Genomic DNA, 115,343 nt, shown 5'->3' on the forward strand with positions numbered 1-115,343 from the left:
GGCCATATTGCCCACTGGCGACCAATAATTTGTTCAGGGCTGCCAGATAAGCCTTTGCGCTGGCTACCACAATATCCGTATCGGCCCCATAACCACCAAACGTACGAGGATGTTCAATAGCACCATCTCCATCCTCGGCTGGCAACACACCTTCACCGGCTTCAATCCGTACCGTTACCTCACCCAAAGCATCAATCCCTTCGGTGACAGCGTGGATCACAAATTCCAGCAACGTATTGGGTGCTCCCACTATCGCGTCAATCGCCTTGTAAGTCGCATCCACCGGTCCGGTGCCAATGGCCGCTTGCACACGCAAATTACCTTCCGGGTCACGCAAACGCACCGTCGCTGTCGGCATTCCCATCGTTCCACAGGTCACCTGCAGCCCATCCAAGGTGAAAAGCTCTCGCGGTTGATAGAGTTCGTCTGAGATCAAGGCTTCCAGGTCTGCATCGGTAATCACTTTTTTACGATCTGCCAGATGCTTGAAACGTTCAAACACCTGATCCAATTCCTGATCGCTCAATTGGTAACCGAGAGAAGCCAAACGCACGCGCAGAGCGTGGCGCCCAGAATGCTTTCCCAAGACCAGACGGGTTTGCGGTACACCCACCGTCTCTGGACGGATGATTTCGTAGGTCATGCTGTGCTTGAGCATGCCATCCTGATGAATTCCTGCTTCATGGGCAAAGGCGTTGGCTCCCACAATGGCTTTGTTGGGCTGAACCGGCATGCCCGTGTAGTTGCTAACCAGTTTGCTCACCCGGTAGATTTGGGTGGTATCAATGCCAGTGCGTAGGTTATAGAACTGCCGCCGGGTGTACAGCGCCATAACCACCTCTTCTAATGCCGTATTCCCGGCCCGTTCGCCAATCCCATTGATGGTGACCTCGGCCTGACGCGCACCTGCCCGCAATCCGGCTAGTGTGTTCGCCGTTGCTAACCCCAGATCATTATGGCAATGCACCGATACAATGCAGTTTTCAATGCCCGGTGTGTTGCGAATAATGCCCGCGATCAGCGCTCCAAACTCTTCTGGTGTGGTATAGCCTACCGTATCCGGAATATTCAGCGTGGTTGCACCTGCCCGAATCGCCTCACCTAAAACATAATACAGAAACTCAGGGTCGCTCCGCCCGGCATCTTCAGGGCTAAACTCGACATCATCACACAATTGGCGCGCATAAGCCACCATTTCTCGCACGCGCTCCACCACCTGCTCGCGCGTCATGCGCAGTTTATACTTCATGTGAATTTCCGAGGTGGCTAAAAAGACATGGATGCGTGGCTTAGCCGCATGGCGGACTGCCTCCCAGGCTTTGTCTATGTCATTGACCGAAGCCCGCGCTAAACCGCAGATCACAGGCGTTTTACCGTTATAGTCCGCGTTACCCACCTCGATGGCAATACGGCGTACGGCTTCAAGGTCATCCGGTGAGGCCGCAGGAAAACCCGCTTCGATGATGTCCACTCCCAAAGCTGCCAGCGCCCTGGCCACCTCTAACTTTTCGGCGCTGGTCATGGTGGCGCCGGGGGATTGCTCACCATCGCGTAAGGTCGTATCGAAGATGCGAACATAATCCTCGCTCATTCTGTGCCTCCACCATTACCTTGTAATAGATGTGGCTTCAACCTGTTTCTCCGGTTTTTTCCAGTTCTCGGGGCGAAGAGCGCGTACTTTAGCCCCGGCTTGCCACATTTCAGACTCGCGCATTTCACGCAGTTCGGCTTCCAGTTTTTCCTTATAATCCGGGGTGCTGTTGGCTTTCAGGACAATCCGCGTCTCTTCTCCCGAAACCACCGATTGATACAGTCGTTCAAACACCGGCAGGGTCACACGGCGGAACTCGTGGCGCCAGTCCAATGCTCCGCGTTGCGCCGTCGTGGAACAATTGGCATACATCCAATCCATGCCATGCTCAGCCACCAAGCGAATCAGACTTTGGGTCAATTCCTCCACCGTTTCATTGAAGGCTTCCGATGGGGAGTGCCCATGAGCACGCAGTACCTGATATTGAGCCTCCATAATCCCTGCCAATGCTCCCATCAATACACCCCGTTCACCGGTAAGATCACTGTAAACCTCATGCTCAAAGGTGGTTTCGAAGAGGTATCCTGACCCAATCGCGATTCCCAACGCCAACGTGCGTTCGCGTGCTCGGCCGGTATAATCCTGCGCTACTGCGAAGGATGCATTGATACCACTACCAGCCAAGAAGTTTGCACGCACGCTGGTGCCCGATCCTTTGGGTGCAACCATGATGACATCCACATAAGGCGGGGGAACGACACCGGTTTGATCTTTGTAGACAATCGAAAAGCCGTGGGAGAAATAAAGCGCTTTTCCTGGTTTCAGGCAGGGTTCAATTTTTGGCCACATTTGCTTCTGGGCTGCATCTGAAACCAGATATTGGATGACCGTGCCCCGTTCCGCCGCTTCCTCGAGCGAGAAAAGCGTCTCACCAGGCACCCAGCCATCTTTCTGTGCCTTTTCCCATGAACGCCCCCCCGGCCTCACGCCCACAATGACCCGGATGCCGTTATCGCGCATATTGAGAGATTGGGCCATGCCCTGCACCCCATAACCCAGTACCGCCACTACCTCATCTTTCAGCACTTCGCGTGCCTTCTCCAGAGGGAATTCATCCCGGGTCACCACCTCTTCTAAAACACCTGCGAAATCCATCTTTGCCATTCGGACACCTCCTGGGAGTTATTGTGAAAAGTTAGGGATGAACGGGAGTAACGTGATAACCATTGCCGTTTGCGTAGAGAGGCATGTTCCCCCGTGCCATACTCACCACCCCGGTACGCACCATTTCGATAATTCCAAGCGGTCGCAAGACTTCCAAGAATCCTTCGATCTTTTCCTCATCCCCGGTGATTTCAACGATCATGGAATCGGTAGCCACATCCACCACATGGGCACGGAAAACTTCAACAATTTGCATCACATGTCCGCGGTTTTCCGGCGTCGCCTTAACCTTGATCAAAGCGAGATCACGAGTTACCTTGGGCACTGGCGTCAAATCCGAAACCTGGATAACATTTACGAGTTTATAGAGATACGCGGTTAACCGTTCGGCGCTGACATTATCGCTATCCACCACAATCGTCATGCGCGAAATCCCAGGTTGTTCGGTATGGCCTACCGTCAGAGATTCGATGTTGAAATTGCGCCGCCGAAACAATGAGGCGACACGATTAAGCACGCCGGGTTTGTCTTCCACTAACGCCACAATAATGTGTTGCATCACACCCTCCCCGATCAAATTTCATCTTCCGCGGTTTCGACCATACGATTGACCAATGGCCGTCGAATCATGGCATGTAAATCTGCGCCTGCCGGCACCATGGGATACACATTGTCTTCTTGCTCAACTCTGAAATCAATGACCACCGTGCCTTCGATCTGGCGTGCCTGTTGTAATGCCGTATTTACTTCCCCTCGTGAGGTCACCCGCAACCCTGTTAGACCATGTGCTTCAGCCAGTTTCACAAAATCAGGGCTGCGCATTGGCGTTGCCGCATAGCGCCGTTCGTAGAATAACTCCTGCCACTGTCGCACCATCCCCAGATACCCATTATTGATGATGGCAACATTGACCTTCACCCCTTCTTGAGCCGCAGTGGAGAGCTCGGCCGCAGTCATCTGGAACCCACCATCACCGACTACCGCCCACACCTCAGCATCAGGGCACGCGATCTTCGCTCCAATAGCTGCTGGCAACCCAAATCCCATGGTGCCCAGCCCACCGGAGGTGATAAACCAGTTTGGATGATCCTGCTTGTAATATTGCGCCGCCCACATCTGGTGTTGACCCACATCGGTCACAATGATGGCTTTGCCCTGGGTAAAACGCCAGAGCGCATCAATAACATGAGCCGCATAGAGTTTGCCATTCTCCGGGGTCAGGTTGAGGATGTCTTCATCCGCCGCTTCACGACGAAGCGCCTCGATATGTGCCAGCCAATCCGAATGTTCCAAGGTAGGCGTTTCTTCCAATAACAGGCACAGCGCTTCGCGGAGATCACCGATAACGGAAACATCCACTTTGACGTTTTTGTTAATTTCGGTAGGGTCTATATCCACATGGATCTTGCGTGCATGGGTGGCGTACGTCTTGACGTTTCCGGTCACCCGATCATCAAAGCGCATTCCAAACGCCAGCAATAAATCAGCCTCTTGAATGGCCTGGTTAACCCAAGCCTGACCATGCATGCCCATCATGCCCAAGTTCAACGGATGAGAAGCCGGAAAGCCACCGATTCCTAATAAAGTCATCGCTACCGGAATCTGGGTTTGCTCCGCAAAAGCGCGCAACTCCTCCATGGCCCGGCTGAGTAACACCCCTCTCCCGGCCAAAATAAGCGGACGCTTGGCTTCGCGAATTAACTGCGCTGCCTGAACGATCCGCGCCCGATCCGGAACCCGATAAGGGCGGTAACCGCGCAATTGGATCGGCTTGGGGTCATACGTCCATTCCATGCTGTTTTGCTGGGCATCCTTGGCAATATCCACTAAAACCGGTCCCGGGCGTCCAGTACGGGCAATGTAAAAGGCTTCGCGCAGTACCGGTCCGATTTCCTCTACCCGAGTGACCAGATAGTTGTGTTTCGTGATTGGGAGTGTAATCCCCGTGACATCCGTCTCTTGAAATGCATCATAGCCGATTAAGTGACTGGCAACCTGGCCAGTGATAAATACCGTAGGTGAAGAATCCATCATAGCCGTCGCAATCCCGGTTACCAGATTCGTTGCGCCAGGGCCAGATGTCGCCAAAGCCACCCCCACTTTGCCGCTCACACGGGCATAGCCATCAGCCATGTGTGCTGCTCCTTGCTCATGACGAACCAGCACATGGCGCACCGGATAGTCCAGCATTGCATCATAAATCGGCAGATTGGCTCCCCCTGGATAACCAAAGACAACCTCAACCCCCTCCCGCACCAACACTTCCCATACAATTTGTGCTCCTGTTCGCTTCATCACTGCACCTCCTTTGGCAAGACCTCTTATGAACGACTAACTCCCGGGGTATTCCATCACCGCACCACGATCAGCACCACTCACAAAGTAGGCATAACGCTTTAGCCATTTACTATTGGTCCGTGGTTCGAACGGCGGTAGTGCCGCTAACCGGCGCTGAATTTCTTCATCACTGAGACGCACATTCAATGTATGAGCATCCAGATCAATTTCAATGATGTCGCCAGGCCGTAAAGCAGCAATCGGGCCACGCGCCGCCGCTTCCGGTGCCACGTGTCCAATGCACGCGCCTCGGGTCCCACCGGAAAAACGCCCATCGGTAATCAGAGCCACCTTATCCCCCAATCCCATACCCATAATAGCGCTGGTCGGGCTGAGCATTTCCTGCATGCCCGGCCCACCGCGTGGACCTTCATAACGAATCACCACCACCTCACCAGGTTGAACCTCTCGTGCCAGAATCCCACGCAGCGCATCTTCCTGGGATTCATAAATTCGGGCTGGACCGCTAAAACGACGCATCCCGGGCAATACCCCCGCTGTTTTAACAACTGCGCCGCGTGGGGCAAGGTTGCCAAAGAGAATCGCCAACCCTCCGGTTTGCGAGTGCGCATTTTCACAGCGCCTTATCACATTTTCGTCTTTAATTTCCGCCCCGTTCAGGGCATTACCTAGCGTATCTCCGGTCACGGTAATCCGATTCAGGTGAAGTATACCGGTGCCTCGGTGGACTTCCTTGAGAATCGCTGGCACACCACCAGCGCGGTGCACGTCTTCCATATGCCAGGGACCAGACGGACTGACTTTACATAAATGCGGTACCCTGGCTGAAATCGCATTAATTCGCTCCAGCGAATAATCCAACCCGGCTTCATGGGCTATAGCCAACCCGTGTAGAAGAGTGTTTGTTGACCCTCCCATGGCCATATCTAAGGCAAAGGCATCATCCAAGGCCTCTAACGTCACAATGTCGCGTGGTTTTATTTGTCGCCGCACCAATTCAAGGATCAAATGCCCCGCCCGCCGCGCCAGTGCTTCTCGTTCTGGTGTAAGTGCCAGAGCCGACCCGTTATAAGGTAGCGCCAGCCCCAACGCCTCCATCAAGCAGTTCATGCTATTTGCGGTAAACATGCCTGAACACGAACCACACGAGGGGCAAGCGTAATCTTCAAGGGTTTTCAGGCGTTTTTGGTCAATCTTGCCCGCCTGGTAAGCCCCCACCCCTTCAAAAACCGAAATCAAATCTACCACCTCACCATCTGGCGTACGGCCAGCCGCCATCGCCCCACCGGAAACAAAGATGGTGGGAATATTTAGGCGCACCGCTGCCATAAGCATGCCAGGCACAATCTTGTCACAATTGGGAATACACACCATCCCATCAAAACGATGGGCTTCAATCATGGTTTCGACCGAGTCGGCAATCAATTCCCGTGAGGGGAGAGAATACTTCATCCCCTCATGTCCCATAGCAATCCCATCGTCCACGGCGATGGTGTTGAATTCGAAAGGCACCCCTCCGGCCTCACGCACCGCCTCTTTGACAATTCGAGCAAACGATTGCAAGTGAACATGTCCGGGCACAATATCAGCATATGAATTTACAATGGCAATAAACGGCTTTTCAAAATCTTCATCCTTAACCCCCGTGGCTTTTAAGAGCGCCCGGTGTGGGGCATGTTCGATTCCTTTCTTGACTCGATCCGATCGCATCATCGCTCTCCTCGCTTGGGTATAAAAAAACCGCCCTTTCGGGCGGTTGGTTTGTACTTTTTGGTATGGGCTTGCGTATGGGTTTAGGCTAGTTCCACTTCGCTCGCTCCAACCGCCCAAAGGGGAGTCAGGCTCTCAATAAGGACGAGAACCAGAATTAGGCTAAGGGCGAGGAGCGAATAAATGTATGACATCTTCAATCGCTGAGGCTTTGTGAGAAGTTATTGCGCAATTCTATACACCCGTGGAGATTTGTCAAGGGGTTAAACCTTAAAATATTCTGCCTTTTCTAGGCAGATTACACCCCCTTTTTGAGTTCACGAGTATACTTAGGCCACGAGGTACACTATGTTACTTAATGCCATTCTTTCCACCCTTTTGGTTATCACATTAGTTTATCTAGTTCTGGCGCGCATGGCTGCTGAACGCCTGGCACGTACACATCATGAACAAAAATGTGACTTTTTTGCCCATCACCCCGTCAAAGCTGGGGATATCGTCTTCCTGGGAGACAGTATCACCGATGGCGCGCGGTGGGATGAACTTTTCCCTGGACTCCCGGTGAAGAATCGTGGCATTAACGCCGATACAACCCGGGGTGTTTTAGCCCGTTTAGATAGCATCCTCCAGGGTCAACCAGCAGCAATTTTTTTGCTGATTGGCACCAATGATCTTCCCTGGTTCATGTTCCGGAGTGATCGCGATATTCTCGAAACCTATACGGCCATATTAGAACGCTGTCGGCGGGAAAGTCCTAACACACAGGTCTTCGTTCAATCCATTCTTCCCCGCGCACGGGGATATGCCAAGCGAATCCTCCGCATCAACGCCGAACTGGAAAGACTAGCCCATCGTTTTAGTTATACCTTTGTTAATCTTTTTCCCCATTTTGCCGACGCCAATGGACAGATTCGCTCGGAACTCTCCAACGATAAACTTCATCTGATGGCCATCGGTTATGACCTCTGGGTGGAACAAATCAAACCCTTAATTGAGAACCTGACTTCTTCAACCCTATCCGAATTTCACCAAACCAAAGGAATTTCATATTAGTAACCTACCCTCACTTTATGGGTTATAGATTACGTAACTCTCTCAACGAAAAGAAAAAAGCACGGTGACGACACAAATAAATGCACGTCTCAAGCACTCTTAAAATATGACCTGGGTGGGAATGGATTAGCCGTGCTTTTTGTTAACATATACCCAATCCTCTCTAGAACGGATTCGCTTCCCCATGCTCTCTGAAAAAATCCTATACTGGGCCTCCAAACCGGTCGTGCGCACATTTGTCGCCCTGGCATTGAAAATGGAGATCAGACGCCCTAGCCCTTTTCCCCAAGGGGGCAAAATTTTTGCCGCCAATCACCCTAGTACAGCCGACCCCTTTTTCGTCGCCGCCGCCGTACGTGAACAGGCCTTTATCTTGATCAATAATTTATTGTTTCAAGTGCCCTTGTTTGGCACTTACCTGCGCCTCTCGGGACACATTCCGGTCAAAGTAGGAGAAGGGCAGAGCGCGATAGACTCGGCGCTCAAACATCTTGCGGCTGGACATAATATTATGATCTTCCCTGAAGGCGACCTTAGCCCCGCGGAGGGTGGATTTCACAAACCTCGTACCGGTGTGGCCCGATTAGCCCTGGCCAGCGGCGCCCCGGTGATTCCGATAGGCATTCACCTCCAACGCGAACGCTTGCATTTCATCCGTTCCACCGTACGCGGTGAGGTGACCTATGGACGTTGGTACCTGAGCGGGCCTTACAAAGTAACTGTGGGCACCCCACTCCACTTTGAGGGTAACGTAGAGGATCGCCCCTTAGTGCGTTCGGTGGCCGAGACCATCATGCATCATATCATCGAATTAGCACGTGAAAGCGAAAACCGTCTAAATCCAATTCAAAGCCGGCTGGATTTAGCACAACAGGTTGGGTAATCTCCCATGGTTTTCCCGGATCAGGATTCCCAAAATGCCAATAAAAATCATTAGCGATTCGGGTTTACTCTCAACACGTTTATAATGAGAGTATGAAAGCCTCGCGCGCCAATCACCCCGATCCAGACAATAATCTCCCTCTTCCTATCCCTACCCACGATATCCAAATCGGGCATGCAGCCAATGAGGCGGCTACACGGCATCGCTTTGCCGATTACCGGTCTCGCCGAGCCGATCACACGCTACGGCGTCAGGATGCAGACCTAGCACTCTTTGCCGAATTCCTTTCTTCATTGGGCATTCAGGTTAGTAATCTAAGTCAGAATCCCGAGGCATGGCGTGGAATTACTTGGGGATTGGTGGAAGCCTTTGTTAAGTGGCAACTAAGCGTAGGGTACGCGATCCCTTCTATAAACGTACGGCTTTCCACGGTTAAAACATATGCCCGCCTAGCCCTCCAAAGCGGTTGCTTGACGCCTGAAGAGTACGCCCTTATTCGCAGCATCAAAGGCTTCTCCCATCGCGAGCAGCAACGCCTCGATCAACGCCGACCACGCCAACGCGTAGGCACCAAAAAACCCGCGCCGGTGACGCTCACACCTCAACAAGCCGCCGCGCTCAAAACTCAACCTGATACCCCTCAAGGCCGGCGAGACGCCCTGCTTATGTGCCTGCTTCTTGATCACGGGCTCCGGGTCGGGGAAGTGGCCTCATTACGGGTCGAAAATATTGACTTGGAAGCGGGCTTATTGCGCTTCTTCCGTCCCAAAGTTGGCAAAACACAAACCCATCGCCTTAGCCCCGACACCCTGCACCTCCTCCGCCGCTGCTCAGCGTTGAAAGACCTACCCGCCGAACCTCAAGCCCCTCTCCTGCGCGCCAGTCTGAAAGACGGTAGCCTAAGCAAAGCCGGAATGACCACGCGGGCCATTACCCAAAGGGTCCGTTTTTTAGGTGAGCGATTGGGAATCATCGGATTGAGCGCTCACGACTGCCGACATTACTGGGCTACCCAGGCCGCTCGCCGCGGCGTGGATCCATTTGCCTTACAACAAGCCGGTGGCTGGGCTTCTTTGGCCATGCCCCGTCGTTATATCGCTGACAACGAAATTGCTAATGAGGATCTCTTAGATCTCGAATAAGGACATCTGTCATCTAGGAAACAGGATGCTCTACGCCACGAATCCTGAAAATCCCCACGCGCCATCCAGTACGGCACTGGGTTATACTCATCCTAGGCACTAAATACCAATTAAGAGAAACAGCGTGGATTGGAGCATCCCAATCATCATTCTGCAACTCATCTTACTGGAGGGGCTGTTATCTATTGATAATGCCGCCGTTTTAGGTGCTATGGTGGCACATCTGCCCGACGATCAGCCCGTCCAATGGCCACGGCCCCTGATGAAATTGGGGCACCGTCTTCATACCATCCTGGGGAATCAACGCACCGCGGCCTTACGGGTAGGTTTACTGGGAGCCTACCTGGGAAGAGGGCTAATGCTAGCTTTGGCAGCCTGGGTAATCCACTACCCATGGTTGCGCATCCTCGGTGCGGCTTATTTAATCCGCTTGGCTTTCGATAACCTGGGCCAGGCTGAACCCGGTGAGGAGGATGCTCACGCTCATCCTCTTGAGCAACATTCCTTCTGGATGATCGTATTGACGGTTGAAATGACCGACTTGGTCTTCAGCCTGGACAACGTGGTTGCAGCGGTTTCGCTCTCGAACCGCTTTTGGGTAATTATGATAGGGGTAGCCATCGGAATTTTGATGATGCGTTTTGCCGCTGGTATCTTCAGTTATGCCGTCACCCGCGAGCCCATCCTCAAGCCGGCGGCGTATCTATTGGTTCTAGCCATTGGGGTTGAACTTCTACTGGAAGAATGGATCGGACTCGAGATCAACGATTGGCTGCGCTTTGGTATTTCAGTAACCATATTGCTCTCGGCACTGCTTTATGCTCACAGCAAGTTTTTACAACATCTTCGACCCGTGCTCGTATGGATTGGGCAGGGTTTTGCAAATGTCAATGAGTTAGTGGATTGGGCACTTGTGCCGCTCGTAGTGGTCTTGCGCTGGATTACTCGAATTCCATACCTGGTATATAGAGCAGTCTCCCGTACGGTCGAACATCTTTGATAAGGTGTATTAGTGCCAATAACACCATCTTAAGCCAACCTTAAGGTCATCTTGAGGATGTTTTAAGGACAGAGGTGTTTTTTGCCTTTAAACTCATTAGCGAATGAGCAAACTGACTGCGCTCATTCACGGAAATGCTTATATCTAGTGAATATGGAGGTGTACGATGAAGCCGCAATCGCGCCTTTCCCTTATTGCAGTATCTCTAATCTTAATGGGCCTTTTTGCCTCGGCCTGTGTCCCCTTTAATTTCCAGGGCTTTCGTTTGCCCAAGATCCAGATTGAACAAGGCAACTCGCAATCTCAAACGCCGGTTGTGGTGCCAACCGCCACTCTTGCACCTTCCTCCAGTGCGACAACACTTGAAAACCCCTCATCGGCCAACATACTTACCACACTAGAAGACACACTAGCCCAGGTTTATGCTCAGGTCAATCCCTCCGTAGTCAACATCCAAACCACTCAGCGCCTTGGGCCAGCCTTGAACCTGCCTTTCAACTTTCCCGGACAATCGCCTGACCAGGCCCCGGTAACGCGCAGTCTGGGCTCAGGGTTCGTCTGGGATACACAGGGACATATCGTAACCAACAATCACGTGATAGACGGTGCTGATCGAATCACCGTAACCTTCTCTGACGGCAGCACCGTCGAGGCCCAGGTCGTCGGCGCCGACAGCGATGCCGACCTCGCCGTGCTGAAAGTAGATGTAACCCCGGAGAAGTTGGTTCCTGTTCGCTTGGCCGATTCTAAGCAGGTTAAGGTGGGGCAATTGGCTATTGCCATCGGCAATCCTTATGGTCTAGAAGGCACAATGACTGTCGGGTTCATCAGCGCTTTAGGGCGTTCCTTACCCGTACAAAGCACAGCCAACGACGGCGCTACGTACACGATCCCTGACGTTATTCAAACCGACGCCCCGATTAATCCTGGGAACTCAGGCGGGGTTTTGGTGAACATTCGTGGGGAAGTAATTGGTGTCACCGCAGCGATTGAATCCCCGGTACGCGCAAATGCCGGGATTGGGTTTGTCATTCCTTCCAATATTGTGAGACGCGTGGTTCCAGCCCTGATTGCCACTGGTCGTTATGATCACCCTTACCTTGGTATCAGCGGTACGACCCTGACCTCGGATTTAGCCAAAGCCATGGGGTTAAGCCCAGATCAACGAGGCGCGCTGGTGATTGATGTCACCCCCAATAGCCCTGCAGACAAGGCCGGTTTACGCGGCAGCGATCGTCAGATCACTCTGGATGGAAACCCTGTGCGTGTAGGTGGTGATGTGATCACCGCCATTGATGGAAACCCGGTGCAGAAATTCGAAGATCTGGCCAGTTACCTTGCCACCTCGACCTCGGTGGGTCAAAAAGTGACGCTTACGATTCTGCGCAACGGGCGAGAGCAAACCATAGAGGTTACCCTGGGTGCTCGCCCCCGCACCCAGAGTTCTAACCTAACCACGGCCCAAAGCGGCGCCTACCTGGGAATTACCGGACGCACACTGACCCCTGAAATTGCTCAGGCCATGGGGTTGGATCAAGATCAACAAGGTGTGCTCGTTGTGAACGTGGTCAACGGAAGCCCAGCCGATAAAGCCGGCCTGCGCGGTAGTTTCAAACCGGCTACGATCAACGGTGAACAAATGCTAATCGGCGGCGATATTATCACCGCCTTTGACGATCAACCGATCACTTCCTTTGAGGATTTACAAGCCGCGCTGGCTCAATCCTCACCTGGACAAAAAGTGACCTTGACCATCTTGCGCGAAGGGAAATCACAGCGCGTTGACGTGACACTCGATGCGCGCCCCAATTCCTAAATCGTGCGGCAGGGCGCAATACCAGAAGCCCCGGCGTTTAGTTTCCGCCGGGGCTTTATCTTTCTTCGAACGCTCTACAGTTTATGGAGATAGTACTATAAAGACCCCAAATTCGGGCAGTGTTACCGGACGAAGCGGTTCCGGCCAACCAATTGGCTTTGCCACACTCCAGTTGATCAACGGTAAAGCAATTGCCTGCCCCTGATAAAACCCGCTAATCTTCTCCCCAAAGTTCTGGGCATTGTGAATTTCGTATCGGTCCCCAATTGAATATCCTAATGTTTTCAAATCAACGAGAATCTGGTCTTGTTTAGCCCAGTTATACACGATAATATGCCCTCGCTTCGCCTCATAGCGGTTAGGACGGATAAAGACTTGGGTTGTGGAGGGGAGGGTCGTGAAAAACGAACTACGAGAATCAAAACCAGTTTGAGAGCGCCATTGATCCCAATTACGCCCTTGTCCGTTAATTAGGAAGGGTGTTCCATTAGCAAAGAAATACTGGTTGTCATCCCAGGTGCCGGAGGACTGTACCAAATTCACCAGGGGCGCATTCTGTCCTACCAGGAAATTATGATCAAGAGTCACCCCCTGCCATGCCTTAACCTCTAGGGCATAGTCCCCACGGTTAAACAAGTAAGCGTTTTGCACCCGCACATTCTGATTCTGGGTATCTACGCTAAAGCCCAGGGCAACGGTTTCATTATAGGTAAACTGATTTGTCAGGATAACGTTCCGCGTAGGTTGCCTTCCTCCAACCAGGAACGTGCCATTAAAGGTCACATTGCCATCGAAGTTGAAACTAACCAAAGGGAATTCATTCTCGCGATAAACATGCAAATTGTAACCACTAAAGTTATTGAAGATGATGTTATCTTCGATCCACTTGCTCCCTTGCTGATTCTGGGCGTAAATACCATGTCCATGCCCTCGATCTGGGCCCTTCCAGCCGTTGTTGTAAATAAGGTTGCCATAAATGACTACGTCTGGGGCGCGATCATCCGCATAAACCCCTTCTGCGGCATCATGCATAATGTTATTGATGATTTTGACATTGGTGGCATAAACACTAAAGGCATCTTCGCGATAGATGTCATTCGGAAACGACCCGCTGGATTGTGAAGTGCGATTAGGGTCGGTATTGATAACTTCCAGCCCCCAAAAAATCACATTAGGTTTGTAAATTTTAATGCTCCCGTTGATAATGGGCTGTTCGCCAGGATAGGCGCGTACTACAATAGGGCGATCCACCGTTCCTTGTAAGTGGCTGTTAAAGTAGGTGAGTCCGCCTCCCCCGTAAGTACCTCCACGTACCCAGATCACATCCCCGGGCTGAAAGAATCCTGTCTTGGCTTTGTCCTCAATCGCATAGGCAAGGTTAAAAGGCCGTTCCATACTTCCATCGCCGTTATTCGTGCCATTGGGGGACGCAAAAAAAGCCCGTCCTCCGCCAATAGGTGGTAAGGTAGGTGCCCGCGTAATAACTGGCAGAAAAACCTGTGTCGTGGCACTAGCCTCAATCGTAGTATCGGGCGTGGACATAGGGGAAACCGAACCGACGACTACTTCACTAACTTGTGGCGCTGGACCTTCTGTGACCTGCGGAACCGGGCTTTGCGATTGAGTTTTTCCTACAATATCCGGGGCAAACACAGAGCAACCCACCAATAAAATAGCCAACCCAAGATATACTTGGCGGAGGCGTTTGAGTTTGCGAATTTTAAAGGACATGTGTCTTCTCCTGTTCGGCACCGGCTTATTACCAATAACTCTGAGTGTAAACGCACGGTTGCCAATAGTGATTCGGGACTGGCTTGGAATTGGGCAGGTACTCACCTGCTCTCAACTAATGACTCATAGGTCACTAATGGTTTACAGTATAACCCTAATAAATGGTTTATACAACCATTGAAGATCAAATAATGCCTAAAGGCGATTTTTACCCTTGCAAGTAGTCTGTGGTATAAATTTCGCAGATAACATCACGAGGAAACAAATATGAATCGTTCGCTACGCGATCTCATGGATTTTCCTACCATTTTTCGCCTTCGCGTCATCGGCTACAATCAAGATGACTTTGCTACCTACATCATGGTCAGGGTACGACGGTTCGCACCTGACATCAACGAAGATAATATCAATGCGCGGTTGAGCAATGGAGGAAAGTATTGCGCTGTTACGGTATCGTTTGTCGCTGAATCGGAAGAACAACTCTATGCGATTTACGCTGACCTGAGTCAGGATCAACGTGTACTGTTCTTACTCTAGGAATCTTACCTGCGTGATAAGCGAGATCTCAGATTGGCGGTTTTAGCGTGCTTTAATCGGGGTTTGTAGAGAGAGGGCAAACTCTGTTCTGGATCGCACAAACCAAGTGCAGAGCCCCTTAAGATGATCTCCGCCAAGGTATGGCAATTCAGACGCTGTTTTAGCGCTCGAACATGAGCGGCCACCGTGCTTTGAGATATCCCTAGCCGTCGCGCAATGATCTTGAGGCTGAGACCTTCCGCCAATCCCTGTAAGACCAAACGCTGCCTTTCTGAGAGTTGAACGTGAGGCATGGATTGATAAGCGTCTTCAGATTCAACCAACGCCAACGGATATACTACCACCAGATGACCTAACAAAACCCCACGTAAAGGCTTTTGAAGGGCTTGAACTTCAGGTGAAAGCAAGGCAAAAATTGCTGCCGGCGGCCGCCAGTCGCCGCCATTCACCGCCAGAAGCAAATCCGATGGATTTAACGCCACATCAAAGGTAAATATAGCATTTTCATGAGCTAACCAAAGCACACGGGTCATAGGCCAACCCCAGAAAATAGAACCAATGTTCTATTCCCATTATAACAGAAAACATCACCCTGCGCGATCTGAGTTAGAGCCTGTGAAATCCAAGGATGAGCGTTGAGATATCCACAAAGTTGATCTATTTCTAATATTCCTTTTCTATAATCTCCCTACAATAAGGTGGATTCTGAAAAATCTCATCTGCAAAAAAGGAGGGGAAAATGGCTCTGTTGAATCCCCAGGTCCGAGAACAAGTTCGAAATTTGCTCCTCGGGATGGAGCATCCAGTCAAATTGTTACTTTTCACCCAAGGCGAAGGTGGCGCCATCGAATGCGATTTTTGTGCTGAAACCCGCCAACTCGCCGAGGAAATCACTGCCCTGTCTGACAAACTTACATTGGAGATCTATGATTTCGTGCGCGACAAAGCCCTGGCCGATGCCTTGAAAGTGGACAAGATACCAGCCTTGATCCTTCAATCGGATGGGCAACAGCCTCAAGACCATGGCATTCGTTTCTTTGGCATCCCTTCAGGGTATGAATTTGGCACCTTGATTGAAGACATATTGATGATCAGCCGCCGCAAACCCGACCTCAGTCTGGCCACAATGCAACAGCTCGCTCGCCTCGATCGTCCCGTTCACATTCAAGTCTTCGTCACCCCCACCTGTCCATACTGCCCACGCGCGGTCATGCTGGCTCATAAACTAGCCTTCGCCAGCCCCTGGATCACCGCCGATATGGTCGAAGCCAGCGAGTTTCCTCACCTCGCCAACCGCTACCATGTTTATGGCGTACCCCGGACGGTTATTAACGACGTAATTCACATCGAAGGAGCCGTCCCCGAGGAAACCCTGATGGCTAAACTTATGCTGGTCATGGACGATCAGGTCATGGAAGAACTTAAACGTTCTTGGAGCCGCAGTCAACTCTAAGAGTTTTCCTAAACAACCAAAAAGCAAGGGTTTTCCGGGCCTCTGGAAACCCTTGCTTTTTAACCTATCCCCATTGACAAACCCCTAAGAGGGGATATATGATATATTATTGATATAATTTATCGTATTTAGAGGTGTATTATGAGCGAAAATCGCTATGCTCATCCTGAGTATTTGGTCGAAACCGCCTGGGTTGCAGAGCACCTTAATGATCCTTCAATTCGCCTCGTAGAGTCCAACGAAGATCCCCTACTTTATGAAACCGGTCACATTCCTGGCGCCGTCAAAGTGGACTGGTTCACAACCTTACAACACCCTCTCCGCCGGGATTTTATTGATCAGTCTGAATTTGAAGCGTTATGCTCAAGATTAGGGATTAGCAACGATACCACCGTCGTCTTCTATGGCGATAAACATAACTGGTTTGCCTGTTACGCCTTCTGGCTTTTTGCCTATTACGGTCACGAACGCCTAAAAATTATGAATGGCGGACGAGCAAAGTGGGTTGCCGAAGGTCGCCCACTGACCAAGGACATTCCTACCTATCCCCCGACTCAATATCAGGCAAAGGCTCCTGATGCTTCTATTCGCGCTTTCCGCGATGAGGTTTTTCGTCACATGGAACAAAAACTTCCCTTGATTGACGTGCGATCTCCGCAGGAATATTCGGGTGAACTGCTGCATATGCCGGGCTATCCCCAAGAAGGTGCTCAACGCGGCGGACACATTCCAGGTGCGGTGAACATCCCTTGGGCTCAGGCTGTCAACACTGAAAACAGCACCTTCAAATCCCCGGACGAATTGCGCGCCCTATTTCAAAGCCGTGGCATCACCCCGGATAAGGAAATCATTGCTTATTGTCGCATTGGTGAACGATCTTCGCTTACCTGGTTCGTTCTCAAGTACTTGTTGGGCTACCCTAAGGTCAAAAATTATGATGGTTCCTGGACGGAATGGGGTAATCTGGTCAACGCACCGATCGAGAAATGAGGTATGGACCGATCTACTTTACTACCGCCTCGTTTAGCTGAAATCCTGGATGATTTCGCACTCAGCGATCGCCAGGAGAAGATGGAATTACTCCTTGAATTTTCTGCCAGCCTTCTACCCGTCCCGGAAGGGCTGGCTGAACCTATCAGCCAGCCCGAATCCGTCCCCGAATGCATGACGCCAGTAACGGTTTATATGCACACCCAGCAGGGACGTTTGCGGTTTTATTTTGATATACCGCCGGAAGCCCCCACCATTCGCGGTTACGCTGCGATCCTCCAACAAGGGCTATGGGATACTCCACCTGAAGGCGTGCTCCGTATCCCCGACGACTTTTATCTGGGCTTGGGATTGCATTATATTTTGACCCCTCAAAGGCTAAATGGACTAATTGCCATAATGGCCCATATAAAACGATTGGCGTCTCATGCTCTTACCTCATCATCCTAAATCCACCCAACGAATTTGTAAACTTTCCTCCCCTTCATACCTGCTATAATGCAAATAAATGCTAAGGAGGCTTTCTCATGAAAAAAGCGCATAGGGTCTTGTGGCCCTTACTGTGCCTTATACTCATTTTGAGCCTAACCCTTTATCCCGCCCCCCTAACTGCCACTGCCGCCACCTCAACGCCCCCATCAACCTCACCATCCTATCCGCTTGGTCCCAACCTTTCTCAATTTCCTCCGGGCTACAATCCGCTCACCGGCTTAACGGTCTCCGACCCTTCCTGGTTGGAATTACCCGCCGTACTGGTCTCTCTTTCTAATTTTCCCCCAAGTGTTCGTCCTCAAACCGGCCTTTCATTTGCCTCCCAGGTGTATGAGATCTACATCACTGAGGGCATGACACGCTTTCTGGCTGTGTTCTACGGCGAACCGCCACAGTCATTACCCACACCCCCTGAACTTCGTCCCCGCACTGACCCCCTCCGCATAACAGGACCGGTGCTGGGTAATCGAATTTGGTGGGATCAAAATTCCGACGGCCTACAACAGCCATGGGAAGCCGGGCTGGGAGGCGTTGAAATTCACCTGCTTGACCCTCAAGGGAAAATTGTCCAGACCGCATTGAGCGATGGGAATGGTTTTTACGCATTTACACCTCCAACTGGAGCCCAATACCGCCTCCATATTCAAATCCCGAATGGTTTTTCTCTAACCCAAGCCAATGCTGGCGATGATAGCATAGACAGTGATGCTGACCCACGCACAGGTCAGACCGAACTCATCACCTTCCAACAAACGAACCTCACCCTGGATTTTGGATTGCTTTGGAATTCACCACCGTCAACCTCCGGTACCAACGCCAAGCCCGGGTTAAGTGGCATTGAACAACCCCAGGATAGTGGCTTAGCTGGCGTTCGCTCCGGACGCGAGGCCTATGTTCCCATCGCTAATACCTTTCCCAACGGTTGCTTAGTGGCAGCCAGTAAGTCGGCTGACGTTAACCTTCGTATCTGCCGCAATGTTTTTGGCACCAATCCTCAGGACATCAACAGCGCCGGTCTTTCTGTTAGCCAATTACGCACACTTGCTGAAGCGAACCGTAATCCCCAATCACCTCCCAACTATTCCGGTAATACCTTCGACCCACTACCTCCACCTGGGGGACAAGCGGCGAACCAGATTAACATCTTCTATGCCTACCTCAATCAGGCGCGTTGGATTTACGATCCAGTGGCTCAGGCTTACTGGCGCTACCAAGATTTTGGTACCGAAAGTCAGGTTGGAACGTTCGCTCCAGCCACGGATCGCCTCACCAACCGTCCTCTGCTCTTTGAGAACATTGCTATCCTCTTTGTCGAGCACACCGCCCGTCGCCCCACTATCATAGATTTGAATATGGGGCCGGGCAGCAAGGGCCGTGCCATCGTTTTCCGTAACGGCCAGGTCTATACCAACCTGATCTGGAGCATGGTAGGTGAGGATTACGAAAAGACCACCGGTCTGGCGCGACCAGTGCGCCTGCGTTATCCGGATGGACGTCCTTTCCCGCTTGCACCCGGTCAAACCTGGTTTCACATCGCCACACCCAGTTCAACCCTCCGCCAGGAAGCCCAGCCGGATACCTGGAAGTTCCGCTTCTACCCCCCTTCAGGTGCAAAATAGTCCAATCCGTTTAATCTTGCTTGAAACGCCAGCCCCAAGTAGGGTTGGCGTTTTTCTATCCCATTTTGCGAAGAAATAAATCACTCAAACTAGCGATTTACTCTCATCCTTGCCCCTTTATAAAATCGAAGAAATTCAAAACGAGAGAGATGAGTAGGATGAAACGTTGGGTTTGGATAATAGGTCTGGTCACAGTTTTTATTGTCCTAGGATTTATTTATTACTTCAAAAACACACCATCCCACCCTCTGATTCGGATCGAGGAAGCCTGGGCACGTGCTCGTGCTTTGGACACAACGCCCATGTCATCCATGGACCACGGGATGGAAATGCCCACACCCAGCCACGAGACATCGGCAGGTTCAACGACGACCAGTGCTGTTTATATGGTGATTCGCAACCTTGGACACACCCCAGATAACCTGGTTGAGGTTGTCACTGACGTGGCCAATCGGGCTGAGATTCATCAAACGGTTATGAGTGGCGACGTCATGCAAATGCAGCCGATTAATCGTCTTGAAATTCCCGCTCAGAGCGCGGTGAGATTAGCGCCAGGGGGCTATCATATTATGCTTATCGGTCTTAATCGAACCCTCAATCCAGGCGACCAAGTTAGATTAAGATTAAGGTTCGAGAAAAGCGGTGAGATCGAGGTGACGGCTATAGTGCGTTGACCCTATAAGACGAAGTCCAAACCCAAGGCTTTGATCTTCTCCTCAGTAGGCCAACCTGTAGCGCGATCCCAACCACTGGCAGCGTAGTACTCATTGAGTAGAATCTCTGTATTTGGCACATAACCCTGTTGCCCCCCTTCTGGTAACGGTTGAAGAAGCAAACGAGGTAATTTTTCGTGTTCGGGCTTTAAACCAAGGCGTAAATTGATCAGTCGCTTCATATTCCAGCCTCGCTCGCCGGCTAGAAGCATCGTATCCACATCCCAATCTACCCCCAGAGCGGCATTGAGTAATTCGCAAACGGCATGCGGTGAAACCACCGCAAAAAAGCACATGACCAGGCTGTTACAAACCGTGCGCCAATGCTGATGACGCACCACCAATGCCGCCTTTCCTTCATCCTGGAACCGCTCCGGCATAGAAATACCGATCTCCTCTAACGTTCCACCCATTTCGACCTGAAAGAAATCACTCTGGTTGTGACAAGCGCCTCGTGGCGAGGTCAGGTAGGAAAGCGTTTGACCGCTAAACGCACGTGGATCATGCATAGGCACTTCTAACCCATTAACCTCCACGGCCAATTCGGGCACCCCATAATGAGTTGCCAGAGCCCGGCTACCCAGAGCCAACAACGCTCCGAATCCTTCACGTCGTGCCATTTGATCCAAGAGTACAAAACAAGGGGTTGGATCCCCCCAATGTAATTCCAATCCCCCCGTATCCTTTTCGCTGATGATCCCCTGATCAAACAACAAATAAGCCAATGCCAGCGTATTTCCGGCCGAAATGGTATCCAAACCCAGCCGATCACACCGCTCGCCCAGTGCGGTGATTGCCGCTAGATCATCCACCAATAACTGCGACCCAAACGCACAGATAGTTTCATACTCTGGTCCCTTTACTTTCCCTTGAGTTGCATAAGGCCCCTGGGGAATCATGACCTCTCGTCCACATGAGATTACACAACCCTGACAAGCCTTTGTTCCGGTCAAGATGGTTTCTGCCATGGTCGAACCGCTGATGTTTGCTGCTCCCTCGAACGTTGCCGCCGTCCAATAACGCTGTGGCATATCCCCCATAAATTGCAAGTACTCTGCCGCGCCCGAGGTGCCCGTGGCTCTCAAGACTGCAGTGAGGTTTTGTTCCAGCAAGTCTTTATTTATTGCTACACGAAGTTTTCGATATTCATCCGCTCGCGCCAAGGGGACCTGACCAGTTCCGCGCACCGCCACGGCTTTCAGATTTTTCGATCCCATCAAGGCCCCAAGACCGGTTCGGGCTGCCAACCGTCCATGGTCGGCCAGAATCCCCGCCATCGGCACCTTGTTCTCCCCTGCCAATCCAATACATGCCACCCGAGCACGAGGTTCGCCGACTTCCTCTCTCACGATGGCTTGAGTTTGATAGGCATCCGCCCTCCCCCATAAGTGACCTGCAGGGCGTAGGAGAACTTCTCCATCGCGAATAAAGATATATACCGGCTCCTCAGCACGTCCCGTGATCCATAACACATCCACTCCTGCTTGCCGCAACTCAGGGCCAACAAAACCGCCGATATTGGACTCACCCCATAACCCAGTCTGAGGTGAACGTCCACAAATTGTAAACCGCCCAGTTGTTGGCCCTCCCGTCCCTGTCATTGGTCCGGTGATAAAAATTAGAGGGCTGTCAGGATGGAAGGGATCACGCTGAGGCTCGAGCACATCCCACATCATGCGCGCCGCCAGACTGCTTCCACCAATGAAGCCCTCAACAAAAGCACGCGGTAACGCAGAAAACTCGAACGTACCCCGCGTCAAATCCAATCTAAGCATTCGACCAAACGCCATGGTGCCTCCATTTGATTGAGGGGATTATAGAGAAATATCGCCCGAGTAAATCTGCCAAAGCAAAGTTTCCAGTTCGGATTCATCCGGAACCCTTGGACTCATGATTGTTTGGGTGTCATTCATGGTGTGATCTATCAGCACCGGCATCTCACGTACCAGGTCCCTCTGCGAAATCCCTGCCTGAGCCAGGGTGAGCGGCTGCTCAACCTGCCTCATCAGCTCAATCACAGCTTCAATCAAGCCTTTGGCAGCCACCTGTTCATTCTCGGACGGCAGTCGCAAATGATAGGCCAATTCCGCGTACCGTGTCGAGCCAGACGCCCCCTGAACACAATAGGCAATAGTGTAAGGCAATGCCAACGCCACGGCGCGACCATGAGGCAAATGGAAGATTGCCCCTAATGCATGCCCAATCCCGTGCGCTAAAGCGGCCATAGCATTACCAAAACCCAATCCAGCCAGGGTAGCAGCATAATGCATATGCGCACGGGCTTCAATATCGTCCTTTCCATAACGATAGGCTCGCGGTAAATTTTCAAACACCAACTGAGCAGCCTTCAGACACAACCCATCGGTAAAGTCATTGTGATAGGTGCTGGTGAACCCTTCGATAGCGTGTGTCAAGGCGTCTAAACCGGTATCTGCGGTTAGGCGTGGGGGCAAGTCCATTACCATGGCCGGATCAACGATTGCAATATCCGCGATAGCCTCTCGGCTACCCAATCCCAACTTGCGCCGTTCAGTTCGATTGGTCAACACGATAGCCCAAGTCACTTCCGAACCGGTGCCGCTGGTCGTAGGAACAGCCACAAAACGTGCTTTCGCCCGCAAATTGAAACGCTCGATTGGGTTTATAGCCTCCGGATCGAGATCGGGTTGAGCGTAAAGAATCCACATCGCCTTGGCGGCATCAATCACCGAACCGCCGCCTAACGCCACAATCCAATCGGGAGAATGGGTGAGTAAAAATTCAGCGCCTTCTTTGACCAGCTCAAGGCTCGGCTCAGGTTCAACCCGATCATAAAAAACCACTTCCAACCCACCCTGGCGAAGAAAATCAGCGACCTTTTCTGCATATCCTAATGCCACAAGGTGCGCATCGGTTATAAGCGCCGCGCGTCGCCCTTCCAGAGTAGCAAGATGCGAGAGCGCATCTTCACCATACACAATGAGAGGTGAAGCAAAATACCACATGACCGCCTCCAGTTGAAAAGCAGGCGTTACCTAAGAGTATGTGCAGTTCTTTCCGGAAAGGTTACACCGGGAATATGGTCGGGATGCGGGTGCACGATTCAACCAATTCCTTCGCCGCACGGACGTTTTTCATCACCATCGCCATATTCCCCTGAAGACGCAATTGCCCTGTCATCATGGCCTGCATGGGATCAAGTTGGCGTGTCATCACTTTCTTCCAGGTTTGGACAGGACCGCTCAAACGAAACGCCGGCTTGCGTGCCTCAGGGTCGGTGACCTCAAAAGCCTCGCGGCATTTGCCATGCCATAAATCCATGTAGAGGACAACGGTGTGGTCCAGACTACCTCCAGGTTCGATCACAAAATAAAAATCCCCCTCCCAATTCTTAGCCGCCTCAGCATAGGCCTGACTCTGATTAAGATCCTCCATCATGGCTTTGATCCAGGCATCACTAGGAAATGGAATGCTCATCGTTGCCTCCTGCGGATTTGAAAATGGGATCTCTGGGATTTATTATAGAGCAAAACAATCACCCCCAATAAACACAAAGAGCGCCCAAAGTGCAAAATGGACGCTCTAATTCTTTCTTAGGAAAGCCTCAGGAATGGCAAACGTTCTCGTACACGCTCCTTAACCGCTTGTGCGCTTTCCAGGCTCAAGACCTCCCGCGCCAGCTCCTGGCATTGCGTCATTGAGAGTGAGCGAATGATCTGTTTGGCCAATGGAATAGCGCTGGGATTCATGCTGAATTCATCCAAACCCAAGCCCAACAAAATCGGGATGCCAAGCGGCTCACCCGCCAGTTCTCCGCATAACCCCACCCATTTGCCATGACGGTGAGCGGCTTGGATCACCTGATCAATCAAGATCAGAACCGCTGGCGAAAAAGCACTGATCAAGTCTGACAACTGCGCATTTGCCCGATCCGCCGCCAGAGTATATTGGGTTAAATCATTCGTCCCAATTGAGAAGAAATCCACCTCACGGGCAAAGTGCTCCGCCATCACCGCCGCGGAAGGCACTTCAACCATAATACCAACCTCAATGTTATCGGCAACGGGCTTTCCCTCACGGCACAATTCTTCACGGCAGGCTTCCACAATGCGTTTGGCAGCGCGCACTTCATCCAATGTGGCGATCATCGGGAACATCAATTTTAGGTTATAACCAACACCCGCGCGCAAAGCTGCTCGGATCTGAGGATAAAAGAGCTCAGGGTGTGCCAGGCATAAACGAATCCCCCTCACCCCCAGGAAAGGATTCTGTTCCTTGGGCAATTCCATATAGGCTAATTCCTTGTCCCCGCCGATATCCAGGGTGCGCAGGACAACCGGCTGTTGCCCAAATACCTCAAGGATAGCGCGATAGGCTTGATATTGTTCTTCCTCATTTGGAAGCGTGGAACGCTCCAAATACAGAAACTCGGTGCGCAGCAACCCTACGCCTTCAGCGCCATGCTCCACGGCGGTAAATGCCCCCTGTACATTGCCAATGTTTGCCACCACTTCGACCCTATGCCCATCCACGGTAACAGCCGGCTCTTTGCAATGTGCAAACGCCTGTTCCCTTAATCGCGTCAGGGCTTCACGGCGCTGCACAAATGCCACTTTTGCCTGCTCGTCCGGCTCAACAATTAACAGTCCATCCACTCCATCTACGATGACGTGGGTACCGCTGGGGATTTGAAGCACTTCTGGCCCCGCCGCAACTACCGCCGGTAACCCCAAACTGCGCGCCAAAATTGCTGTGTGCGATGTTTCACCCCCTCCGGCGGTGCAGAACCCCAACACTAGCGACTTATCCAACCCAACCGTATCGGAAGGGCTTAAATCCTGCGCCAGGATGACCACCGGCTCGGTGAGTTGCACCGGTTCTTCGGTAATACCCTTTAAAATCCGCAGCACCCGGCGACCCACATCTCGGATGTCGGCGGCTCGGGCGCGAAAATATTCACTTTCCATTTCTTCCAGGATAGCGGCAAACCGCTCGACCGTATTCCACCATGCCGCCTCGGCGTTCAAACGCTGATCGCGGATGGCAGCCTGGGTTTCGCCCAGTAATTCCGGATCGCGCAGCATTTCCAATTGGGCTTCGAAGATGGCTGCTTGCTCTGCACCGGCCTCTCGGCGCGCTTTTTCATGCACCAGGCGTAATTGTCCCTCAGCAAGTTCTAGTGCCTGAAAGAAACGCACAAATTCCGCATCCACATCATGCACCGAATGGGTGTCCACATGCAAATCCACGCGCTGAAAGCGGTAAGCCGGCCCTATGGCAATCCCAGGCGAGGCCCCAATACCCCGGATTGTTTTCATTCAGCCCCCCCAAAATTTGACTCAATTAAATTAACTAAAGCCTGCACGGCTTCTTCGGCATCCTCACCTTCGGCTTGCAAGATCAACTCTGCCCCCTGATCTGCCCCTAACGTTAGAACACTCAAGATGCTTTTTGCATTCGCCTTACGTTCACCATGAATAGCGGTAATGGCGCTTTTAAATTTGTTAGCCGTCTGAACAAAAAGAGAAGCCGGACGTGCGTGTAAGCCCACCTTGTTTTTGATCAATACTTTTGCCTCAACCATGCATACGCCTCATCAATGGGGATAACCGTCAAGCCCATCCCACGGGCCAACAGTCACGGGTAATAACGCTCATAATTTTACCGAAATTTTAGTTGGAGTGTATGGGCAACTTTGTGAAAATTTCTGCATTCCTGGAGATCACTTTGCGCCAGCACAATCAAAGTTACCCCATTTTACGGCAAAATAAAGTCAGTGAATTGCAGTAAAATCACCCAAAACCTCGGAGAAAATTGAGCATGGATTCACAGATGATGACTTCAAAGCCTCAAAGCCTTTCGATGTGGATGCGTCGTGACCTCGCGCTTCCCCAAGAGCATGGCGCCTGGGTTTTTCTTCTTAGCCCTCTCGCCATCGGTTTAGCCACAGCCAATCGTCCCCCTTCTACAAACTCGGTTGTGCTTTTGATCACCGCTCTGGTTGCTTTCCTCTTTCGCCATCCTCTTACGTTGGTGATCAAGTCCCTAAGTGGCCGTCGCTCACGCGCCGATCTATTTGGTGCTATCTTGTGGGCGTGCAGCTACGGACTGTTGGGTTTGGTCGGTTTAGGATTTCTTTTGGCGCAGGGCTTTAAGGAACTGCTCTGGTTAACCCTTCCCGCACTGCCTATCCTGGCGATTTACCTCTATCTCGTCAGCCGGCGTGCCGAACGCCATCAGCCCATTTTAGATTTTGCGGTTGCTGTTGTCCTGGGGCTGGGTGCACCGGCTGCCTATTGGGTCACCGAGGGCACTTACTCCTCCACTGGTTGGACGCTCTGGGGGTTATGCAGTCTTCACGCCTTAACTTCCATCGCGCACGCTTTCATGCGCCTGGGACAACGACGGTGGCAAAGCTTACCCCCTCTTTCAACCCAAATCCGAACCGCCCTGCCCGCCCTAGGCTTCAACCTTTTGGCGGTTAGCATAACAGGTTTCTTTTCCGCAATCTCCCTATTACCTTCATGGCTTCCCCTTGCCTATGCTTTACAATTATTTGAATCGGCTTGGGGATTTTGGAACCCTGCGCTAGGACAAAAACCCACCCAAATTGGTCTACGCCAACTTATCGTTAGCGCCCTTTTCACCTTACTCTTCATCGCATTGTGGCGTACCTAGAAAATTTCATCACCCCTTGAGGGCACCAGCCAAAATACCACGGATAAAGTAGCGTCCTAATAATAGGAAGAATGTCAATGGTATGATGACAGCGATCAGCGCCGCCGCCATTTGCAAGTTGTATAGCGCCACGAAACTCCCTTTCACCTCGGCAAGTTTGACTTGGATCGTCGTGGTCAGAGGGGTAGATAATGTTAGTGCCAGAAGGAACTCATTCCATACCTGAGTAAAGATAATAATCGCGACTGATGCATAAGCCGGGAGTGAGATAGGGGTGACCACGCGGAAGAAGATCTGCAATTTACTCGCGCCATCCACCTCGGCAGCCTCTTCTAACTCCCGCGGTACGGAAAGAAAGAAGGTGCCCATCAGCACCGATGCCAACGGCACATTGAGCACCAGATAACTGAGGATCAAACCGGCATGGGTTAACGCCAAACGCGTCAGCGCCATCAACTGTACCAATGGGATCAACACCACCTGGTATGGAAGATAAAGCGCAATTCCAACCAGGATGAACAAAAACCGCACCCATCCTGCTCGCACCCGTGCTAAATAATACCCTCCCAAAGCACCGAAGAACGTAGCCAACAGGGTCACCGTAAAGGAAATAATTGAGGAATTCCTCAATGCCGGGGCAATCAATCGCAACGCAGTGGCATAGTTCTCCCATTGAAGGTTCCCACTTAGTACCAGATAGGTACGTTGGGTGATCTCCACCGGTGTCTTCAGCGAGGTTGCAAACATAACGTAAATAGGCAAGAGATAACTGACCGTCAGAAAGGCCAGCGCTAAAATGGTTAGCAGAAAAAGGATGGGGTTACGGCGAATTATTCGAACCATCGTTGAAATGCGTAGAGGGTATAGGGGATGACAACAATGAACGCGATCAGGAAGATAATAACACCCAATCCGGCTCCCAGTGCAACCAAATGCTGCTGGAAGGTAGCGATGAACATAAAGAAGGCCAACACGTCGGTTGAATATCCCGGCCCACCAAAGGTCACAATATAAACGATATCGAATACTTTGAGAGTTGAGATTAACAACAACGACACCAAAACCAGTAAGCCGCTACGGATGTTGGGCACGATCACATCAAACAGGATGCGCAATTTGGAAGCGCCATCCACTGTAGCGGCCTCCACCATTTCTTGGAGTTCCGTGGTACGGAACGACGATTGCAAGATGATGACCGCGAAGCCCAGATATTGCCAGATAAATATCACAATAAGCCATAAAGTAGCCGTTTTGGGGTCATTGACATAATTAGAAACCAGAAAGTCAAGCCTCAGTGCCCTGAAGATGGTATTCAAAACCCCCTTGTCTGGCTGGTACATCCAGGACCAAATTGTTCCGGTGACGATAAATGACATCGCCACCGGATAAAGTATCAGAGTACGTACATAACCCTCTATCCCCCGTATCGGGCTGATCTCCAAAAGGTAAGCAATGAAAAGGGCAATTACGACTGTTGGCACCACCCCCAAGAGTAACCAGCGCAAGTTGTTACGTACATCCACCCAGAACCGATCCAGGCCTACCATCAATTGATACCACTTTAGTCCTGCGAATCGAAAATTGGGAGCTGTGCCCGACCAGTCCGAAAAAGAGACATAAATTGTCCACATCAGCATGCCGTAAAGGACGATTAAAAAAATCAATAAAGGTCCCAGGAAGACCAATGTTTCTCCTAATCGGAAACGAATCGTTCGCTTCTCCAAGGCACCCTCTCTGCCAACAGGTAGAAAGAGCCTTCCCCTCCCCTATACAAGGGGGGAGAAGGCTCTTTTCAGATAAGCCATTTTATGGCCACTGGTACCAGGCCGCCCCTTCTTTTACCTGGTAGGTGGTGAAGAGATCACCCACCGTCTTGATCGTAGCATCTACATCCGGCGTGACGACAAAGGCAGCAATGGCATCCCAGTAAGCCTGCGTAAAGGAGAAGGGAGCAATGCTACCATGCTGATCGAGGATCAGTTTGGTGGGATTCTCGCGCACGTAGGTCATCAGCTCCTGGCGGATAGGATCCGGAAATTCTTTCGGATCAATGTCAATGCGCGCAAACAAACCGCCCTGGATAACATCGGTCGGGATTTGCAACTCCGGCGAGGCAACCACGCGCAGCCAATCCATAGTGGTCTTCGGATGCGGCGCGCCCTTGGTCAAGCCGTAAGTATCAGGATGGAAAAGCAAGATGCGTTCGGGCTTTTGCGGGAAGGTCACCGCACCGAATTCCTGCCCTGGCGTCCAGCCACGGCTCTTGAAGTAGCCTATAGCCCAGGTCCCCATGATTACCATCGCCGAATCACCAGAAACCAACAGACCACAGGATTCATCCCAGGTCAAACCAGGGTTGGTGGCGTTGATGTAGGGGATTAACTCCTTAAACTTCTCCAAGGCGGTCTTGAAAGTGGCATCCGTCTTGACATCAATCTCGCCCTTGTAGAGTTTGACGTAGTACTCCGGACCACCCACTTCTAGCAAGATGCTGTCAAAGACGAACGCCGCACCCCATTTCTCCTTGGCACCTAAGGCCAGCGGCGCCATATTCGGCTTGGCTGTTTTGATTGCCTTGGCCACATTGATCAATTCATCGAATGTCGTGGGCGGGGTAAGTTTAAGTTCATCGAAGAGCGGTTTGTTGTAGTACAGGATATTCTGGATGTGCATGTTGAGCGGTACCGTATATGGGTGCCCATCAATGGTAACCGCATTTGCCAACGGCTTCGGGATCACATCCGCATACTTCAGTTCCGCCCACAGGTCATCCAAAGGCACCAGGTATCCGCCGTCCACATATGACTTCAATTCCGCCCCACCCAGGGTTTGGAACGTATCAGGCGGTAAACCTGCGGATAGACGCGCCTGAAGCACCACGCGATGGGACACTCCACCCCCACCTGCTACCGGGTTCTCAACAATTTCCACATCGGGGTATTTGTCCTTGAAAGCCTTAAACATGGCATCTGCGGCTTCGCGCTCACCGCCCGCCGTCCACCAGTGGAAGATTTCCAGTTTGCGCTCTTCCGGTTTGGGGGTTGCAGTCACAACCACTTCGCGGACCTCAGGGGTTCCTTTGACTTCAACAACCTGAGTAACCACCACCGTCTTGACCACTTCCTGAGGTTGGCAGGCTGCCAACACCAGACTCAAGACGGCCAAAGCGGTTACTACAATCAGCCATCGCTTGCTCATATTCTCCTCCTCCTGAACGAGCATAGGACCAGACTTGACTTGAGGGACAAATTACAATCGAACACATCACCCCTTTACAGGGTAGCTCTTGTCGCCCTTGGATTTGTGATTTCCAACACCGTAAATAGCACCACCTCCTTTCCACCCTTATCGGTCAGCAATGCCATCTGAAATGGGCTATTACATCATCGCGTCACAGAGCGATTCGGCAACAATGAGGGTGACCCTGTTCGGTGGTGAAAATGCCTTGACATGTCACCCACAAAACTTTGATTTGCTTTATACACAATATATACAATAGCACGACTTTTGGGTTTGTCAAGAATTTTTCGGCAAATTTTCCTTTGCCACTCCCAAACCGTTACCACGCCGGCACATTTAAAACACCCCACGTCGCCCTAAAAGGATCGCTAGAATTGGCGCCAGGCCAAGAAATAATACCCACATTACACCACCAACCTGGTTTAATCGCAGGGGTTCAATCAAAACTATTAGACCCCCTACCGACAGGACACTTCCAACCCAGGCACGCCATAGACTGACCCGGAAACCCATTCGTCGCCATGTTAAGTAGACACCCAGGCCAGCACCCAGAGCAATGCCAATCAATGCTCCTAGTATTCCTAGGGCTAAATCCAAAAATCCAGCCCCTCCTTGCCAACGGCCAATCATCCCCCCTACTAAAACCCCCAAGATCATCAGCGTCAATTCTCCTAAAACTCCCCCAATGAAGGCTAATAGGTAGATTCGCCATTGATTTTTAGGCATACTAACCACTCCAACTTAAGTGTTTAGCACCATTTTAGCATAGGCGATTCAAACCCACTGTCTTGGCCAAATAAAAAAGCCCTGGCGGGTGATTGCACCGTACCCCAGGGCTAAGAAAAGCGAACGTATCCCTTTTAGACCGATGGGCGCGGTTGCTGTTGGGTAATGCAGTGAATATTTCCCCCACCTAATAGGATCTCCCGCGCGTAGACGCCAACTACCTTGCGTTCCGGCATCAATTCCTGAAGCGCGGCCAGGGCTGTCTTGTCGTGAGGATCATTGAACATAGGTACCACAGCGCCGCCATTGGCCATATAAAAATTGATGTAGGATGCCGCAAGCCGGTCACCTTCGCGCCGCGGCAACGTCCCTTCAATGGCATCTACCCATTCGCTTTCTTCTTTGGTTATATAGACCGGGTTAGGTTGATGAATTTTGTGTACCTGCAAGCGTCGCCCACGAGCATCTTTGGCTTGCATTAGGATCTCATAGGCTTCGGCTGAAATGTCATATTGCGGATCCTGCTTGTCATCCGTCCACGTCAATGCTAAAACACCTGGCCGGATGAAGCAACAAAGGTTATCCACATGGCCACTGGTCTCATCATTATAAACGCCGCGCGGTAACCAGATAATGGTTTCCACGTTGAGGTATTCGCTCAGATATCGTTCAATCTCTTCGCGTGTTAATTCGGGATTGCGGTTAGGATTGAGCAGACATTCCTCGGTAGTGATCAATGTGCCTTCACCATCAACGTGAATGGAACCACCCTCCAACACCAACGGTGCCTTATAAACATCCACCCGTTCAATCTCGGCTACTTTTCGCGCGACCAGGTTGTCCTGATCCCACGGGAAGTATAAACCACCCTTTAATCCGCCCCAGGCGTTGAACTCCCAATCCACTGCGCGAATTTCGCGCCCATTGGTCACAAAGGTTGGCCCACAGTCGCGCATCCATGAGTCGTTATAAGACATTTCGACGACGCGCACTTCGGGAGGAAGCAGAGATCGCGCATTCAAAAACTGCGCCGCAGAAACACCCATCGTGACCGGCTCGAATTGAGCAATGGCTTTCGCCACCTCAGTAAAGGCACGCTGCGCCGGCTTGGCCCCCAAACGCCAGTTATCCGGACGTTCCGGCCACAGCATCCAACACCCTGCATGGGGCTCAAACTCGCCCGGCATCCGAAAACCATCTTGCTTCGGGGTTGTATCCAATCGCCGTGACATGGTTCTACCTCCTAGATGCTGTTTTATTACTTGGTTTCACTGGCAGGTTCAGCATGAAGTAAACGTTGGCGTCGTGCCACCAACACCTCTCCGATAACCAAGGTGATCAAAACCCCTCCTAGAACAGGGATCGCAAACGTCCAGTCAACCGGTTGCCCAGGCACCCACACGAAAAATAGAATCGCCTGGGCGATAAAAATCTCACACAACACCGTAAAAATCCATGCCACTGAAGCACCCCCGGGCACTTGATAAGGACGAAACGTTGCATGATCGGTCAAACGCAGTTTCAAAAATGCCGGGAACATGACCAGGTAGGGGAGCAGAAAAACGATCGAACTAAACGCAAACAGGCTCCAAAACAGATCCTCCGCCGTGTTCGCAAAGAAACCATAAAGGATGATCACTGCGGTTGAGATGATTCCAGTGATAAGATAAGCCCCAAGCGGGGTTTTATTGGTTGGATGAAGGTAACCAAACACTTCCGGCAGAACACCTTCATTTGCTGCTTCGGCAGCACTGCGATTCGCCCCCATCGTCCACACCACCATGTTGGTCAGAAAAGTGTATAGGGCACCGACCCCTAGAAGTGTCACCAAACCCTCACCCAAAGCACTATTACCGAGCAACACCCGCAAGGTGTCAATGATGCCAGAAATTAACCCCAATTGTTCCAGTGGCAACGCCATTAACATCCCCAGTGTTCCCAGCAGATAGAAAAAGGCAATGAGCACACCGGCTGTAATGATCGCAATAGGAACATCCCGTTGCGGATTTTCCATTTCTTCGCCTGCTCCGGACATTAATTCAAAACCCATAAAATTGAACACAATCACGGGCAAAAACGCCAACCCCGCATCCCACGTTGGGAGCAGCGCACGGAAGGAAAGGTCATTTGCCACTCCGTGCTGCGAGGCATAATAGAACGCTCCCAAACCAATAACCAGGATAATCGTGATCTTCAAAATTGCCCCTATATTGGGCACCCACTTACCGACATCTAGCGCAATAATTCCGATACCAACCGTGATCCAGGTCATTAGAATTCCAATTCCAATCTGTCCCCACAGCGGCAGATCCGGGAAAAACATTTGCGCGAACATACCGGCAAATAGGATATAGACAGAGGGCATCCATAGAGCCACATTCACCCAGTAAAGCCAGGTGACCCGCGCCGCCCAGGTTTCCCCAAAAGCTCGCCGCACCCAGGCGTAAATTCCTCCCTGCTCAGGATAGGTGGAACCCAACTCGGCAGTAATGAGCCCGTAAGGGATAAAAAAGAAGATGAGTGTGATGATCCACCAAGAGACTGCCGAAGGACCAATGGCCGCCGCTGGCGCTAACGTATCCACAACCAAAATAGCGGCTACGGTGAACAAAATCATGTCAAAGCGCCTTAAGGTCTTCTTGAACCCCCCTGATTTTTCTAATTGTTTTTCTCCTGTCATGATATTCCTCCCCAAAGGTGGATTTATCAAAGAACAAAAGAGAGGGATGGGCATCAAACGCCCATCCGCTCCGCTAAGAACGCCTGAATCCGCCCGCTGTGGTAAGCCTCCAACTCAGCGCTGGGGCGCTTCAATCGCGGATACACCAACCACACCAGAATTCCCTTTTCGGTGTGTAGCCGATTTTCAGCCTGATCGTAAATGATCGAGCGCTCAGAATCCATCACCTCATCCGTTACCTCCACCCCTCGCGAAGCCGGCAAACAATGCATAAATTTGCAGTGGGCTGGTGCATGCTTGAGCAGATCCATATTGACCTGATAGCGAGGCATAAAGGCTTTGCTGCGTTCTGGAATTTCGGCTTCCTGGCCCACCCACCACCATAGATCGGTGTAAATAAAATCGGCGTCCTTGACGGCTTCAACGGGATCTTCGGTAATACGTAAGGTCCCCCCCGACTCTCGGCAATTCTCTAAAGCCGTCTTGACCCACGCCTCGGGGGGCTGGTAGCGTTTCGGCGCCGCATGGGTAAAATGCATTCCCAACCGAGTGCAAATCAGCATCAGGGAGGAAAGAACATTGGTGGCATCGCCGATAAAAGTCACATGCAGATCTTCTAAGCGCTTACCTTCCGGCATGTGCTCCATCATCGTCAACACATCACATACCACCTGCGTCGGATGGTTGTAGTCGGTTAAACCGTTGATGACCGGCACCGTCGCCGCCTGGGCCAGACCCACAATGGTCTCGTGCTTCAATGTGCGCGCCATGATCACATCCACCATGCGCGAAAGCACCCGCGCCGTATCTACCAAAGACTCACGCACACCCAGGTGAATCTCACCCGGCTTTAGATAGAGAGCATGCCCACCCAGCTCTGTCATTGCCACCTCGAATGAGACGCGGGTGCGCGTTGATGGTTCCTCAAAAATCATCGCCAGGCTGGCATCTTTGAGTAATTTGGGCGTACAACCCTGCTTATCGGCCTCTTTGATCAATCGGGTCAGACTGATCAAATCGAGTAACTCCTCTTTGGAAAAATCCTGGGTGTCAATAAAGTGTCGTAAAGTCATATGCGCCTCTCTTAAATATTCCGTATCGGAATTATTTATTTCCGTTTACATACTAATAATAGCACATTTAACCATGTAATTCAAGCCATATCGGAATTTTTATGATCATTATCACAACCCAAAGTGACTAATATCGCTGCTCAGTGAAAATTGATCCCCCAAGTCGTTACCACTTTAGTCATTATCACGGCAAAATTAACTTATGATTTTTCACCACGCCAAAAAAATTCATAGATTGGTTCCTTTATCCTTGGGTCGCATCCTTTTAGCGGCCACTTTGCTAATTGCATCCATTGGGACAAGCATCGTTTCCGCTCAAGGACCCGGATGGATACGTGTCGCTTTTATCAATGTCGGCCAGGGCGATAGCATCTGGCTCCATGGGGAAGATCAATACGATGTTCTCATTGATGGTGGACGGTTAGCGGCTGGTCCAACAGTCGTGGCCTATTTACAAAACCAAGGCATTGACGATCTTGACTTGCTCATTATCACCCACAGCGACTCAGACCACATCGGTGGCTTGGTCTCAGTTTTACGTTCCACCTATACCATCGAAGCCGTGGCCGATAATGGGCTCCCGTGCTCAACCTCCATCTGCCAAACCCTCACCGCCGAGCTCGTCAAACGTGGCTTGACTCCCACCCCGCTGGTCGCTGGGCAAAGCCTCAACGCAGTGTTAATCAACTTGCAAGTCTTAAATCCTCAGCCCATTCTGAGCGGCGATGATAATGAAGATTCCGTGGTCATCCGAGCCGTGCATGGGCAAATCGCTATCCTGCTCACAGGCGATATCAGTACCACTGCTGAAACCACGCTGATGGCCAACGATCTACCCCTTCAGGCACAGGTGCTCAAGGTAGCGCACCATGGAAGCAAATACAGCACGGGCGAGAACTTTCTGGCCACCGTGCAACCCACCCTCGCGGTCATCTCGGTCGGTGATAACTCCTACGGTCATCCTGCACCTGAAACCTTAGATCGCTTGGCCGCCAGCGGTGCCCAAATACTGCGCACCGACCAAATCGGCACCATTATCCTGTATAGTGATGGCAATAGCTTTTGGACGGCTCAGGCTACATATGCGGTATTTCTACCCTTAATCCTGAGAGAATTTTCCTCTCCTCCCCCAACCCCCACCCCAATAACTCTTCCTTCCCCACCTCCTCCCCAGGTTAGGATCACCCATATCGAGTACAACCCACCTGGTGATGATGTTCAAGGTGAATATGTTGAGATCCAAAATCAAGGTGAAAACACCCAGGCTCTAACTAACTGGACGTTATCTGACCAAGCCGGCAATACCTTTACCTTCCCCGAATTTCTCATCGGTAGTGGTCAATTTGTGAAGGTCTGGACGAAAGCCGGCTCAAATGATAGCCAGAATTTATACTGGGGACGCAACCAGGCTGTTTGGAATAACGACGGGGATTGTGCGTACTTGAAGGATCATAACGGGGGATTAATCTCAACCTACTGTTATCCTCCCTAGTGCTATTCCGCAGTAAAATCCTCCGGGGGAGGCATCCATTCATCAATATTGCGCAAGATGCGCGGCACGAGCGCGTAACCCTTCACGTGCACCCCAGGTATAGCAGGTAGCCCGCTGCGCAGGAATTCACGTAGTTGTTCGTTATTTTTAAATCGTACCTCAATCGAGAGATCCTGGGTACCCTGACCAAATGCCAAATACGATACCTCGGGCATCGCCAGCAAGGCTTCTATGACGGCTTGTTCCCGGTCAAGATCCACTTCCAGGAAAATATCCGCTGTAATCACATAACCAAAGTAGTTGGGATCCACAATACAGGTTAAGCGAATCGCTCCTGCCTCGACCATACGGTCAATGCGGTTGCGTACTGTGCGTTCGTTCAAACCCAGTTTGCGCGCAATCTCGGCGGCCGGCTTTCGGGCATCCACCTGTAATTCTTGCAGAATCTGATAATCAACCAGGTCAAAAGAATGACGGCGCATTTAATTTCTTCACCTCTTGCGGATTCCAACCACGTTGGATACTATAGCATTTCCGTTTTGGAAACGCAAGAGGGGACTTTGACCTAATTACTGAAATTGCGGTGCCTCAATCAACCCCCGCCCCAGCAGAAGCGACCATTGAGATGTCCGTTTCTGCCAAAGCCGCCACCAAGCCACCGTATCGCGCAGGGTTTCTTCAATATCCCGCGTTTGATATCCCAGATGTTCTCGCGCTTTGGCTGAAGATACCCGAAAGGAATCGCTGACCGTTTCAATCGCATAGGGGGTAAAACGAGGGCGCAAATTAAACCAACGTGCTATCATCAAGTTTATATTGGCTATGCGAATTGCCAAATCGCGAGGAGACGTCATCACCTTGATTGAGCGTCCAATTAGATCACCTACCTTGACTATTAATTCTTTAATCTCGATCCAGGTACCTGAAAGCAAATAAACTTCACCTCGCTTCCCCTTTTCCGCGGCCAGAATAAGCCCCTGGGCAACATCTCGCACATCCACAAAATCAAACCCACCTTCTACAGCAAGCATAAGGCGTTGACGCATGGCTTGTCGCACCAAGCCGCCCATTTCTGAACCCAGAAAATCATACGGACCGATAATTCCAGTCGGGCAAACGATAACCCCATCTAAACCTTCACGTGTGGCTTGCCGAACCAAAAGTGAAGCAGCCGCTTTTGAACGATCATAAATCCCCGCCGGATTTTCCGGATCAAACGGCAGTCGCTCATCCACCGTCTCCCCTGCCTGCGGGCGCTTCAATGCGTGAATGGAACTGGTATAAACCAGCCGCTTCACCCCTGTAACCAACGCTGCACGAATCACGTTCTGCGTGCCTTCTACGTTGACCCGCCATACCTTCTCGTCCATGCCCGGGCGAATGGCGATTAGACTCGCCAGATGAAAGACACAATCCACCCCCTGCATGGCAAAGCGCAGGATATCCTCATCCAAAACGTCCCCAGGCACTACCTCAACCGGCATCCCTTCTAGAGGCAATAAACTTTCACCCCGCAAGACCAGTGCCCGCACGCGCTCACCCCGAGCGACTAAGTTTCGCACCAAGACGTTGCCCAAATGCCCGGTAGCACCGGTTACCAGAATAGTCATCTCGACCTCCTCTTTCTTAAATACCGACCAGTTGGTATAATTTTAATAGATTAACCTCACCCGTCAAGGAGATTCACCATGCCCAAACAGGAACGCGCTGAAGAAACACGACGACGAATTTTAGAGGCTGCCCAGGAAACTTTCGCCAGTCAGGGTTACCAGGCTACCAGTGTCGCCGAAATTTGCCAACGTGCCGGAGTAACCAAAGGCGCTTTTTTCTACCACTTTCCGACCAAACACGCCCTTTTTCTTGCCCTCTTGGAAGATTGGCTGTCTCAACTCGACCAATATCTAAACCCCGATCGTTACCTTGGGAACAACGTTGCCCAAAGCCTGTATGCTATGGCTGATTTGCTAAAGGCTGGGTTAACTCAGGGGCGCGACTACTTACCCATGTTTCTCGAATTCTGGCTGCAAGCCGCTCGCGATCCGGTGGTTTGGCAAGCCACTATTGAGCCTTACCGGCGCTATCGCGCCTTTTTCGCTAACCTTTATCTCCAAGGGATGAATGAGGGTTCCCTTTGCACCGCAGATCCCAGTCTCGCCGCTGTGGCTATGGTCTCTTTGGCTTTAGGTCTGCTTTTGCAAGGGCTAATGGATCACGAAAGCGTCAACTGGGAGGAAGCCGCTCCGGCTGCGTTTCGCTGGGTGCTTAGTCTTATGGCCCCAGATCCTGCCACAACTCCCTGAAAGCGTACCACTTATTAGGGCCTTGGTGCCCAAAGACCCAATCCTTCTTCCCGCGCCTTGTGCTCCGCCATATGAAATACCTCGGCACAGGCCACATCCGGCGGGTAACGCAAAGCGTTAGCATAACCACCGCGTACTAATTCGTAATTAATAAATATCTCGCCAACCAAAACATAACGCAGAAGGCGGCCATAGCGATCGGTTTCACTTACGTCTTTGATTAAGGTGACCTCCCGCCCGTCCACCAATGCCTGATTACGCGCCGCTGCCTCTTCACCGAAGTATTCAATCCGTATCGTACTTTCAGGAGTGTCTATTCCGATATAACGCACGTTAAATAACGATCCATTTATTTCGACCTCAACCGTATCTCCGTCAACGACTCTGACGACTTTACCTTGTTCTCGGATCGTGTTTGTAGGCAAACAGGCTAATGCGCTAGAATCGGTGAATAGAGGGATGGGTCGTGGTGTAGTAGTAGCCTCACCCAAGGGTAAATTTCCTTTAGGTGCCAAGGTCTTAACCAGAATAAGCAAAAACAACACCAGTACGATGGTTAGCAAGGTTAGCGGTAATGGTGGGCGACTCCAGACAGAGTGAGAAGAAACACATTTGGACACATCAACCTCTGGGTAAAAATATTAGAGATAGGCTCTGGTTGTATTGCTGTTTTTAGAATTATACCGATTCGCCGATTGACACACCCTTCTAAGTTTTCTATAATGGTTTTAATTTGTAATGTTCGAACATTCGGTCAGTATAACATTATAAAGTGATCCCATCCAATTACTCTCAATTCTCCCTTTTCCTTAATCAAAATCAAAGGAGTGCCCCATGCATAAAATTACCCTCCTCGGAACCGGCCTAATAGGTCAGTTTTATGCCGCCAGCCTAATCGGGATGCGCAATCGTGACGAGATCAAAGTGGTCTATTCGCGTTCCCCCGAAAATGCGCGCAAGTTTGCCGAAAAATGGCACATTCAGCGTTGGACCACTGATCTTGCTGAGGCTATCCGCGACCCCGAAACCGATGTTGTCGTCATCGGATTACCCAATCACCTTCATAAGGAGGCCACGCTGCTTGCCGCTGAAGCCCAAAAGGCCGTTCTTTGCACCAAGCCCCTTGCGCGCACTGCCGAAGAAGCCTGGGAAATGTTAGAAGCAGTAGAAAAAGCAGGGGTATTTCACGGTTACTTGGAAGATTTAGTGTACACCCCGAAAACCCTCAAAGCCCTGGAAGCCGTACGTCAAGGCGCTTTGGGTAAAGTATTATGGGCACGCTCTCGCGAGACCCATGGTGGTCCCCACAGCGATTGGTTTTGGAAAAAGGAATTTTCCGGAGGTGGGGCATTAATTGACATGGGCTGCCACTGCATTGAAATCGGCCGCAACTTCATCGGAAAGGAAGTTCGTCCCGTCGAGGCAATGTGTTGGGCCGATACCCAGGTGCATCCGATTGAGGCCGAAGACCACGCTATTGGTTTAATTCGTTATGAAAACGGCGCTATTGGGCAATTCGAGGTTGCCTGGAACTTCCGTGGTGGCATGGATTTGCGTGATGAGGTGGCCGGTACTCAAGGAACGATCTGGCTCAACCATTGGCTGCGGACCGGCTTTGAACTTTTCACTGCAGTTGGCCCTCAGGGCTACGTGGCCGAAAAGGCCGAAGGAACAACCGGATGGCTCTTCCCCGTCGGTGATGAAATCGGTGCACTGGGGTACGTACATATGTTCCTCGATCAACTCAACGCTCTAGATCAGAACCGCGCCCCGATGGAGACGTTTTATGATGGCTACGTGGTGAACGCCATCATGGACGCATGCTACCGTTCTGTTCAAAGCAAACAATGGGAACCAATTCTATTGAAAGAATGGCGCGGTGGAGGGCAAGGTGAAGCGCAGCAGGTCCTAGCCGAATATGATCCTGAGCACTGGATTATTAAGACCGAGAAAATGCCCGACGGCAGTCTCAAATACATTTTGCGCCACAAGCAAAGCGGTGAGATCACCCAAAAAATCGTGCCCCCGGCGAACTGAGGAACACGACAACCGGCAGAGTTCTTTCCAAAAGAAACTCTGCCGGTTGTCAAACAAATCATACAATTATAGAACTTATCCAAAGAGAGTTTGAAAAATTAATACTTTTGCTACTTTACTTACAAAGTTGAATTTGCTATAATCAAAATACCATTCCTGCGCCAGGTTGTGCTCATGTCCCAACCTTCCCCTTATATTCTTAGCCGCGCCGAGAAAATGATTGTAGATCTGCTCAGCCAGCATGGTGCGCTCAGCCGCACCGAATTGGCCTGGCGCACAGGCTATTCTCGCGCCAAAATCGGCGCCGCCGTGCAAAGCCTGCTCGAGCGTGGTATCCTCGAAGAAGTAGGGGACGATGAGTCACGCGGTGGCCGTCGGGCGCGGCTGCTCAATTTCGCATCTAATATCGGCTATATATTTGGCGTTGACGTCGGAGCGACGAGTGTAGACATTGCGCTTTCCGATTTCACTGGTCGTATTCTTTCCCGTTTCGATACTCCTGCCGACGTGCGAGACGGGCCCGATGTCCTACTGGGCATGATCAAGGATCAAATGTTGATCATGCTTCAGGAGGCGGGACTTGCCCCCGAACAGATTCACGGCATTGGCATCGGTGTTCCGGGACCAGTCGAGTTCTCAACGGGCCTTCTTATCGCTCCACCGATCATGCCGGGTTGGGAGGCCTTTCCCATTCGTGAGTATTTCAATCGTGTTTTCACCCAGGCCATTGTCATTGTGGATAATGATGTCAACGTTATGGCATTGGGTGAACTACGGCGGGGTAAGAACATCAACGCACAGAATTTCATCTTCATCAAAATCGGCACCGGCATTGGTTGTGGGATCGTATGTCAGGGCAAGATCTATCGTGGTAGCAGCGGGTGCGCAGGTGACGTCGGACACATTTGCGTAGATTATAATGGCCCTATCTGTCATTGCGGCAACCGCGGGTGTGTGGAAGCGATGGCCGCTGGTCCGGCTATTGCCGCCAAAGCCATGCAGGCGGCTCAAGAAGGGCGCAGCCCGATTTTGCAACAGTTAATGGAGAGCAACAACGGCGTTCTGACCGCTAAGGATGTTGGCATTGCTGCTGCCCGCGGGGACCGGATTTCCATCGGCTTAATCCAAGAATCGGGCAAATTAATTGGTGAAATGTTGGCTGGGGTGGTGAATTTCTTCAACCCCAGCCTTATCTTAATCGGTGGCGGCGTCAGCAATATTGGTTATCAGTTGCTTTCCTCGATTCGTCAAGCCGTGCTTGCCCGATCGTTACCCCTTTCCACGCGAGACCTGCGGATTGAATATAACTCCCTGCGTGGCGAAGCCGGAATTTATGGTGCGATATACCTGGCCCTGGAACACATTTTCACCACGTCTACCACACCAGGCTTTGAAGATGATGAGTGATCTCAACCGAAAGGAGGTGGTTTCAGTTCCTAACCAACTTCCACGAAGCTTTTCCGATGTCCCCCTGTTTCTCAATTCCACTTCATAGGTTCTGCAAGGAGGAGTGAGACATGTCTGAACGAAAGTACCGTCCCCTCATTTGGTTGGCTAGTCTGTTGGTCATCCTGGCAATGGTGCTAACGGCGTGCGGTGGACAACCCACGGCAGCCCCTACCCAGCCCGCAGGTGAACAACCCGCTACCCAACCCCCTAGCGGCGGGGCACAACCCACCAAAAAGTTCACCATCGGCGTTTCTAACCCCTTTGTGGGCAGCGAATGGCGTTCTCAGATGATCAAAGACCTTCAGGAGGTCAACGCCGAATACATGGCTCAGGGCCTCACCAACGAACTCATCATTGAGTCCTACGACACCGATGTCCAGGGCCAGATCCAGCAAATCCGCAACCTCATGAACAAAGGCGTTGACGCCATCATCGTCAACCCCTCCGATGCCGCCGGCCTCAACGCCGTCCTCCAGGAAGCCATTGATGCCGGCATCCTCGTCGTCTCCGTAGACCAGGAAGTCTCCGCCAAGGGCGCCATCAACGTCGCCATTGATCAGGCCGAATGGGCTCGCATCAGCGCCCGCTGGCTGGTCGAGAAACTCGGCGGCAAGGGCAATGTCGTCATGATCAACGGCATCACCGGCCACCCCGCCAATGAAGCCCGCGTCAAGGCCGCTACCGAGGTCTTCCAACAGGCCGGCATCAACATCCTCAACAGCGTCGAAGGTAAGTGGGATCAGGCCACCGGCCAGCAGAAGATGGCCGACATGCTCGCCGCTTACCCCAACATTGACGGTGTTTGGGCCCAGGACGGTGTGGCACTGGGTGCCCTGCGTGCTGTCCAGGCCGCTAACCCCGCCAAATGGCCGGTTATGGTCGGCGAAGCCCGCGCCGGTTACCTCCAGGCTTGGAAGGAAGTCCTCCAGACCAAACCCGATTTCGAGTCCATCGGCGTTATCAACCCGCCCGGCCAGTGCGCGACCGGCCTCCGCGTCGCCGTTAAATTGCTCCAGGGAAAGAAACTGCGCTCCGACATTCTGAAGGGCGCTGCCGGGAACACCATCTATGTCCCGATCCCTGGTATCGTGACCAAGCGCAACTTTGATACCATCTACGAGACCGTCAAAGACAAGAGCGACTGGTACACCCTGGATTCAATCCTAAGCGATGCCGAAGTGGATGCCTTCTTTGAGGGTGCCCCGGCTCCGAAGAAGTTCACCATTGGCATCTCCAACCCCTTCGTGGGCAGCGAATGGCGTTCTCAGATGATCAAGGACTTCCAGGAGGTCAACGCCGAATACATGGCTCAGGGCCTCACCAACGAACTCATCATTGAGTCCTACGACACCGATGTCCAGGGCCAGATCCAGCAAATCCGCAACCTCATGAACAAAGGCGTTGACGCCATCATCGTCAACCCCTCCGATGCCGCCGGCCTCAACGCCGTCCTCCAGGAAGCCATTGATGCCGGCATCCTCGTCGTCTCCGTAGACCAGGAAGTCTCCGCCAAGGGCGCCATCAACGTCGCCATTGATCAGGCCGAATGGGCTCGCATCAGCGCCCGCTGGCTGGTCGAGAAACTCGGCGGCAAGGGCAATGTCGTCATGATCAACGGCATCACCGGCCACCCCGCCAATGAAGCCCGCGTCAAGGCCGCTACCGAGGTCTTCCAACAGGCCGGCATCAACATCCTCAACAGCGTCGAAGGTAAGTGGGATCAGGCCACCGGCCAGCAGAAGATGGCCGACATGCTCGCCGCTTACCCCAACATTGACGGTGTTTGGGCCCAGGACGGTGTGGCACTGGGTGCCCTGCGTGCTGTCCAGGCCGCTAACCCCGCCAAATGGCCGGTTATGGTCGGCGAAGCCCGCGCCGGTTACCTCCAGGCTTGGAAGGAAGTCCTCCAGACCAAACCCGATTTCGAGTCCATCGGCGTTATCAACCCGCCCGGCCAGTGCGCGACCGGCCTCCGCGTCGCCGTTAAATTGCTCCAGGGAAAACAACTTAAGGACGGCATCCTCAAAGGCGCCGCGGGCAATACACTCTACGTACCGATTCCTGGGGTTGTGACCAAGGATAACTTTGAAACCTATTACGAAATGGTCAAAGATAAGACCGACTGGTACACCCTGGATTCGGTGATGAACGATCTTGAAGTCAGCGCGTTCTTCAAATAAGCCCTATGAATAAGGTGTCGCTTTCCGCTCAACACTTGGTCAAACACTATGGGGGTGTTGTTGCCCTCGCCGACGGCAATCTTGAAGTAAACCCTGGCGAGGTGATGACCCTGGTAGGGGCCAATGGGAGTGGGAAGAGCACCCTGGGAAAGATCGTAACCGGAGTAGTCGCCCCTGATGGGGGGCGGCTACTCCTCAACGATCGTGAGGTGGTCTTCCGCACCCCCCATGCCGCGCGCGAATTGGGCATTGTGGCTGTTTATCAAGAACTCTCACTGGTTCCGCGCATGACCATTGCCGAAAACATCTGGCTAGGGCATGAATGGGAACGAGCCGGCGGCATTTTGCGCGACGCCGAAATGCGCCAGCGCACACGAGAACTCCTGGCGCTCTTCGAGGGCACCACCCATAACCACCTGGATCCTGATTTGCCAATTTCCGCCCTCTCTCCAGGAGAAAAACAAATTGTCGAAATTCTGAAAGCCCTCTCCTGGCAACCCTCAGTGCTTTTTCTAGACGAAGCGACAGCCTCGCTCGATTCGCGCCAGGTTAATCGCCTGTTTGATCTCATCCAGGATTGGAAACGCCAGGGTATGGCAATTGTCTTTATCTCCCATCGTTTGGATGAGATTTACCGCATTGCAGATCGAGTAACTGTTCTCCGTAACGGACGCACGGTCGCTGCTGCACCAATTTCCGACCTCAGCAAACAAGAGCTGATCAATCTAATGATTGAAGGGGGGGTAGCCACTCGCACAAACGGCAAACGCTCCGAATCATACGCAGCAGGAGAGGAGGTCTTACGCGTCGAGTCCCTCTCCACCACAACCTTACGCGCGATCAACCTGGTGCTTCGGCGCGGCGAACTGGTGGGTTTGGGAGGATTGCAAGGCCAGGGACAAACGGAGCTTTTACTCGCTCTCTTTGGTGCCATACCTTATACAGGACAAATCTATCTCTATGGTCGTCCGGCGACCCTGCGCCGTCCCCAAGATGCCATGCGTCACCAAATTGCCTATGTTCCTGGGGAACGCAACACGGCCGGCTTACTCCCCATTCAGTCTATATTGGACAACCTGCTTTTGCCTTCCTGGAAATACTATGGATTCCCTCTCCGCATTCGGCAAGCCCAAGCTGATGCCATGGCCGTTGCCGGTGGAGGATTAAAGTTAGTCATGGCCGGTTTAGATCAACCGGTCAACACACTCAGTGGCGGTAACGCCCAGAAAGTGGTACTTGGAAAATGGCTCCTGCGCCGTCCTCAGATTCTCCTGCTTGATGACCCCACGAAGGGGGTTGACGTCGGCACGAAGGGCGAATTTTATAAGATTCTCTCCGACTTGCGCGCTGAAGGAACGGCGATCCTCTTTTATAGTACCGATGATGAAGAGTTATTGGGGTTGTGTGACCGAGTGTTAGTCTTGCATGACGGCAAGATCACTGCCGAGTTGTCAGGTGAGCGACTGGTGCATTCAGAACTTGTGGCTGCCGCTATGGGCAGCAGCACCTAGGAGTTGGTCATGAAAGCAGCATTGAACTTTGGACTGCTTCGCCGCTTAGGGCGCCAGTATTTCCTTTTTTCGCTCCTCTTGCTAATCGTAGGCGTTGTTATTAACGCCAGTTTACAGGCGAACTTTTTCAAACCGATTGCCCTGGTAGGGCTTTTGCGGACCTACCTTCCCCTGGTTTTGCTGGCAGCAGGGCAAACTATCGTTATCATTGGTGGAGGGATTGATCTCTCAGTGGGTTCCGTCGTCTCCATGGTTAACGTCATCTTAGTCACCCGCATGGGGGCAGAGGCGACCCAATCCCAGGTCCTGATGGCCGTATCCCTGGGTTTACTGGCTGGCATTCTAGCGGGAGCACTAAATGGCGCCTGCATCGCCTTTTTACGCTTTCAACCCTTGGTGACCACCTTCGCTACATCCTCGATATTTGCCGGCATTGCTGTGTGGATCCTACCGCGACCTGGTGGCAGTGTACCCGAATCTTTTATGCAACCTTACCGCAGTTCACCCTTAGGGATCACATTTCCCCTCTGGGTCATCCTGGGTGTGGCTTTAATTTGGTGGTATCTACGTTCGACCCGCTTTGGGCGTTACTTATATGCCACCGGAGGTGATGCTTATTCCGCTTACATGAGCGCCGTCCCGGTTGAATGGATCCGCTTCTTTTCTTATGTTGCCTCCGGACTGATGGCAGCCCTCAGCGGGTTGTTGCTCACCATGTCCATTGGCACCGGTTCCGCCCTCATTGGGTTAGATATGACGATGCCTTCCATTGTGTCGGTTGTCTTGGGCGGCACCGCCCTCAGCGGCGGAGGCGGGGGTGTTATCGGCACCATCCTCGGGGTGTTCATCTTAGCCATCATTCGTAACATCATTTCGTTTGCCAACGTGCCTTCCTGGTGGCAAACGCTGGTAAATGGTCTGGCTGTGATGCTTATCTTAGCCGGACCGGGTATATGGGCGCTTATCCGTGGGAGGCGTGACTCATGAAACGACGCATCAGTCCTACCCTCATCGCGCTTGCCCTGGCCATCGTGCTATTTTTCCTGGGTGGTCTGATTCAACCCGGTTTTACCTCGTTTGAATTGGCCATGAACATCCTTCGTCTAGCCGCTTTCCTGGGTATTGTCGCCGCAGGTCAAACCCTGGTCATCATCAGTGGGAGCGAAGGGATTGATCTTTCAGTAGGTGCCATGGTCACCCTTGGTGCCATCATATCCTACGGGCTAATCAGCAAGCGTGACGACCGCATCTGGATCGGCTTTTTGGCTTCACTGGGTGCGGGAGTGATCATTGGTACACTAAACGGCATTGGGGTGGCTTATTTACGCATTCCGCCCCTGGTCATGACCTTGGGTATGGCCACGGTGATCCAGGGGTTAATCTTCGCGGTAACCCAAGGCAGTCTGGAGGGCGGTTCCGCACCCCTGCTATCTAAGATCACAACTGAACCCCTCCTTTTTGGTATTCCCGGCATTCTCTATATCTGGGCTGCATTTGCCGGCCTAATGTGGCTGCTGTTACAGCGTACTCGATATGGTAAGAACCTCTTTGCCATCGGCACCAACCGCGTTACGGCACGCCTTTCGGGGGTGAATGTCAAAGCCACGGTTGTTACTACCTACATGCTTTGTAGCACTTTAGCCTCGTTTGGCGGTTTTATATTCCTTGGCTACTATGAGCGGGTTTTTCTCAACCTGGGCAACCCCTATACTCTTCCCTCAATTGCGGCAGTCGTCATGGGCGGGACCGTCCTTTCTGGCGGCGTGGGAAGTTACTGGGGGACCATGGCGGGCTCCATTGTCTTAACCTTGATTACCAGCCTACTCACTACCTTAAGAATGGAAGAACATCTCCGCCAAATCGTCTACGGGTTGATTTTGCTTGTCCTGCTAGCCGCCTATGGTCGCCAGCGCGCATTACGACAATAAATCCTGGAGAGGTCTTTATGGCTTACCCTATTTTGAACAGTCAGACGATAACCTACGAGCAACTCGCGAAAACCATTGATCATTCGCTACTACGGCCGGAACTTACCCGCACTGAGGTGATTCAAGGCTGTGAACTGGCCGCACGTTATCATGTCGCTTCAGTTTGTGTGAAACCCTGCCATGTCCGGCTAGCCAGTGAGATTTTGAAGGGCAGTGACGTTGTTGTGGGCACAGTCGTAGGATTTCCCCATGGTTCCTCAACTACTGCGATTAAAGTCGCCGAAGCCCTCCAGGCACTTGAAGACGGGGCCGTAGAATTGGACATGGTTATCAATATCGGGGAGTTACGTTCTGGTAACGACGACTTCGTGCGTGAGGATATACGCGCTGTTGTTGCTGCAGCCAAAGGTAACATCGTTAAAGTGATTCTCGAAAATGCTTATCTGACCAAGGAACAAATTGTGCGCGGTTGCCAGTTGGTCGAGCAAGCCGGCGCACATTTTGTAAAAACCTCCACTGGTTTTGCGCCCAGCGGAGCCTCAGTGGAGGATGTGCGTCTAATGCGCGCCTCGGTTAGCCCGCGCGTTCAGGTGAAAGCCGCCGGTGGTATCCGAACCCTAGAAGCCATCCTTGAAATTATTGATGCCGGCGCGACCCGCGTTGGGGCAACTGCCACTGCCGCCATATTGGACGCTTTCCGTGCGCGCTCGAGTACAAGTCAGTAGGGGCAAATTTTTTCACTCGGAGGGAATAACCATGAGCAAGATGGCACAGATCAAAGTTGGGGTTGCCGGTGCTGGTTTTATCGGCCCCGCCCATATTGAAGCACTTAGGCGCATCAATATTCCAGTTTTAGGATTGGTTACCGGCTCTCGCGAAGAAACCCAGCAAAAAGCCGCTGCGTTAGGAATACCTAAAGCCTACGATTCCTTTGACGACATGATCGCCGATTCTGAAATCACGGCTGTTCACCTGGCTACCCCTAACTACCTGCACTATCCCCAAGCCAAAGCCGCTCTTTTAGCCGGCAAACACGTCATTTGTGACAAACCCCTAGCGATGAATAGCCGTGAGTCGGCTGAACTGGTGCAACTTGCCCGCGATAAGGGTCTGGTCAACGCCATCTGCTTTAATCTCCGCTTCTATCCCCTTATGCATCATGCACGGTCGGTAATTCAGCAAGGGGCATTGGGTGATCTTTTCATTCTGCAAGGTTCCTACCTCCAAGACTGGTTGCTCTATCCTACCGATTGGAATTGGCGTCTTGAACCAGAATTAGGTGGGACGTTACGGGCAGTGGCCGACATTGGCTCGCATTGGTTGGATCTTATGACATTCTTGACCGGCCTTAAAGTTAAAGCGGTGTTTGCGGATTTCAAAACTTTTATACCAGTGCGTAAGAAACCCTCCAAACCCGTCGAGACATACACGGGTAAACTTCTGACCCCTGAAGATTATATTGACCAGCCGATTTACACCGAAGATTATGCCTCGATCCTTCTTCACTATGAAAATGATGTGCGTGGGGTTGTGACAGTCGCCCAGGTATGTGCTGGTCGGAAGAACCGTCTCTATTTTGAGATTGACGGCTCAAAGGCAGCCATGGCGTTTGACTCAGAGCGTCCCAATGAACTCTGGTTAGGATATCGCGACAAACCCAATGAGTTATTGCTGAAAGATCCTTCACTGCTCTCCCCTGAAGCCCGTGCCATTACATCCTACCCGGGTGGGCACAACGAGGGCTTTCCGGACATCTTCAAGCAACTTTTCAAGAAAATCTACGCTTATATTGAACGCGGAGATTACACTGCCCCTACCGACTTCCCTACGTTCCTGGACGGGCATCACGAAATGCTAATCGCCGAAGCGATTGAACGCAGCGCCAAAGAAGGCCGTTGGGTTGAGGTGCAATACGATCTCTAATCTGAACAGGAGGTTACCATGAAACTCGGATTGTTCAGCGCCGCTTTTCCCCAGTGGAGTTTAGAGCAATTCCTGGCCTGGTCGGCAGAAAACGGTTTTGAAATGGTGGAAATCGCCTGCTGGCCGCCCGGCAAAGCCGAACGTCGTTATGCAGGGGTAACTCATATTGATGTAACCAACCTAACCCCTACCGGGGCTAAAGAGATTCAAGCCATGCTTAAACACTACGGATTGCAGATCTCCTCTCTGGGATATTATCCAAATCCGCTTCATCCCGATCCAGATCATCGCCAAACGGTGATCGAGCATCTTAAGAAGGTAATTCTTGCTGCAGAAATGCTTGAAGTCCCCATTGTGGGCACCTTTATTGGCAAGGATAAAAACAAGACCGTCCCCCAGAATTTAGAAGAATATGCCAAAGTGTGGCCGCCGATCGTCAAGTTCGCCCGAGAACATGGGATCAAGATCGCTATTGAGAACTGCCCAATGATCTTCACGTATGATGAGTGGCCGGGCGGAAACAATCTCGCCAGCACCCCCGCGATTTGGCGCAAGATGTGGGAGATCATCCCAGATGAAAACTTCGGCTTAAATCTCGATCCCTCCCACCTCATCTTACAAATGATTGACTATGTACGGGTAGTCCATGAGTTCAAAGATCGCATTTTCCATGTCCACGCCAAGGATCTGATGATTGACCGTGAAGGTCTCTATAATCATGGCGTGCTCTCGCAGGGCATGGGCTGGCAAGTTCCGCGTCTACCCGGTTTTGGCGAGGTAGACTGGGGCAAATTTATCGGTGCGCTCTACCGCGTCGGCTATGACTATGTGCTGAGCATTGAACACGAAGATCGCGCCTTTGAGGGCACTGAGGATCTGGTAAAACGCGGTTTTCTGATCGCCCGCGATGTGCTCCGGCCTTACGTTCATTAACGAAATCTCGGGAGGGGTTTAAAATAAATAACCCCTCCCCAAAATTTTCTCCCCTAACCCAGGTGACTATGAAGGAATGGTACATTGGATGTGATCTAGGTGGCACAAATTTACGCGCAGCGCTGGTTAATGTTACCAATGGTTCGGTTCGTCATGCCATCTCAACGCCCACCCTCTCCCGCGAGGGGCCCAACGCCGTCATTCAACGCATGATAGACCTGTTTCATCGCATCATTAAAGAAAGCGGCATTTCCCTAGATGATATCGGTGGAATTGGCATTGGAGTACCGGGCACGGTGGATATGGAACGCGGGATCGTCCTATTCCTGCCCAACCTTCCCACAACCTGGCCTAATATTCCGCTTGCCGAATATATTCAAAAGGGAACGACGCTTCCTACGGTCATTCTTAACGATGTGCGTGCCATCACCTTTGGGGAATGGCGTTTTGGAGCGGGTCAGGGCGTGGATACCATGGCCTGCTTTGCCATTGGCACCGGGATCGGTGGCGGCCTGGTCATTAATCGTCAACTGCATCTCGGCTTCGGAGGGACTGCTGGAGAATTGGGACACATCACGGTAGACGTCAACGGCCCTCGCTGCGGATGCGGTAACTATGGCTGCGTGGAGGTGTTTGCCTCAGGTCCTGCCATTGCCGCTATGGGCATGAAGGCAGTGGTACAGGGATGGACCACTCAAATCGGCTCCCTGGTGGATTATGATCTGAATCGCATTACTCCTGAGATCATCGCTCGCGCTGCCCGCAACGGCGATGCCGTCGCTCGCGAGATTTTTGAAATTGCCGGAGGGTATATCGGCACCGCCGTGGCTAATGTCGTGGTCGCCATCAACCCTCAACGGGTCGTCATCGCTGGTGGCGTTGCCCAAGCCGGGGATTTGCTTCTTGATCCCATCCGGCGCACGTTACACAAACGAGTCTTTGTTGCCCCCAAGGAACGCGTCGAAATTGTCCCCAGCGTTCTTGGTAACAACGCCGGGGTCATTGGGGCAGCCCTGTGGGCTTATCATAATCACGAAAATTCATGAATCACCCGCACATAGCGGACGGTTGAAGATTAATTCGGAGCGCTTTGTCCGAACATTCGGATTTAAAGACAAAAAACGACTTATAATAATCCTGCACGAATCCCACCCCGAGATGAAGGTGATGTCCTCTTCAAAAACGTTCAATCTAGCGCTTGATATCCATCCCACTGACCCTCATAACCCCCTACCCTTGTATTATCAAGTTTATGCTGACCTCAAGCGGCTGATCCGCAGCGGCATTTTACGACCGGGCGACTTAATTCCCCCGGAATTAACCCTGTGTGACCTCTATCATGTAGGGCGTCAGACGGTACGCAGTGCTATCCTCCGTCTTGTAGATGAAGGTTGGCTGGAGCGTCATCGTGGCATCGGAACCTATGTTCTGGCACCTCAAAACAGCGCTCAGCGCTTCTTCCTGGATCGTTCCTTCTCTCAGCAGGTAGAAGAGATGGGTAAACACCCTCATTCTATTGTACTGAAACAAACGCTGGGCGTGATCGATTCAACCGCCCCTGAACCCCTGCAACCCCTACAAGGGGCGCCATGTTTGTACCTGAACCGATTGCGCCTGGGGGATTCTGAACCTTTGGGCATTCAATATGCCACCATCATAACCGCACACTGCCCTGGGCTTGAGACCTTTGATTTCAATACCAATTCCCTCTATGCAATTCTTTCGCGAGAATACCACTTGATTATCGCTCGCATTACCCACACATTCAGTGCTGCTTCAGCCTCTCCTCACCAAGCCGAACTACTACAAACTATGCCCGGAGCACCTCTGCTATTGGTCAAAACCACGGCCTTTCTCGAAAATGGCGAACCCATTGAACACACCCTGAGTTATTACCGTTCAGATCTTTTTGAGTTCACGGTCGTCCATACGCTCTGAACTCACAGCATTTTTTCCGGGGAGGTATCTAAAATGAGCCCCAGCTTTGCTGCGGTTGATTATCTCGAAAAGGCTGCTGCCATTCTAACCCGCATCCGCCAAACGCAATTGGAAGTTATCGAAAAAGCCGCCAATTTATGCGCGGATACTATTGCCAATGGGGGATTGGTGCATCTTTTCGGCACCGGTCATTCCCGAATGATGGTGGAGGAAATGTTTCCCCGCCACGGTAGTTTTCCGGGTTTTCACCCTATCGTAGAACTCTCACTGACCTACCACAATCCTGTTGTGGGCGCTAATGGACAGCGGCAGGCCATGTTTTTAGAACATGTGGAAGGCTTGGGACGAGTTATTATGCGTAATTTTGTTTTTGCCCCACCCGATGTCTTCATGATCTTTTCTAACAGTGGAGTCAATGAGGTGGTGGTGGAAGTTGGGTTGGAAGCAAAACGTCAAGGCATGCCTTTAATTGCCGTGGTATCGGTCGAGCATTGCCAAGCCGTGCGCGCGCTACATTCTTCAGGGCAAAAATTGATTGATATCGCCGATATTGTTATTGATAATTGCACCCCTGCCGGAGATGCCATGGTTTGGATCGAGGGACTAGAGGATCCAGTCGGTCCCGGTTCAACGATTGGGGGAGCAGCCGTTGTTAACGCGCTTAAGTGCGCCATCGCCGAACGCCTAACCCAATTGGGTAAGCCGCCCCTGGTGCTAACCAGTAGTTACTTCCTGGGTGAAGAACGCTCACGCCAACGGTTCGAAGATTGTTATGATGATTATCGTGCACGCGTGCAGCGCGTATACGGGCGCTGTGGAGGTGACAAGTGAGTAGAAATTGGCTAGAGGGAAAAATAGCCATCATCACTGGCGCCGCCAGTGGCATCGGACGAGCGACATCCTTGATTTTTGCTCAACATGGTGCTCAGGTTGTTGGCCTGGACATTAATCCCGAAGCCGAAATGCAATGGCTGCGTGATATTCAGGCTGCCGGCAGTCAGGGTATGTTCATCCCCACCGATATGACTTCCTCCCCATCGCTGGAACGTGCGCTTCAGATGATCCAGGATCACTACGACCACCTTGACATCTGGGTAAACGTAGCAGGAGGAAGTGGACGCAAGCATGGAGATGGCCCAATTGCCGAATGTACAGATGAGGGCTGGGATTTCACCCTGGATCTCAATCTTCGCAGCACGTTTCTGGGATCACGTGCCGCCATCCGCTGGATGCTTCCTCGCAAGCAGGGAGTATTGATTAACATTGCTTCTGTTCTGGGTTTGGTGGGTGGCGATGAGGACTTTGCAACTCATGCCTATGCAGCCAGTAAAGGGGGCGTTATCGCCCTGACTCGTGCCATTGCTGCGTATTACGCACCACACCATATTCGCGCCAATGTTATCTGCCCAGGTTTAATTGCCACTCCAATGAGCCGTCGCGCTCAGGACGATCCCAGAATCCGTGAACGCCTTGCCACTCTCCAACCCCTGACAGGGGATTTTGGGCGTCCCGAAGATGTGGCACATGCCGCGCTCTTCCTTGCTTCGGATAAGGCAGCGTTTATTACCGGAGCCGTTCTGACTGTTGATGGTGGCTGGACTGTACTGTGAAGATAAGGAGAGATTGCCATGGATATGGTGCGACGCTCATCCTATAAAGAGCTAGAGACAGATGTGCTTGTCATCGGTGGTGGCTCTGCTGGGGTCACTGCAGCCATCGCCGCGGCTCGGGAGGGCGTAAACACCTTGCTTGTTGAGCGCTATGGTTTTTTGGGTGGCACCAGCACTCAGGTATTGGATACATTTTATGGTTTCTTCACCCCTGGGAGTCACCCCCGTAAAGTCATCGGCGGAATCCCGGATGAGGTCATCACCAACCTTAAGAGATACGATGCCATGCTCATTCGTCCTAATACCTACGGGGCGGGTAATGGCATCACCTATAATCCCGATATTTTGAAAATTGTTTGGGAAAGTTTAGCAATGCAAGCCGGGGTACAAATTCTTTTCCATGCCCTGGCAGTAGATGTTGAAACAGATCAAGGACGCATAACCTCTGTTTTCCTTGCCACCAAGAGCGGTTTTCTCCGTGTTCGGCCACGGGTTGTCATTGATGCTTCTGGTGATGCCGATATCGCCGCGCTGGCTGGAGTGCCCTATGAAAGCGCTGCCAATGGCCCTGTCCAAGCATTGACAACCACATTTCGTTTACTCAATGTAGATACTCAGCGTGCCTTGCAAATTAGCAAAAATGAATTGCATGAACGCATGGCTCAAGCTATCGTTGAAGGCGGCTACAACTTACCTCGCAAGGAAGGCAGTATCCATATCACACCTTTACCGGGCACCATGGCCACAAATATGACTCGTGTGGTGAATATTGATCCCACCGACATCGAACAACTGAGTTGGGCAGAAATTGAAGGTCGCCGTCAGGCGCTGGAATATTTTCGTTTTCTAAAAGAACGCATCCCGGGTTATGAGAATGCGCATCTGGCTGGCTTGAGCGTGCAAATCGGTGTACGTGAGAGTCGGCGGATTTATGGTCAATATCGCCTCACGCGCGAGGACGTCCTTGCCGCGCGCAAATTCGACGATGCCATTGCCCAATGCGGCGCACCCATCGAAGAACATCACTCAGGAGCTGACACTCGCTGGGAGTATCTTCCTGAAGGTGAAACCTATCATATTCCATATCGCTGTTTGATCCCCCTTCATTGTGATGGTTTGTTGGTTGCCGGTCGCTGTCTCTCCGCGGATCACGATGCCCACGCCTCCGTGCGTAGTATGGGGCAGTGTATGGCTATGGGGCAGGCAGCTGGCATAGCCGCCGCCTGGGCAATTCATCATCACACTACCCCGAGTGAGGTTTCCATACCCTCACTTCAAAATCGCCTCCGCCAAATCGGCGCCATTCTAGATTAATCAGGATGCTTGACGATGAACCACCGTGAACGTGTCTTAGCCGCTTTACACCATACCGAGCCCGACCGCGTGCCCATGGCATTGTGGGGCAGTGCCTACGGGGTCACTGATGGCTTGTATTTTAAACTCGTTGAATATCTCAACCTCAATCACCCTCTTCCTCCCTTCCGCCGCAGATTGGGGCATACCGTAAATTACTATGATGATCGCATCCTTGAAGCCCTAGATATAGATGTGCGTCACGTGTGGTGTGGGTTTACCGATCTTGGTGGACCGCAACAGGGTGGAGGTGCGGATGCCTGGGGGGTTACATATACCCAAAGCGGGCCCTATCTCACCGCCACTACCCACCCGCTAGCCAATGCCACTCTGGAAGTCTTGGAGGATTATCCCTGGCCACAGGTGGATCGCTTCCTCCGTCTTGAAGAACTGATAGAACGGGCACAACACCTGCGCGAACGCACGGATTACGCAGTTGTAGGGCGTGCTCCCGACTCTTATGGGCTTTTCGAACGCTGTTGTACTCTGCGCGGAACCGAGCAGTTTCTGGTTGATCTGGTCGAAAACCCCACCTTTGCCGAGACCTTGATCTATCATGTTGCCCAAGTTTTAGAACAACTTCTCATCCGTTATCTAGAGGCCGCCGGAAAATGGCTGGACATCCTAGAACTACCCGGAGATGACTACGCGGGAGAAACGCCTATTATCTCCCCACGCATGTTTAACCATTTCTTTGCCCCAGTCTGGAAACGTCTCATTGGTATCATCCGCGACCTGTCCCCGCATATCAAAATTCTCTTCCACTCGGACGGCAATATGGCTCCTTTTCTGGGACGGTTAGCCGACCTGGGCATAGATGCCTTCCATAGTGTTGAACCCTTATCTAACGTAGATTGGGCCGCGCTTAAGGCGCAATATGGGGAAAGGTTGACTTTTTGGGGCGGTATTGATATCAAGAAAGCCTTACAGGGTTCACCCGAACACGTGATTGAAGAGGTCAAGACGCGCTTGCATCTTTTGGCAAGAGGGGGAGGATATATCCTGGCTCCCAGTAATCATCTTCAGCCCGATATTCCCCCTCAAAACGTAGTGACCCTTTTCAAAGCCGCACGGGAATTCGGACGCTATCCCATATTAATCTAAAGAAAGGCAGGAAAGACCAATGGCTTGGATCCGTACCGTACGTGGTGATGTAGATCCCCGTGATTTGGGTATCACCTATATGCACGAACACCTTTATTTTCTGCCACCGGAACCTTTTGCGACTCAAGACCCCGATTTACGCCTGGACGATCCCGGTGCTGCGATCCGCGAAGTCACTTGGTTCAAAAAAGCCGGCGGTAGCGCCATTGTTGAGATGACCACCCCTGACTTGGGACGGGACCCATTGGTTTTACGGCGGATCTCTGAAACCACCGGTGTCCACATCATCGCTACCACCGGGTACAACAAGGCCAAGTTCAGCGCTCCATGGGTGGCAGATAAATCACCCGAAACTCTAGCCGAAGGGATGATCCGCGACCTAATACGAGGCATAGATAACACCGACGTGCGCGCCGGGGTGATTAAAGCATCCAGCAGCCTAAATGAGATAACCTCAACTGAAGCCGTAGTTTTCACAGCTGCGGCTTTAGCACACCGTGCCACTGGAGCCCCTATCTCCACCCACACCGAAGCCGGCACCATGGCTTTAGAGCAAATTCAACACCTGACCGCAGAAGGTGTTCCTCCGCACCGTATTCTCATTGGTCACCTCGATCGCAAATTAGAGTCGGACTATCTACTCGCTATCGCCCGCACCGGGGTTTATTTAGGTTTTGACCAGATTGGTAAAGAAAAATATGCATCTGATAACCTACGCATAGATATGATCAAGCTGTTAATTGCTAATGGTCATGCCGATCAGATCATGCTCTCAGCCGATCTGGCACGTAAGAGTTACTGGCCCAGTTTTGGCTTCGGAAAAGGGCCCGGCCTAACTTTTATCTTATGGCGGTTTGTGTCCCGTCTAATTGAGGAAGGGATTGATAAGACCATTGTCCAGCGCTTTTTGGTCGAGAACCCGGCTCGGTTCCTGGCGTGGGTGGAAAAGTAACCGAGGTGTTCATGGACCGTCTTGTAGTCTACAACACCATTCTGTCAACTCGGTTGGTTCCTCTCTTTTATACACCGCAGATTTCCGTAGCCATTGACGTAACGAGATGCTGTTTACAGGCCGGCGCTAAAGTGATTGAATTTACTCATCGAGGTGAACAAGCGGCGGTTGTGTTCGCTGCGCTGCGCCAGGAGTTTAACAAAGACTGTGTGCTCGGGGTTGGAAGCATTTTAGATGCGCCTACGGCTGCCTTCTACATTGCTCAAGGGGCGGATTTTATTGTCAGCCCCATCTTTGATCCATCCCTTGCTTCCCTTTGCCATCGTCATGGTGTTGCCTATATCCCCGGCGCGGCTTCACCCACAGAAATCGTGAACGCACTTTCCTACGGAGTGGAAATTATCAAACTCTTTCCCGCTGCCGCATTGGGTGGACCAGCTCTTCTTCGCAGCCTGCGCGGTCCCATGCCCTGGGTTAAGATCCTCCCCACCGGAGGAATCCCGCTGGAAGAGAAGGCGATCCATGCCTGGCTGGAAGCCGGCGCAGTTGCTATTGGAATGGGAAGTGAATTATTGCGTCGTGAATGGATAGTAACTCAAAGGTTCGATCTCATCGAAGATGCGGTGCGGAAGGCTCTGAATTGGTTGCACGCCTTTCAATCCCAGCCCAGGACATGACGTGCCTCCTCGGATGTTGAGAATTGTAGGGCTTCAATAAAATAATCTTGAAATTCCTGGTCTTGGGGCAATGGCACATATTCCATTTGTTCAACTAGCGTAACTGCACGCTGGCGTAGAGACCGATTAAGCAATGCCATACATGCCCCTGCCCCGGCGACGTTCCCCACGGCTCGAATCCGTTGGGGATCAACAGGCGGGAGAATCCCCAATGCCAACGCATGAAGTGGACTGATCATCGTCCCAAAAATGCCCCCAAGGAATATCCTGGCAAGATCACGCTTTTCCAAACCGGCATATTCCAACAAAAGTCTTATCCCCACACTTGAAGCCCCTTTCGCCAATTGCACCGCACGAACATCCTTCTGAGTAAAGAGAAGAGGCAAACCATTATAAGTATCAGAAGCAGACACAATTTCTAATGCCCGTTCGCCAGAATCGGCCCGGGTCACGCAAGGCACATCACTGTTTACAATCCGTCCATCGGGACGGATTAAGCCCGCCGCAAGCGCCTCGGCAACGATCTCGATAACTGCAGAACCACAAAAGCCCTTTGCCTTGACCGACCCATGCCCTTTTGAACCATTATCCTGTCCAATCCATGTGACTTGAAAATTCCCTCGACGTGGATCATAACGCACGTGCTCAACCGCCCCGATGTCAGCCCGCATCCCATGGGTAATTTGAGCCCCTTCAAAAACCGGCCCCAATGGCACAGAGGTACAGAACAGGCGCCTCCCATGCTTCAGGATAATTTCACCGTTTGTCCCCATATCCATCAACAAGGCATTTCCTTCGATTGTCTCCAATCCGCTTCCCAAAACTGCTGCCACAGCATCAGCACCAATGTAGCCCGCCTTCAATGGAAGTACATGTAATCGCGCTGTCGGGGCTAATTTCAAGCCGATTTCAACCGCCGGTAAGTCCAATGCTGTCCGCACCATGGGGTTAAAAGGTATCCTTCCCAGCCCAGAAGGATCTAGTCCTAACACAAGATGATGCATCACACTGTTTCCAACCAGAACGACCTCGATAATATCCTCTGTCCGAATATTCGTTTGATGAGCTAACCTCCCAATCAATGAATTTAGCTCTTTAATTAGAATCTTCTGTAAGTGCTTACGGCGTTCTAAATCGGTCTGAGCATAGGCAATCCGTGAGATAATATCCGCTCCGTAGGTAACCTGAGGATTAAGAGCAGAGCCTGATGCCAAAATACGCCCTTCAACTAAGTCACACAGATAAACTGCTAATGTGGTTGTTCCAATATCTATCGCAACGCCATAACTATGGTCACAAAAGCCAGGCTGAACATGAACCACTTCCTGTTCACCGAGCAGCGTAAAGGTAGCTCTGGCCCATTCCGAGCTATTGCTAAGCAATAAAGTCTCTTTGACGTCTTGTGACCAGGCTAAGGGTTGAATTCCGGCGACGGACTCTACCGTTTCAACCACCTGGTCCAACCATCCCATAGCATTATGCATATCTCGAGCCGGAAGAACCACCTGGCACAGTCGTATAACCGGCTCGGTCTGGAATTCACTAATGAATAATGTTTTCTCCTTAATCCAGCGACGTTGCCTGCTCTCGACAGGGATACGGATAACGGCATTCTCTCGAACCTCAACCTGACAAGCCAGACGCCAATTATGAGCGTTTTTCTTTTGCCCCAATAAAGCTATTTCCTCCGGTGTGGGGGTAGAAAGCGCTTCTGGGTCTGCTGCTTCTACGATGACAGCACATTTTCCACACCACCCCTTTCCAGCACACGGGGCAAACACATCAATGTTTGCGCTTCGCAGCCCCTCAAGTAGATTCTCCCCTGGTTTAAGAGAAATCGTTTTACCCTCAGGATAAATAACAACGTTTGGCATAGCGGTCGAATACCCTCAACACATTTTCAATCAATTATAGTTTCTCCCAACTCCGAGTAGTTATAATTGAATAAGTCGCAAATTTGAGAGGAATTATGCCTGATGTAACCATTGCCTCAATTTTTCAAGCCGTAGTAGATGGTAATACCCGGGGCACCCTTGAAGGAATTGAGCAAGCCCTGGAACAAGGACTGACCGCCGAAGCAATATTAAGTCAGGGTCTTATCGCTGCCATGCGTGAAGTTGGACGTTTATTTGAAGAGGGCGAATATTTCGTCCCCGAGATGTTGGTTGCCGCCCGGGCCATGCAAGCCGGTCTTAACCGCTTGCGGCCTCTCTTGGTGGCACAAGGCATTCAGCCTCTTGGCAAAGTCGTTTTGGGCACAGTCAAAGGCGATTTGCATGATATTGGCAAAAATCTGGTCGGTATGATGCTGGAAGGGGCCGGCTTTGAGGTGATTGATCTGGGCACCGATGTCTCACCAGAAAAATTTCTAGCCGCCATTGAAGAACACCAACCTCATTTGCTCGGTATGTCGGCTCTTTTAACCACCACCATGTCTAATATGAAACTCACCCTCGAAATTCTGGAGCGTGCACAGGTGCGCGAGAGGGTGCGTGTGATGATTGGAGGTGCCCCGGTGACCGAGGGGTTTGCACGTCAAATCGGCGCCGATGGTTACGCCCCAGATGCCAGCCGTGCCGTCGCTTTAGCCAAACACCTACTCTCAACCTTTACTGAGCCATCCTAAGGGGAGCGTCATCAGTGTCTCGAACGCTTCTACTTGTGGATGATGATGCCCTGCTCCGCCGCTCCCTGGGTTTTAACCTGGAACGTGCCGGTTATAAGGTGCATGCAGTTGCCACAGCGGAAGACGCCTTGGCTTGGCTTAAGATCAACCAACCCGATCTGGTCCTGTTGGATATCACTTTACCCGAAATGGATGGTCTGGAAGCGCTGCGCATATTGCGTCGAGAGTGGCCATCGTTACCAGTTATTCTTTTAACCGCCCGCCGGCGCGAACTGGATGAGATCCTGGGGCTAGAATTAGGCGCCGACGATTATGTTACCAAACCCTTCGATATTGACGTCCTTGTCGCCCATATTAAAGCCGTTCTACGCCGCACCGAGAGTCCACCTCAACCTATCTCACTAAAGCCGATTACACTCGGAGACCTCATGCTCGACCCCCAAACCCGGCAGGCCACACTACGAGGTACTCCCCTTTCGCTTTCTCCGCGTGAGTTTGATGTATTATATCTCCTGGCCAGTCACTCCCCCCAGGTTGTTTCCACGGAGGATCTATTGACTCAGGTCTGGGGATCGGAGTTCGAGGGTCAACCACAAGTGGTCTATGTCCATATTCGATGGCTACGCGAAAAAATCGAATCCGATCCTAATCATCCCGAGCGAATATTGACCGTTCGTGGAGTCGGCTATCGTTATGTCCCGCTGGAAAATAGAACATGAACCGTCTACGCTTTCGCCTATTACTTTTGAGCATTGCTCCTCTGGTCATCATATTACCAGTCGTGATATTTGCCAGTTCATCCCTACTGCGTTCCCAGATCATTCTAAACAATCTCCTCAACGACTATTCTCGCCAGGCGCTTCTTGCCTCTGAGCTGCTTGCAAATCGCCCTGATGTGTGGCAAAATCGCCGCCTCGCTCAGGATGTCCTGATGCGCATGGCAGAGATTATTCCCACCCGCCTGCTCCTTTTCGATCCCCAAGGCGAACTTATTGCCTCATCGAATTCAGGTGATACGTTGCTTATCGGCACCCGTTTTGAATTTCCCAGCACGAACAACGCATTTTCACAAGGCAATATTGTTTTGGCCCAAGTTGGAAACGATGAGGGGCTCCTCACTCCTGTTCGGGATTCCTTAAATAACCTGCAAGGCTACATTTTTCTCAGTACGCCCTTTGCCGAATTTACACGCCGCACAACTGCTTTGGTGTGGATTCTTTTGCTCACCGGTGGCGCAGGCCTTGTCCTAGGTATTTTCCTGGCCTTGGGATTTACTCAAGATCTTGAACGCCCCATTAAACGGCTGAGCCATGCCGCTTATTCCCTGGCGTTAGGTATAACTCCCCCTCAATCCATTCCTGAGGAGGGGCCGCAAGAATTGAGACTTTTAGCAAGGGCGTTCAACGCCTTTCTCGAGCGACTGCAGACCCTCGAGACCAGTCGAAAGCGTCTGCTGGCCAACCTGGTTCATGAATTAGGAACTCCACTAAGTGCTCTCATTTCCGCTGTCCAAGCCCTTCGTTCAGGAGCCACAAACGATGCTGCGTTGCGCGATGATCTGCTTCAGGGGATGGATCAAGAATTGAACCGTCTCCGAAGATTGACCGATGAACTGGCTCATCTCCATGATCAAGCCTTTGGCACTTTTGAACTCCACACCCAAACGATTAACACATCTGAGTGGATTGCTGGATTCCTTGCCCCTTGGGCGCAGGCCGCTCGCGAGAAACATCAACAATGGAATGTGGAAATTGCCAGTGTACTGCCTGCTCTAAATGTTGATCCAGATCGCCTCGCCCAAGCACTGGGCAATATTATCCACAATGCCATTCGCTACACACCGAGTGGCGGTAAAATTACCGTTCAAGTTTTTGCTGATGGGTCTGAATTCCACTTCATTGTAGCCGATAGCGGACCCGGTATCTCCCCGGATGAGCAATCTCTAATTTTTGAGCCGTTTCAACGTGGTAGCACAGCCCAACGCTTCCCCCAAGGCATAGGACTTGGCCTAACCATTGCCCGGGATCTCATTCATGCTCATGGCGGGAGAATCGAAATAGAAAGCTCCCCAGGGCGAGGAAGCCGATTTGAGGTTATTCTCCCTCTACGTACATCCAATTGGAATAGCGAAGCCCAAGTTGAATAACCTTATTCCCATCTTCAAATCTTCTTCATAACCCATTGATGAAATCTTCATAAGATTGGCTTAAGATTTGAAACGTGGTGTTACCTAACTACGTTTAGATTTGTATCGTGGAGGTGAGAATGAACAAGAAATCTCCCTGGACAACCGTCCTGCTCATTATTGGAGGATTACTGATCCTAGCCCTTCTGATCAGCCTGGCGTTCTTTTTTGCCCGTCAGTGGACCTATGGCGTTTATAGAATGCCTATGCATCTCTGGGGTATGCATCGCTGGGTCTACCCTCCCGTAGTCGGTTGGCTATGGCCGTTGTTGATGCTCTTCACCCCGCTTTTACTCCTGGTCCTGTTGATTGTGGGGATTGTATGGTTAATACGCTACGTCTCCCCCAATACACCCTCAACGCCTCAACCGCCAAACGCTTTGCTCTGCCCACAATGCAAACACCCAATCCAATCCGATTGGCTGGTTTGTCCCTATTGCGGAACCCGGCTAAAAGAAACCCCTCCAACTCATTAGAGAGACATTCATCATCCGGCAGACGTTAGACTGCCGGATGATTTCTCGCCGAAGAAGGGAAGTCCCGAATTGTTTTCCTGCGCCGTGTAGTCCCTTCTGCCACTTTAGAAGAGAGGCTGGTGCGCGTCTGCTGGGTTTCTACGCTCAAGGGTGGTAACCCCCAGGCCATCCGTGCCCGATTGCATCGCTCGAGCATCTCGGGGGTTATTTCCACCCGCCCATTTCTCCACTGGACACCAAAGTCACGACAGGGTGAAGGCCGCCGCTCATAAATACGGCAACGCACTGAATGCCCGACTTCACCCTCCAGGGCAATGCACCGCGGTGGATTACGGTCTGTACCACGCATAAGATGATAAAAAGGGGGAAGGGGAGCCGTGAGTTCAGCTGGCACATAGCCCCCAGGTGCTTTATCGGTTTCTCCCCAATAGAATGAAACCCGAAAATAAGCACAACAAGCACCACATGTTCGGCAAGGATTTTCACCCTTGGCCTTCATAGCCACTGTTCCCTGCCCAAGTAGTAATAATAAAATAACATCGTTCAGTATAAATTACTACTGCATTCCTTGGTCGCTGCCAAGGTTTTTAGGCCCCTTAAGTGCGATCTCGTTCCCGGAGTCTTAAAACCAACGCAACTGCCTCGGCACGATTGCGCACCCCTAACTTAGCGAAAATAGATTTCAAATGACGTTTAACCGTATTAAGGGAAATGAACAGTTCCTGAGCAATTTGTGGATTTGAATGTCCTTCGACCAAAAAATTTAATACCTGCCGTTCTCGACCTGAGAGTAAACCCAACGGTGTTTCTTTCCCTTGCTGAGCCTGAATTTCCTCAACGATTTCCAAAAAAACTCTTCGTTCAAAGGTCCGTTTCTCGATAAACGCGACTATCTTATCTCCCTGATACAAGGCCTCAATCAATCGCGGTGATGAAAGACCGCTGACCACAATGGTGGGAATTCCTCGTGCATAGGTATGATCTAATAACCGCACTCCACCTAACTCCTCGCCAGTCCCCGCTTGAACGTTTTCCCGATTTGTATTCATCGGTTCCATGAGAGAGAGATCAACCACAGCCAAATCGAAGTGGGCACGACGCAAACGATTTAGGGCCTCTCCCAAGCCAGCACAAGTTTGAACCCGAAAGCCCATTCCTCCCAATAACTCGCCAAGGAAGTTACGCCACCCCGCATCATCGTCTACCACTAAGGCACTTTGTCGCTTCTCTTCTCTTTTTTCTCTACCGCCTTCTATAAGAGAGGGCTCAGGAGAATCCTTTTCCTCCCCAACTACCACTGGGGCAGTTGCTAAGATCTCCCGGATCAAACTACGAAAATGCATCCGACCAAAGGTTTCTTTACGTAAGCACGTTAGCGCACCGTACTCACGTAAGGCCATAACGGCAATTTCTACCGTTGCATACCCGGTAAGCAAAATTGCCGGACAGAGCGGAGCTTGCTGACGGATTGCCTGCAAAACCAATAACCCCTGCCGATCAGGTTGCGATTCACTCAGCGAGAGGTCAACGATAGCCAGGCGATAGGCATGACGCCGCATTAATGCCTGTGCCACAGTCACGGACTCAGCAAAGTCTACATCCAACCCTTCCTCAGTCAACACCTCACCAATAGCAGAACGCCAGGCTAAATCATCTTCAACAATAAGCGCCCGTCCCAAACGGCTACGCCTCACCACTGTCCTCCTTACTCTCAGAGGCTACCGGAAGTCGCAAGTAAAAACTCGTACCCTGCATGGGATGGCTTCTCACCTTAACCGAACCCCCTAAACGCGTCATCAGCGTTTTGACCCACCAAAGTCCAAAGCCGATATGGCTTGGCTTGTGGTTGGAAAAGTGCAATTCAAAAATACGATCCTGAATTTCAGGAGGAATACCAGGGCCATTGTCGGTAACCCTGACTTCAACCCATTGGCCTTCAAGATGACCAGAAATCTCAATTTTGCCCTTTCCTCCCAAGACCTCACACGCATTTTCGATGAGATTCTGAAATACCAAACGCAGATTGGGCTCACTGGCAACCACCCAGGGCAAATTCTCCAAGTTAATTAGAGACACTTCAATCCCTGAGGGCAAAGACAACGAACGCAATGCTCCTTGCACGCAAGCCAGGATTGAAACAGGGCCAGGTTGGATCGGATGTAAAAGGATCAGGCTCTCGCGTAAAGCATTTAGAGCATTGCGCGTGGTTTCCTTGATTTCCTCCAAGTTGCGCGCAAGATAGGCGTCTTTTTCCAATATTGAACGGCTCTTTTCCTGTATGCTTTCAATTTTGACCGGGATGATCCCGATTTTGTTGTTCATCTGATGAAGCAGATTGGCAGCAACATCGCCTAAAGCCGCAAACGTTTCACTGAGCATCTGACGTTCATGTGCCGCCCGTATGGCCTCCTGGCGCTCCGCGCTTTCTACCGCCAGCACGGCATACCGCGCTAAGATGGTAAGCACCTTTTTATCCCAATCTGACTCAATGAAATGCCCCGGATCTTGTTGAGTACTATACACCGCAAAAGCCCCTATTGCTTTGGCGCTTTGATGGTGCTCGATCAGCGGCACTACCAGAGCCCGTTGCCATCCCTGTTGACGGGCTAATTCTGGACGAAAGAACCATGCCTCTTCCGGTAAATTGGTGGATATAACCACCTCGCGATAAAGGACCGCTCGCCCTATTAAAGAACTGTTGAGTGGTAAGCGTTCAACGTGCTGATGACCTTCCAATGATGCTGCCAGCCGTAAGCTTTCACCCTCCAAAAGCCAGATAGCTGCCGTGGCCGCATTCAAAAGATGACAAGCCACACTAACTAAGTAGTGTAAGACCTTAGGACAAGGTTCGGTTAACAATTTCTCGGTCAATTCTTGCAATGCATCCAGCAACTTAACTTCTTGGATGGCAATCACTGCCTGGTTTGCCAAAGCCTGTACGAGACGGCTATCCTCTTCTGAAAATGTGCCGGGATTGGGGCTTTCTAAATTCAACACACCCTCAACCCTGCCACTAGCGCCAATTAAAGGCACGGCCAATTCAGCCCGGATCTCAAGCCCAGGGTCTAACGGAGAGTACATTTTAGCCCAAGGATCTTCGGTCACATCAGAGATGCATAGAGGTTGACGATGCAAGGCTACCCACCCGGTGACGCTTCCTGCATCTATCGGTAACTTCTCGGCTTCTTGACTATGGATGGATTTACCAATCACAACACTGGGCAATAAATACTTTCCACTTGCATCCACCAGGCGAAAACTACCGTATTCGGCATTGGTCACCTCTAGTGCCATTTTTAGAATAGTTTCCAGGGTATCTTCCAATCGAGGGCGAGAAGAGATCAACAACCCCGCTCGCCGCAATCGCATCAGTTCCTCATCCCGCCGCCAGATGGCTTCTCGTGCTCGTTCGGCTTGTCGGGCATGATAAACCGCCATCGCCGCCTGATTGGCAAAATTCTCCAAGGCGAAAATCTCGATTGGTGTGAACGAACGTGGCTCATAGAGGTAAACATACAAAACCCCCACCACCCGCCGGGCCACAATCAGTGGAAATGCCGCTCCTGTAATCGCACCCTCACGCTGGCGCTGCAAAGGAAGGTCCAAATCGGGCTCTTCCTCCAGCAGTACCCGACGCTGCCGGTTAATCGCCCGCCAACCCAGGCCCTGAGGACGCGGGGGAGCAGGCTCAAGACCGGGACGCACAAGACGTTCTCCCGCTGCCGCCCGTGATTCAAGGACAAAACTCTCTCGGCTAGCATCATAGAGGTAAAGCACGGCGCAACTACCGGGTACGATACCAACAACGCTGTTAACTACCAAATTGAGCAACCCCTCAAGGGTGATGGAATCGCTCAATCCCAGGTGATTTACCAGGGTAGAAGACTGGTTTAGAACATTGAGAATGCGCGTGAGGTCACTATCCGCACCTGACATAAAGCCACCGGACACCTGTTCGGACAAGAAAGGCAATGATTAGGGGGATATTATATGCAGGATTGCGTGGGCGTAAAGACCCTAAAACGCGTCAGGGTGCCTACATCCAGGCACCCCGCGCATAGAACCAACACCCCAGGAGAAAAAATGTCCGTTATCCTGCCAGACCCATCGCTAACATTGCTCGCGCCACGCGCAGGAACCCGGCAATATTGGCGCCATGCACATAGTTTCCCGGAACGCCAAAGGCTTCGGCGGTGGTATAGACTTGATAGTGGATATTCTGCATGATCTTGCGCAATTTCTGATCCACGGTCTCAAAATCCCATTGTTCACGGCTGGCATTTTGAGACATTTCCAACCCCGAAGTTGCCACGCCGCCTGCATTTGCTGCCTTTCCCGGCGCATAGAGAACGCCGGCCTCTTGAAATATTCTCACCCCCTCAGGGGTCGTGGGCATATTGGCACCTTCGGCAACAACACGGCATCCATTGCGCACCAAGGTAGCCGCGTCTTCGCCCGAGATTTCGTTTTGGGTAGCACACGGAAAAGCCACATCACAGGGGATCTTCCAAATATTCCCCTTCGGGGTGTATTTTGCTTGCGGTCGGTACTGCGTGTAATCCTTGAGACGCCGACGCTCCACCTCTTTCAACTGCTTGAGTAAAGGAACATCAATACCCTGTTCATCAAAGACCACACCATCTGAGTCCGAACAAGCCACCACCTTTCCGCCTAATTGATGAACCTTCTCAATCGTGTAAATCGCCACGTTACCCGCACCCGAGACCACACATGTTTTCCCTTCCAGAGACTCTCCCCGCATCTTAAGCATTTCCTCAACAAAATAGACCAAACCATAGCCAGTTGCCTCTGTGCGGACCAACGAACCACCCCAATCCACACCTTTCCCCGTTAACACACCGGATTCATACCGATTGGTCAGGCGTTTATACTGCCCAAACAGGTAACCAATTTCACGCGTTCCCACCCCAATATCACCTGCAGGGACATCCGTATGTTCCCCAATATGGCGATATAACTCGGTCATAAACGATTGACAGAACCGCATGACCTCACGATCCGACTTTCCCTTGGGATCAAAGTCACTCCCCCCTTTAGCCCCTCCCATGCCCAAGCCGGTCAAGGCGTTCTTGAAAATCTGCTCAAAACCGAGAAACTTGATGATCCCCAAATACACCGAAGGGTGGAACCGAAGCCCTCCTTTGTAAGGGCCCAAAGCGCTATTAAATTCAACCCGGAAACCACGGTTCACATGCACTTGACCACGATCATCTTCCCAAGTTACCCGAAAGATTATTTGGCGTTCGGGTTCACATAACCGCTCCAAAATTCGCTCGTGGCGTAAGTCCGGGTAACGCTCCAAGGCTAAAACCAATGAACTCAAAACCTCATGCACGGCTTGGTGGAACTCAACCTCCCCTGGGTTGCGTCGCACAACTTCCGCATAAACATCTTCAACAACGTCTTGGGCATCCGGATAGGCATGAACGCCAATTGTAGTGATCGGTTGGGTAGAAGGGAGAATGCTCATGATCGCCTCCAGGTCGAGATGTTGTGATGTTGCCTACGATCATAGCGTCAACCCTTCCTAACGGCTATTACCCGAAAGGGTCATTTTTTACCCACTTATCCTTCTTTATCAAAACCTAACGGGTTTAGGGCCGCAAATGTTATTCTTCAGTTGACTCTGGAGATTCGAACAGGGAGGGCAGTTGAGCCAGCGCTTCCCCCAGCCGCACCCCCGGCCAGGTAATCAAAGAGCCATCTACATAATAGATCCGTCCAGACTGAGCGGCGGACGTTTCGGCGAAAATCTCCGCCAAGCGCTGGCAGTCTTCTGGGCGATAGGGGTATGGCTCACTCGGAACGATGATGACCTCAGGGTCAGCCCGCAAGACCTCTTCCCGACTGACACGAGGATAACGAGTATCTCGATCACCCGCCGGTTCTCCAAGAGTCTCACCCAACTCGGCCTCTAAGGGATAGCGGCGATCACGGTCTGCGAAGACATTTTCACCCCCAACAAGGTGGAGGAGATCACTGCTATAAGTATCGCGATTAAAGGTCATCCACCAGCGGCCATAACGCGGATGTTCTTCTTCCCAAATAGGACAAAAATATCGCATCCCCCGGCGCTCGCTTGCCGCCAGTTCAGCAACCTCTACGCTCTTTTCCAAAAACCGCAAGGTTTGAAAAGCGCGATCTCGCGCAAAAAGTTGCACCAGGGCCCACAAATTGGCCAGGGCTTCACGCACCGTCTTCGAGAACGTAACCCAAACCCGGCATCCAGCCTCCACAAGTGCTTCAATATCCTCAGGTGAGTTCTCTTCCTGATCAGCAATAATCAAGTCGGGCTGCAGAGCCAATACGTCGCCCACACGAATGCTTTTAGGCCCCCCTACGCGGGGATAGGTATTTACGACCCCTTCCGGATAGATGCAGTAATCCGTAATCCCCACCAAGGAATCGCCTAGCCCCAAACGTAAGATGGATTCGGTCATTGACGGCGCAAGGGAGACCACCCGTTTGGGCGGAAGGTCAAATGAAGGCAATTGGCGAAGGTTATTCAAGTCTTTGCTTTTCATTTCGATCCCAGCCTTTTCAGCGCAACCGCACTCATCAAGGCTGTCCCATAGATCAAGGCTTGTTCATCAAAATCGAACTTTGGGTGATGATGTCCATAGATCAATCCACGCTCAGGGTTAGAACTCCCCACCATGAAGTAACATCCAGGCACACGTTCCATCAACAAAGCCATGTCTTCGGAAACCATGGTGCGATATGACGTATCTACGATAACTTCAGGTAATACCTCACGGGCGGTTTGAGCAACCAGAGCTGCCATTGTCTCATCATTAACCACTGGCGGCGTAAGATCGGTGATTTTTATCTCCCCTTCGCATTCCATGGCATGCACAAGATGATCTGTAAGTTGGGTAATTCGATTTAGCACTAATTCGCGAACAGATTTTGAAAAAGTGCGCAGTGTACCCCGGAGAAGCACATTTTCCGGGATCACATTATGTGCATCGCCACCGTGCACCTGAGTGATGCTAAGTACCGCGACATCCAATGGTGGCACATTCCGTGAAACAATGGTCTGTAGGGCCAGGATCAACTGCGCCGCTGTAACAATTGGATCACGCGTCTGATGTGGCAATGCCCCATGACCGCCGCGCCCCCGTAGGTTTATTTCAACCACATCTGAACCCGCCATAAACGGACCTGGGGTAGCCGCTATCCAACCCACCGGTTTCTCATTCCAAAGATGAAGCGCCAAGGAGAAGTCTGGGTGCGGGCTTTCAAGCACCCCATCTTCAAGCATGGCTTGAGCACCGCCCAATCCTTCTTCAGCGGGTTGAAAGACAAATTTCACCTTCCCAAAAATTTCATCCCGATGATAAGCCAGTAGTCTGGCCACGGTTAAACCAATCGCCACATGTCCATCATGGCCACACGCATGCATGACTCCCGGCCGGGTTGAAGCGTACTCGGCACCCGTTTCTTCTTGGATCGGCAGCGCATCCATGTCAAAGCGCAGTAGCAAGGTGGGGCCTTCATGGGCACCTTCTAGCAAACCAACCACGCCGGTTTTGCCAAGGCCCGTGCTGACTTCCAACCCCAACGCCCGCAGTTCCTGTGCTACAATCCCCGCGGTACGGTGTTCTTCAAACCCCAGTTCCGGATGACGATGAAGGTCGCGACGCAATTGCTGAGTATGTGGAAACAGCGTAGAGGCTTCCTCAAAGAGGGATTTCATCTCACCTCCTCACCACACGACCCGATAAAAATATTCTTCATAACGAGGTTGCTCGGGAGTGCTCCCCGGCGCAAGGCGTGCCCGCATACGCGCTTCTAATTCATTAAAATCCGGTATCTGGCTGCGGTGAGAACGCAAGGCTTCGATCTTTTGGTCCCAATAAGGCGTAACATCTAGTCGGACATTTGGCTGTCGGGTCAGCGAAAACCATACTTCTCTGACCTCATGTGGTTCTAGCCCTTCCTCAGTTAAAAGTTCAGGGAAGAACATCGGATTCCCTGCTGCCGGAAACACCGCGTCCATTACAATTTGTCCAGCCACACGGTGATCAGGATGATTGATGCGATTTGGCGCCGGGAAATAATTCAAAGGATCACAGGTCACAATAATATCCGGTCGCTCGCGACGAATCACCCTGACCACGTCCCGCCGCGCCTCCAGAGTCGGCACTAAATAGCCATCTGGGTAATCGAGAAAGGACACTTGTTTCACCCCCAATACCGCTGCAGCAGCGCGCTGCTCTTCCTCACGCATTTTTTTCAACGTCTGTGGAGGGATTATACGACCATTGACCCCTTTATCTCCGCGGGTTAGAAGACAATACCTGACCTCATGGCCTCGCGCGCACCAGTAGGCAATAGACGCCCCGCAAAAGAATTCGGGGTCGTCCGGGTGCGCCAGAATGACGAGAATCTTTTGGGGTGAATCCCAATCAACGAAAAGTTCCAGGTCGTTGCTGTCCATAGGGCTCAGGTTGATCGTTTGGGTTGGGTTCCCTTTGATTTATCCGGTGGGGAACTGGAAGGCGGCGTGCTCCCATTCGCAGGGGTAATCTCTTCCTTGGAAAATTCACGTACTCCCACCTCGGGAATTTCCACCTTCACCTTCCCCATCAGGATGTTTAAATCCACTACCTTACCCTCACCTGCTGGAGTGAGCACACGCTTATTGCGCTTAGGTAAATCACGACATGCCTCGCAATATTGTTCGTATTCATAAATTAAGCAACAGCGCAATCGTCCGCACATTCCAGTAATTTCAGCCGGCGTCAGGGAAATATCCTGCTCCTTCGCCATTCGGATGGAGATGGAATTAAACTCGGTGAGGAATTTGGAACAACAGCGTGTCTCCAAACCACACGCCCCCATCCCCCCCATATACTTGGCAACGTCGCGTGGTCCCAACAACCGATACTCAATTTGCACCGTTGGAAAGAGCCTTTGTACCGCCTGGCGAAAAGCTTTGAGATCTTGTTTTTCTTCGGTATCACTACTGTACAGAATCGCTAGGTGGGTACCATCCAGACTGTATTCAGCCCCAATAATTTTTATTCCGCTCAAACCAAGTTCGGTTACTTTTTGAGCGCAGAGATAAACTGCCTGTTGTTCTTTTGCCTGCCACAATTGGCGCAAGAGCAAATCGCGCGGTGTTGCCAAACGTGTAATCGGCTTCCATCCACCTTCTGGGGGTTGACCCGGTGGATCTACAATCTGCACAATCTCCCCAATTTGCCATCCCCGCGTTGTTTCAACAACCACCCTATCCCCCACCTGAGCATCTTCAAGATGGGTGGCATCATAGTGATAAACCTTTCCTACTTTGGAAAATCTGACCCCAACAATAAACATATCCGTGCTTACCGCCATGAGGTTAACCTGTAATCTCAATCTTTGGAGCGGGTCGCTCTGCCTGCAACGCCGTTACGCTGATTTGAGCGGCTAGACGGCGGGCAATTTCTTTCAATGCTTTGGCCGGAGCCGAATCGGGTTTGGCTACGACCACTGGTGAGCCGTGATCCCCACCAACGCGTACCATTGGATCCATAGGAATGTTCCCCAAAAACGGAACCCCAGCTTTCTGAGCCAGTTTTTCCCCTCCTCCTTGGCCGAAAACATCCATACGGCTTCCATCCGGAAGTTCCAGATAACTCATATTTTCGATCACGCCTAATACCGGCACGTTGAGTTCGCGGAACATCTCTAAACTTCGGGCCGCATCTTCCACCGAAACGGCTTGGGGTAATGTCACAATCACGGCACCGGTGAGGGGGATGGATTGAGCCAGGCTTAAGGGCGCATCTCCGGTCCCGGGCGGGAGATCAATAATCAGATAATCCAACTCACCCCAGGCGACATCCGAAAGAAATTGCCGAATCGCGGAGTGAAGCATCGGTCCCCGCCAGATCAGGGGTTTACCTTGAGGTACCAAAAATCCAATAGACATCACCTTTACCCCAAAAGCTTCGGCAGGTTGCAACTTTTCACCCTGGAAAGGAGGAAGGCGATCCACACCCAACATCGTGGGAACATTGGGGCCATAGATATCTGCATCCAAAAGCCCCACCGTGGCTCCTTCTTTGGCCAATGCCACCGCCAGGTTAACTGCTACCGTTGTCTTACCCACACCACCTTTGCCCGAGGCTACCGCCACAGCGTTCTTAACCGGCAATTGCAAACTACCTCGGATTCGCCCATCAGTAGCCACATTGGCCTGCAAATTTACTCTTACCTCTTTCACGCCTGGCAAGGCCATCAAAGCCGCCTTCACATCGTCCTGAATCTGATCACGGAGAGGGCATGCGGGTGTGGTGAGGACAATCTCAACAGTTACAACCCCATCATCCACTTCCAGGTGACGAACCATATTTAGCGAAACAATATCCCGCCCCAATTCGGGATCTTTGACTTGACGTAGAGCCGAGAATAAAGCCTCTTGAGATAACGCATTAGCGCTCATGGTTACTCCTTTCGTGGCTTCAATTGTAATTCAAACCCGGCTTCTTTTCACGCTTTTTTGTGCTCAGATAAGAATGCCTTTACTTCATGACGGCATTGCTCATATAAATCAACCAATTCCTGATCTGGCCCACGATATCGGCGGACGGTTGTGCGGGCACATTGCGTACACCCACGCATACCACGAAAGGAATCGGCACTGCACGTCATGCAGTTATTAAGGCGGGCCATAAGTAGGGTAAAAGCAACTTGATCAATCAAGGAGGCTGAGGTGCGTTCAATGCGGACAACCAAATCTTGCCACAAGGGACTGCGTAAATCCCTCAAGTAAGGAAGTACTCTCAGCGGAAACAACATTTCGGTGTCTTCGTTATACATCCCTCATCACCCCGCTGCGCCTTCAGTTTTTTTGGCGCTGCCTTTTTGAGCCCGTGCCGCTTCTTCAAGAGCATAGTCGGTTGGCCGGATTGATGCGTAGTATGAAACAGGCTTAGCGAGTCTCTCAATATCAAAAATGTGCTCGCGCAAGCGATCATATGAGGCAATCTCATAATCGTGATCCATCTTGATGGCGTCAAACGGACAGTATTCAGCGCAAAAGCCGCAATTCATACAAATATCCACGTCAATATAGAAGGCTGCAGGAGTAGGGATAGGTCGGCCAGTCTGTGGATCATTTTTGCGCACAATCCAAATACACTGCGGCGGACAAACTTTGGCACAAATACCGCATGAGGTACACCGCAGTTGCCGCTCACCATTGGCCCCTTCTTCGTAAACCAGGAAGGGCAAATACCGAAAGGCTTCAGGCACCGGCAGTTTTTCTTCCGGGTACTGCACCGTAAAGATGCCCTTCACATCACTACTGCGGCGCGCCTCTATCCCTTCTGGTGTAAAATAGCGGCGCTTTCCATGGCGGATATCTTCAATATAAGTGACCATCAAATGCCTGAAGGTCACCCATAGGCTTTTCAAAATACCCCATCCTGTCATGTGCTTCGTCTCCCTTCTTGTTTACCGATCCACTTCACCCAGGACGATATCAATAGAACCAAGGATGGCAACGACGTCAGCCACCTTATTCCCTCGCGCCATATCTACAAGGCTGGTCAGGTTGATGAAGGAAGGGGCGCGAACATGGTAGCGCCAAGGATTGGGCTTCCCGTTAGAAACCACATAGAAACCCAACTCACCCTTAGGACCTTCCACGCGTCCGTAGGCTTCGCCGGGGGGCACGCGTACCTGGTATTGGGGCTTGCCGCTCATAATAGGACCTTCGGGGATATCCCGCAGCACCTGTTGCAATATGCGTAAACTCTGACGCATTTCATCGAGGCGGATCAGGTAGCGATCATAAATATCCCCATGATAGCGCACTGCAACATCGAACTCCAGCCGGTCATAAATGCTATAGGGATCAGCCCGTCGCACGTCGTACGGCACTCCCGAAGCCCGCAATACCGGACCTGAAGCCGAATTGGCAATCGCCTGCTCGGCAGTTAATATGCCCACCCCTTCACACCGCTCCCGCACAATTTCGTTTTTAGTCAAAAATTCATCCATCTCATCCACTTTACGCGGTAAGCGATCATTAACCAAACGGCGCACCTTCTCCAGAATATCGTCCGATACATCTCTCGCTACACCGCCGAAGCGGAAGTAGTTGCACATCATGCGCGATCCCGAAACGGCTTCGAAAATATCTAGGATTAGCTCGCGTTCCTCAATCGCATAAAGTGCTGGTGTGAAATAGGCGCCTAAATCGTTAAGTAAGAACCCGATGGCAAAAATATGATTGAGGAAACGGGTTAGTTCGGCCATCATCACCCGAATATATTCTGCCCGTTCCGGCGGCTTAATACCCATTAATTTCTCAACCGCCAGGGCATAACCGAAATTGTTACTCATTGAACAGATATAATCCAGGCGATCGGTAAAAGGCATGTTCTGGAGGAAGGTATTACGCTCCCCGATCTTCTCATGGTTGCGGTGCAAATAGCCCATTACTGGCTTTAAGTCTAATATTGTTTCCTCAACCAACGAAACAACCATGCGAAAAACGCCATGGGTTGAAGGATGTTGCGGCCCTAGATTGACAACCAGCGTCTCCGCATGAAGATCATCCTGATCCTCAACACGTTTTAGGGCACGATAAATAGCCTCATCATCTTCTGGCGTCCAGGATTCCGGGTCAAACCCAGGTGGATACTGCACGTTATCCCCGAACGGGTTGCGATCCTCGGCACGGAAGACAAAACCTTCCGGCCAGCGGCTCTTGTAGGGTTTGGCCTCTTCCTCGAAGTAGGGTTCTCGCCAGTCTTTACGCAGCGGGAAGCCCGCAAACCCTTCCCACATGAGGATCCGTCGCAAGTCAGGATGCCCCTCAAAGCGAATTCCCAGTAGATCCCAGGCCTCACGTTCCTGGAATTCTGCTCCACGGTAAAGGGGCACCAATGAGGGCACCCTGGCATCCTCACGAGGGGTCTGCACTTTCAGCACTAACGCCGGCCCACCCAGCGTTTTGTAAAGATGATAAACTACCTCCATCTTTCCTTCAGGTAAATAGTCCACACCAGTAACTGAGGAAAGATAATCATAGCCATATTCATCACGCAGTAAACGCACCACCTCAAGCAGATGTTCACGCTCAACAATATATCCCTGATACCCGAGACGGGTATCCTGGTGAACCTTATCCGGAAAGAGAGCGCTCAGATCCGGGATTTGGGCAATTTTGGGGATAATTTCACTCATGAGCATTCTCTCCTTGACTTTCCTGGGGCGTCTGTCGGTGGGTTACCTCACGAATTAGAGCATATTTACGTGGATCCATCAAATCGGGTCCCAACACTGGCACAGGAATCGGTTCAGATGGACCTTTTTGATACCAGGGAAGATCACGCAAACTTTGGCGTTCAATTTTCTTTTGCAATGCAATCAGTCCGTTTAATAAGGCCTGAGGGGTAGGGGGACAGCCGGGAATGTAGACATCCACCGGAATAAACTTATCAATCCCCGACACAACGTTATACCCCTCCTTAAAGGGCCCGCCTCCTGAGGCACAAGCCCCCATAGCAATGACATACCGTGGTTCCGCCATCTGGTTATAAAGCCGCACAATTTGGGGCACCATTTTCTTGGTCACCGTCCCGGAAATGATCAACACATCGCTCTGGCGCGGGCTGGGTCGCATCACCTCCATACCAAAGCGCGCCAAGTCATAGCGACTGGCCGCGGTGGCGATCATTTCAATCGCACAACAGGCCAAACCAAACATCATCGGCCACAGGGAGTTAGCCCGTCCCCAGTTATAGATTCGTTCCAGGGTGGTGATTGTAACTTGATGTCGCAATTCGGGGGGAATTTCATAGCCTGGCGAAGTAATGTCTTTACTATCATTCATCTTAGTACCTCAAACGCTCTTAGTTCCGAATTCCAAAAAATCATTCTGATATCTTTCTAATTGTACCGGGGATCACTTTCCTGTCAACCATTAATTTGGTAAAATATTTTTTGCTTAATTCAACACCAACCAGGAAAAGGCTCTATTACCAAGTTATGGAAGATACTCGTTCCGCCATTCTTTCATTTATCCAACAGCATCCTTTTTGCACAGCCAAGGACATCGGTAATGCCCTAAATCTCACCACCGCGGATATTCGCTATCACATAAACATACTGGTCAGAGAAGGGAAAATTCAACAGGTAAATGCTCCCGGCAGGGCATCCAATCGCGGCCGACCTGCAACCACCTTCAGAATTAACACTGTTCCCTCTGCTCACACTATAATATGGTTATGCGAATTGTTAATAAAAGGCATAACTGAATTGTCGAAGGATTCCTCCGAGAACCCGTTAACGGCCCTCTTAAGCCCTTATTTTTCCGCCCTCGTTCCAACCACCCCAAGCCCAACACTTCGCCTCAACCAAACCATAGAAGCAATGAAAGGACTTGGATACGAGGCACACTGGGAGGCCCACTTTACCGGCCCTGTTTTGATCCTATCTAATTGTCCCTACTGGCCGCTTCCTGTAAAAACGCCCCACATCTGTACATTGGATGGCTTTTTGCTCGAAAAGATGAGCGGATTTCAACTTGAACAAATACAACGCGCCAACCTCGACAGCGGTCACCCTACGACATGTCTATTTAAAACAATTAGCCCCGGCTCAAAAACCGGGGCCAACACATAATCCCAAATTGGTCACCGCTCCAAGGCTCCCGCGTTTATCCAATCTTGAATCACTGCAAGTTCTACATCGGTGAACTTACCCGGGTGATTTCCCGCACCGACCACCTGGATCAAGCGGCTACCCACCGCATTTCCCGGTATAATAACCGGCCCGTTCGTACCCCCTTTCATCACCGACGAATAGTCCGAAACCGAGAATCCCCCTGCTTGTCCATGGCAAGCGCCACATTGCCGCGCAAAGATATCCTTAATCCCCCCTTCCCAAGTCAACTCACCTACCGCGGTCGAGGCGGTTTGTACCGTTGGTGTTATAGTAGGCAATAGAGTATAAGTTGGAGTAGCCCGCACAAATACTGGCACCTCACGTTGTGCTGGGGGTAAGGTCGTGATAGCCGTTTGTTCAAAAGTCACAAAGCGGAATACCCCGTAGAGCAATAACAATGAAAGAACACTTGCCACCGGAATAAACACCCGCAGGCGGCGCTTCCGCTCCTCCGGACTAACTTCTGGCTCCACCCGACCTTGCTCTATCATTTCCAATTCCAGCGCATGCTCTTCTTCCATCTCCTCGCGGGTAAGATGCCCGGTAAACATGCTGGAATTCCAGTGCCGAATGTGAACATGGTAAAAATGCCACAGCATAATTGCCAGCACAGCCAAAATCGCTTCAGCACCGTGAGCAGCCTTTGCCGCCGGAACGGCTTCGCCAGGCAGCCAACGGGTCGTGGCAATCGGATTCCACAGCATGAACCCGGTCAATGCCATAATCACCAATCCCCACACTAGTGCCCAATACTCGGCCTTCTCTACAAAGTTATATCGTCCCATTTTCGGACGTTCCTTAGCCAACCCAAGATTGAAAGCCAGGGTTTGAAACGCATCCTGAAGATCCTTAATCCCTGGCAACATGCTGGCCGATTTCTTTTCAACATAGAGTTTGTAGCCAATCGAGATCAGATGATAAATGGCTTCAATTAAAAACACCGTGGCAGCAACACGGTGGATGATACGCACCGACTCTATCCCGCCCAACAAACGCACAATGATGGGAGAAAGGGGAAAGAGCGCAAATTTCTGCACCAATCCGGTTATCGCCAGAGTGGTAAATGAAGCCACCAGCACCCAATGTTCAATACGCTGTAAAACATCAAAACGCAGATAGATCTTTGAGGTCGTGGTCGTGGTTGTCGTTTCCATCTCTCACTCCTCAGGGTTAGAATCGTGCGGTGCAATCTCTTGCGTGTCATCTTCTGCTACAGGTCCATCGTCCTCCGACCGCAGCGACTCTGTCCCTGACATTGTCTCTTGATCAGTAGGTCCTTTCGCAACTACGCTCTCATCTTCTATCTTAGACTCCGCCGATTCCGGTGACGGCGAGGCAGGGATGGGAGCCCCACCACCCCGCTGGCGGCGTCGGCGTCCCCATAACCGGTAATAGATATCACTGATCACAAAAATTGCCATCCCACCCAACACGGTTGGAATGAAAAACTTATAAAACAGATTGACATAATAAACCAAAGGATGGCGCTCCGGGCTGGGAATATAGTGACCCAACCAGGAATCCGGGAAGTTTGTGGTCGCATCTGGGTGACAACGCTGGCAGGTTTTAAGTAAATTCTCTTTGATCGCAATTCCCTTTTCAGGATCGTCCACCCTTTGGATATCGTGCACACCATGACAATCATAACAGACCGGTTTGTTGGTTTCCTGGTCTGGATCGGTCTTTTCAAATAACACCACGGTAGTGCCGTGGAAATCCGCAACATAGGTATTGAGCACCTGGGTCGAAAGCCCATACTTGCTCATAATCCTTTCATCGGTGTGGCATTTTGCGCATAGTTGAGGGGATGATAGACGGAAAGCCGCTGTCCGGGGGTCGGTAATGCGATGCACCCCGTGGCAATCGGTACAAGCCGGCACATCCGGATTGCGATTTTCGATAATTCCCGAACCATGTACACTATTCAAGTATTCATCGTAGATCGCCGCGTGGCAGGTAGCACAGGTTTGGGCTATCCGTGCGTGTTCGGAAGGAGCAGGTAACCCTTCGGCCGTTTTTTGAATGGGCATTTGAGTATGGGGGTTATGACAATCGGCACAGATAGGGGCGTTGCGGTTGCCCTCCTGGAAGAGTTTAGTGTGGACACTGTCTGCCAGTTCTTTGGCTTGATTGGGGTGGCATTGATTGCAGGTGGTTTGATATTGGAGGGTATAATCTCGGCGATCTTGAGCCTTGTTTTCTGGATGGGGAAAACCGGTGAGGTTGGTATGGCATACCTGGCAACTTAGGCGAGCATGCACCGCCTGATCATATTGTTTCGGATCAATGGTTAACGAAAGAATCTCACCGCTTGGCAAAGGCCAGGTCATCCCTTCGCGTTGGTGGCAACTCAAACACATCGAGTTATCGGGTTTCTGCGCTAATCCGCTAGCAACATATTCGCTTAAAGATTGACTTCTTGCTTCCTCTGTAAAAACCAAAAACCCTGTGACCAGGGTGAAAACTATCGCCAAGATAATCCAAGGAACGAGTCGTGTGCGCATCGTCGTCTGATCTGCTCCTCTTATTTTCAGAGTGAGGAGCACCCCCACATCGCCGTGGAGGCAATGTGAAGGGTGCTCCTGTCGCAAAACCTTATGGTCGTACGAGCTTGGTCAGATCCACTTTGACCTTTGTGCCCAAATCAGCGATAGAATCGTACAGCGCCTGGATCACATAGAGACCATTATGGACATAACCGCCTGGATCCTTCTGAGCGTACTGATAGTTATAGGCAGCAGTAAGCAAGCGTGGCGTCCAGGCATTGTAACGATTCTGGAAATTAATTTCATCGGCATCGGCCTGACCGTTGGCGTTGGTATCCACGAAGAAGTAAGGATAGGCTACCGGCGAATAAACAATGGGTTTACCCGCCACCTCTTTGGCGTAAGCCTGAATAGCGGCGTAGAGGAGTTCCTTCATGGTCTCCACTTCGCCCTTCAAGCCTTCCTGTGTGTCACCATCGCCATCGTAATCGGCCTTCGAGGTCATGCGGATCTTGGCCGGATCGTCCACCTGGTGACAACCTTGGCAACTGGCCGTCTTGACCTCCAGGCTATGAGCATCATGGCAGTCCGTACATGTCTCTACACCTTGGACATGCTTGAACAGCCCAACATAGGTTTTACCCGCGTATTCATAGATGCCCTTGGCCTCGGTTCCAAATAGGGTCGCACCGGCGGCAAAGTAGTGCACATTGCGGAAGGATAGGTTTTCGTCCACGGTATCGGGATCCTTCCCGGCAATTGCGCGATTCACTGTTACTGTGGAATCGCGTCCTTGGTGGCAGTTCAAGCACAGATTGGCATCTGCTTTATCTGCAAAGCCCAATTTGGCGCCGCTTGGGAAAGTAACCGCCTCAACTTGATAACGCTCGTAGGTGGTCAAATTGCTGTGGCAGGTCTCGCACAGCAAACCATTGGAAGGCACCATGGAGATGTTCACGCCTTCCGCAAGGTACTGCGGTAAACCTTCAGCGGTATGACACTTGACACAGGTGTTGGGCACTTTCCCTTCGGCATCCCAATGGCGGAAGGCCTCTTCCGAACCTGCAAAGTGGCCGGGGTCATTACGATGCGCCTTGCTCAGATCCACCGGTTGGCTAAGTTTTTCGTTCAGGCTCTCAATGGAGTCGTAGAGCAACTGAATGATGTATTTAGCACCGTGAGCATAGCCACCCGGATCCTTCATGGAAACCTGGTAGTTAAACGCAGCCTTTTCTAACCGCGGGGTCCAGGCATTGTAACGATTGGGATACTGAGTCTCATCCGTATCTGCCTGTCCGTTCTTATTGGTATCAATGAAGAAATAGGGGTAGGCTTCAGCGGAGTAGACAATCGGCGTCCCGGCAACTTCAGAGGCATAGGCCTGGATCGCCTGGTACAGCATCTGGCGCAAGCCATCAATCTCGTAATAGATGCCTTCCTCTACGTTGCCATCGCCATCGTAGTCCACCTGCGAAGACGCCATACGAATATCGCGGAGCGCCTCAACCGATGTCGCCCCCTCATGGCACGTGCTGCAGGTCTCTACTTTGACCTCCAACGAATGGGAGTCATGGCAATCGGTGCAGGTTTGCATGCCAACGACATGCTCAAAAAGCACATCATAGCGCTTGCCATCGTACTCGTACCCACCTTTGACCTGCGAACCATAACGACTGATAGCCGCTGCATAATAGTGAACGTTGATGAAGCCAAGTTCACCCACCACCTGGTCTTCATCGGTGGCGCCAGCCTTTTGGATCGCCTCATCTACCTGCACTTTCGAAGCGGCACCTTGATGGCAGGTCATACAAATCGCTTCACGCCCCAGACCAGTCAATTCAGCTCCCGATGGGAACTTTACGGTGTCAAGGGCAAGCGTCGCCTCATTATGGCAGGTATTGCAGGTGATAACGGTGCCAACCGGTGCATTCGCATCTACTTTGAAGGCTTCGCTACCGTCTGCCCCCACATAATCCAAAAAGCCCTGCGAACTGTGGCATTTTGCACACGTTGCAGGGATCTCAGGGGGCTCTTCATTGTTCCAGTGGGTGAAAGCCGCGGCTTCAGCGTCAGCGTGCCCAGAAGCCTGCCACTTTTGCCAAAACGGAATCTCGCCACTCAAATCTGGCGGACAGGCTTCAGGAGTGGGACAGACCTGCGGCGCAGCAGTTGGTTCCCCTGCTGTTGGCGTCGCCGTTTGGGATTGGCAGCCCACCAGAACTGCCACTAAGATCAGGATACCAAATAGGTAGAGGACAAACTTTGATGGTTGCTTCATATACCCTCCCAACAACACAGAACTAAGATAAACGCTTGCGGGTGCTTAACACAGAGATTTTCGCGATCCCACCACCTCCTTAATGCCAGATTAACCCACGGTATGGCTACATTATAGGAAATTCAGACCATTAATACAAGATTAATCTTAAGGCAATAAGGGGCTTTTTCGTCATAATTCATCCGTGAAAATCATCACTTTTACGATAAGATTTCACAATAACTATCAATTGTAGTTTTCTATATAAAACCGTGCCCCCAGTTTAATGCTGGGGGCACGGGCGATAGCGCAGTTACGGAGTTTATTCCACAGTAACCGATTTCGCCAAATTACGAGGCTGATCCACGTCCAATCCCCGCAACGCCGCAATATGATAAGCAAACAGTTGCAAAGGAATAACGGTAATCACTGGCGAGAGCAGCCATGGTGTCTCCGGCACCCAGAAGATGTGATCACACAATTCAGGCAGACGATCATCCCCTTCAGTTGCTACTGCGATAACGCTCCCACCCCGCGCCTTGGCTTGCTCAATCTGACTGATCATCTTCTCATACCACGGGTCCTTGGGTGCAATGGCAAGAACCGGCATATCTCGATCAATCAATGCAATTGGCCCGTGCTTCATTTCACCTGCTGGATACGCCTCAGCATGGATGTATGAGATTTCTTTAAGTTTAAGGGCTCCTTCATAAGCAATGGGCATGTTGATGCCACGTCCCAGATAGAGAATATTACGAATGTAACGCAATTCTCGCGCCACCTGGAGCACTTCAGGTTCGCGATCCAAGCAACGGCTCACCAAATCAGGGATCAGACGCAAATCGGCTACCAGGCGTTTACGATCACGCTGTGAAAGCACACCTCGCAAATCTCCCAACAGAATAGCCAGCATATAGAGATCTACTAAAGGGGCTGTGAATGCTTTGGTCGAGGCCACCCCAATCTCCGGCCCAGCCTGCATAGCGATGTAACCATCGGCAATACGCATGGCTTGCGATCCAATCACATTCACGATGGCCCATAGCGTTGCCCCCTTACGGCGCCCTTCGTCCATCGCCGCCAAGGTGTCCGCCGTTTCACCTGATTGGCTGATCGCCAGGACAACCGTATCCTCATCTACAATTGGGTCCCGATAGCGAAATTCCGAGGCGATATCCACTTCGACCGGAATGCGCGCAAGCCGTTCGATCAGGTACTTCCCCACCATCCCCGCGTGGGCGGCCGTTCCACAGGCTGTAATGCAAATACGTTTGATCCGCCGCGCTAATTCAGGTGTGAGGTTGAGTTGGGGCAGATGGATTATTCCATCATCAAAATCAACGCGCCCGGCCAGGGTATCGGTTAACGAGCGGACCTGCTCATGAATTTCCTTCTGCATGAAATGACGATATTCCCCCTTCTCAGCCGCCACCGGATCCCAGCTAACAGTATGAACCTGAGGTGACACAGTTTGTCCGTTCAGGTTTTTCACGACAACACCATCAGACTTAACAATCGCCATTTGATGAGAGTCGAGAAAAATCATTTGACGCGTATGCTCGAGAATGGCCGGAATGTCCGAAGCCACAAAATTTTCCCCTTCCCCCAATCCAATCACGACTCCACCGGCATTACCAATTCGCGCCGCAATGATCTTATCGGGTTCGCGGGTTGAGAGCACGACGATACCATGCGCACCACGTAATTGCTTTAAAGCCAAACGAACTGCTTCTTCCAAGGGAATTGTGCTGGCCAAAAATCGCTCAATCAAATGCACGATAACCTCGGTATCTGTATCAGAGTTAAATTTGACCCCCTCGGATTCCAAATCGGCTTTGAGTTCCAAGAAGTTCTCCACGATGCCATTGTGCACCACAACCACCTCACCGGTGCTTCCCACATGCGGGTGGGCATTGCGGGCACTGGGTTCACCGTGTGTGGCCCAACGGGTGTGCCCAATTCCCACCTGCCCATAAATGGGTTGATTCTCGACCAGTGACACTAATTTACTCAGTTTCCCGGCATCGCGACGGACTTCTATTCGCCCATCTTGTATAACGGCTAATCCGGCCGAGTCATACCCACGATATTCAAGGCGCTTCAATCCATTAAGGATGATCGGTGTTGCGTCACGATAGCCGATATAACCAACGATTCCACACATAGGTCTATCCTCCGAACGGCAAAGTTTCATGAAGTGTCTTGGGGTAATCAAAGCACCACAATACACTTCACCCCATCCCAACGCTTTTGTTGGGCCCTAACTTTGGAATTCTTTATGCATCTTCCTTGGGGAAAGTATTCATTGCCGACCAGGCAATGGGAAGGCTTCCGCTGATCTCTCGATTTTCCCGGCGACCAGGTTAGCAGCCTGTTCTCACCGGTTAGCTCCACCTCGCGGTGGAGAACCTTCCTCCTCGTCACCTCAGGTCTACCTCCCCCTCCGACCCAAGGCCTTGCGCTTAACTTTCCCTTTTCATATTTATGGGAATGACGGTTACTATAACACCTCCTTCAAAAGAGTGTTCTCCCAATCTATAAAACCTCATGCGTTCTTTTTATTATATCCTGCCTATGGCAAAAACTTTCTACCAAATTCGGCTCGATCATGTCAGACTCGATACAAAGTTATCAGACAACCTTTGGGATTTTTCTGCCCGAGGGCTCAAGCACGTGCTATAATCAAAAAGAGGGTTTCCCATGCCAAGGCTATTCCAACAATTTGAAGAGCAACTCGATATCTACCTGCGAGCGCGGTTCACCTTACTGGTCTTGGTTACCCCCGAGGAAGAACGCGCGTTGCAAAAGATACGCGCGGTGTGCGAACGCACCCAACGCCATTGCCTGGCCTGGGATCTTGCCGATGGCTTCCAATGGGTAGTAGGTAGTGGCGCTCTCCCCGTTGCACGCGATCCCCTGACCGCTCTCGAACAAATTGATCATGCCGAGGCCGCAGTTTCTACTCTCTATATCCTCAAAGATTTTCACGAAGCCTGGGGAAATCCACAAATCAAACGTAAGTTACGCAACCTCGCTCAACGCCTTAAATTCACCAAGAAATCCATCCTAATTACAACCGTAACCTCACATATTCCCAACGAACTGCGTGATGAGGCGGTTTTAGTTGACTTTGCCCTGCCTTTAGCTGAAGAACTGGAAGAGGTACTCAACCGATTGACGGCTACTCCTGGGGTAAGGGTAAATTTGACCCCATTGGGACGAGAGAAATTAGTTCAGGCCGCGATTGGCCTAACGGCTTCTCAAGCCCAGCGAGTGTTTGCCAAAGCCATCGTTGAAGATGGGGCCCTGGATGACCGCGACATTGACCTCGTCACTGAGGAAAAGAAGCAAATCATTCGTGAGAGCGAAGCCTTAGAGTTTTATCCTGTTACCGAGACTCCGGACGATGTTGGCGGTTTAGGTGTGCTCAAGGAATGGCTCCGTCTGCGCGAGAAAGCCTTTACCCAAGAGGCACGCCAATACGGTTTGCCCGCCCCAAAGGGAATTGGCCTTATCGGTATTCCGGGCACGGGAAAAAGCCTGACCGCTAAGATGATTGGGGGGCTGTGGCGCTTACCTCTGATCCGACTCGACGTGGGTGCCCTTTATGGCAGTCTGGTCGGTGAATCGGAAGAACGCACCCGCCGCGCTCTACGCCTGGCCGAGACCATTGCCCCTTGCATTATCTGGATTGATGAGATTGAAAAAGCCTTAGCCCATGGCGGATTGGATAGCGGCACCAGCACCCGCGTTTTTGCGACCATCCTGACCTGGATGCAAGAAAAGACCGCACCCTGTTTTGTCGTAGCAACGGCGAACGATATTTCAGCCCTTCCACCCGAATTGCTGCGACGGGGGCGATTTGATGAGATTTTCTTCCTGGATCTGCCCACTTTCTCAGAACGGCGTGAGATCTTTGCCGTTCATTTACGAAAACGCAATCGTGTTCCAGATGATTACGACCTTGATCGCTTGGCTGCAGCATCGGAGGGCTATGTTGGTGCCGAAATTGAACAAGCCATTATTGACGCGATGTACATTGGTTTTAATGATGGACAGCGCGAATTCACCACCGAAGATATCCTGCTCGCCTTGAGCAAACAGGTGCCTTTATCGCGCTCTCAGCGCGAAACCATTGAGATGCTCCGCAACTGGCTCCGTGAAGGACGAGCTCAGTCGGCCTCATTTCGCGAAGTCACTGAAGCCGAGAATCAATTTGTCCCTATCCAATTGGATGTTAAGCGGCGCTGAATTTTCTAGAACCTTATGGATAGTAATTTTCTTACCCTGGTCGAAGAGTATAATAATTTTGGGCGGGCAATTCCAGGTCGAGTGGCGACCTGAAAACTCTTAAATCAACCCCAGGAGGTTAAATTATGAACATCCCCAGTGAACTCAAGTACACCACCACGGATGAATGGGTAAAAGTGGAAGGGAATACAGCCATTGTGGGGGTTACTGATTACGCTCAATCTCAACTTTCCGACATCGTCTTTTTTGAGTTTCAAGTTGAAATCGGGGATGAGGTGAAAAAGGGAGGTGTAATTGCAACATTGGAATCAGTGAAAGCCGCTGCCGATGTCAATGCACCGGTATCAGGGAAAGTCGTTGCACGCAATGAAGCCCTGACCGAGAAATTTGAATTGGTCAACAGCGATCCTTACGGCGAAGCCTGGATGTTGAAAATTGAAATGAGCAATCCTCAGGAATTGGATAACCTGATGGATGCCTCTGCCTATCAGAAGTATTGCGAAGAAAGGGAGCATTGATATGTTCCTACCTCATACGGATTCTGAACGTTCTGAGATGTTGAAGACCATCGGGGTGTCTTCCATTGATGAACTCTTCCAAGACGTCCCCGAAAAAGTACGCTATCCAACCCTCAACCTCCCCCCGGCTCTGACCGAGATGGAGGTTGCGGCGCAACTCCAACAGATGGCTTTGGCCAATGAGACGACCCAGGACCTGGCCTGTTTCCTCGGAGCGGGTGCCTATAATCACTACATCCCCGCCACAGTGGATCACATCCTGCGCCGCAATGAATTTTATACCGCCTATACCCCGTATCAGCCTGAAGTTTCCCAGGGAACGTTACAAGCGATTTTTGAATACCAAAGCCTGATGTGCGCCCTAACTGGCATGGAAGTGAGCAACGCCTCCCACTACGACGGGGCCACTGCCACCGCAGAAGCTGGCATCATGGCTTACCACACTTTTCGTGGTAAGCGTACCCGCTTCGTTCTCTCTCCCGGCGTTCATCCCCAGTACCGCCAGGTCTTTCGCACCTATATGTCCGGTTACGAGGGGTTGGAAATCTTGGGCGATGAGACCGAAGGCGACCCGATGGATTACCTGGAACGCCTAGAGGGTCTGATCAATTCCAACACAGCGTTGGTCGTGGTGCAGTATCCCGATTTCTTTGGCCAAATCCATGATTTGGCTTCCCTAGCCGAAAAGGTGCATCAAGCAGGTGGGCTCTTTGCTGTGGTAGTTAATCCCATTGCCTTGGGGCTCCTGAAGCCACCAGGGGAATTTGGGGCAGACATTGTGGTTGGTGATGGGCAACCCTTGGGCATTCCGCTTTCGTTTGGTGGCCCTTACCTCGGAATTTTCACCACGCGCAAAGAGTATGTGCGCCGCATAGCTGGCCGCTTGGTCGGTGAAACCGTAGACGTTCAGGGACGCCGGGGTTATGTGTTAACCCTCACCGCCCGCGAGCAACATATCCGACGCGAAAAAGCCACCTCGAACATCTGCACCAACCAGGGTTTGATGGCGCTAGCCGCTACCGTCTATCTCGCCCTGGTCGGAAAAGAGGGTCTGCGTCAAGTCGCCGAACTCTGTTATCACAAAGCCCACTATGCCGCAGATCGGATTGCCCAAATTCGCGGATATCACGTTTTGAACCAACGCCCCTTCTTCCATGAATTCGTGGTTAAATGCCCCAAACCGGTCGCAGAGATCAACAACTATCTGCTCGATTACGGCATTTTAGGCGGTTATGATCTAGGGCAAGACTATCCTGCGCTCAAAGACCACATGCTTATTGCCGTGACCGAGATGAACTCCCGCGAAGAAATAGAAACACTGGCCGAGTATTTGGAGGAGTTCGCCCATGACTGAGCCTACGTTATTCGAATTATCGTCACCCGGGCGTCGGGGTGTGCGCTTTCCCGAGCCAGATGTGCCCAAGAGCCCACTGCCCGAGGGATTGGTGCGTAAGGATTTACCCCTGCCCGAACTGGCCGAAGTAGACGTCGTGCGCCACTTTGTGCGCCTTTCCCAGAAAAACTACGCCGTGGATTATGGGCTATATCCCCTTGGCTCCTGTACCATGAAATACAATCCCAAAATCAATGAGGATATGGCCCGTTTACCCGGCTTTGCCCTGGCGCATCCCCTGCAGCCTATTGATACCGTTCAGGGCAGCCTGGCTTTAATGTATGAATTACAGGAACTGCTCAAAGAGATCACCGGGATGGGAGCCGTTAGCCTGCAGCCTGCCGCGGGAGCACATGGAGAATTGACCGGGGTGCTGATTATACGTGCCTATCACAAATCGCGCGGTGACACCAAACGCACCAAGATTCTCATCCCTGACTCCGCCCACGGCACCAATCCCGCCTCATCGGCTATGAGCGGTTACGAAGTTGTCCAACTCCCTAGCGACAAACGCGGTAATGTGGATTTGGAAGCTCTGAAGGCTGCTTGCGATGACACCGTCGCAGGGCTCATGCTAACCAATCCCAATACTCTGGGGCTGTTTGAAGAAAACGTCCTCGAGGTAACCCGCATTGTTCACGAAGCCGGCGGTCTGGTTTATGGCGATGGCGCTAACCTCAACGCACTGTTGGGTATTGCCCGTCCTGGCGATATGGGCTTTGATATCCTTCATCTTAACTTACATAAAACATTCTCTACACCTCACGGTGGTGGCGGACCTGGCTCTGGCCCAGTGGCCGTAACCGAAGCCCTGGCCGAATTTCTACCTGGTCCCATCGTGACCATTCTCGAGGAAGGCACAGATGAAGTTCCCCCCTTATACGGGTTTAAGATGCCCAGCCGTTCGATTGGCCGTGTCAAGGCGTTCCATGGTCACTTCGGTATGATGGTGCGCGCGTATACCTACATTATGATGCATGGCGCTGAAGGACTTCGCAAAGTGGCCGAACACGCCGTGTTAAACGCCAACTATCTCTTAGCCCGTCTACGCCATGTCTACAAGGTGCCTTATGATCGCATTTGCAAACATGAGTTCGTCGCGGAAGGGGTTTGGGATGACGCGCCAGACATTCACGCCCTGGATATCGCGAAACGGTTAATTGACTACGACTTCCACCCACCCACTAACTACTTCCCATTAATTGTGCGCGAAGCGCTCATGATCGAACCCACTGAAACCGAGAGCAAGCAGACGCTGGATAAATTCGCTGATGCCTTGATCAAAATCGCCGAAGAAGCGCATACCCAGCCCGAATTACTCAAGAGCGCACCCCATAACACGCCAGTCGGCCGGCTAGATGAGGTGAAAGCAGCCAAAGAACTCGTCCTTTGCTGCTGGTTCCCTGAAAAAGAAACACAACCCTCATAAAAGCCATCTTTCCCGCCCTCCCAGGCCCAAAACGGGACGGCATACGAATTGCCCGTCCCGTTTTTACATTTATCATCCCCCACTTGTGACTTTCTTCATTAGCCAAACTGCCTATATAAAATTAAGCATTCCTCCCCTTTAATAACCGATTTCATCTACCTAAAATTGACCACAGATCATTATTCCTCAAACTAAAAGGAGTGATAACCATGGCTAGTTCGCAATTATCTAAAGAGTACCGCCTTGTTAGTCCACCTTGGACTGACTTTCTGTTTAACAAGACAACATCAGCGTGGTTATGGCTGATCGTGCGGCTTTATCTGGGATACTCCTGGTTCGAGCACGGTTTGGAGAAGCTTTCGAATCCGGCTTGGGTGCAAACCGGTGAGGCGCTAAAGGGTTTCTGGCAACGCGCAGTTGCCATTCCTGAACCACCCGCGCGTCCCCCGATTGCCTTTGATTGGTACCGTGCCTTTATTCAAATGCTTCTCGACAGTGGTAGTTACACTTGGTTTGCCAAGCTCGTTGTGTTTGGCGAGATTGCCGTCGGAATCGCACTGATTTTGGGCATTTTCGTCTGGTTCTCAGCGTTCATGGGCGCTTTCATGAACTGGAACTTCATGATGGCCGGCACGGCTAGCACCAATCCAGTGATGTTGGTGCTATCAATCCTGCTTATCTTGGCCTGGAAAACTGCGGGTTGGATCGGGCTTGACCGCTGGTTGTTAATCTATATCGGCACTCCCTGGCAACCAGGGCTACTTTTCCACCGCCAAAAAGAGCCTCAAACGACAGAAGGGGCTCCATCGGCAGCCTAATCGAAACCAACGAGTAACAAAAGTCGAGCCGCCTAAAACCAGGCGGCTCAAATTTCCTTTAGACAAATTCTCTGCTTCTCATCCGGATTATAATAACCGAAGCCAAAACCATATCACAAGAGGAGAACTGACCCATGAGACTCAAAGGGATGCGCGTTGTTTATTTAATTGGTCCTGGTTTCGAGGACTTGGAATTCTATGTGCCCTTGATGCGTTTAAAAGAGGAGGGGGCAGACGTGGTCGTCGCTGGGCCAAAAGCCGGTGAAGAACTGATTGGAAAAGGTGGACTAACCGGACGTGCTGAGGTCAATGTCGCTGATCTAAAAGCCGAGGATTTTGACGCCATTGTTGTTCCGGGAGGATGGGCCCCGGATAAACTGCGCCGCTACGAGGCTGTCAAAAAACTTGTACGCGACTTTTACCATCAAGGCAAAGTGGTCGCAATGATTTGCCACGCCGGTTTAGTTGGTATTAGCGCGGGAATTGTAAAAGGGCACGAGGCCACCGGTAGCGAAGGTATCAAAGACGATTTAATCAACGCCGGCGCCATTTGGCGCGATGCTCCGGCCTTCCGATCGGGTAATATCGTCTGGGGACGCGTTGTTGCCGATATCCCCGACTTCTGTCGCGAACTGATTCAAGCCCTCATTGAGCAAAAAGAAAAAACTCAAAAAGTCTGAACCTAAAACGGAAGAAGTCCCCATAAAGGGGACTTCTTCTTTATTTCAATCCTAAAGCCAAGCCTACCGTTGGCTGAGGCGCTGTTTCACCCAGGGAAGAACTCGATTTAGAGCGGTGGAAAGCATGCTTGCATCCTTACCACCCGCCTGTGCAAGATGAGGACGGCCACCTCCACTACCGCCGACGACTTGCGCCACCTCCTTAGCCAATTCACCCGCATGGAAGCCTTGCTTAACCAGATCGTCGGTCAGGGTTGCAACGATAATTGGTCGCCCCTCACTAGCCGTTGCCAGCACTGCTACCCCCTTCTCGCGATACTGTTGGCGGAAACGGTCGCATAATTGACGCAATACATCAGCATCGGCCTCATTAATAATGGCCGTCAGGACACGGATACCATCCACCATTTGAACGTTATGGAGCAAAGGCTCAAATTCCGCCATGGCGACTTTTTGACGTAACTGCGCATTTTGCTTGCGCAGACGCTCCACATCTTCAACCAATGCCACAACTTTATCCGGAACCTCATCTACACCACAATTCAAAACTTCGGCGATCCGCGAAAGATCGTTCATGCGCTTGCGAATTAAGGCATAGGCCTCGCGTCCGGTCACCGCTTCGATGCGGCGAATTCCGGCTGCGGCGCTGCTTTCACTGGTGATTATAAAGATCCCAATATCCCCTGTGGACTCAACATGGGTCCCCCCACATAATTCGTAGGATATCGGTTGCTCATCACCAATGACAATAGTGCGCACGACCTCTCCATATTTTTCACCAAAAAGGGCCATGGCACCTTCCTGAAGCGCTTGGCTCAACGGTTTGTGCTCGATTTCCAATTCGTAATCTTCATAAATAGCCTGGTTAACTGCGGCTTCTATGGCTTCTAACTGCTCCGGCGTCAAAGCTTCAGGATATGTAAAGTCAAATCGCAAGCGATCTGGCGCAACTAACGAACCTGCCTGCCGTGCTTCTTTACCCAAAATGGCTTGCAATTTAGCGTGTAAGAGATGGGTTGCCGTGTGATTGCGCATAATATCTCGGCGTCGTTCAACGTCCACCTGAGCACGGGCTTTATCGCCAACCCGAGGGCGCCCCCGCACCACTTCTCCGATGTGAACGATCACTCCTGCAGCCGGCTTGCGGGTGTCGTTAACCCGGATCTCCCAATCCGCACCTTCCAAGCCAATAATCCGTCCCGTATCGGAAACCTGACCACCGGCTTCCACATAAAAGCAGGTGCGAGGCAAGATGACTTCAATGGCATCGCCTGCGATGGCCTCCTCAACCCGTTCACCATCTCGAACCAGGGCTAATACCTGTCCCTCGACCTCTAGACTGCTATATGGGTCGTAGATCACCCCTTCCGGCCCTAAAGCACCTCGCCGCTGTAAGTCCTCTAAAATCGAGCGATAAATATCCACCCTTTCACCCCCCAGCGGGCCAAAGGCTTTCCCAGCCCCTGAAATAGTGCGATGCGCCTCCATCGCCCGTAAAAAGCCTTCCTGATCCACATCCAATCCTTCCTCTTGGGCTACATCACGGATCAGTTCCAGAGGAAGCCCATGAGTAGCGTAGAGATCAAAGGCACGTTCGCCATCCAGAATCTTTTCACCACGGGCTTTGAGATCTTCCAAATAGACATCAAGTTGACTCAAACCCTGTTCCACAGTACGTCGGAAACGGATTTCTTCGCGGGTCAAATTTTCCCGAATAACATCCTTGTTCTTAACCAATTCCGGATAGGCCTCACCATAAATCTCGATCACCGTATCGGCCACGTTTGCAAGGAAGGGATCCATCAGACCAATCTTGCGACCAAAACGTGCTGCACGACGAATGATCATCCGACAGACATAATTACGCCCCACGTTACCCGGCACAACCCCATCGGCAATAAGAAAAGTGGCCGCACGAGAGTGATCGGCGATCACACGATAAGGGGTGATATTGGCCTTTCGTTCTTCAAGGGTGTGGCCGGTCAATTGCTGGACTTTGTCCAAAAGGGGGGAAAGCAAATCCGTGGCATAATTTGAGGAAACGCCTTGCAAAATGGCCGTGATGCGTTCTAGCCCCATTCCGGTATCCACATGACGCGCTGGCAGGGGTTCTAAACGAGTCGGACTTAATCGGTTATATTGAATGAAGACCAGATTCCATAGCTCCAAAAAACGCTTGCAATCGCCGTTGACACGACATACATGTCCCGGCACATCGCGCTTATCACAAAACTCGGGTCCTAGATCAATATGAATCTCACTACATGGGCCACACGGCCCCGTCTCGGCCATCTCCCAAAAATTATCTTTGCGTCCGAAGAAGAGGATATGATTGCTGTCCATCCCTGGCTGTTTTGCCCAGTTTTCGGCTGCCTCTTCATCGGTTGGAATCTCACCGTATTCATCCTTAAAGCAGGTGACCCACAAACGATTCTTATCCAGCCCCCAGACCTCTGTTAATAACTCCCATGCCCAGGCAATGGCCTCTTTCTTGTAATAGTCGCCAAACGACCAATTGCCCAACATTTCAAAGAAGGTGTGATGGGTATCATCGCGTCCCACATCCTCAAGATCATTATGTTTTCCGGCTACACGCATGCATTTCTGGGAATTAACCGCACGCCTATAGGGACGCTGATCAGTGCCCAGAAAGACATCTTTGAATTGGACCATACCCGCATTGGTAAAGAGCAACGTCTGATCTCCGCCCGGCACCAAGGGAGACGAAGGAACAAAGGTATGCCCACGTTCCACAAAGAAGTCAATAAAAGATTGTCGGATATAGGCTCCGCTAAATCGTTTGTTGGTCATAGGCTGCCTCTAACACACAAGTCTCTTCAGGCACAAATTGTCTGACGAAGATTATAAGGCATCCCGAAGTAATAATCAACCACTCCGATCCACTTACCCATTGGATTAGGTTATTTTGGCATTCTTGTGGCTATTTCAACCAATAAAACAAGCCTTCCAAAGCAATGGCATAGACTCGGTAAGGTTTAGGTCCCACAAACACCTTTCCCCGGATGAAAACGGTGGGTGTACCATAAAAATTCGTTTTACGCACTTCCGCCAATTGGCGTTTAATAGCCCATTCGGTTTGAGGACTTTTGGCACAAAATTGCACAGACTGAGCATTAAAACCGACTTCGCTCAATAGATCTGTGATAAACGCCTCATCCTCAAGGCGCGCCTTTTCCGTGGTAAAAAGACGGTCGGTTAAATTCCAAAATTTGGCTTGATCCTGTTGGTAAGCACAGTAGCCTATTTTGGCCAAATAATCGCTGTGTTCTTTGACCGGATAGTAGAGGAAAATCAGTTCCACCCCATATTTTTGAACTAGGCGGCGCAGCATGGGATAGGCCTTGCGTGAATAATCACATCCATAAGAGCCAATAAACACAATTGGCTCAGCACTTTCACCACTAATCTTTGGAAACCCACTAATATCTATCCCTTCGAGAGTTAATGTTGTGCTTCCTCCCGGCACTACGGGGCAACTCTCATCTACGGTAGAAAACTGGGTGTTTTGCCCCGTTGGATCGAAGACACAAAACCCTGATTGATTCAATCCGTTACAACTGCCGGTTGTGTAGTAAAGATAGAAACCTCGGACTGCAAAAAAAGTGCTTCCAATCAGGAGGAAGAAAAATGCCCAGGAGAGAGGCTCAAAGTAACGATTAAGAAAGCGCGCCCCAGCCTCGGAACGTGTTATCACATAACCCAAAATTTTCGCCTTCATCTTTTCGTCAAAGCCGGTCGTACAGGGGCGCAAAGTCACCCGGCGCAGCACACAATCCAAGGCCTCGCGTGCCAATTGGCGATTGGAGGCGCTGAAAATCCCCAAAATAGACAATACGATAAACGCGATGACACAGAACATGGCTATAACACCTTCCGAATTTTGATCAAGGCTTCAACAAATTGCTGGGCCTCTTCCAGGGTATTATAGAAATACACCGAAGCGCGTACCGATCCCGATACACCTCGCGAATTGAACCAAGAATGCACACAGTGTTGCCCCGATCGTACAGCGATATTCGCCATCTGATCAAGCATTAGCGCGATGCGGTGGTGATCAATCCCCTCAATGTAGAAAGAAACAATTCCACCCCTAAGGCGTGGATCCGCCGGACCAATAATTTTGAGGCCCGGGATCTCGCTGAGTGCTTTAGTCAGGTACTCATTGAGTAGTCTTTCCTGTTTTTCAATCGAGTCAAAACCGATTTGACTCAGGTATTGCACAGCAGCCGCCAAACCCATGATACCGGCATAATCCTGTAGGCCAGCCTCAAACTTTTCAGGCGGAGGTAAAAATTGACAGGAGTCGAAAGTAGATGTAGAAACGGTATCACCACCGACCAAAAAGGGTTCCAACTGCTCTAAAAGGCGATACTTACCATAGAGCACACCCGTTCCTGAAGGGCCGAGCATCTTATGGCCCGAAAATGCCAGAAAATCAACGTCCAATGCACGCACATTCACCCGTTGATGTGGCACAGTTTGTGCTGCATCCAGGAAAACCAGAGCCCCTTGACGGTGTGCATATTTGATAATATCGGTTGCGGGTAGAGTAACTCCATCCAGATTAGAGGTGTAACCCATGGCTACCAATTTCACCGCGCCGTCTTTAAACGCATGTTCAAAATTATCCCAATTAAAGGTGTTGTCATCGCGAGTTCGAACAACCCGCAGAATCGCACCCCACCGTTTAGCCACCATTTGCCATGGGATGAGATTCGAGTTATGTTCTTTATCGGTGACCAGGATGACGTCGCCCGGTCTCCAGTTCAAAGCCGAAGCCAATAAATTTACTCCCTCGGTGGTATTGCGGGTAAAGATGATTTCTTCTTTCCGCCCGGCATTCAAAAATTTAGCCACCTTTTCTCGCGCCTGATCCACCTCGCGAGTTACTTCAGCCGCCATGCGGTGCATGCTCCGTCCGCTGCAGGCTGGAAAATCATGATAGTAGCGATTAATGGTTTCAATGACCTGGCGTGGTCGCAACGTCTGACAGGCATTATCAAAATAAATGACAGCCTTGCGGCCATTTTGGCTTTGCAAACTCGGAAAATCAGCCCTCACCTTCGCCAAGTCCATACCCCTTCCTCCCTCGGGCTTTAACCACTCCAATCCAACATCTCAAAAACACTCCCAATTATAAGTCAGATTGTGAATGCCTGCACCATCTTAACCGTCTAAGGTGTAGAATAAACCCTCTTCGAACTACGCCAGATTGATGTTTCCCTTGATATAATAAGGTTACTTTTGTTAGGATTATCACATTCGGCTACATCGGGGAGGACGCCATGAGTTATAAAATCGTATTCGGCACCGACGGATGGCGCGGCGTGATCGCCGAGAACTACACATTTGATAATGTGCGCCGATGTGCTCAGGGCTTTGCACATTATCTTCGAAGCAAAGGGTATCATGATGAGTGGGTAGTAGTAGGTTATGATAAGCGCTTCCACTCCGAGAATTTTGCCCAGGCTGCTGCTGAAGTTTTATGCGGCAACGGATTTCGGGTTTATCTCACCGATAAAGCCACCCCCACCCCGGTTATTTCTTATGCCGTAATTGACCGCAAGGCCGTTGGTGCCATTAATATCACCGCTTCTCATAATCCACCTACCGACAACGGCTTTAAGGTTCGCGATTCCAGCGGTGGCGCCATTGACCCAGAGGGCCTTAAACAGATTGAAAGCGCCATTCCTGATGAGGTGAACGCTGTTAAACGAATACCCGCAGCCGAGGCTGAATTGCAAGGGCGATTAGTGCGCTTTGATCCGGCACCGGCTTACATTGATCACCTTCACACCCTAATTGATATGCAACCCATCCGCGATGCCGGGTTGAAAATCGTTGTTGATGCTATGTGGGGCAATGGCGCGGGCTGGTTCCCTCGTCTGCTCAGCGGAGGAAAAACTCAGATTGTCGAAATTCATAACATCCGTAACCCCATCTTTCCAGAAATGAAGCGCCCCGAACCGATCCCGCCTAACATTGATGTGGGGCTACGTACAACCGTTGAACAAGGTGCTGATGTCCTCGTCGTTACCGATGGAGATGCTGATCGCGTCGGCATCGGTGATGAGAATGGTCATTTCGTCAATCAACTTCAAGTGTACGGTTTATTAGCATTCTACTTGCTTGAAGTCCGTGGCGAACGCGGGCCGATCATTAAAACCCTGTCCACCACCAGCATGCTTGAAAAATTAGGGGAACTCTATGGTGTCCCAGTCTATGAAACCGGCGTGGGGTTCAAATATGTAGCACCCAAGTTTTTAGAAACCAATGCGCTTATCGGTGGTGAAGAATCCGGCGGTTATGCTTTTCGCGGTAATGTACCGGAACGGGACGGCATCTTGGCCGGGCTTTACTTCTTGGACATGATGGTGCGCCTCAATCGTAAACCCTCCCAACTTTTGGAACTTCTTTTCAGTAAAGTAGGCCCCCATTATTATGACCGCGTTGACAAGCAGTTCAGCGGCGACCGCAAAACACGCGAGGCTATGATCCTCAACGCCAATCCCCAAACCATTGGGGGGCTCAAGGTCGTTGGGCTGAATACACTGGATGGCTACAAGTTCCTCTTGGAAGACGGTGGATGGATGCTCATTCGCTTCTCAGGAACCGAGCCTATCATTCGCGTTTATTGTGAAACCACGCATCCCGATCGGGTTCAACCTATATTGCAGGATGGATTACGCATTGCCGGACTTGCCTGAGACCTTCTGGGTAGATACCCATTGTCACCTCTACATGGAGCCCTTTCGCGACGACCTACCTGAGGTGCTTTCACGCGCCCAACACCAAGGGGTAATGGGATACGTGGTACCCGGAATTGATCTCGAAACCAGTCGGGCTGCCATCGAATTAAGTGAGCACTATCCCAGTGTATTTGCGGCAGTGGGTATACATCCTAATTATGCCACCCGGTGGGAAAATACCTCATTGCAAGAACTGCGGGCTCTTTCTTCGCACCCCAAAGTTGTTGCGATTGGAGAAATTGGGTTGGATTACTATCGGGATTATGCGCCACCTGAATTGCAAAAGGCCGCTTTAATAGCCCAGTTGGAACTTGCTGCCGAGCGCAACCTTCCGATTATTCTGCACCAACGAAATTCGTTTCACGATCTTCAAATTATTTTACAGGCATGGCTTCAAGGTACGGAATCCCCAAACACCCCAACCCAAGGGCCGCGAGGCGTTTTTCACGCTTTCGAAGGCGGCGCCGAGGAACTCACCTGGATCACGCAACGCGGTTTTTATATCGGGTTAGCCGGTGCAATCACATATCGCTCTCTTGAACGTACCCAATCCCTGGTTCAACTTTTACCTTGGGACCATGTGGTACTAGAAACTGATTCACCTTATCTAACCCCCGTTCCCCATCGTGGAAAACGAAACGAGCCCACTTACATCCCTCTTATCGCCGAGAAGATCTCGTCCCTCTCTAATATTCCTCTGCCCACTTTAGCCAATACAACCAGCACGAACGCTATTCGTCTTTTTAATCTGCCATCTTCTTGGAGTTCGCATTGAGCACCATGACTTCTTTCTTTGTCCCAGTACTGGATCAAATTCATCAGGTAGAAGATCTAATTCGCGCTCAGGCCGAGGGCTACCATCCCGACTTGCAAGCTGCACTAGAGCACCTTCTCAAATCAGGAGGCAAACGGATTCGCCCGACCTTGACGTTGTTGGTTGGGCGCATGCTCGGCGCCCCAGAACCCCAACTCATTACCTTGGCGGCTTCAATTGAACTGTTACACACTGCCACGCTGGTTCATGATGACCTAATTGATGGAGCACTGCTCCGCCGCGGCATTCCCACCCTAAACGCCCGGTGGTCACCGGGTGCAACCGTCCTTACCGGTGATTTCCTCTTTGCTCGAGCCGCAAAACTTGCTGCCGAAACGAATTCCATCCCCGTAATGCGCCTCTTTGCCGAAACACTGACCATCATCGTCAATGGTGAGATCAGCCAGATGTTCAATCCACCATGCATCAGCACCTTGGAAAACTATTACCAACGTATTTATGCCAAAACGGCTTCGCTGTTTGAGGCCTCAACCGGGTGTGCTGCTATGATCAGCACCACAGATAACGATTTGATCATGAGATTGCGCCACTTTGGACGCGAATTAGGTATGGCATTTCAAATCATTGACGATATCCTTGATCTTACCGGCGACGAGACCCAACTTGGCAAACCAATAGGTAGTGACTTGCGACAAGGTATCATAACCCTGCCGGTCATTCGGTTTTTGCACACCCATCCCGAAGATCCGTTCTCTCAGATGATCCTTCAGGGTAAGTGTTTGCAAAACGATGCGGACATCTTGGCGTTTATTGAACGTCTTCGCCACAGCGATGCCATTGAGGATGCGCATCAGGAAGCCCAACGATTTATAAAAAATGCGCTGGACGACCTTCGTACGCTCCCTAACAGCCCAGAACAACAGTATTTGGAAGAACTAACCTGGTTCGTCACGCAGCGCAAAACGTAGAACCCACCATCACGGTGGGTTCCTGATTGTGCGCTGGGCGGGAGTTGAACCCGCACGCCTTTCGGCACATGGCCCTCAACCATGCCTGTCTGCCAATTCCAGCACCAGCGCATTTATCCGCGGCTTATTATATAATTCACTGGGTATTAATGTCAAGCCAATGTTAGCCTACCCACCCTAATCTATTCCGAGGAAGGAGTAATTATGACAATCGCACTTGATGCTATGGGAAGTGACCGTTACCCCGAGCCAGAAATCCAGGGGGCTTTATGGGCTGCCGAAAAGTGGGGCCTCAAAATCATCCTCGTGGGTGATCAATCTCGCCTGGAACCCCAATTGCGAGCCCTTAACACCCGAGGTTTATCAGTGCGGATCGAACATGCGCCTGATGTTTTAGAAATGGGCGATAAACCGGTTGAAGCCGCCCGGTTGAAACCGCGTAATTCAATGGCCGTTGGGCTAGAACTGGTCAAAAAGGGTGATGCCGAGGCATTTGTTAGCGCCGGAAATACTGGCGGAGTCATGTTCAATGCGTTGCGTATCCTTGGACGTATCCCCGGCGTGGCTCGTCCTGCTTTAACCGCTATGTTTCCGGTTCGCGGTGGTCACGCCATCGTTTTAGATATTGGTGCCAATGCCGATTGCCGACCTGAGTTTCTACTTCAGTTCGCCATTATGGGTAGTATTTACGCCGAGAAAGTCCTCCACAAACACAACCCTCGCGTTGGATTACTTTCCAATGGTGAAGAACCTGGCAAAGGGAATCAACTGGTAAAAGAGACCTACCCCCTATTAGAAAAGAGTGGCCTGAATTTTATCGGCAACGTCGAGGGCAAAGAAGTATTCAACGGTGATGCCGATGTCGTGGTTACGGACGGTTTCACGGGTAATATCATGCTCAAATCCAGTGAAGCCGTGGCTAAATTAATCACAGATGTTTTACGCGAATCGCTCATGGCATCCTGGCGTACCAAACTGGGCGCCCTTTTAGCCAAGCCCGCCTTCGCCCAAATTCGCCAAATGCTTGATCCTTCGGAAATCGGTGCGGCTCCCCTGTTGGGCATTGACGGCTTGGTCTTTGTCGGCCACGGCCGCTCGGATGCCCGTGCAATCATGAACGCTCTGCACGTTGCCCATGAAGCCATCCAGGCCAACCTATTGAGTAACATCCGAGACGCAATTCGGGAAAAACTTTCCGCTGTTGAGAACACCATCTCCGATAATCCCTGAGGTTAACCATGAAGGTCATCCGAAATACACGCCTGATTCAACGCAACCGTCGCATTGGTCAAATAGCCACCATAATTGCATTAGTCGTCCTCGGTTTTGGGCTCTATATTTCTTTTGTCCATCCCGAACAATACACCTTAAGCCTTACGGCATTGATTATCGGGTTTGTGCTTTCCCAGGCCGGAATTTATTTCGGAAACCGCTGGGGGCGCTCCCCACGACCGGATGAACTCCTTACCAACGCCCTGAAAGGCTTAGAAGACAAATTCGCGGTTTATCATTATGTCTCGGGAATTCCTCATATGCTTATAGGCCCGGCGGGCATCTGGGCACTCATTCCGGTCACCGTTGCCGGTACAATCACCTATGATGCCAACAAGCGCCGCTTTCGCCAAAAGGGTGGCAACATTTACCTCAAAATCTTTGGACAGGAAAACATTGGACGACCCGACTTAGAAGCCAGTTATGCCATCGAGGATTTAACCAAATTTCTCAAGAAGACCTTAGGAGAGGCTACCAATCCTATTCCAACCCCCCAAGCCGTCTTGGTTTTTACCAATCCCAAAGTTGTGCTGGAAATCGAAGAATCTCCAATCCCGGCTGTGCCTTTAGCCAAATTGAAAGACTTCATGCGCCGCCAAGCCAAAGAGAATCCAGCCCCTGCGTCCATTATTCAAGCCTTGCAACAGGCGCTGCCCAATGAGAAATGGGAAGGAAGCTAGAGTCTAGCCTCGGGTCTTAACCCGTCGAGGACGTTTGGACACCGACCCCGGCGAATCGCTCATCGCATAAGCGCGTAAACGTTGCACCTCTTCCGAAGTTAGATGGCGCCATTCGCCGGGTTTTAATTTGCCCAATTCAATCGGCCCAATGCGGGTGCGAATTAGCCGCTTAACCGGTAACCCAATCGTCCGCCCAATTTCGCGGATTTCGCGTTTACGCCCCTCGCACATAACCACGCGCAACCAAGCCCCTTCACGCACCACACCTTCCAAGGTTACCTCGGCCGGCGCAGCCCGCCGTCCATCCGGTAACACCACCCCATGACGCCAGGCCTCGAGTTGCTCTTCATCTGGGCGCTTTGCCACTAAGACCCGATATTCTTTTTCCTTCCCGTAGCGAGGATGGGTGAGACGATTAGCCAATTCACCATCATTGGTAAGGAGGATCAATCCCTCACTTTCGTAATCCAAACGACCAACTACAAATAAATGTCCCGGAAAAGGCACCAGATCATAAACGGTGCGGCGTTTTTCATGAAGTGCATGATCTGAAAGCACATCCTGGGGTTTATTGAGGATGATGTAGGTAAACTGAGAAACCGGCTTGGGTATCGGATGCCCATCTACGGTGATCTGGTCGCGCTCCGGATCGGCCTTCATCCCTAGTGTTGCGGTAACCCCATTCACCTTAACCCGTCCCTGAGCAATTAAGGCTTCTGCTTCACGCCGTGATCCCAAGCCGGCGCGCGCGAGAATTTTTTGTAATCGTTCTTCTGCCATTTTTTAATCCTTTAACAATGATTGATCTTGCTCTTCGGGTTCTTCAATCGGTGGTAGTTGTTCCAATGATTCAAGACCAAAATAAGCCAGAAAATCAGACGTAGTGCCATAGAGAAGGGGACGTCCCGGCAAGTCAGCCCGTCCCCGTTCTTCAATCAACCCCTTTGCCAATAGACTGCGCACAACCGAATCACTATTCACCCCGCGGATAGCCTCAATCCCGGCCCGAGTGATCGGCTGGCGGTAAGCAATAATGGCCAGAGTCTCCAATGCTGCCTTACTTAACTTCGCCCCCACCTCCAAACCCAATAACCGCTCAACGTAAACAGAAACCTCAGGGGCTGTGGTGAGTTCATAACGGCCCTGATGTAAGCGCAAACGCAATCCTCTCTGCTGGTAACTTTCTTGCAATCGTGAAAGGGCGGCTATAACGGTTTCCTCATCCGTTCCAACCGCCGTCGCCAATTGGGCAACAGAAACCGGCGCCGGAGCGACAAAGATCAAGGCTTCGAGGATGCTTTCAAGAGGAAGTGAAGACGTACTGAGTTCGTCTGACTGCATGCTATAATTGAAACCGCCTTAAAAATATGTGCCTCTCACGGATTTCATGAGCACAACTTTTCGATTCCTGAAACTCATCAGCCTCATAGTCACTGTCTTGTGGCAACCGATATTAAGTGCGTGCACGGTTTTCCTTCCGTCTCACCAAGAGATAAATATTATTGTGGAAGATAACGAACAACGCTACCAGACTGATGTGCCCGTGGGCACCACCGTTCAAACCGTGCTTGAACGTCTAAACCTTTCGTTAGGGGTACTAGATCGCACGGATCCGCCCACATTCACTGTATTAAATCGTGATTCAAGGATTACTATTATACGCGTTAAAGAAGTTTTTGAGACTGAAGAGGTGGTCGTTCCCTTTGAACAACAAATGGTCAGAAACGAGTCGCTCCCCGAGGGAGAAACCCGACTAGTTCAACCTGGCGAAAATGGCTTACAGCAAATTACCTATCGCCGTTTACTGGAAAACGGTAAAGAAGTCGCGCGAACGGTCTTTAAGATTGAAACCATCCGCGAACCACGGCCCGAAATTGTGATGGTGGGTGTACAATCACCTGTTACCCCTTTGGAATTACCTGGATCCTTGGTTTACCTGGCCGGCGGGAATGCCTGGCTGATCCGCGAGAACAGCGCCAACCGTTATCCCATCGTTACAACCGGCGATCTAGATGGACGGATTTTTACCCTATCGCCGGATGGAAAATGGCTGCTCTATACCCGACAGAGTAGTACTACAAATGCGATCAATTCTCTCTGGGTGGTAAACCTGACGAAAGAGCCTCCACAGCCAATTAATCTTAAGGTCAGTAATGTTGTGCATTATGCCGAATGGGTGCCTGGCACGTCGTTGACTATCACCTACTCTACCGTCGAACCCCGCAACGCCCCGCCAGGGTGGCAAGCCAATAATGATCTCTACCGCCTAAGCTTTTCCCCTGAGGGGAGAATTCTGAAAAACGAAAAAATAATAGAGACAAATGCTGGGGGAATTTACGGTTGGTGGGGAACAACCTTCGCCTGGTCACCTAATGGAAACACTTTGGCCTATGCCCGTCCCGACTCGGTCGGCTTGGTAAACCTCAAAGAACAGGTTTTCGAACCACGCTTCTTTCTCCAGCCTCTGGAAACCGGAGGAAACTGGGCATGGGTTCCTGCGATAGCCTGGTCTGCAGATGGGTATTTTATATATACCCCAACTAATAGTGATACTGACCCACAGTTTTTCTCATTGAGTGCGCTTTCACTTGAGTCTGACCTGATGGTGGATGTGGTTAAAAATACCGGTATGTTTGCCAACCCCATCCCCCAGCCTAACCCTCAATCATTTCCGCAGTGGGTCGCCTATCTTCAGGCATTGTTCCCCACCCAAAGTGAAACCAGTCGTTACCGCTTAGCCCTCATGGACCGAGATGGCTCAGATCAACGCATCCTTTTTCCACCTGAGGGTTCAATAGGCTTGGAACCTCAACGACCAGTTTGGTCGCCCTCTTCCTCACCACAATGGATTGGGGTAATTTATCAGGGCAACCTCTGGCTAGTTGAAGTGCCATCTGGGCAAACTCGTCAGATTACAAGTGACGGACTCATCCGTCGTATAGACTGGAAGTGATCATGTCCAAGGAGAAAGATTTATGCGAGTTTTAGTTACTGGCGCGGCAGGTTTTTTAGGATCACATCTCTGTGATTATCTACTGGCTCAAGGCCACGAAGTTATCGGTATGGATAACTTCATTACCGGCAGTCCTGATAATCTCGCCCATCTGGCTGGAAACCCGCGCTTCCTTTTTATCCGCCATGATGTGTCCAACTTCATCTTTGTGCCCGGTAAAGTGGACGCTGTGCTCCATTTTGCCTCACCGGCCAGTCCCAACCCTAATTCTCCATACGGTTACACCAACCTCCCCATTCAAACCATGAAAGCCGGTGCATTAGGGACGCACAATACGTTGGGTGTTGCGCGGGCGCATAACGCGCGGTATTTGCTTGCCTCGACCAGCGAAATATACGGAAACCCCCTTGAACATCCCCAAAAAGAAACCTATTGGGGGCATGTAGATCCGATCGGAGTGCGCTCGGTCTATGATGAGGCCAAGCGCTTCGCCGAGGCACTGACCATGGCCTATCACCGTTATCATGGGTTGGATACCCGCATTGTTCGCATCTTTAACACCTATGGCCCACGGATGCGTCTTGATGATGGCCGTGTGGTGCCTAACTTTATCCAGCAAGCCCTGCGCGGAGAGCCTTTAACTATCTACGGGGATGGTTCACAAACCCGCAGCTTCTGTTATGTGGATGACCTTATTGAGGGAATTTATCGCCTCTTACTTTCAGATGAACACTACCCCGTAAATCTGGGTAACCCGCAGGAAATCACAATTTTGGAATTTGCCGAAGTGATCAACCGCCTGACTGGCAACAAAGCCGGGGTCGTCTTCAAGCCGGAGAGCCGTCTTGGGGATGATCCTCAACGCCGCCAACCGGATATCACACGCGCCCGCACCATCTTGGGATGGGAACCCAAAACAAGTTTAGAGGAGGGCATACGACTGACCATACCGTATTTCCGTCAAAAAATGGGGCTTTAATCGCCATTTTCACCGATTCTAAAGAACTGGGGCGCTTCCTGCGCTTTGCAGTCGTGGGAACCATTGGCGCAGTGATAGACTTTGGGCTGTTTAATGCTTTGACCCAGGCTTCTGCCTTTTTCCATCAAAATGCCGTATGGGCAAGTGTCATTTCTTTTATTGCCGCCGTAACAAGCAATTTCGTTTGGAATCGTTACTGGACCTATCCCGATTCCCGGAGCAAACCCCTGGCCCAACAGGGCGCACAATTTTTAATGGTAAGCATCATCGGCCTGTTAATCCGCACCCCCCTCTTTGCTTTCCTCGAGCCAATTCTGATCCGCTTTTTCCAGGCATGGTGGAAATGGGCCATCCTCTCCCCTATTATTGTGGCTCATAATGTTGCGCTTGCTATTGTCATTGGCGTTGTTATGCTATGGAACTTCTTTGCCAATCGCTATTGGACGTATAATGATGTTTAAGTTCAACCAATGAGCGATTCGCCTCTCACGACTAACCCCGATACATCTTCCGCCAACGTCCCACAACCGCGTTCCTTGCGGGAATTAATTGATATTGTCTCTGGACGGGCCCTCAAAGACATTCTTCCCCAAGAGGACGCAGGTCTCGCCGAACCTTTGCCTTTCCCCTTCTTAGCCATTGTAGGCCAGTTTGAAATGCGCCTGGCGTTGTGCCTTAACCTCATCAATCCCGCCATTGGTGGTGTTCTGTTAATTGGCCCTCGCGGTACCGGCAAAACCACGGCAGTGCGCAGCCTGTTAGAGCTACTTCCAGAAATTGAACGCAGCGCCTGTTTTTACGGGTGTCTACCCGAGGACATTGAAACCGGGGGCATGGATGCCGTTTGCCCTGATTGTGCGCGTAAATATGCTGAGGGGCGCCCACTCACAGTAAAAGATCGCGTCAAGTTAATCGAACTGCCCCTTAATGCCCGCCTTGAAGACGTGGTTGGAGGGCTGGATGAGCGCGCCGTTGCTCATGAACGGTTCCGCCTCAAGCGAGGCATTCTTGCTCAGGCGGATCGAAATATTTTGTATGTTGACGAAGTCAATCTTCTCCCGGATGAAATCGTGGACGCCATCCTGGATGCAGCCTCAAGCGGTACCTACACGGTGCGTAGAGGTCCGCTCTCAGCCACGTATCGTGCCCGTTTTGTCCTCATCGGATCTATGAATCCCGAAGAGGGCAACTTACGCCCCCAGATCCTTGACCGATTTGGGCTGCGTGTCCTTGTCCATGGTCTGAAAGATCCACACCAACGCCTCGAAGCCTATCGGCGCACTCAGTTTTATCGGGTAAACCCTCGCGCAACTGTGGCTCACTATGCTGAAGAGACTGCGTTGATGCGTGAAGAAATCACTATGGCCCGCCGCTTATTACCGTCAGTACAAATTTCAGATCAGATTGCCTTGGAAGCCATCGGTCTCATCCAGCGCCTTAGGATTGATTCATTGCGTGCAGAGATCACGTTACTTGAAGCCGCTCGTGCCTACGCTGCTGCCGATAATCGCACCGAAGTAACCCTTGAAGATATCCGCCAAGTTGCTCCCATGGCTTTGCGGATGCGCCGCTCAATCTTTATGGAAAAATACCTCGAAAATCAAAGCAATGAGGATGAGGAAATTTTGCGACTCTTTTCCTCTCAAATAGAGCCTAATTTATCGGTTGCCCCTGCTCAGGAGGATAAAGATGCCCCCGGCTCTTAATCACTATACGCGCCTGGAACGCTGCCTGGCTGGTGAAGATGTTGACCGCATTCCTATCGCCCTGTGGCGACACTTTCCAGTAGATGACCAGCACCCTGAGCGTCTGGCCAAGGCCATCGTCCAATTTCAAAGTACATACGATTTCGATTTTATAAAAGTAACCCCTGCCTCATCTTACTGCCTCCGCGATTGGGGTATCACGGATCAGTGGGAGGGAGATCCCGAAGGTACCCGTACTTATCTCCATCATACTGTCGCCCACCCTGAGGATTGGCTAAAATTGCCCCCTCTAAACCCTTATCAGGGCGCATTAGGCGACATGCTGAGCACCCTTCGTACTTTGAAGCACCACTTTGCAGGGCAGGTGCCGATTCTTCAGACCATCTTTTCCCCCCTGGCCCAAGCCAAAAATCTGGCCGGTGAAGAACGCCTCATTCTACATTTACGTACCGCACCTGACGCCCTCCATGCCGGACTGCAGAGAATCACTGAATCCACCCTTGCTTTTGTAGGGGCGCTGAAGGAACTAGGTATTGACGGAATTTTTTATGCGGTCCAGCATGCTCGTTTTGATGTGCTTTCTCCGTTAGAATTCAGCGAATTCGGTCGAGCGTATGATCTCAAAATTTTAGATGCAGCGCGTGATTTCTGGCTTAATGTGGGGCATATTCACGGTGAACATATCATGTTCTCCCTGATTCAAGATTATCCGGTACAAATTCTGAATTGGCACGATCGACAAACTACGCCAACCCTACGCGAAGCCCTTACCCGCGTTTCTGGTGCTGTCTGCGGTGGGCTTTCTCAATGGAGTACAATGGCATTAGGTAATCCGGAGGATGTGCAACGCGAAGCGCGCCAAGCCATTCAAGAGACCCAAGGAAAACGATTCATCTTGGGCACCGGCTGCGTCTTGCCCATCATTACCCCGCATGGGAATATCTTAGCCGCCTGCCAAGCGACGAATTTGGTATAGGGCACAAAGAATTCATATGACACCTCCACGCATTATCGGTGGTAAATCCGGGGGAATTCGTCTCCGCAGCGTTCCGGGTAGTGGAACCCGCCCGATCACCGATCGGGTAAAAGAGGCCCTATTTAACATCCTCGGACCTGAGATCGAGGGATCAACCTTCTTGGACCTATTTGCTGGAACCGGCAGTGTGGGTTTGGAAGCATTGAGCCGGGGGGCATCCTACGTGTGCTTTATAGATGCAAGTCGTCAGGCTATCTCAACCATTAAGGAAAACCTGCGCCTTACCCATTTAGAGCAAGGGGCGGAAATATTACACATGGACGCTTTTGCTTTTCTGCGCCATCCTCCCACCCGCACTTTTGATTTTATCTTTGTGGCCCCACCTCAGTACAAAGGCTTATGGGAGAAAGCCCTCGCGGTGTTGGACGCAAACCCCACCTGGCTCTCTCCTACCGGCACAATAATCGTTCAAATAGACCCCAATGAATATAAGCCCCTCTTATTACAACATTTTGCCGAAGAAGATCGGCGTCGTTATGGATCAACCCAATTGATTTTCTACCGTTGCAAACCTTCTCAAGAGGCAATTGCCACTTCCAAATAGAAGATTAAGAAGTCTCAAACTCCACCTGGAGATGATCCTGGTCATCATAGTAATAATGCGCCACAAAGGGGGGCTCGTCCTCCTGATGCCTCAAGACGCGGGGTAACAAAACGTACAAATCAGATACCAGCGGCAATCTATTGACATCGTTTTGTGCAATCCATTCGGCATTACCTTCTGGAGATGACCTCACTTCCCCTCCTACATAGTCCCCGCGAAAAACATAAAGCCCGATTCCGACCGTTTCACCCGTATCAATCATAATCACACCGCATAGCCGTAAGTTAGCAACCTCCAGTCCCGTTTCCTCTTGAACTTCCCTTTTAGCAGCGGCTAAAATTCCTTCACCCTGCTCAACGTGCCCGCCGATACCATTATAAAGTCCAGCCCAGAGCCGCTTATGTGGTGCCCCTTTTAAAAGGAGCACTTTGTCATTATGGGTGATAAAAATGAGGGTGCGAGGAATAATGGTGTATCGGTCCCTAAAAACGCCTTGTTCTTCTCGTCCCATGGTAGAAGTTCCAATCCAAATGCTAAATTTAGAGGCCCTGGCGTTGGGCAGGGCCTCCTCTCTAAAATTCTTAACTTAAAAACATTGGAACGCCCATAAAATCCTTAACCCGCGGACGATAAGTTTCAATATCGTAGTAGGAAGGCACATCCACGCGCTTACGACCGGCCATTACAATCTCCACCGGTACGGTAGTGTATTTACCGCCGTGTAAGGCGACCATCTTGCCGGTCTCTTTGCGCCGAATCAATTGGATGGCAAGGTTACCAAAGGACATTGCCACCATCCGATCCAGGGAATCTGGTGCCCCAGAACGCATCAGGTACCCTAATTGTTGATACATCGTATTTTGACCGGTGCGCCGCTTGATTTCCTCACTCACAAGCATCCCGATTCCCCCTAATTTGCGATGACCATATGCATCAGCCTCACCAGTTACAAACATTTCTCCCCCTTCCATAATCGCGCCTTCTGAGATGGTCATAATGGCGTAATTGGAAGGGTTGTTGCGTTTGTCGTACATCAAGAAATCGCATAACTTTTGAATATCAAATGGCACCTCAGGGATGACAGCCCGATCCACATAAGCCAGATAACCACTGATCAAACACGTTTCACCGCAATAGCGCCCGAACAGTTCCACCACGCCAATCCGTTCATGGGAGCCTACTGAGGTGCGCATGTTGGTGATAAATTCCACACTACGGGTGACTGCTGTGGAAAAACCAATACAGTAATCCGTGCCAAAAACATCATTGTCCATGGTCTTGGGAATGGCTACCACCGGAAAGCCCTCACGGTGTAGACGCACCGCAAACGAGAGCGTATCATCTCCACCGATTGGCACAAGTACATCAATCCCCAGATGACCTAGCACGTTGAGAACATAGTCGGTGTAATCGGTTTTCCCTTCCTCGGGGATAGGTTTCCCCCACTTTGAATTCTTCAAGAAGTCCGGTGTATCCTTGGGAGAAACACGCTGCGGGTTAGTGCGTGATGTATGAAGCACGGTTCCCCCAGTTCGATCTATGGTGCGCACATCTTCGGCGTGCAGTTCACGAATGTAATAATCACGCGTAGAGGGTTCGTCCGGGTTGTAATGAAGTAAACCCGCCCACCCCCGGCGAATGCCAATAACGCGGTAGCCCAGTTCCAACGCCCCCATCACCACCGATTTGATGCAGGGATTCAACCCGGGCACATCCCCACCACCGGTTAAGATCCCAATCGTCAGTGTCATAAGCAGATCCTCCCGTGAAAGAATTCGATTATGGTGTTGGTCAATCCCTAGAGTGTAATGTTACTCAGGGGGATTTGCAAGGTTACGCGGCAGCCCTGCCCTGGTGCCGTGTCAATATCCACTGTGCCGCCAAGCATCTCGACACGCTCGCGGATCAAGCGCAATCCCAGGCCGCTGCTTTCTTGAAGTTGATGCACGTCAAAACCCTTACCATCATCCCGAACCACAACCCGCACAAATTGATCACCCACCTCCAAGAAAACTTCAATTGAGAGTTTCCGTAATGTATCTTGATTATGGCGGTATGCATTGTTCATGAGTTCCTGGATGGCGCGGAAAATCATAACCTCAGCATAAGGCACAAAACGTTGCTGAGCACCGCGTGTGATCACGTTAACCTCAGCGCCGGTTTCGCTGCTAAATGTTTCTCCATACCGTTGCACGGTAATAAAAAGTCCCAAATCATCTAACATCATCGGACGCAACCCAGCAATAAATAGGCGCACCTTTTGAAAAGTCGCCATGGCTGCGTTCTTTAGACTTTCCAATTCCTCTCGAGCCTTTAGCGGATCTAAATCAAAGAGGCGTGACGCAATTTCGGCTTGCACAATAAAATTGGAAAGGTCTTGAGCTGGACCATCATGCATTTGCCGTGATAGTTTCTGCCGTTCGGTTTCCTGAGCATCAATGAGTTTTTCCAGCATGGCCATGCCGCTGTTTCCCCCTCGTTTACCCCCTGCTAGCGAACCTTCGGTCAAAAAGTTCTGCACCCTCTCTAAGAGGTTAATATACTTTTCTAAATGCGCCTGATCGTTCTGCAACTTTTCAACCTGACTACGCATTACCAGAAGCCTTCGCTGGGCATCCAGAGCCGAGTCGTAAACCACCCGAATATCGCTCCTGGGCACCGATTCAAACTGATTGTGGAGTTGCTGTAAATGCGCATTGATATTAGCGTTCCGTTGCGTCAATCGTGTTAACTCCACCTGACTGCGCTCAATCATCTGGGTAACTTCATCATAGGCACGTCGCGATGCTTCAAGTTCAGAGGCAACAAAATCCACAAATGATTCCCATGCATTTGACTCGTTGGTTGCTTGAATCACCATGCTTCAACTCCACGTCAATTAGCGAAATCATTTTCGATTCTTTAGTAAAAAGGGGCGCTAATCAAGCGTAAGTATAGCACAATTGTCTAGGCTTGCTCCTGAAAATTAGCGGCAGGTTTTTTCGGCATCTTCCAGCGCTAAAATATGCGCACCCTGCACAGTGTCTAAATATTTTAAAGCCTCAACGCTCGTTGGGTTTGCATACAATGTATCAAGGTTAATCTGATCTGGCTCCAATATCACATAATCAGCTTGGTAGCGACACATTGCTGCCAACAATTGGGAAACATCACCACCGGGGATAACGATGCTGGAACGATGGGTAAGGACAAAAAACGTCGGTGGGTTATTGACGGCTCCTAGTGAAGATTCGGGGGAGAATCCCCAATCTGAAAGTTTGTGATTGATGGCCATATACCTATCCTGCGTCACCTGCCACGCCGGAGGCCTTTCCTCATCCCCAATGTACCGTTGGAAGTAAATGACAGCCGATGCTGCAAAAACTATCAACAGAATCCCGACCCCCAAAAAGCCCTGACTAACCTTTGGTTGCCACCGCCGGTGTTGTGTTCCCCACTCGATCAGGGCTTGAAATCCTTGCCAACCCAATACCCAAAGGAAGGGTTGGAGAGCGGCACCCGAGTGAAAAAATCCTCCTCTAACACCCGCAAAGGGAAAAACCAGCGAAAAAATCAACCCCATCCCGAGCCACATCCCAAATCCAAAACGCGTCTCGAAGCGAGGCCACGTCTTCACTATGCCCCAAATGATAAGAGGGAAGAAAACCACTTGCCCTTGAACAGCAATGGCAGTAAGTAGATTCTGTCCCAACGCCCAAAGACGATCTTTTATGATCGCTCCCCACCCTTGCCCAATCCAATGCTCAAAGGTCAGTTGCGAGGCTGGATAGTAAAATAATTCGTTGTACTCTCGCAACCACAACACCCGTCCTGAGCCCGGTTGGAACAATGTGCCAAACGCTTGTAGGTTGTGCCAAAGCCACGGTGTAATCATAAGGCCGTAACCCACACCCATAACCAAGATATTTAGAATGGCTACACGCATTTTTCTGGGGATACCACTCACCTGTTTGGATATCATCGGCTTAAGCACCATGCCTACTTGGAGAAATATGCTGGCTAGCAACCAGACCACTCCATCGGCTCGAGAGAGGTGAAACAGACCACATAAGACGCCGACACTAAGCGAACGCAAAACTTCTGCTCTCTCTCCCCAAATACGCTCAGCCCCACACACAAGGATAAAATACAAAGTGCCCAACGTTACGATCGGGGTAAAAGATTCGGGAAAGGTGATAAAACCAGCATAAAAGATGGGAAAAGACACCGCTAACCCACCCAACCAGGCCAATAACCTTTGCCCAGTTTTTCGGAATACCCAATAAGCAACCAGAACAACGTTTACGCCATGGAGGGCAACAAAGGGCAATCGCGCCGCCCATAAGGCAGGGGTTCCAACTAACCACATCCCTATCGCTGCTAGAACTGCCGGTAGCGGCATCCAATAATCAAACGCGGGCATTGGTACGCCTTTCGGATCCGCCAAGTAGTTCCAGATAAAAGGTTGTTCCCCCCCTCGCCCCCAGAAAATCTGCTGACCAAGCGCATAATAATAATCACTATCCATGACGGCTGCTACCGGCTGCGTCCATAGCATCATAGCCGCGATTCCGGCTCCGATGAGGCCCAATATAAAGTAATGGACGCGCTTCATCCTCCCCCTCTAATCCTCAGGTTCAATGTCTTCTCGCTGGATAAGCTCCAGCCAAACACTGGGAGGGTGAATAGCCCACCACCGCACCCAATATAATAATCCCCCAACGATTAAAGGAACGAGCAGCACCAGCATTGCCAAGTTCTGCACAGAGGGCCTCTCTGTCAGGCGCCACGACATTAACCCCCAAGACCCAATGCTTAATCCGATCACCACCATTAAAGCCACCCCCAAACCCAAATGCCGCCACCTCTCCACCCATAAACTACCTGCCAAAATCAACGCTGGAAAAAAGAGAACCATATCTTGCGGTTGGAACCGCACACCGATCCACGCCGTAAGGGTCAAACTCAATGCCCCAATCCATAAAAAAGCACGCACACCAGAACGACGGTTTAGGATTAACTCAATCAATAACAACACGCCCGCAAAAACGCTCACAGCCTGGCCCAAGCGAGCCCCGACACCAGGAAAAAACACTCCCAAAGCCTCACCAATCGTTTGGCCCAATAAGGGACGTTGGCGATTAATGATCATCCCTAAATACTGTAAAGGCCACGAAGGGAGAAAAAGGGCAAAAAAGAGGCCCAAAAGGGCTAGAGTAATGAAGAACCATAACACAATCAATCCCCGTCGGTTCAAAATAGCCCACAATACCAATACGCCAATAAAAACCCCAACAATATGAGGTCGTATAGTCGCTAATCCCAAGGCCACACCCGCTAATTCATCGTGACGGGTACGGACAGCCCATAGGGCTAGGGTGACCATCAGCAATACCGCCGGAACCCCACTGCCGCCCAGGATTGCCAGCGCACCTGGATACCCTATTAACCCAACCACAATTAAGAGGCTGGTAACCCATGCCTTCGGACGCCATGTGGTTATTCGTAACCCCAAATAAATCGCCCAACCAAGAGATAACTCAGACAGGATCATGCTAATGGCATGCGCTAAAGCAAAATCCTTTACGATTGCCAGCGGGAAGTATAAAATCAACGCATACAGTGGTGCATTAAACCCACCATCATTAACCTCTAGCCCCAGATCAGTTGCCGTTTGATTAATTTGTTGGACCGCGTTCGGCGTATAAGGACTTAAGCCCTGCTGAAGGAGTAAACGTGCGGATTGCCACCCCCAAAGGAAATCGGATCCTAAGCGAGAAATCTGAGATAAACGAAGATTAACCACTAAAAGCAAACCCAAGCATCCAATTAGGACAACTAACCCAATGACATAAACCCAAAAACCAGATCGTTTCAAGGTAGATATATCCTTATGATTCCTTAGAATAACCGACGAACTAATTATAACGTGAGGGAAAGATGGAACTGACGATTGCTTTAGCCCAGATGAATATT

The 115,343-nt window shown here is 51.2% G+C and carries 103 protein-coding genes, 1 tRNA gene and 1 pseudogene (2 of these 105 running past the window's edge); 54 read left to right on the forward strand and 51 right to left on the reverse strand.

Annotation, left to right across the window (positions count from 1 at the left end; all coding sequences use genetic code 11):
* The 5 genes in view from QYE77_RS02600 to ilvD are tightly spaced (at most 36 nt apart) and all read right to left on the reverse strand, a layout consistent with a single transcriptional unit that may run on beyond the window.
* A protein-coding gene (locus QYE77_RS02600; RefSeq protein ID WP_315623791.1) for a 2-isopropylmalate synthase crosses the window boundary here: on the reverse strand, positions 1 to 1,591 show its 5' portion. 35 nt of this gene lie to the left of the window's left edge; the window shows 1,591 of its 1,626 coding nt (coding positions 1–1,591); its start codon is at positions 1,589 to 1,591; its stop codon lies beyond the left edge, outside the window.
* A 15-nt stretch (positions 1,592 to 1,606) separates the two neighbouring features.
* A complete protein-coding gene (gene ilvC / locus QYE77_RS02605) occupies positions 1,607 to 2,695 on the reverse strand; it encodes a ketol-acid reductoisomerase (RefSeq protein ID WP_315623792.1) in 1,089 nt (362 codons plus the stop codon).
* Between the two features lie 31 nt (positions 2,696 to 2,726).
* Entirely contained in the window at positions 2,727 to 3,254 is a 528-nt protein-coding gene (gene ilvN / locus QYE77_RS02610; RefSeq protein WP_315623793.1) for an acetolactate synthase small subunit, read from the reverse strand.
* Positions 3,255 to 3,268: 14 nt separating this feature from the next.
* Positions 3,269 to 4,990 carry a biosynthetic-type acetolactate synthase large subunit gene (ilvB, locus tag QYE77_RS02615; RefSeq protein WP_315623794.1) on the reverse strand — a complete coding sequence of 574 codons (1,722 nt, stop codon included), beginning with the start codon at positions 4,988 to 4,990 and terminating at the stop codon, positions 3,269 to 3,271.
* Between the two features lie 36 nt (positions 4,991 to 5,026).
* Entirely contained in the window at positions 5,027 to 6,703 is a 1,677-nt protein-coding gene (gene ilvD / locus QYE77_RS02620) for a dihydroxy-acid dehydratase (RefSeq protein WP_399389878.1), read from the reverse strand.
* A gap of 348 nt (positions 6,704 to 7,051) precedes the next feature.
* Here ilvD and QYE77_RS02625 point away from each other — a divergent pair, with 348 nt between their 5' ends.
* From QYE77_RS02625 to QYE77_RS02645, 5 genes are all read left to right on the forward strand, one after another.
* Positions 7,052 to 7,756 (forward strand): GDSL-type esterase/lipase family protein, encoded by a 705-nt coding sequence (locus QYE77_RS02625; protein ID WP_315623796.1) that lies wholly within the window; start codon positions 7,052 to 7,054, stop codon positions 7,754 to 7,756.
* A gap of 139 nt (positions 7,757 to 7,895) precedes the next feature.
* The gene (locus QYE77_RS02630; protein WP_315623797.1) at positions 7,896 to 8,639 is read left to right on the forward strand and encodes a lysophospholipid acyltransferase family protein; all 744 of its coding nucleotides are present in this window, start codon (positions 7,896 to 7,898) and stop codon (positions 8,637 to 8,639) included.
* Between the two features lie 92 nt (positions 8,640 to 8,731).
* A complete protein-coding gene (locus QYE77_RS02635; RefSeq protein ID WP_315623798.1) occupies positions 8,732 to 9,781 on the forward strand; it encodes a tyrosine-type recombinase/integrase in 1,050 nt (349 codons plus the stop codon).
* A gap of 124 nt (positions 9,782 to 9,905) precedes the next feature.
* Positions 9,906 to 10,781: a TerC family protein gene (locus tag QYE77_RS02640; protein ID WP_315623799.1), complete on the forward strand. Its 876-nt coding sequence runs from the start codon at positions 9,906 to 9,908 to the stop codon at positions 10,779 to 10,781.
* 166 nt (positions 10,782 to 10,947) lie between these two features.
* Positions 10,948 to 12,597, forward strand: coding sequence for a PDZ domain-containing protein (locus tag QYE77_RS02645; RefSeq protein ID WP_315623800.1), 1,650 nt, complete (start codon positions 10,948 to 10,950; stop codon positions 12,595 to 12,597).
* A gap of 81 nt (positions 12,598 to 12,678) precedes the next feature.
* Here QYE77_RS02645 and QYE77_RS02650 read toward each other — a convergent pair whose 3' ends face one another.
* Positions 12,679 to 14,328 carry a right-handed parallel beta-helix repeat-containing protein gene (locus tag QYE77_RS02650; RefSeq protein ID WP_315623801.1) on the reverse strand — a complete coding sequence of 550 codons (1,650 nt, stop codon included), beginning with the start codon at positions 14,326 to 14,328 and terminating at the stop codon, positions 12,679 to 12,681.
* 267 nt (positions 14,329 to 14,595) lie between these two features.
* On the opposite strand from QYE77_RS02650, the gene QYE77_RS02655 reads away from it, so the two are divergent.
* The gene (locus QYE77_RS02655; protein ID WP_315623802.1) at positions 14,596 to 14,865 is read left to right on the forward strand and encodes a YbeD family protein; all 270 of its coding nucleotides are present in this window, start codon (positions 14,596 to 14,598) and stop codon (positions 14,863 to 14,865) included.
* Positions 14,866 to 14,870: 5 nt separating this feature from the next.
* On the opposite strand, the gene QYE77_RS02660 is transcribed toward QYE77_RS02655, so the two are convergent.
* Entirely contained in the window at positions 14,871 to 15,398 is a 528-nt protein-coding gene (locus QYE77_RS02660) for a helix-turn-helix transcriptional regulator (RefSeq protein WP_315623803.1), read from the reverse strand.
* Positions 15,399 to 15,604: 206 nt separating this feature from the next.
* On the opposite strand from QYE77_RS02660, the gene pdo reads away from it, so the two are divergent.
* From pdo to QYE77_RS02685, 5 genes are all read left to right on the forward strand, one after another.
* Entirely contained in the window at positions 15,605 to 16,318 is a 714-nt protein-coding gene (gene pdo, locus QYE77_RS02665; RefSeq protein WP_315623804.1) for a protein disulfide oxidoreductase, read from the forward strand.
* 141 nt (positions 16,319 to 16,459) lie between these two features.
* A complete protein-coding gene (locus QYE77_RS02670) occupies positions 16,460 to 17,308 on the forward strand; it encodes a sulfurtransferase (protein ID WP_315623805.1) in 849 nt (282 codons plus the stop codon).
* 3 nt (positions 17,309 to 17,311) lie between these two features.
* Positions 17,312 to 17,758 carry a SufE family protein gene (locus QYE77_RS02675; protein WP_315623806.1) on the forward strand — a complete coding sequence of 149 codons (447 nt, stop codon included), beginning with the start codon at positions 17,312 to 17,314 and terminating at the stop codon, positions 17,756 to 17,758.
* A gap of 77 nt (positions 17,759 to 17,835) precedes the next feature.
* Positions 17,836 to 19,419 (forward strand): SdrD B-like domain-containing protein, encoded by a 1,584-nt coding sequence (locus QYE77_RS02680; RefSeq protein WP_315623807.1) that lies wholly within the window; start codon positions 17,836 to 17,838, stop codon positions 19,417 to 19,419.
* 158 nt (positions 19,420 to 19,577) lie between these two features.
* The gene (locus QYE77_RS02685) at positions 19,578 to 20,093 is read left to right on the forward strand and encodes a copper chaperone PCu(A)C (protein WP_315623808.1); all 516 of its coding nucleotides are present in this window, start codon (positions 19,578 to 19,580) and stop codon (positions 20,091 to 20,093) included.
* 2 nt (positions 20,094 to 20,095) lie between these two features.
* Here QYE77_RS02685 and QYE77_RS02690 read toward each other — a convergent pair whose 3' ends face one another.
* The 5 genes from QYE77_RS02690 to QYE77_RS02710 all read right to left on the reverse strand — a co-directional run bounded on the left by QYE77_RS02690 (position 20,096) and on the right by QYE77_RS02710 (position 25,695).
* The gene (locus QYE77_RS02690; protein WP_315623809.1) at positions 20,096 to 21,922 is read right to left on the reverse strand and encodes an aldehyde ferredoxin oxidoreductase family protein; all 1,827 of its coding nucleotides are present in this window, start codon (positions 21,920 to 21,922) and stop codon (positions 20,096 to 20,098) included.
* 24 nt (positions 21,923 to 21,946) lie between these two features.
* On the reverse strand, positions 21,947 to 23,116 hold the full coding sequence (locus QYE77_RS02695) for an iron-containing alcohol dehydrogenase (RefSeq protein WP_315623810.1): 1,170 nt from the start codon (positions 23,114 to 23,116) through the stop codon (positions 21,947 to 21,949).
* A gap of 61 nt (positions 23,117 to 23,177) precedes the next feature.
* Positions 23,178 to 23,588, reverse strand: a complete 411-nt coding sequence (locus tag QYE77_RS02700) for an SCP2 sterol-binding domain-containing protein (protein ID WP_315623811.1) — start codon at positions 23,586 to 23,588, stop codon at positions 23,178 to 23,180.
* 116 nt (positions 23,589 to 23,704) lie between these two features.
* Positions 23,705 to 25,429 (reverse strand): phosphoenolpyruvate--protein phosphotransferase, encoded by a 1,725-nt coding sequence (ptsP, locus tag QYE77_RS02705; protein ID WP_315623812.1) that lies wholly within the window; start codon positions 25,427 to 25,429, stop codon positions 23,705 to 23,707.
* Positions 25,426 to 25,695, reverse strand: a complete 270-nt coding sequence (locus QYE77_RS02710) for an HPr family phosphocarrier protein (RefSeq protein ID WP_315623813.1) — start codon at positions 25,693 to 25,695, stop codon at positions 25,426 to 25,428. The genes ptsP and QYE77_RS02710 overlap by 4 nt, the downstream gene beginning before the upstream one ends.
* A gap of 248 nt (positions 25,696 to 25,943) precedes the next feature.
* On the opposite strand from QYE77_RS02710, the gene QYE77_RS02715 reads away from it, so the two are divergent.
* On the forward strand, positions 25,944 to 26,789 hold the full coding sequence (locus tag QYE77_RS02715) for a YwiC-like family protein (RefSeq protein WP_315623814.1): 846 nt from the start codon (positions 25,944 to 25,946) through the stop codon (positions 26,787 to 26,789).
* Positions 26,790 to 26,798: 9 nt separating this feature from the next.
* Here the strand turns inward: QYE77_RS02715 and QYE77_RS02720 are convergent, their stop codons facing one another.
* From QYE77_RS02720 to ptcA, 7 genes are all read right to left on the reverse strand, one after another.
* Entirely contained in the window at positions 26,799 to 27,632 is an 834-nt protein-coding gene (locus tag QYE77_RS02720; RefSeq protein ID WP_315623815.1) for a carbohydrate ABC transporter permease, read from the reverse strand.
* A complete protein-coding gene (locus QYE77_RS02725; RefSeq protein ID WP_315623816.1) occupies positions 27,620 to 28,513 on the reverse strand; it encodes a carbohydrate ABC transporter permease in 894 nt (297 codons plus the stop codon). The genes QYE77_RS02720 and QYE77_RS02725 overlap by 13 nt, the downstream gene beginning before the upstream one ends.
* An 82-nt stretch (positions 28,514 to 28,595) precedes the next feature.
* A complete protein-coding gene (locus QYE77_RS02730; RefSeq protein ID WP_315623817.1) occupies positions 28,596 to 29,987 on the reverse strand; it encodes an ABC transporter substrate-binding protein in 1,392 nt (463 codons plus the stop codon).
* 378 nt (positions 29,988 to 30,365) lie between these two features.
* Complete coding sequence (locus tag QYE77_RS02735; protein ID WP_315623818.1) at positions 30,366 to 30,755, reverse strand: hypothetical protein; 390 nt, start codon at positions 30,753 to 30,755, stop codon at positions 30,366 to 30,368.
* 134 nt (positions 30,756 to 30,889) lie between these two features.
* The gene (gene aguA, locus QYE77_RS02740; RefSeq protein WP_315623819.1) at positions 30,890 to 31,987 is read right to left on the reverse strand and encodes an agmatine deiminase; all 1,098 of its coding nucleotides are present in this window, start codon (positions 31,985 to 31,987) and stop codon (positions 30,890 to 30,892) included.
* Positions 31,988 to 32,013: 26 nt separating this feature from the next.
* Entirely contained in the window at positions 32,014 to 33,435 is a 1,422-nt protein-coding gene (locus tag QYE77_RS02745; RefSeq protein WP_315623820.1) for an APC family permease, read from the reverse strand.
* A 53-nt stretch (positions 33,436 to 33,488) separates the two neighbouring features.
* Entirely contained in the window at positions 33,489 to 34,508 is a 1,020-nt protein-coding gene (gene ptcA, locus QYE77_RS02750) for a putrescine carbamoyltransferase (protein ID WP_315623821.1), read from the reverse strand.
* Positions 34,509 to 34,758: 250 nt separating this feature from the next.
* On the opposite strand from ptcA, the gene QYE77_RS02755 reads away from it, so the two are divergent.
* Positions 34,759 to 36,000: a lamin tail domain-containing protein gene (locus QYE77_RS02755; RefSeq protein WP_315623822.1), complete on the forward strand. Its 1,242-nt coding sequence runs from the start codon at positions 34,759 to 34,761 to the stop codon at positions 35,998 to 36,000.
* Positions 36,001 to 36,002: 2 nt separating this feature from the next.
* On the opposite strand, the gene QYE77_RS02760 is transcribed toward QYE77_RS02755, so the two are convergent.
* Positions 36,003 to 36,482 carry an Lrp/AsnC family transcriptional regulator gene (locus QYE77_RS02760; protein WP_315623823.1) on the reverse strand — a complete coding sequence of 160 codons (480 nt, stop codon included), beginning with the start codon at positions 36,480 to 36,482 and terminating at the stop codon, positions 36,003 to 36,005.
* Positions 36,483 to 36,569: 87 nt separating this feature from the next.
* Positions 36,570 to 37,610: an SDR family oxidoreductase gene (locus QYE77_RS02765; protein ID WP_315623824.1), complete on the reverse strand. Its 1,041-nt coding sequence runs from the start codon at positions 37,608 to 37,610 to the stop codon at positions 36,570 to 36,572.
* A 78-nt stretch (positions 37,611 to 37,688) separates the two neighbouring features.
* Between QYE77_RS02765 and QYE77_RS02770 the strand changes: the two genes are divergently transcribed.
* Complete coding sequence (locus tag QYE77_RS02770; protein WP_315623825.1) at positions 37,689 to 38,300, forward strand: TetR/AcrR family transcriptional regulator; 612 nt, start codon at positions 37,689 to 37,691, stop codon at positions 38,298 to 38,300.
* 14 nt (positions 38,301 to 38,314) lie between these two features.
* On the opposite strand, the gene QYE77_RS02775 is transcribed toward QYE77_RS02770, so the two are convergent.
* The gene (locus QYE77_RS02775; RefSeq protein WP_315623826.1) at positions 38,315 to 38,920 is read right to left on the reverse strand and encodes a thermonuclease family protein; all 606 of its coding nucleotides are present in this window, start codon (positions 38,918 to 38,920) and stop codon (positions 38,315 to 38,317) included.
* A 214-nt stretch (positions 38,921 to 39,134) separates the two neighbouring features.
* Here QYE77_RS02775 and QYE77_RS02780 point away from each other — a divergent pair, with 214 nt between their 5' ends.
* The 17 genes from QYE77_RS02780 to eda all read left to right on the forward strand — a co-directional run bounded on the left by QYE77_RS02780 (position 39,135) and on the right by eda (position 57,895).
* Positions 39,135 to 40,337 (forward strand): Gfo/Idh/MocA family protein, encoded by a 1,203-nt coding sequence (locus tag QYE77_RS02780; protein ID WP_315623827.1) that lies wholly within the window; start codon positions 39,135 to 39,137, stop codon positions 40,335 to 40,337.
* Between the two features lie 174 nt (positions 40,338 to 40,511).
* Positions 40,512 to 41,744 carry an ROK family transcriptional regulator gene (locus QYE77_RS02785; protein ID WP_315623828.1) on the forward strand — a complete coding sequence of 411 codons (1,233 nt, stop codon included), beginning with the start codon at positions 40,512 to 40,514 and terminating at the stop codon, positions 41,742 to 41,744.
* A gap of 110 nt (positions 41,745 to 41,854) precedes the next feature.
* Positions 41,855 to 43,966 carry an ABC transporter substrate-binding protein gene (locus QYE77_RS02790; RefSeq protein ID WP_315623829.1) on the forward strand — a complete coding sequence of 704 codons (2,112 nt, stop codon included), beginning with the start codon at positions 41,855 to 41,857 and terminating at the stop codon, positions 43,964 to 43,966.
* 5 nt (positions 43,967 to 43,971) lie between these two features.
* Complete coding sequence (locus tag QYE77_RS02795; RefSeq protein WP_315623830.1) at positions 43,972 to 45,477, forward strand: sugar ABC transporter ATP-binding protein; 1,506 nt, start codon at positions 43,972 to 43,974, stop codon at positions 45,475 to 45,477.
* A gap of 9 nt (positions 45,478 to 45,486) precedes the next feature.
* Entirely contained in the window at positions 45,487 to 46,464 is a 978-nt protein-coding gene (locus tag QYE77_RS02800; RefSeq protein WP_315623831.1) for an ABC transporter permease, read from the forward strand.
* On the forward strand, positions 46,461 to 47,405 hold the full coding sequence (locus tag QYE77_RS02805) for an ABC transporter permease (RefSeq protein WP_315623832.1): 945 nt from the start codon (positions 46,461 to 46,463) through the stop codon (positions 47,403 to 47,405). The genes QYE77_RS02800 and QYE77_RS02805 overlap by 4 nt, the downstream gene beginning before the upstream one ends.
* Before the next feature lie 17 nt (positions 47,406 to 47,422).
* Complete coding sequence (gene deoC / locus QYE77_RS02810; RefSeq protein ID WP_315623833.1) at positions 47,423 to 48,130, forward strand: deoxyribose-phosphate aldolase; 708 nt, start codon at positions 47,423 to 47,425, stop codon at positions 48,128 to 48,130.
* A gap of 40 nt (positions 48,131 to 48,170) precedes the next feature.
* Positions 48,171 to 49,328 carry a Gfo/Idh/MocA family protein gene (locus QYE77_RS02815; protein WP_399389881.1) on the forward strand — a complete coding sequence of 386 codons (1,158 nt, stop codon included), beginning with the start codon at positions 48,171 to 48,173 and terminating at the stop codon, positions 49,326 to 49,328.
* Positions 49,329 to 49,346: 18 nt separating this feature from the next.
* Entirely contained in the window at positions 49,347 to 50,261 is a 915-nt protein-coding gene (locus tag QYE77_RS02820; protein ID WP_315623835.1) for a sugar phosphate isomerase/epimerase family protein, read from the forward strand.
* 68 nt (positions 50,262 to 50,329) lie between these two features.
* Positions 50,330 to 51,307: an ROK family protein gene (locus tag QYE77_RS02825; protein ID WP_315623836.1), complete on the forward strand. Its 978-nt coding sequence runs from the start codon at positions 50,330 to 50,332 to the stop codon at positions 51,305 to 51,307.
* 121 nt (positions 51,308 to 51,428) lie between these two features.
* Positions 51,429 to 52,199: a GntR family transcriptional regulator gene (locus QYE77_RS02830; protein ID WP_315623837.1), complete on the forward strand. Its 771-nt coding sequence runs from the start codon at positions 51,429 to 51,431 to the stop codon at positions 52,197 to 52,199.
* A 33-nt stretch (positions 52,200 to 52,232) separates the two neighbouring features.
* Complete coding sequence (locus tag QYE77_RS02835; RefSeq protein WP_315623838.1) at positions 52,233 to 53,030, forward strand: SIS domain-containing protein; 798 nt, start codon at positions 52,233 to 52,235, stop codon at positions 53,028 to 53,030.
* A complete protein-coding gene (locus tag QYE77_RS02840; RefSeq protein WP_315623839.1) occupies positions 53,027 to 53,809 on the forward strand; it encodes an SDR family NAD(P)-dependent oxidoreductase in 783 nt (260 codons plus the stop codon). The genes QYE77_RS02835 and QYE77_RS02840 overlap by 4 nt, the downstream gene beginning before the upstream one ends.
* An 18-nt stretch (positions 53,810 to 53,827) precedes the next feature.
* Positions 53,828 to 55,123: an FAD-dependent oxidoreductase gene (locus QYE77_RS02845; RefSeq protein WP_315623840.1), complete on the forward strand. Its 1,296-nt coding sequence runs from the start codon at positions 53,828 to 53,830 to the stop codon at positions 55,121 to 55,123.
* A gap of 15 nt (positions 55,124 to 55,138) precedes the next feature.
* Positions 55,139 to 56,266, forward strand: a complete 1,128-nt coding sequence (locus QYE77_RS02850; protein ID WP_315623841.1) for a uroporphyrinogen decarboxylase family protein — start codon at positions 55,139 to 55,141, stop codon at positions 56,264 to 56,266.
* A 19-nt stretch (positions 56,267 to 56,285) separates the two neighbouring features.
* Positions 56,286 to 57,218: a phosphotriesterase family protein gene (locus QYE77_RS02855; RefSeq protein ID WP_315623842.1), complete on the forward strand. Its 933-nt coding sequence runs from the start codon at positions 56,286 to 56,288 to the stop codon at positions 57,216 to 57,218.
* 11 nt (positions 57,219 to 57,229) lie between these two features.
* On the forward strand, positions 57,230 to 57,895 hold the full coding sequence (gene eda, locus QYE77_RS02860) for a bifunctional 4-hydroxy-2-oxoglutarate aldolase/2-dehydro-3-deoxy-phosphogluconate aldolase (RefSeq protein ID WP_315623843.1): 666 nt from the start codon (positions 57,230 to 57,232) through the stop codon (positions 57,893 to 57,895).
* Here the strand turns inward: eda and QYE77_RS02865 are convergent.
* Complete coding sequence (locus QYE77_RS02865) at positions 57,874 to 59,769, reverse strand: ASKHA domain-containing protein (RefSeq protein ID WP_315623844.1); 1,896 nt, start codon at positions 59,767 to 59,769, stop codon at positions 57,874 to 57,876. The two genes, eda and QYE77_RS02865, sit on opposite strands and share 22 nt — an antisense overlap.
* 95 nt (positions 59,770 to 59,864) lie before the next feature.
* Here QYE77_RS02865 and QYE77_RS02870 point away from each other — a divergent pair, with 95 nt between their 5' ends.
* The 4 genes from QYE77_RS02870 (at position 59,865) to QYE77_RS02885 (ending at position 63,182) form a co-directional block, all read left to right on the forward strand.
* Positions 59,865 to 60,521: a corrinoid protein gene (locus QYE77_RS02870; RefSeq protein ID WP_315623845.1), complete on the forward strand. Its 657-nt coding sequence runs from the start codon at positions 59,865 to 59,867 to the stop codon at positions 60,519 to 60,521.
* Between the two features lie 14 nt (positions 60,522 to 60,535).
* Complete coding sequence (locus QYE77_RS02875; RefSeq protein WP_315623846.1) at positions 60,536 to 61,240, forward strand: response regulator transcription factor; 705 nt, start codon at positions 60,536 to 60,538, stop codon at positions 61,238 to 61,240.
* Positions 61,237 to 62,667 carry a sensor histidine kinase gene (locus tag QYE77_RS02880; protein WP_315623847.1) on the forward strand — a complete coding sequence of 477 codons (1,431 nt, stop codon included), beginning with the start codon at positions 61,237 to 61,239 and terminating at the stop codon, positions 62,665 to 62,667. The genes QYE77_RS02875 and QYE77_RS02880 overlap by 4 nt, the downstream gene beginning before the upstream one ends.
* A 119-nt stretch (positions 62,668 to 62,786) precedes the next feature.
* Complete coding sequence (locus QYE77_RS02885) at positions 62,787 to 63,182, forward strand: zinc ribbon domain-containing protein (RefSeq protein ID WP_315623848.1); 396 nt, start codon at positions 62,787 to 62,789, stop codon at positions 63,180 to 63,182.
* A gap of 25 nt (positions 63,183 to 63,207) precedes the next feature.
* On the opposite strand, the gene QYE77_RS15305 is transcribed toward QYE77_RS02885, so the two are convergent.
* The 13 genes and pseudogenes from QYE77_RS15305 to QYE77_RS02940 all read right to left on the reverse strand — a co-directional run bounded on the left by QYE77_RS15305 (position 63,208) and on the right by QYE77_RS02940 (position 77,040).
* Positions 63,208 to 63,681: a YkgJ family cysteine cluster protein gene (locus QYE77_RS15305; RefSeq protein WP_399389316.1), complete on the reverse strand. Its 474-nt coding sequence runs from the start codon at positions 63,679 to 63,681 to the stop codon at positions 63,208 to 63,210.
* A gap of 97 nt (positions 63,682 to 63,778) precedes the next feature.
* Complete coding sequence (locus QYE77_RS02890; protein WP_315623849.1) at positions 63,779 to 64,876, reverse strand: response regulator; 1,098 nt, start codon at positions 64,874 to 64,876, stop codon at positions 63,779 to 63,781.
* The gene (locus QYE77_RS02895) at positions 64,866 to 67,118 is read right to left on the reverse strand and encodes a GAF domain-containing protein (protein WP_315623851.1); all 2,253 of its coding nucleotides are present in this window, start codon (positions 67,116 to 67,118) and stop codon (positions 64,866 to 64,868) included. The genes QYE77_RS02890 and QYE77_RS02895 overlap by 11 nt, the downstream gene beginning before the upstream one ends.
* A gap of 154 nt (positions 67,119 to 67,272) precedes the next feature.
* Positions 67,273 to 68,673, reverse strand: coding sequence for an NADP-specific glutamate dehydrogenase (gene gdhA, locus QYE77_RS02900; RefSeq protein ID WP_315623852.1), 1,401 nt, complete (start codon positions 68,671 to 68,673; stop codon positions 67,273 to 67,275).
* Between the two features lie 139 nt (positions 68,674 to 68,812).
* A complete protein-coding gene (locus tag QYE77_RS02905) occupies positions 68,813 to 69,727 on the reverse strand; it encodes an ABC transporter substrate-binding protein (RefSeq protein ID WP_315623853.1) in 915 nt (304 codons plus the stop codon).
* Positions 69,724 to 70,902, reverse strand: coding sequence for a M20 metallopeptidase family protein (locus QYE77_RS02910; protein ID WP_315623854.1), 1,179 nt, complete (start codon positions 70,900 to 70,902; stop codon positions 69,724 to 69,726). The genes QYE77_RS02905 and QYE77_RS02910 overlap by 4 nt, the downstream gene beginning before the upstream one ends.
* Before the next feature lie 9 nt (positions 70,903 to 70,911).
* Positions 70,912 to 71,646 carry a PIG-L deacetylase family protein gene (locus QYE77_RS02915; RefSeq protein WP_315623855.1) on the reverse strand — a complete coding sequence of 245 codons (735 nt, stop codon included), beginning with the start codon at positions 71,644 to 71,646 and terminating at the stop codon, positions 70,912 to 70,914.
* A 5-nt stretch (positions 71,647 to 71,651) separates the two neighbouring features.
* Complete coding sequence (locus tag QYE77_RS02920; RefSeq protein WP_315623856.1) at positions 71,652 to 72,548, reverse strand: PSP1 domain-containing protein; 897 nt, start codon at positions 72,546 to 72,548, stop codon at positions 71,652 to 71,654.
* A gap of 4 nt (positions 72,549 to 72,552) precedes the next feature.
* Positions 72,553 to 73,638 (reverse strand): Mrp/NBP35 family ATP-binding protein, encoded by a 1,086-nt coding sequence (locus QYE77_RS02925; RefSeq protein ID WP_315623857.1) that lies wholly within the window; start codon positions 73,636 to 73,638, stop codon positions 72,553 to 72,555.
* Positions 73,639 to 74,021: 383 nt separating this feature from the next.
* Complete coding sequence (locus QYE77_RS02930) at positions 74,022 to 74,630, reverse strand: 4Fe-4S binding protein (protein WP_315623858.1); 609 nt, start codon at positions 74,628 to 74,630, stop codon at positions 74,022 to 74,024.
* A 21-nt stretch (positions 74,631 to 74,651) separates the two neighbouring features.
* On the reverse strand, positions 74,652 to 75,794 hold the full coding sequence (locus QYE77_RS02935; RefSeq protein WP_399389884.1) for an NADH-quinone oxidoreductase subunit D: 1,143 nt from the start codon (positions 75,792 to 75,794) through the stop codon (positions 74,652 to 74,654).
* 213 nt (positions 75,795 to 76,007) lie between these two features.
* Positions 76,008 to 76,397: pseudogene (locus tag QYE77_RS15310) on the reverse strand (NADH-quinone oxidoreductase subunit C); the annotation flags it as partial.
* Positions 76,384 to 77,040, reverse strand: a complete 657-nt coding sequence (locus QYE77_RS02940; protein WP_399389326.1) for an NADH-quinone oxidoreductase subunit B — start codon at positions 77,038 to 77,040, stop codon at positions 76,384 to 76,386. The pseudogene QYE77_RS15310 and the gene QYE77_RS02940, both read right to left, overlap by 14 nt.
* A 155-nt stretch (positions 77,041 to 77,195) precedes the next feature.
* Between QYE77_RS02940 and QYE77_RS02945 the strand changes: the two genes are divergently transcribed.
* Entirely contained in the window at positions 77,196 to 77,831 is a 636-nt protein-coding gene (locus QYE77_RS02945) for a helix-turn-helix transcriptional regulator (RefSeq protein ID WP_315623860.1), read from the forward strand.
* Positions 77,832 to 77,842: 11 nt separating this feature from the next.
* Here QYE77_RS02945 and QYE77_RS02950 read toward each other — a convergent pair whose 3' ends face one another.
* The 4 genes from QYE77_RS02950 to glmS form a co-directional block, all read right to left on the reverse strand.
* The gene (locus tag QYE77_RS02950) at positions 77,843 to 79,027 is read right to left on the reverse strand and encodes a cytochrome b/b6 domain-containing protein (protein ID WP_315623861.1); all 1,185 of its coding nucleotides are present in this window, start codon (positions 79,025 to 79,027) and stop codon (positions 77,843 to 77,845) included.
* Between the two features lie 3 nt (positions 79,028 to 79,030).
* Complete coding sequence (locus tag QYE77_RS02955) at positions 79,031 to 80,377, reverse strand: cytochrome c3 family protein (protein WP_315623862.1); 1,347 nt, start codon at positions 80,375 to 80,377, stop codon at positions 79,031 to 79,033.
* 91 nt (positions 80,378 to 80,468) lie between these two features.
* Positions 80,469 to 82,637, reverse strand: a complete 2,169-nt coding sequence (locus QYE77_RS02960) for a hypothetical protein (protein ID WP_315623863.1) — start codon at positions 82,635 to 82,637, stop codon at positions 80,469 to 80,471.
* Between the two features lie 301 nt (positions 82,638 to 82,938).
* The gene (gene glmS / locus QYE77_RS02965) at positions 82,939 to 84,780 is read right to left on the reverse strand and encodes a glutamine--fructose-6-phosphate transaminase (isomerizing) (RefSeq protein ID WP_315623864.1); all 1,842 of its coding nucleotides are present in this window, start codon (positions 84,778 to 84,780) and stop codon (positions 82,939 to 82,941) included.
* 536 nt (positions 84,781 to 85,316) lie between these two features.
* On the opposite strand from glmS, the gene QYE77_RS02970 reads away from it, so the two are divergent.
* The 6 genes from QYE77_RS02970 (at position 85,317) to QYE77_RS02995 (ending at position 91,705) form a co-directional block, all read left to right on the forward strand.
* Positions 85,317 to 86,867: an AAA family ATPase gene (locus tag QYE77_RS02970; protein ID WP_315623865.1), complete on the forward strand. Its 1,551-nt coding sequence runs from the start codon at positions 85,317 to 85,319 to the stop codon at positions 86,865 to 86,867.
* A 125-nt stretch (positions 86,868 to 86,992) separates the two neighbouring features.
* Positions 86,993 to 87,385, forward strand: a complete 393-nt coding sequence (gene gcvH, locus QYE77_RS02975; protein ID WP_315623866.1) for a glycine cleavage system protein GcvH — start codon at positions 86,993 to 86,995, stop codon at positions 87,383 to 87,385.
* Between the two features lies 1 nt (position 87,386).
* Positions 87,387 to 88,739, forward strand: coding sequence for an aminomethyl-transferring glycine dehydrogenase subunit GcvPA (gene gcvPA / locus QYE77_RS02980; RefSeq protein WP_315623867.1), 1,353 nt, complete (start codon positions 87,387 to 87,389; stop codon positions 88,737 to 88,739).
* Positions 88,732 to 90,207, forward strand: coding sequence for an aminomethyl-transferring glycine dehydrogenase subunit GcvPB (gene gcvPB, locus QYE77_RS02985; protein WP_315623868.1), 1,476 nt, complete (start codon positions 88,732 to 88,734; stop codon positions 90,205 to 90,207). The genes gcvPA and gcvPB overlap by 8 nt, the downstream gene beginning before the upstream one ends.
* Before the next feature lie 209 nt (positions 90,208 to 90,416).
* Positions 90,417 to 91,025 carry a DoxX family protein gene (locus tag QYE77_RS02990; RefSeq protein WP_315623869.1) on the forward strand — a complete coding sequence of 203 codons (609 nt, stop codon included), beginning with the start codon at positions 90,417 to 90,419 and terminating at the stop codon, positions 91,023 to 91,025.
* Positions 91,026 to 91,159: 134 nt separating this feature from the next.
* Entirely contained in the window at positions 91,160 to 91,705 is a 546-nt protein-coding gene (locus tag QYE77_RS02995) for a type 1 glutamine amidotransferase domain-containing protein (RefSeq protein WP_315623870.1), read from the forward strand.
* A gap of 63 nt (positions 91,706 to 91,768) precedes the next feature.
* Here QYE77_RS02995 and alaS read toward each other — a convergent pair whose 3' ends face one another.
* The 3 genes from alaS to QYE77_RS03010 all read right to left on the reverse strand — a co-directional run bounded on the left by alaS (position 91,769) and on the right by QYE77_RS03010 (position 96,802).
* Positions 91,769 to 94,516: an alanine--tRNA ligase gene (gene alaS, locus QYE77_RS03000; protein ID WP_315623871.1), complete on the reverse strand. Its 2,748-nt coding sequence runs from the start codon at positions 94,514 to 94,516 to the stop codon at positions 91,769 to 91,771.
* A gap of 130 nt (positions 94,517 to 94,646) precedes the next feature.
* Positions 94,647 to 95,585 (reverse strand): DsbA family protein, encoded by a 939-nt coding sequence (locus tag QYE77_RS03005; RefSeq protein WP_315623872.1) that lies wholly within the window; start codon positions 95,583 to 95,585, stop codon positions 94,647 to 94,649.
* 2 nt (positions 95,586 to 95,587) lie between these two features.
* The gene (locus tag QYE77_RS03010) at positions 95,588 to 96,802 is read right to left on the reverse strand and encodes an aminotransferase class V-fold PLP-dependent enzyme (protein ID WP_315623873.1); all 1,215 of its coding nucleotides are present in this window, start codon (positions 96,800 to 96,802) and stop codon (positions 95,588 to 95,590) included.
* 209 nt (positions 96,803 to 97,011) lie between these two features.
* Here QYE77_RS03010 and QYE77_RS03015 point away from each other — a divergent pair, with 209 nt between their 5' ends.
* From QYE77_RS03015 to QYE77_RS03025, 3 genes are read left to right on the forward strand one after another with little or no spacing between them, the layout of a single operon-like run.
* Positions 97,012 to 98,433 (forward strand): phosphoglucomutase/phosphomannomutase family protein, encoded by a 1,422-nt coding sequence (locus tag QYE77_RS03015; protein WP_315623874.1) that lies wholly within the window; start codon positions 97,012 to 97,014, stop codon positions 98,431 to 98,433.
* Positions 98,417 to 99,250: a TatD family hydrolase gene (locus tag QYE77_RS03020; protein WP_315623875.1), complete on the forward strand. Its 834-nt coding sequence runs from the start codon at positions 98,417 to 98,419 to the stop codon at positions 99,248 to 99,250. Before QYE77_RS03015 ends, QYE77_RS03020 begins: the two co-directional genes overlap by 17 nt.
* A 5-nt stretch (positions 99,251 to 99,255) precedes the next feature.
* Positions 99,256 to 100,218, forward strand: coding sequence for a polyprenyl synthetase family protein (locus QYE77_RS03025; RefSeq protein WP_315624911.1), 963 nt, complete (start codon positions 99,256 to 99,258; stop codon positions 100,216 to 100,218).
* Positions 100,219 to 100,247: 29 nt separating this feature from the next.
* Here QYE77_RS03025 and QYE77_RS03030 read toward each other — a convergent pair.
* Positions 100,248 to 100,329: transfer RNA gene (locus QYE77_RS03030), tRNA-Leu, on the reverse strand.
* 93 nt (positions 100,330 to 100,422) lie between these two features.
* Here QYE77_RS03030 and plsX point away from each other — a divergent pair.
* Both plsX and QYE77_RS03040 read left to right on the forward strand, forming a co-directional pair.
* Complete coding sequence (plsX, locus tag QYE77_RS03035; RefSeq protein ID WP_315623876.1) at positions 100,423 to 101,448, forward strand: phosphate acyltransferase PlsX; 1,026 nt, start codon at positions 100,423 to 100,425, stop codon at positions 101,446 to 101,448.
* Between the two features lie 8 nt (positions 101,449 to 101,456).
* Entirely contained in the window at positions 101,457 to 102,170 is a 714-nt protein-coding gene (locus tag QYE77_RS03040; protein ID WP_315623877.1) for a hypothetical protein, read from the forward strand.
* A 3-nt stretch (positions 102,171 to 102,173) separates the two neighbouring features.
* Here the strand turns inward: QYE77_RS03040 and QYE77_RS03045 are convergent, their stop codons facing one another.
* The gene (locus QYE77_RS03045; RefSeq protein ID WP_315623878.1) at positions 102,174 to 102,950 is read right to left on the reverse strand and encodes a pseudouridine synthase; all 777 of its coding nucleotides are present in this window, start codon (positions 102,948 to 102,950) and stop codon (positions 102,174 to 102,176) included.
* 3 nt (positions 102,951 to 102,953) lie between these two features.
* On the reverse strand, positions 102,954 to 103,511 hold the full coding sequence (scpB, locus tag QYE77_RS03050; RefSeq protein ID WP_315623880.1) for an SMC-Scp complex subunit ScpB: 558 nt from the start codon (positions 103,509 to 103,511) through the stop codon (positions 102,954 to 102,956).
* A 163-nt stretch (positions 103,512 to 103,674) separates the two neighbouring features.
* On the opposite strand from scpB, the gene QYE77_RS03055 reads away from it, so the two are divergent.
* From QYE77_RS03055 to rsmD, 6 genes are read left to right on the forward strand one after another with little or no spacing between them, the layout of a single operon-like run.
* Positions 103,675 to 105,123: a G5 domain-containing protein gene (locus tag QYE77_RS03055; RefSeq protein WP_315623881.1), complete on the forward strand. Its 1,449-nt coding sequence runs from the start codon at positions 103,675 to 103,677 to the stop codon at positions 105,121 to 105,123.
* Between the two features lie 22 nt (positions 105,124 to 105,145).
* Positions 105,146 to 106,102 (forward strand): UDP-glucuronic acid decarboxylase family protein, encoded by a 957-nt coding sequence (locus QYE77_RS03060; protein ID WP_315623882.1) that lies wholly within the window; start codon positions 105,146 to 105,148, stop codon positions 106,100 to 106,102.
* A 53-nt stretch (positions 106,103 to 106,155) separates the two neighbouring features.
* Positions 106,156 to 106,563, forward strand: coding sequence for a GtrA family protein (locus QYE77_RS03065; RefSeq protein WP_315623883.1), 408 nt, complete (start codon positions 106,156 to 106,158; stop codon positions 106,561 to 106,563).
* Between the two features lie 9 nt (positions 106,564 to 106,572).
* The gene (locus QYE77_RS03070) at positions 106,573 to 107,808 is read left to right on the forward strand and encodes an ATP-binding protein (RefSeq protein ID WP_315623885.1); all 1,236 of its coding nucleotides are present in this window, start codon (positions 106,573 to 106,575) and stop codon (positions 107,806 to 107,808) included.
* Positions 107,792 to 108,784 (forward strand): uroporphyrinogen decarboxylase family protein, encoded by a 993-nt coding sequence (locus tag QYE77_RS03075; RefSeq protein ID WP_315623886.1) that lies wholly within the window; start codon positions 107,792 to 107,794, stop codon positions 108,782 to 108,784. The genes QYE77_RS03070 and QYE77_RS03075 overlap by 17 nt, the downstream gene beginning before the upstream one ends.
* A gap of 16 nt (positions 108,785 to 108,800) precedes the next feature.
* A complete protein-coding gene (rsmD, locus tag QYE77_RS03080) occupies positions 108,801 to 109,388 on the forward strand; it encodes a 16S rRNA (guanine(966)-N(2))-methyltransferase RsmD (protein WP_315623887.1) in 588 nt (195 codons plus the stop codon).
* 4 nt (positions 109,389 to 109,392) lie between these two features.
* Here the strand turns inward: rsmD and QYE77_RS03085 are convergent, their stop codons facing one another.
* The 5 genes from QYE77_RS03085 to QYE77_RS03105 form a co-directional block, all read right to left on the reverse strand.
* Positions 109,393 to 109,899 (reverse strand): NUDIX hydrolase, encoded by a 507-nt coding sequence (locus QYE77_RS03085; protein ID WP_315623888.1) that lies wholly within the window; start codon positions 109,897 to 109,899, stop codon positions 109,393 to 109,395.
* A gap of 70 nt (positions 109,900 to 109,969) precedes the next feature.
* A complete protein-coding gene (locus QYE77_RS03090; RefSeq protein WP_315623889.1) occupies positions 109,970 to 111,139 on the reverse strand; it encodes a 6-phosphofructokinase in 1,170 nt (389 codons plus the stop codon).
* A 47-nt stretch (positions 111,140 to 111,186) separates the two neighbouring features.
* The gene (locus QYE77_RS03095; RefSeq protein ID WP_315623891.1) at positions 111,187 to 112,248 is read right to left on the reverse strand and encodes a sensor histidine kinase; all 1,062 of its coding nucleotides are present in this window, start codon (positions 112,246 to 112,248) and stop codon (positions 111,187 to 111,189) included.
* 105 nt (positions 112,249 to 112,353) lie between these two features.
* Positions 112,354 to 113,982, reverse strand: coding sequence for a hypothetical protein (locus QYE77_RS03100; RefSeq protein WP_315623892.1), 1,629 nt, complete (start codon positions 113,980 to 113,982; stop codon positions 112,354 to 112,356).
* A 9-nt stretch (positions 113,983 to 113,991) separates the two neighbouring features.
* Positions 113,992 to 115,245 (reverse strand): hypothetical protein, encoded by a 1,254-nt coding sequence (locus tag QYE77_RS03105; RefSeq protein WP_315623893.1) that lies wholly within the window; start codon positions 115,243 to 115,245, stop codon positions 113,992 to 113,994.
* Between the two features lie 62 nt (positions 115,246 to 115,307).
* Between QYE77_RS03105 and QYE77_RS03110 the strand changes: the two genes are divergently transcribed.
* On the forward strand, positions 115,308 to 115,343 hold the beginning of the coding sequence (locus QYE77_RS03110; RefSeq protein ID WP_315623894.1) for a carbon-nitrogen family hydrolase. The gene runs 753 nt beyond the window's last position; 36 of the gene's 789 nt are visible here — the first part of the coding sequence; it begins with the start codon at positions 115,308 to 115,310; its stop codon lies beyond the right edge, outside the window.

It is taken from the genome of Thermanaerothrix solaris (assembly GCF_032334255.1).
Taxonomy (GTDB): Bacteria; Chloroflexota; Anaerolineae; order Anaerolineales; family Anaerolineaceae; genus Thermanaerothrix; species Thermanaerothrix solaris.

What these genes read in the sequence shown, in the direction of transcription:
- ilvC (WP_315623792.1), bottom strand. Translation starts at nt 2,695, where the DNA reads ATGGCAAAGATGGATTTCGCAGGTGTTTTAGAAGAGGTGGTGACCCGG.
- ilvN (WP_315623793.1), bottom strand. Translation starts at nt 3,254, where the DNA reads ATGCAACACATTATTGTGGCGTTAGTGGAAGACAAACCCGGCGTGCTT.
- ilvB (WP_315623794.1), bottom strand. Translation starts at nt 4,990, where the DNA reads ATGAAGCGAACAGGAGCACAAATTGTATGGGAAGTGTTGGTGCGGGAG.
- ilvD (WP_399389878.1), bottom strand. Translation starts at nt 6,703, where the DNA reads ATGCGATCGGATCGAGTCAAGAAAGGAATCGAACATGCCCCACACCGG.
- QYE77_RS02625 (WP_315623796.1), top strand. Translation starts at nt 7,052, where the DNA reads ATGTTACTTAATGCCATTCTTTCCACCCTTTTGGTTATCACATTAGTT.
- QYE77_RS02635 (WP_315623798.1), top strand. Translation starts at nt 8,732, where the DNA reads ATGAAAGCCTCGCGCGCCAATCACCCCGATCCAGACAATAATCTCCCT.
- QYE77_RS02645 (WP_315623800.1), top strand. Translation starts at nt 10,948, where the DNA reads ATGAAGCCGCAATCGCGCCTTTCCCTTATTGCAGTATCTCTAATCTTA.
- QYE77_RS02650 (WP_315623801.1), bottom strand. Translation starts at nt 14,328, where the DNA reads ATGTCCTTTAAAATTCGCAAACTCAAACGCCTCCGCCAAGTATATCTT.
- QYE77_RS02655 (WP_315623802.1), top strand. Translation starts at nt 14,596, where the DNA reads ATGAATCGTTCGCTACGCGATCTCATGGATTTTCCTACCATTTTTCGC.
- QYE77_RS02660 (WP_315623803.1), bottom strand. Translation starts at nt 15,398, where the DNA reads ATGACCCGTGTGCTTTGGTTAGCTCATGAAAATGCTATATTTACCTTT.
- pdo (WP_315623804.1), top strand. Translation starts at nt 15,605, where the DNA reads ATGGCTCTGTTGAATCCCCAGGTCCGAGAACAAGTTCGAAATTTGCTC.
- QYE77_RS02670 (WP_315623805.1), top strand. Translation starts at nt 16,460, where the DNA reads ATGAGCGAAAATCGCTATGCTCATCCTGAGTATTTGGTCGAAACCGCC.
- QYE77_RS02675 (WP_315623806.1), top strand. Translation starts at nt 17,312, where the DNA reads ATGGACCGATCTACTTTACTACCGCCTCGTTTAGCTGAAATCCTGGAT.
- QYE77_RS02680 (WP_315623807.1), top strand. Translation starts at nt 17,836, where the DNA reads ATGAAAAAAGCGCATAGGGTCTTGTGGCCCTTACTGTGCCTTATACTC.
- QYE77_RS02685 (WP_315623808.1), top strand. Translation starts at nt 19,578, where the DNA reads ATGAAACGTTGGGTTTGGATAATAGGTCTGGTCACAGTTTTTATTGTC.
- QYE77_RS02690 (WP_315623809.1), bottom strand. Translation starts at nt 21,922, where the DNA reads ATGGCGTTTGGTCGAATGCTTAGATTGGATTTGACGCGGGGTACGTTC.
- QYE77_RS02695 (WP_315623810.1), bottom strand. Translation starts at nt 23,116, where the DNA reads ATGTGGTATTTTGCTTCACCTCTCATTGTGTATGGTGAAGATGCGCTC.
- QYE77_RS02700 (WP_315623811.1), bottom strand. Translation starts at nt 23,588, where the DNA reads ATGAGCATTCCATTTCCTAGTGATGCCTGGATCAAAGCCATGATGGAG.
- ptsP (WP_315623812.1), bottom strand. Translation starts at nt 25,429, where the DNA reads ATGAAAACAATCCGGGGTATTGGGGCCTCGCCTGGGATTGCCATAGGG.
- QYE77_RS02710 (WP_315623813.1), bottom strand. Translation starts at nt 25,695, where the DNA reads ATGGTTGAGGCAAAAGTATTGATCAAAAACAAGGTGGGCTTACACGCA.
- QYE77_RS02715 (WP_315623814.1), top strand. Translation starts at nt 25,944, where the DNA reads ATGATGACTTCAAAGCCTCAAAGCCTTTCGATGTGGATGCGTCGTGAC.
- QYE77_RS02720 (WP_315623815.1), bottom strand. Translation starts at nt 27,632, where the DNA reads ATGGTTCGAATAATTCGCCGTAACCCCATCCTTTTTCTGCTAACCATT.
- QYE77_RS02730 (WP_315623817.1), bottom strand. Translation starts at nt 29,987, where the DNA reads ATGAGCAAGCGATGGCTGATTGTAGTAACCGCTTTGGCCGTCTTGAGT.
- QYE77_RS02735 (WP_315623818.1), bottom strand. Translation starts at nt 30,755, where the DNA reads ATGCCTAAAAATCAATGGCGAATCTACCTATTAGCCTTCATTGGGGGA.
- aguA (WP_315623819.1), bottom strand. Translation starts at nt 31,987, where the DNA reads ATGTCACGGCGATTGGATACAACCCCGAAGCAAGATGGTTTTCGGATG.
- QYE77_RS02745 (WP_315623820.1), bottom strand. Translation starts at nt 33,435, where the DNA reads ATGACAGGAGAAAAACAATTAGAAAAATCAGGGGGGTTCAAGAAGACC.
- ptcA (WP_315623821.1), bottom strand. Translation starts at nt 34,508, where the DNA reads ATGACTTTACGACACTTTATTGACACCCAGGATTTTTCCAAAGAGGAG.
- QYE77_RS02760 (WP_315623823.1), bottom strand. Translation starts at nt 36,482, where the DNA reads ATGCGCCGTCATTCTTTTGACCTGGTTGATTATCAGATTCTGCAAGAA.
- QYE77_RS02765 (WP_315623824.1), bottom strand. Translation starts at nt 37,610, where the DNA reads ATGACTATTCTGGTAACCGGTGCTACCGGGCATTTGGGCAACGTCTTG.
- QYE77_RS02770 (WP_315623825.1), top strand. Translation starts at nt 37,689, where the DNA reads ATGCCCAAACAGGAACGCGCTGAAGAAACACGACGACGAATTTTAGAG.
- QYE77_RS02780 (WP_315623827.1), top strand. Translation starts at nt 39,135, where the DNA reads ATGCATAAAATTACCCTCCTCGGAACCGGCCTAATAGGTCAGTTTTAT.
- QYE77_RS02785 (WP_315623828.1), top strand. Translation starts at nt 40,512, where the DNA reads ATGTCCCAACCTTCCCCTTATATTCTTAGCCGCGCCGAGAAAATGATT.
- QYE77_RS02790 (WP_315623829.1), top strand. Translation starts at nt 41,855, where the DNA reads ATGTCTGAACGAAAGTACCGTCCCCTCATTTGGTTGGCTAGTCTGTTG.
- QYE77_RS02795 (WP_315623830.1), top strand. Translation starts at nt 43,972, where the DNA reads ATGAATAAGGTGTCGCTTTCCGCTCAACACTTGGTCAAACACTATGGG.
- QYE77_RS02800 (WP_315623831.1), top strand. Translation starts at nt 45,487, where the DNA reads ATGAAAGCAGCATTGAACTTTGGACTGCTTCGCCGCTTAGGGCGCCAG.
- QYE77_RS02805 (WP_315623832.1), top strand. Translation starts at nt 46,461, where the DNA reads ATGAAACGACGCATCAGTCCTACCCTCATCGCGCTTGCCCTGGCCATC.
- deoC (WP_315623833.1), top strand. Translation starts at nt 47,423, where the DNA reads ATGGCTTACCCTATTTTGAACAGTCAGACGATAACCTACGAGCAACTC.
- QYE77_RS02815 (WP_399389881.1), top strand. Translation starts at nt 48,171, where the DNA reads ATGGCACAGATCAAAGTTGGGGTTGCCGGTGCTGGTTTTATCGGCCCC.
- QYE77_RS02820 (WP_315623835.1), top strand. Translation starts at nt 49,347, where the DNA reads ATGAAACTCGGATTGTTCAGCGCCGCTTTTCCCCAGTGGAGTTTAGAG.
- QYE77_RS02825 (WP_315623836.1), top strand. Translation starts at nt 50,330, where the DNA reads ATGAAGGAATGGTACATTGGATGTGATCTAGGTGGCACAAATTTACGC.
- QYE77_RS02830 (WP_315623837.1), top strand. Translation starts at nt 51,429, where the DNA reads ATGTCCTCTTCAAAAACGTTCAATCTAGCGCTTGATATCCATCCCACT.
- QYE77_RS02835 (WP_315623838.1), top strand. Translation starts at nt 52,233, where the DNA reads ATGAGCCCCAGCTTTGCTGCGGTTGATTATCTCGAAAAGGCTGCTGCC.
- QYE77_RS02845 (WP_315623840.1), top strand. Translation starts at nt 53,828, where the DNA reads ATGGATATGGTGCGACGCTCATCCTATAAAGAGCTAGAGACAGATGTG.
- QYE77_RS02850 (WP_315623841.1), top strand. Translation starts at nt 55,139, where the DNA reads ATGAACCACCGTGAACGTGTCTTAGCCGCTTTACACCATACCGAGCCC.
- QYE77_RS02855 (WP_315623842.1), top strand. Translation starts at nt 56,286, where the DNA reads ATGGCTTGGATCCGTACCGTACGTGGTGATGTAGATCCCCGTGATTTG.
- eda (WP_315623843.1), top strand. Translation starts at nt 57,230, where the DNA reads ATGGACCGTCTTGTAGTCTACAACACCATTCTGTCAACTCGGTTGGTT.
- QYE77_RS02865 (WP_315623844.1), bottom strand. Translation starts at nt 59,769, where the DNA reads ATGCCAAACGTTGTTATTTATCCTGAGGGTAAAACGATTTCTCTTAAA.
- QYE77_RS02870 (WP_315623845.1), top strand. Translation starts at nt 59,865, where the DNA reads ATGCCTGATGTAACCATTGCCTCAATTTTTCAAGCCGTAGTAGATGGT.
- QYE77_RS02880 (WP_315623847.1), top strand. Translation starts at nt 61,237, where the DNA reads ATGAACCGTCTACGCTTTCGCCTATTACTTTTGAGCATTGCTCCTCTG.
- QYE77_RS02885 (WP_315623848.1), top strand. Translation starts at nt 62,787, where the DNA reads ATGAACAAGAAATCTCCCTGGACAACCGTCCTGCTCATTATTGGAGGA.
- QYE77_RS15305 (WP_399389316.1), bottom strand. Translation starts at nt 63,681, where the DNA reads ATGAAGGCCAAGGGTGAAAATCCTTGCCGAACATGTGGTGCTTGTTGT.
- QYE77_RS02895 (WP_315623851.1), bottom strand. Translation starts at nt 67,118, where the DNA reads ATGTCAGGTGCGGATAGTGACCTCACGCGCATTCTCAATGTTCTAAAC.
- gdhA (WP_315623852.1), bottom strand. Translation starts at nt 68,673, where the DNA reads ATGAGCATTCTCCCTTCTACCCAACCGATCACTACAATTGGCGTTCAT.
- QYE77_RS02905 (WP_315623853.1), bottom strand. Translation starts at nt 69,727, where the DNA reads ATGAAAAGCAAAGACTTGAATAACCTTCGCCAATTGCCTTCATTTGAC.
- QYE77_RS02910 (WP_315623854.1), bottom strand. Translation starts at nt 70,902, where the DNA reads ATGAAATCCCTCTTTGAGGAAGCCTCTACGCTGTTTCCACATACTCAG.
- QYE77_RS02915 (WP_315623855.1), bottom strand. Translation starts at nt 71,646, where the DNA reads ATGGACAGCAACGACCTGGAACTTTTCGTTGATTGGGATTCACCCCAA.
- QYE77_RS02920 (WP_315623856.1), bottom strand. Translation starts at nt 72,548, where the DNA reads ATGGCGGTAAGCACGGATATGTTTATTGTTGGGGTCAGATTTTCCAAA.
- QYE77_RS02925 (WP_315623857.1), bottom strand. Translation starts at nt 73,638, where the DNA reads ATGAGCGCTAATGCGTTATCTCAAGAGGCTTTATTCTCGGCTCTACGT.
- QYE77_RS02930 (WP_315623858.1), bottom strand. Translation starts at nt 74,630, where the DNA reads ATGACAGGATGGGGTATTTTGAAAAGCCTATGGGTGACCTTCAGGCAT.
- QYE77_RS02940 (WP_399389326.1), bottom strand. Translation starts at nt 77,040, where the DNA reads ATGAATGATAGTAAAGACATTACTTCGCCAGGCTATGAAATTCCCCCC.
- QYE77_RS02945 (WP_315623860.1), top strand. Translation starts at nt 77,196, where the DNA reads ATGGAAGATACTCGTTCCGCCATTCTTTCATTTATCCAACAGCATCCT.
- QYE77_RS02950 (WP_315623861.1), bottom strand. Translation starts at nt 79,027, where the DNA reads ATGGAAACGACAACCACGACCACGACCTCAAAGATCTATCTGCGTTTT.
- QYE77_RS02955 (WP_315623862.1), bottom strand. Translation starts at nt 80,377, where the DNA reads ATGCGCACACGACTCGTTCCTTGGATTATCTTGGCGATAGTTTTCACC.
- QYE77_RS02960 (WP_315623863.1), bottom strand. Translation starts at nt 82,637, where the DNA reads ATGAAGCAACCATCAAAGTTTGTCCTCTACCTATTTGGTATCCTGATC.
- glmS (WP_315623864.1), bottom strand. Translation starts at nt 84,780, where the DNA reads ATGTGTGGAATCGTTGGTTATATCGGCTATCGTGACGCAACACCGATC.
- QYE77_RS02970 (WP_315623865.1), top strand. Translation starts at nt 85,317, where the DNA reads ATGCCAAGGCTATTCCAACAATTTGAAGAGCAACTCGATATCTACCTG.
- gcvH (WP_315623866.1), top strand. Translation starts at nt 86,993, where the DNA reads ATGAACATCCCCAGTGAACTCAAGTACACCACCACGGATGAATGGGTA.
- gcvPA (WP_315623867.1), top strand. Translation starts at nt 87,387, where the DNA reads ATGTTCCTACCTCATACGGATTCTGAACGTTCTGAGATGTTGAAGACC.
- gcvPB (WP_315623868.1), top strand. Translation starts at nt 88,732, where the DNA reads ATGACTGAGCCTACGTTATTCGAATTATCGTCACCCGGGCGTCGGGGT.
- QYE77_RS02990 (WP_315623869.1), top strand. Translation starts at nt 90,417, where the DNA reads ATGGCTAGTTCGCAATTATCTAAAGAGTACCGCCTTGTTAGTCCACCT.
- QYE77_RS02995 (WP_315623870.1), top strand. Translation starts at nt 91,160, where the DNA reads ATGAGACTCAAAGGGATGCGCGTTGTTTATTTAATTGGTCCTGGTTTC.
- alaS (WP_315623871.1), bottom strand. Translation starts at nt 94,516, where the DNA reads ATGACCAACAAACGATTTAGCGGAGCCTATATCCGACAATCTTTTATT.
- QYE77_RS03005 (WP_315623872.1), bottom strand. Translation starts at nt 95,585, where the DNA reads ATGTTCTGTGTCATCGCGTTTATCGTATTGTCTATTTTGGGGATTTTC.
- QYE77_RS03010 (WP_315623873.1), bottom strand. Translation starts at nt 96,802, where the DNA reads ATGGACTTGGCGAAGGTGAGGGCTGATTTTCCGAGTTTGCAAAGCCAA.
- QYE77_RS03015 (WP_315623874.1), top strand. Translation starts at nt 97,012, where the DNA reads ATGAGTTATAAAATCGTATTCGGCACCGACGGATGGCGCGGCGTGATC.
- QYE77_RS03025 (WP_315624911.1), top strand. Translation starts at nt 99,256, where the DNA reads ATGACTTCTTTCTTTGTCCCAGTACTGGATCAAATTCATCAGGTAGAA.
- plsX (WP_315623876.1), top strand. Translation starts at nt 100,423, where the DNA reads ATGACAATCGCACTTGATGCTATGGGAAGTGACCGTTACCCCGAGCCA.
- QYE77_RS03040 (WP_315623877.1), top strand. Translation starts at nt 101,457, where the DNA reads ATGAAGGTCATCCGAAATACACGCCTGATTCAACGCAACCGTCGCATT.
- QYE77_RS03045 (WP_315623878.1), bottom strand. Translation starts at nt 102,950, where the DNA reads ATGGCAGAAGAACGATTACAAAAAATTCTCGCGCGCGCCGGCTTGGGA.
- scpB (WP_315623880.1), bottom strand. Translation starts at nt 103,511, where the DNA reads ATGCAGTCAGACGAACTCAGTACGTCTTCACTTCCTCTTGAAAGCATC.
- QYE77_RS03060 (WP_315623882.1), top strand. Translation starts at nt 105,146, where the DNA reads ATGCGAGTTTTAGTTACTGGCGCGGCAGGTTTTTTAGGATCACATCTC.
- QYE77_RS03070 (WP_315623885.1), top strand. Translation starts at nt 106,573, where the DNA reads ATGAGCGATTCGCCTCTCACGACTAACCCCGATACATCTTCCGCCAAC.
- QYE77_RS03075 (WP_315623886.1), top strand. Translation starts at nt 107,792, where the DNA reads ATGCCCCCGGCTCTTAATCACTATACGCGCCTGGAACGCTGCCTGGCT.
- rsmD (WP_315623887.1), top strand. Translation starts at nt 108,801, where the DNA reads ATGACACCTCCACGCATTATCGGTGGTAAATCCGGGGGAATTCGTCTC.
- QYE77_RS03085 (WP_315623888.1), bottom strand. Translation starts at nt 109,899, where the DNA reads ATGGGACGAGAAGAACAAGGCGTTTTTAGGGACCGATACACCATTATT.
- QYE77_RS03090 (WP_315623889.1), bottom strand. Translation starts at nt 111,139, where the DNA reads ATGACACTGACGATTGGGATCTTAACCGGTGGTGGGGATGTGCCCGGG.
- QYE77_RS03095 (WP_315623891.1), bottom strand. Translation starts at nt 112,248, where the DNA reads ATGGTGATTCAAGCAACCAACGAGTCAAATGCATGGGAATCATTTGTG.
- QYE77_RS03100 (WP_315623892.1), bottom strand. Translation starts at nt 113,982, where the DNA reads ATGAAGCGCGTCCATTACTTTATATTGGGCCTCATCGGAGCCGGAATC.